Origin of the sequence: Speluncibacter jeojiensis (assembly GCF_029589495.1) — a bacterium.
GTDB classification, from domain to species: Bacteria; Actinomycetota; Actinomycetes; order Mycobacteriales; family Mycobacteriaceae; genus Speluncibacter; species Speluncibacter jeojiensis.
Window position 1 is genome coordinate 168375 of the sequence record NZ_JAAIVF010000005.1, and the last position, 113777, is coordinate 282151.

General features: G+C 69.6%; 102 protein-coding genes, 4 tRNA genes and 1 pseudogene (2 of these 107 cut by a window edge). 66 read left to right on the top strand and 41 right to left on the bottom strand.

The window, feature by feature from the left end:
* The 3 genes from G4X40_RS15955 to G4X40_RS15965 form a co-directional block, all read right to left on the bottom strand.
* On the bottom strand, positions 1–400 hold the start of the coding sequence (locus tag G4X40_RS15955) for an LCP family protein (RefSeq protein ID WP_408642224.1). 1172 nt of this gene lie to the left of the window's left edge; 400 of the gene's 1572 nt are visible here — the first part of the coding sequence; it begins with the start codon at positions 398–400; its stop codon lies beyond the left edge, outside the window.
* Positions 401–769: 369 nt separating this feature from the next.
* On the bottom strand, positions 770–1966 hold the full coding sequence (gene dusB / locus G4X40_RS15960; RefSeq protein ID WP_408642233.1) for a tRNA dihydrouridine synthase DusB: 1197 nt from the start codon (positions 1964–1966) through the stop codon (positions 770–772).
* Positions 1967–2049: 83 nt separating this feature from the next.
* The gene (locus G4X40_RS15965) at positions 2050–2997 is read right to left on the bottom strand and encodes an acyl-ACP desaturase (protein WP_277833862.1); all 948 of its coding nucleotides are present in this window, start codon (positions 2995–2997) and stop codon (positions 2050–2052) included.
* Between the two features lie 302 nt (positions 2998–3299).
* On the opposite strand from G4X40_RS15965, the gene G4X40_RS15970 reads away from it, so the two are divergent.
* On the top strand, positions 3300–4676 hold the full coding sequence (locus G4X40_RS15970; RefSeq protein ID WP_277833864.1) for an NADP-dependent succinic semialdehyde dehydrogenase: 1377 nt from the start codon (positions 3300–3302) through the stop codon (positions 4674–4676).
* A gap of 97 nt (positions 4677–4773) precedes the next feature.
* Here the strand turns inward: G4X40_RS15970 and G4X40_RS15975 are convergent, their stop codons facing one another.
* Positions 4774–7284, bottom strand: a complete 2511-nt coding sequence (locus G4X40_RS15975; RefSeq protein WP_408642225.1) for an ATP-dependent Clp protease ATP-binding subunit — start codon at positions 7282–7284, stop codon at positions 4774–4776.
* 199 nt (positions 7285–7483) lie between these two features.
* Here G4X40_RS15975 and G4X40_RS15980 point away from each other — a divergent pair, with 199 nt between their 5' ends.
* On the top strand, positions 7484–9133 hold the full coding sequence (locus G4X40_RS15980) for an AMP-binding protein (protein ID WP_408642234.1): 1650 nt from the start codon (positions 7484–7486) through the stop codon (positions 9131–9133).
* Between the two features lie 196 nt (positions 9134–9329).
* On the opposite strand, the gene G4X40_RS15985 is transcribed toward G4X40_RS15980, so the two are convergent.
* Positions 9330–9405: transfer RNA gene (locus tag G4X40_RS15985), tRNA-Lys, on the bottom strand.
* Between the two features lie 118 nt (positions 9406–9523).
* On the opposite strand from G4X40_RS15985, the gene G4X40_RS15990 reads away from it, so the two are divergent.
* From G4X40_RS15990 to G4X40_RS16010, 5 genes are all read left to right on the top strand, one after another.
* Entirely contained in the window at positions 9524–10504 is a 981-nt protein-coding gene (locus G4X40_RS15990) for a magnesium transporter CorA family protein (protein ID WP_277833866.1), read from the top strand.
* 114 nt (positions 10505–10618) lie between these two features.
* Positions 10619–11254, top strand: a complete 636-nt coding sequence (locus G4X40_RS15995) for a ScbR family autoregulator-binding transcription factor (RefSeq protein WP_277833867.1) — start codon at positions 10619–10621, stop codon at positions 11252–11254.
* 93 nt (positions 11255–11347) lie between these two features.
* Positions 11348–11420: transfer RNA gene (locus G4X40_RS16000), tRNA-Glu, on the top strand.
* 42 nt (positions 11421–11462) lie between these two features.
* Positions 11463–11536, top strand: a tRNA-Asp gene (locus tag G4X40_RS16005).
* A 40-nt stretch (positions 11537–11576) separates the two neighbouring features.
* Positions 11577–11653 (top strand) — tRNA-Phe (locus G4X40_RS16010).
* Between the two features lie 88 nt (positions 11654–11741).
* Here the strand turns inward: G4X40_RS16010 and G4X40_RS16015 are convergent.
* On the bottom strand, positions 11742–12311 hold the full coding sequence (locus G4X40_RS16015) for an Rv1733c family protein (protein WP_277833868.1): 570 nt from the start codon (positions 12309–12311) through the stop codon (positions 11742–11744).
* Positions 12312–12407: 96 nt separating this feature from the next.
* Positions 12408–13601 carry an alkaline phosphatase family protein gene (locus G4X40_RS16020; RefSeq protein ID WP_277833869.1) on the bottom strand — a complete coding sequence of 398 codons (1194 nt, stop codon included), beginning with the start codon at positions 13599–13601 and terminating at the stop codon, positions 12408–12410.
* Between the two features lie 114 nt (positions 13602–13715).
* On the opposite strand from G4X40_RS16020, the gene G4X40_RS16025 reads away from it, so the two are divergent.
* The 4 genes from G4X40_RS16025 (at position 13716) to G4X40_RS16040 (ending at position 19581) form a co-directional block, all read left to right on the top strand.
* A complete protein-coding gene (locus G4X40_RS16025) occupies positions 13716–15314 on the top strand; it encodes a phospholipase C (protein WP_277834171.1) in 1599 nt (532 codons plus the stop codon).
* A 76-nt stretch (positions 15315–15390) separates the two neighbouring features.
* A complete protein-coding gene (locus G4X40_RS16030) occupies positions 15391–15996 on the top strand; it encodes a TetR/AcrR family transcriptional regulator (protein ID WP_277833870.1) in 606 nt (201 codons plus the stop codon).
* Between the two features lie 276 nt (positions 15997–16272).
* Complete coding sequence (locus G4X40_RS16035; RefSeq protein ID WP_408642235.1) at positions 16273–17895, top strand: AMP-binding protein; 1623 nt, start codon at positions 16273–16275, stop codon at positions 17893–17895.
* 12 nt (positions 17896–17907) lie between these two features.
* Complete coding sequence (locus G4X40_RS16040; RefSeq protein WP_277833872.1) at positions 17908–19581, top strand: sigma-54-dependent Fis family transcriptional regulator; 1674 nt, start codon at positions 17908–17910, stop codon at positions 19579–19581.
* 24 nt (positions 19582–19605) lie between these two features.
* Here the strand turns inward: G4X40_RS16040 and G4X40_RS16045 are convergent, their stop codons facing one another.
* Positions 19606–20193 carry a TetR/AcrR family transcriptional regulator gene (locus tag G4X40_RS16045; RefSeq protein WP_277833873.1) on the bottom strand — a complete coding sequence of 196 codons (588 nt, stop codon included), beginning with the start codon at positions 20191–20193 and terminating at the stop codon, positions 19606–19608.
* 169 nt (positions 20194–20362) lie between these two features.
* Here G4X40_RS16045 and G4X40_RS16050 point away from each other — a divergent pair, with 169 nt between their 5' ends.
* The gene (locus G4X40_RS16050) at positions 20363–20653 is read left to right on the top strand and encodes a hypothetical protein (protein ID WP_277833874.1); all 291 of its coding nucleotides are present in this window, start codon (positions 20363–20365) and stop codon (positions 20651–20653) included.
* Positions 20654–20730: 77 nt separating this feature from the next.
* Positions 20731–21873 (top strand): Rieske 2Fe-2S domain-containing protein, encoded by a 1143-nt coding sequence (locus tag G4X40_RS16055; RefSeq protein WP_277833875.1) that lies wholly within the window; start codon positions 20731–20733, stop codon positions 21871–21873.
* 68 nt (positions 21874–21941) lie between these two features.
* On the opposite strand, the gene G4X40_RS16060 is transcribed toward G4X40_RS16055, so the two are convergent.
* A complete protein-coding gene (locus tag G4X40_RS16060) occupies positions 21942–22667 on the bottom strand; it encodes an IclR family transcriptional regulator (protein ID WP_277833876.1) in 726 nt (241 codons plus the stop codon).
* Positions 22668–22829: 162 nt separating this feature from the next.
* Entirely contained in the window at positions 22830–23354 is a 525-nt protein-coding gene (locus tag G4X40_RS16065) for a nuclear transport factor 2 family protein (protein ID WP_277833877.1), read from the bottom strand.
* Between the two features lie 197 nt (positions 23355–23551).
* Here G4X40_RS16065 and G4X40_RS16070 point away from each other — a divergent pair, with 197 nt between their 5' ends.
* Complete coding sequence (locus G4X40_RS16070) at positions 23552–25054, top strand: aldehyde dehydrogenase family protein (protein WP_277833879.1); 1503 nt, start codon at positions 23552–23554, stop codon at positions 25052–25054.
* Between the two features lie 45 nt (positions 25055–25099).
* A complete protein-coding gene (locus tag G4X40_RS16075) occupies positions 25100–26209 on the top strand; it encodes an NDMA-dependent alcohol dehydrogenase (RefSeq protein ID WP_277833881.1) in 1110 nt (369 codons plus the stop codon).
* A 64-nt stretch (positions 26210–26273) separates the two neighbouring features.
* Here the strand turns inward: G4X40_RS16075 and G4X40_RS16080 are convergent, their stop codons facing one another.
* Positions 26274–26633 carry a DoxX family protein gene (locus G4X40_RS16080; protein ID WP_277833883.1) on the bottom strand — a complete coding sequence of 120 codons (360 nt, stop codon included), beginning with the start codon at positions 26631–26633 and terminating at the stop codon, positions 26274–26276.
* Entirely contained in the window at positions 26630–27241 is a 612-nt protein-coding gene (locus G4X40_RS16085; protein WP_277833885.1) for a TetR/AcrR family transcriptional regulator, read from the bottom strand. The genes G4X40_RS16080 and G4X40_RS16085 overlap by 4 nt, the downstream gene beginning before the upstream one ends.
* A 164-nt stretch (positions 27242–27405) precedes the next feature.
* Here G4X40_RS16085 and G4X40_RS16090 point away from each other — a divergent pair, with 164 nt between their 5' ends.
* The 5 genes from G4X40_RS16090 to G4X40_RS16110 are packed head-to-tail and all read left to right on the top strand — an operon-like array spanning position 27406 to position 33569.
* Complete coding sequence (locus G4X40_RS16090; RefSeq protein WP_277833887.1) at positions 27406–28983, top strand: carboxyl transferase domain-containing protein; 1578 nt, start codon at positions 27406–27408, stop codon at positions 28981–28983.
* Positions 28984–29002: 19 nt separating this feature from the next.
* Entirely contained in the window at positions 29003–31090 is a 2088-nt protein-coding gene (locus G4X40_RS16095) for an acetyl/propionyl/methylcrotonyl-CoA carboxylase subunit alpha (protein WP_277833889.1), read from the top strand.
* A 9-nt stretch (positions 31091–31099) separates the two neighbouring features.
* Entirely contained in the window at positions 31100–32263 is a 1164-nt protein-coding gene (locus G4X40_RS16100) for an acyl-CoA dehydrogenase family protein (RefSeq protein WP_277833891.1), read from the top strand.
* 14 nt (positions 32264–32277) lie between these two features.
* A complete protein-coding gene (locus G4X40_RS16105) occupies positions 32278–32763 on the top strand; it encodes a MaoC family dehydratase (protein WP_277833893.1) in 486 nt (161 codons plus the stop codon).
* Complete coding sequence (locus G4X40_RS16110) at positions 32760–33569, top strand: HpcH/HpaI aldolase/citrate lyase family protein (protein WP_277833895.1); 810 nt, start codon at positions 32760–32762, stop codon at positions 33567–33569. The genes G4X40_RS16105 and G4X40_RS16110 overlap by 4 nt, the downstream gene beginning before the upstream one ends.
* A 7-nt stretch (positions 33570–33576) precedes the next feature.
* Here G4X40_RS16110 and G4X40_RS16115 read toward each other — a convergent pair whose 3' ends face one another.
* Together G4X40_RS16115 and G4X40_RS16120 are read right to left on the bottom strand one after the other, a co-directional pair.
* Complete coding sequence (locus G4X40_RS16115) at positions 33577–34521, bottom strand: TauD/TfdA dioxygenase family protein (protein ID WP_277833897.1); 945 nt, start codon at positions 34519–34521, stop codon at positions 33577–33579.
* Positions 34518–35204, bottom strand: coding sequence for a TetR/AcrR family transcriptional regulator (locus G4X40_RS16120; RefSeq protein WP_277833898.1), 687 nt, complete (start codon positions 35202–35204; stop codon positions 34518–34520). Before G4X40_RS16120 ends, G4X40_RS16115 begins: the two co-directional genes overlap by 4 nt.
* A 214-nt stretch (positions 35205–35418) precedes the next feature.
* Here G4X40_RS16120 and G4X40_RS16125 point away from each other — a divergent pair, with 214 nt between their 5' ends.
* Together G4X40_RS16125 and G4X40_RS16130 are read left to right on the top strand one after the other, a co-directional pair.
* Complete coding sequence (locus G4X40_RS16125) at positions 35419–37017, top strand: acyl-CoA synthetase (RefSeq protein WP_277833899.1); 1599 nt, start codon at positions 35419–35421, stop codon at positions 37015–37017.
* Between the two features lie 106 nt (positions 37018–37123).
* A complete protein-coding gene (locus tag G4X40_RS16130) occupies positions 37124–37843 on the top strand; it encodes a TetR/AcrR family transcriptional regulator (protein ID WP_277833900.1) in 720 nt (239 codons plus the stop codon).
* A 100-nt stretch (positions 37844–37943) separates the two neighbouring features.
* Here the strand turns inward: G4X40_RS16130 and G4X40_RS16135 are convergent, their stop codons facing one another.
* Together G4X40_RS16135 and G4X40_RS16140 are read right to left on the bottom strand one after the other, a co-directional pair.
* The gene (locus tag G4X40_RS16135; protein ID WP_277833902.1) at positions 37944–38687 is read right to left on the bottom strand and encodes an SDR family NAD(P)-dependent oxidoreductase; all 744 of its coding nucleotides are present in this window, start codon (positions 38685–38687) and stop codon (positions 37944–37946) included.
* A 22-nt stretch (positions 38688–38709) separates the two neighbouring features.
* Complete coding sequence (locus G4X40_RS16140; protein WP_277833904.1) at positions 38710–39633, bottom strand: 3-oxoacyl-ACP reductase; 924 nt, start codon at positions 39631–39633, stop codon at positions 38710–38712.
* A gap of 474 nt (positions 39634–40107) precedes the next feature.
* On the opposite strand from G4X40_RS16140, the gene G4X40_RS16145 reads away from it, so the two are divergent.
* Complete coding sequence (locus tag G4X40_RS16145; RefSeq protein ID WP_277833906.1) at positions 40108–40989, top strand: IclR family transcriptional regulator; 882 nt, start codon at positions 40108–40110, stop codon at positions 40987–40989.
* Between the two features lie 10 nt (positions 40990–40999).
* On the opposite strand, the gene G4X40_RS16150 is transcribed toward G4X40_RS16145, so the two are convergent.
* Positions 41000–41896, bottom strand: coding sequence for an LLM class F420-dependent oxidoreductase (locus G4X40_RS16150; RefSeq protein ID WP_277833907.1), 897 nt, complete (start codon positions 41894–41896; stop codon positions 41000–41002).
* 180 nt (positions 41897–42076) lie between these two features.
* Here G4X40_RS16150 and G4X40_RS16155 point away from each other — a divergent pair, with 180 nt between their 5' ends.
* The 4 genes from G4X40_RS16155 (at position 42077) to bphC (ending at position 47005) form a co-directional block, all read left to right on the top strand.
* Positions 42077–42940 carry an alpha/beta fold hydrolase gene (locus G4X40_RS16155; RefSeq protein ID WP_277833908.1) on the top strand — a complete coding sequence of 288 codons (864 nt, stop codon included), beginning with the start codon at positions 42077–42079 and terminating at the stop codon, positions 42938–42940.
* Between the two features lie 20 nt (positions 42941–42960).
* Positions 42961–44652 (top strand): FAD-binding protein, encoded by a 1692-nt coding sequence (locus G4X40_RS16160; RefSeq protein ID WP_277834172.1) that lies wholly within the window; start codon positions 42961–42963, stop codon positions 44650–44652.
* A gap of 206 nt (positions 44653–44858) precedes the next feature.
* A complete protein-coding gene (locus G4X40_RS16165; protein ID WP_277833910.1) occupies positions 44859–46031 on the top strand; it encodes an acyl-CoA dehydrogenase family protein in 1173 nt (390 codons plus the stop codon).
* Positions 46032–46081: 50 nt separating this feature from the next.
* On the top strand, positions 46082–47005 hold the full coding sequence (gene bphC, locus G4X40_RS16170) for a biphenyl-2,3-diol 1,2-dioxygenase (protein WP_277833912.1): 924 nt from the start codon (positions 46082–46084) through the stop codon (positions 47003–47005).
* 86 nt (positions 47006–47091) lie between these two features.
* Here bphC and G4X40_RS16175 read toward each other — a convergent pair whose 3' ends face one another.
* The 4 genes from G4X40_RS16175 to G4X40_RS16190 form a co-directional block, all read right to left on the bottom strand.
* Complete coding sequence (locus G4X40_RS16175) at positions 47092–47574, bottom strand: nuclear transport factor 2 family protein (RefSeq protein ID WP_277833913.1); 483 nt, start codon at positions 47572–47574, stop codon at positions 47092–47094.
* A 110-nt stretch (positions 47575–47684) separates the two neighbouring features.
* Positions 47685–48476 (bottom strand): SDR family NAD(P)-dependent oxidoreductase, encoded by a 792-nt coding sequence (locus tag G4X40_RS16180; protein ID WP_277833915.1) that lies wholly within the window; start codon positions 48474–48476, stop codon positions 47685–47687.
* A gap of 52 nt (positions 48477–48528) precedes the next feature.
* The gene (locus G4X40_RS16185) at positions 48529–48813 is read right to left on the bottom strand and encodes a hypothetical protein (RefSeq protein ID WP_277833916.1); all 285 of its coding nucleotides are present in this window, start codon (positions 48811–48813) and stop codon (positions 48529–48531) included.
* Positions 48810–49964 (bottom strand): Rieske 2Fe-2S domain-containing protein, encoded by a 1155-nt coding sequence (locus tag G4X40_RS16190; protein WP_277833917.1) that lies wholly within the window; start codon positions 49962–49964, stop codon positions 48810–48812. The genes G4X40_RS16185 and G4X40_RS16190 overlap by 4 nt, the downstream gene beginning before the upstream one ends.
* Before the next feature lie 239 nt (positions 49965–50203).
* Between G4X40_RS16190 and G4X40_RS16195 the strand changes: the two genes are divergently transcribed.
* The 6 genes from G4X40_RS16195 (at position 50204) to G4X40_RS16220 (ending at position 56810) form a co-directional block, all read left to right on the top strand.
* A complete protein-coding gene (locus G4X40_RS16195) occupies positions 50204–50830 on the top strand; it encodes a TetR family transcriptional regulator (RefSeq protein WP_277833918.1) in 627 nt (208 codons plus the stop codon).
* A gap of 111 nt (positions 50831–50941) precedes the next feature.
* Entirely contained in the window at positions 50942–52102 is a 1161-nt protein-coding gene (locus tag G4X40_RS16200; protein ID WP_277833920.1) for a steroid 3-ketoacyl-CoA thiolase, read from the top strand.
* 46 nt (positions 52103–52148) lie between these two features.
* Positions 52149–54350 carry an acyl-CoA dehydrogenase gene (locus tag G4X40_RS16205; RefSeq protein WP_277833922.1) on the top strand — a complete coding sequence of 734 codons (2202 nt, stop codon included), beginning with the start codon at positions 52149–52151 and terminating at the stop codon, positions 54348–54350.
* A 108-nt stretch (positions 54351–54458) separates the two neighbouring features.
* A complete protein-coding gene (locus G4X40_RS16210) occupies positions 54459–55328 on the top strand; it encodes a MaoC/PaaZ C-terminal domain-containing protein (protein WP_277833923.1) in 870 nt (289 codons plus the stop codon).
* The gene (locus G4X40_RS16215; RefSeq protein ID WP_277833924.1) at positions 55325–55978 is read left to right on the top strand and encodes a PaaI family thioesterase; all 654 of its coding nucleotides are present in this window, start codon (positions 55325–55327) and stop codon (positions 55976–55978) included. Before G4X40_RS16210 ends, G4X40_RS16215 begins: the two co-directional genes overlap by 4 nt.
* 43 nt (positions 55979–56021) lie before the next feature.
* A complete protein-coding gene (locus G4X40_RS16220) occupies positions 56022–56810 on the top strand; it encodes an SDR family NAD(P)-dependent oxidoreductase (RefSeq protein ID WP_277833925.1) in 789 nt (262 codons plus the stop codon).
* Here the strand turns inward: G4X40_RS16220 and G4X40_RS16225 are convergent.
* The 5 genes from G4X40_RS16225 to G4X40_RS16245 form a co-directional block, all read right to left on the bottom strand.
* Entirely contained in the window at positions 56776–57339 is a 564-nt protein-coding gene (locus G4X40_RS16225) for a nuclear transport factor 2 family protein (protein WP_277833927.1), read from the bottom strand. The two genes, G4X40_RS16220 and G4X40_RS16225, sit on opposite strands and share 35 nt — an antisense overlap.
* Positions 57336–57884 (bottom strand): nuclear transport factor 2 family protein, encoded by a 549-nt coding sequence (locus tag G4X40_RS16230; protein WP_277834174.1) that lies wholly within the window; start codon positions 57882–57884, stop codon positions 57336–57338. The genes G4X40_RS16225 and G4X40_RS16230 overlap by 4 nt, the downstream gene beginning before the upstream one ends.
* Positions 57885–57998: 114 nt before the next feature.
* Positions 57999–59648: a class I adenylate-forming enzyme family protein gene (locus G4X40_RS16235; protein ID WP_277833929.1), complete on the bottom strand. Its 1650-nt coding sequence runs from the start codon at positions 59646–59648 to the stop codon at positions 57999–58001.
* Positions 59649–59787: 139 nt separating this feature from the next.
* Positions 59788–60924 (bottom strand): NADH:flavin oxidoreductase, encoded by a 1137-nt coding sequence (locus G4X40_RS16240; RefSeq protein ID WP_277833931.1) that lies wholly within the window; start codon positions 60922–60924, stop codon positions 59788–59790.
* Positions 60924–61406, bottom strand: a complete 483-nt coding sequence (locus G4X40_RS16245; protein ID WP_277833933.1) for a nuclear transport factor 2 family protein — start codon at positions 61404–61406, stop codon at positions 60924–60926. The genes G4X40_RS16240 and G4X40_RS16245 overlap by 1 nt, the downstream gene beginning before the upstream one ends.
* Positions 61407–61741: 335 nt before the next feature.
* Between G4X40_RS16245 and G4X40_RS16250 the strand changes: the two genes are divergently transcribed.
* Together G4X40_RS16250 and G4X40_RS16255 are read left to right on the top strand one after the other, a co-directional pair.
* Positions 61742–63394: an AMP-binding protein gene (locus G4X40_RS16250; protein WP_277834176.1), complete on the top strand. Its 1653-nt coding sequence runs from the start codon at positions 61742–61744 to the stop codon at positions 63392–63394.
* 20 nt (positions 63395–63414) lie between these two features.
* Positions 63415–64248 carry a MaoC/PaaZ C-terminal domain-containing protein gene (locus tag G4X40_RS16255; RefSeq protein WP_277833935.1) on the top strand — a complete coding sequence of 278 codons (834 nt, stop codon included), beginning with the start codon at positions 63415–63417 and terminating at the stop codon, positions 64246–64248.
* Positions 64249–64324: 76 nt separating this feature from the next.
* Here the strand turns inward: G4X40_RS16255 and G4X40_RS16260 are convergent, their stop codons facing one another.
* The 3 genes from G4X40_RS16260 to G4X40_RS16270 are packed head-to-tail and all read right to left on the bottom strand — an operon-like array spanning position 64325 to position 67125.
* A complete protein-coding gene (locus tag G4X40_RS16260; RefSeq protein ID WP_277833936.1) occupies positions 64325–64717 on the bottom strand; it encodes a DUF302 domain-containing protein in 393 nt (130 codons plus the stop codon).
* 49 nt (positions 64718–64766) lie between these two features.
* The gene (locus G4X40_RS16265) at positions 64767–65003 is read right to left on the bottom strand and encodes a YgaP family membrane protein (protein ID WP_277833937.1); all 237 of its coding nucleotides are present in this window, start codon (positions 65001–65003) and stop codon (positions 64767–64769) included.
* Between the two features lie 52 nt (positions 65004–65055).
* Positions 65056–67125 (bottom strand): MMPL family transporter, encoded by a 2070-nt coding sequence (locus G4X40_RS16270; RefSeq protein WP_277834177.1) that lies wholly within the window; start codon positions 67123–67125, stop codon positions 65056–65058.
* A 279-nt stretch (positions 67126–67404) separates the two neighbouring features.
* Here G4X40_RS16270 and G4X40_RS16275 point away from each other — a divergent pair, with 279 nt between their 5' ends.
* The gene (locus tag G4X40_RS16275) at positions 67405–69756 is read left to right on the top strand and encodes an ATP-binding protein (protein ID WP_277833938.1); all 2352 of its coding nucleotides are present in this window, start codon (positions 67405–67407) and stop codon (positions 69754–69756) included.
* 508 nt (positions 69757–70264) lie between these two features.
* The gene (locus G4X40_RS16280) at positions 70265–70612 is read left to right on the top strand and encodes a transglycosylase family protein (protein WP_277833939.1); all 348 of its coding nucleotides are present in this window, start codon (positions 70265–70267) and stop codon (positions 70610–70612) included.
* Between the two features lie 41 nt (positions 70613–70653).
* Here the strand turns inward: G4X40_RS16280 and G4X40_RS16285 are convergent, their stop codons facing one another.
* Together G4X40_RS16285 and G4X40_RS16290 are read right to left on the bottom strand one after the other, a co-directional pair.
* On the bottom strand, positions 70654–72261 hold the full coding sequence (locus G4X40_RS16285) for an AMP-binding protein (RefSeq protein WP_277833940.1): 1608 nt from the start codon (positions 72259–72261) through the stop codon (positions 70654–70656).
* A 32-nt stretch (positions 72262–72293) separates the two neighbouring features.
* On the bottom strand, positions 72294–73091 hold the full coding sequence (locus tag G4X40_RS16290; protein WP_277833941.1) for an SDR family oxidoreductase: 798 nt from the start codon (positions 73089–73091) through the stop codon (positions 72294–72296).
* A gap of 219 nt (positions 73092–73310) precedes the next feature.
* On the opposite strand from G4X40_RS16290, the gene G4X40_RS16295 reads away from it, so the two are divergent.
* The 8 genes from G4X40_RS16295 (at position 73311) to G4X40_RS16325 (ending at position 81885) form a co-directional block, all read left to right on the top strand.
* The gene (locus G4X40_RS16295) at positions 73311–74072 is read left to right on the top strand and encodes an SDR family NAD(P)-dependent oxidoreductase (protein WP_277833943.1); all 762 of its coding nucleotides are present in this window, start codon (positions 73311–73313) and stop codon (positions 74070–74072) included.
* Between the two features lie 102 nt (positions 74073–74174).
* A complete protein-coding gene (locus G4X40_RS16300; RefSeq protein ID WP_277833945.1) occupies positions 74175–75626 on the top strand; it encodes an MFS transporter in 1452 nt (483 codons plus the stop codon).
* A gap of 244 nt (positions 75627–75870) precedes the next feature.
* Complete coding sequence (locus tag G4X40_RS22995; RefSeq protein WP_456299996.1) at positions 75871–76284, top strand: AMIN-like domain-containing (lipo)protein; 414 nt, start codon at positions 75871–75873, stop codon at positions 76282–76284.
* A gap of 162 nt (positions 76285–76446) precedes the next feature.
* Entirely contained in the window at positions 76447–77949 is a 1503-nt protein-coding gene (locus G4X40_RS16305; protein WP_277833947.1) for a CoA-acylating methylmalonate-semialdehyde dehydrogenase, read from the top strand.
* A gap of 7 nt (positions 77950–77956) precedes the next feature.
* Positions 77957–79111 carry an acyl-CoA dehydrogenase family protein gene (locus G4X40_RS16310; protein ID WP_277833948.1) on the top strand — a complete coding sequence of 385 codons (1155 nt, stop codon included), beginning with the start codon at positions 77957–77959 and terminating at the stop codon, positions 79109–79111.
* A complete protein-coding gene (locus G4X40_RS16315; RefSeq protein ID WP_277833949.1) occupies positions 79108–80178 on the top strand; it encodes an enoyl-CoA hydratase/isomerase family protein in 1071 nt (356 codons plus the stop codon). Before G4X40_RS16310 ends, G4X40_RS16315 begins: the two co-directional genes overlap by 4 nt.
* A gap of 40 nt (positions 80179–80218) precedes the next feature.
* On the top strand, positions 80219–81112 hold the full coding sequence (gene mmsB / locus G4X40_RS16320) for a 3-hydroxyisobutyrate dehydrogenase (protein WP_277833950.1): 894 nt from the start codon (positions 80219–80221) through the stop codon (positions 81110–81112).
* Entirely contained in the window at positions 81109–81885 is a 777-nt protein-coding gene (locus tag G4X40_RS16325; RefSeq protein ID WP_277833952.1) for an enoyl-CoA hydratase, read from the top strand. Before mmsB ends, G4X40_RS16325 begins: the two co-directional genes overlap by 4 nt.
* A gap of 48 nt (positions 81886–81933) precedes the next feature.
* Here G4X40_RS16325 and G4X40_RS16330 read toward each other — a convergent pair whose 3' ends face one another.
* Both G4X40_RS16330 and G4X40_RS16335 read right to left on the bottom strand, forming a co-directional pair.
* Positions 81934–83508 (bottom strand): AMP-binding protein, encoded by a 1575-nt coding sequence (locus G4X40_RS16330; RefSeq protein ID WP_277833954.1) that lies wholly within the window; start codon positions 83506–83508, stop codon positions 81934–81936.
* The gene (locus tag G4X40_RS16335) at positions 83505–84488 is read right to left on the bottom strand and encodes an NAD(P)H-dependent flavin oxidoreductase (protein ID WP_277833956.1); all 984 of its coding nucleotides are present in this window, start codon (positions 84486–84488) and stop codon (positions 83505–83507) included. Before G4X40_RS16335 ends, G4X40_RS16330 begins: the two co-directional genes overlap by 4 nt.
* A 251-nt stretch (positions 84489–84739) precedes the next feature.
* On the opposite strand from G4X40_RS16335, the gene G4X40_RS16340 reads away from it, so the two are divergent.
* Positions 84740–85024, top strand: coding sequence for a hypothetical protein (locus G4X40_RS16340; RefSeq protein ID WP_277833958.1), 285 nt, complete (start codon positions 84740–84742; stop codon positions 85022–85024).
* Positions 85025–85115: 91 nt separating this feature from the next.
* Here G4X40_RS16340 and G4X40_RS16345 read toward each other — a convergent pair whose 3' ends face one another.
* Positions 85116–86138, bottom strand: a complete 1023-nt coding sequence (locus tag G4X40_RS16345; protein ID WP_277833960.1) for an alpha/beta fold hydrolase — start codon at positions 86136–86138, stop codon at positions 85116–85118.
* 337 nt (positions 86139–86475) lie between these two features.
* On the opposite strand from G4X40_RS16345, the gene G4X40_RS16350 reads away from it, so the two are divergent.
* The 4 genes and pseudogenes from G4X40_RS16350 to G4X40_RS16365 all read left to right on the top strand — a co-directional run bounded on the left by G4X40_RS16350 (position 86476) and on the right by G4X40_RS16365 (position 90952).
* Positions 86476–87327, top strand: coding sequence for an MSCRAMM family protein (locus G4X40_RS16350; RefSeq protein ID WP_277833962.1), 852 nt, complete (start codon positions 86476–86478; stop codon positions 87325–87327).
* A 2-nt stretch (positions 87328–87329) separates the two neighbouring features.
* Positions 87330–88145 carry a YceI family protein gene (locus G4X40_RS16355; protein ID WP_277833964.1) on the top strand — a complete coding sequence of 272 codons (816 nt, stop codon included), beginning with the start codon at positions 87330–87332 and terminating at the stop codon, positions 88143–88145.
* Between the two features lie 224 nt (positions 88146–88369).
* Positions 88370–90112, top strand: a pseudogene (locus tag G4X40_RS16360) (MFS transporter); the annotation flags it as partial.
* Positions 90113–90118: 6 nt separating this feature from the next.
* Entirely contained in the window at positions 90119–90952 is an 834-nt protein-coding gene (locus tag G4X40_RS16365) for an MSCRAMM family protein (RefSeq protein ID WP_277834178.1), read from the top strand.
* A 62-nt stretch (positions 90953–91014) separates the two neighbouring features.
* On the opposite strand, the gene G4X40_RS16370 is transcribed toward G4X40_RS16365, so the two are convergent.
* Both G4X40_RS16370 and G4X40_RS16375 read right to left on the bottom strand, forming a co-directional pair.
* The gene (locus G4X40_RS16370) at positions 91015–91527 is read right to left on the bottom strand and encodes a MarR family winged helix-turn-helix transcriptional regulator (RefSeq protein WP_277833966.1); all 513 of its coding nucleotides are present in this window, start codon (positions 91525–91527) and stop codon (positions 91015–91017) included.
* Between the two features lie 55 nt (positions 91528–91582).
* On the bottom strand, positions 91583–92458 hold the full coding sequence (locus G4X40_RS16375; RefSeq protein WP_408642226.1) for a mycofactocin-coupled SDR family oxidoreductase: 876 nt from the start codon (positions 92456–92458) through the stop codon (positions 91583–91585).
* Between the two features lie 223 nt (positions 92459–92681).
* Between G4X40_RS16375 and G4X40_RS16380 the strand changes: the two genes are divergently transcribed.
* Positions 92682–93497, top strand: coding sequence for a helix-turn-helix transcriptional regulator (locus G4X40_RS16380; protein ID WP_277833968.1), 816 nt, complete (start codon positions 92682–92684; stop codon positions 93495–93497).
* 3 nt (positions 93498–93500) lie between these two features.
* Positions 93501–94973, top strand: a complete 1473-nt coding sequence (gene mftG / locus G4X40_RS16385) for a mycofactocin dehydrogenase MftG (protein WP_277833969.1) — start codon at positions 93501–93503, stop codon at positions 94971–94973.
* Between the two features lies 1 nt (position 94974).
* Here the strand turns inward: mftG and G4X40_RS16390 are convergent, their stop codons facing one another.
* Complete coding sequence (locus G4X40_RS16390; protein ID WP_277833970.1) at positions 94975–95598, bottom strand: TetR/AcrR family transcriptional regulator; 624 nt, start codon at positions 95596–95598, stop codon at positions 94975–94977.
* 220 nt (positions 95599–95818) lie between these two features.
* Here G4X40_RS16390 and G4X40_RS16395 point away from each other — a divergent pair, with 220 nt between their 5' ends.
* Positions 95819–96745, top strand: a complete 927-nt coding sequence (locus G4X40_RS16395) for a metal-dependent hydrolase (RefSeq protein WP_277833971.1) — start codon at positions 95819–95821, stop codon at positions 96743–96745.
* A gap of 11 nt (positions 96746–96756) precedes the next feature.
* Complete coding sequence (locus G4X40_RS16400; RefSeq protein ID WP_277833973.1) at positions 96757–97911, top strand: hypothetical protein; 1155 nt, start codon at positions 96757–96759, stop codon at positions 97909–97911.
* 77 nt (positions 97912–97988) lie between these two features.
* Here the strand turns inward: G4X40_RS16400 and mftR are convergent, their stop codons facing one another.
* Entirely contained in the window at positions 97989–98594 is a 606-nt protein-coding gene (gene mftR, locus G4X40_RS16405) for a mycofactocin system transcriptional regulator (RefSeq protein ID WP_277833974.1), read from the bottom strand.
* Between the two features lie 108 nt (positions 98595–98702).
* Here mftR and mftA point away from each other — a divergent pair, with 108 nt between their 5' ends.
* The 8 genes from mftA to mftF all read left to right on the top strand — a co-directional run bounded on the left by mftA (position 98703) and on the right by mftF (position 107524).
* Positions 98703–98807, top strand: a complete 105-nt coding sequence (gene mftA, locus G4X40_RS16410) for a mycofactocin precursor MftA (protein WP_277833976.1) — start codon at positions 98703–98705, stop codon at positions 98805–98807.
* A 2-nt stretch (positions 98808–98809) separates the two neighbouring features.
* Positions 98810–99094, top strand: coding sequence for a mycofactocin biosynthesis chaperone MftB (gene mftB, locus G4X40_RS16415; protein ID WP_277833978.1), 285 nt, complete (start codon positions 98810–98812; stop codon positions 99092–99094).
* A gap of 64 nt (positions 99095–99158) precedes the next feature.
* Positions 99159–100376: a mycofactocin radical SAM maturase gene (gene mftC, locus G4X40_RS16420; protein ID WP_277833980.1), complete on the top strand. Its 1218-nt coding sequence runs from the start codon at positions 99159–99161 to the stop codon at positions 100374–100376.
* Positions 100377–100411: 35 nt separating this feature from the next.
* A complete protein-coding gene (mftD, locus tag G4X40_RS16425) occupies positions 100412–101590 on the top strand; it encodes a pre-mycofactocin synthase MftD (RefSeq protein WP_277833982.1) in 1179 nt (392 codons plus the stop codon).
* A gap of 9 nt (positions 101591–101599) precedes the next feature.
* Positions 101600–103495, top strand: coding sequence for a mycofactocin system FadH/OYE family oxidoreductase 1 (locus tag G4X40_RS16430; RefSeq protein WP_277833984.1), 1896 nt, complete (start codon positions 101600–101602; stop codon positions 103493–103495).
* A complete protein-coding gene (locus G4X40_RS16435) occupies positions 103492–105453 on the top strand; it encodes a mycofactocin system FadH/OYE family oxidoreductase 2 (protein WP_277833986.1) in 1962 nt (653 codons plus the stop codon). Before G4X40_RS16430 ends, G4X40_RS16435 begins: the two co-directional genes overlap by 4 nt.
* Entirely contained in the window at positions 105450–106133 is a 684-nt protein-coding gene (gene mftE / locus G4X40_RS16440) for a mycofactocin biosynthesis peptidyl-dipeptidase MftE (protein ID WP_277833988.1), read from the top strand. Before G4X40_RS16435 ends, mftE begins: the two co-directional genes overlap by 4 nt.
* On the top strand, positions 106130–107524 hold the full coding sequence (gene mftF / locus G4X40_RS16445; protein ID WP_277833989.1) for a mycofactocin biosynthesis glycosyltransferase MftF: 1395 nt from the start codon (positions 106130–106132) through the stop codon (positions 107522–107524). Before mftE ends, mftF begins: the two co-directional genes overlap by 4 nt.
* Before the next feature lie 30 nt (positions 107525–107554).
* Here the strand turns inward: mftF and G4X40_RS16450 are convergent, their stop codons facing one another.
* Positions 107555–109030: a DHA2 family efflux MFS transporter permease subunit gene (locus tag G4X40_RS16450; protein ID WP_277833990.1), complete on the bottom strand. Its 1476-nt coding sequence runs from the start codon at positions 109028–109030 to the stop codon at positions 107555–107557.
* 247 nt (positions 109031–109277) lie between these two features.
* Between G4X40_RS16450 and adh the strand changes: the two genes are divergently transcribed.
* Together adh and G4X40_RS16460 are read left to right on the top strand one after the other, a co-directional pair.
* Positions 109278–110801 carry an aldehyde dehydrogenase gene (gene adh / locus G4X40_RS16455; protein ID WP_277833993.1) on the top strand — a complete coding sequence of 508 codons (1524 nt, stop codon included), beginning with the start codon at positions 109278–109280 and terminating at the stop codon, positions 110799–110801.
* 16 nt (positions 110802–110817) lie between these two features.
* Positions 110818–111351: a DUF779 domain-containing protein gene (locus tag G4X40_RS16460; RefSeq protein WP_408642236.1), complete on the top strand. Its 534-nt coding sequence runs from the start codon at positions 110818–110820 to the stop codon at positions 111349–111351.
* Positions 111352–111378: 27 nt separating this feature from the next.
* On the opposite strand, the gene G4X40_RS16465 is transcribed toward G4X40_RS16460, so the two are convergent.
* Entirely contained in the window at positions 111379–112266 is an 888-nt protein-coding gene (locus G4X40_RS16465) for a LysR family transcriptional regulator (RefSeq protein WP_277833995.1), read from the bottom strand.
* Positions 112267–112447: 181 nt separating this feature from the next.
* Here G4X40_RS16465 and G4X40_RS16470 point away from each other — a divergent pair, with 181 nt between their 5' ends.
* The gene (locus G4X40_RS16470; RefSeq protein WP_277833996.1) at positions 112448–112909 is read left to right on the top strand and encodes a carboxymuconolactone decarboxylase family protein; all 462 of its coding nucleotides are present in this window, start codon (positions 112448–112450) and stop codon (positions 112907–112909) included.
* 3 nt (positions 112910–112912) lie between these two features.
* Positions 112913–113554 (top strand): hemerythrin domain-containing protein, encoded by a 642-nt coding sequence (locus tag G4X40_RS16475; RefSeq protein WP_277833997.1) that lies wholly within the window; start codon positions 112913–112915, stop codon positions 113552–113554.
* Between the two features lie 61 nt (positions 113555–113615).
* On the opposite strand, the gene G4X40_RS16480 is transcribed toward G4X40_RS16475, so the two are convergent.
* Positions 113616–113777 carry the 3' end of a carboxymuconolactone decarboxylase family protein gene (locus G4X40_RS16480; RefSeq protein ID WP_277833999.1) on the bottom strand. 264 nt of this gene lie beyond the right edge of the window, so the window shows 162 of its 426 coding nt (coding positions 265–426); its start codon lies beyond the right edge, outside the window — the gene reads right to left on this strand; the stop codon is at positions 113616–113618.

The following is a 113777-nucleotide window of genomic DNA, read 5'->3' on the forward strand; positions in this document are numbered from 1 at the left end:
CCCAGCCGGTGCACGTCGGCCGGGTGACGTTCAGGTCCCGCGGAAACGACACGGCGACGACCCGGCTGCGGTTGGCCGGGATGTTCACCAGGATGACGACATCCGACCGCGCGCCGTCCGCGTCGGCGGTGGTGCCGGCGCCGACCTTCGAGTTGCCGCCGGCGCGACTGTCGGTCCCGACGATCAGGTAGTTCTCGTCGCCGTATTGGCCGCCGGGATCGCGCACGTCCACCGAGTCCTGGTCGAGCGCGTCGATCCGGGTGTACTGGCCGTCGGTCGACTTGAGATATCCCCAGACGACACCGGTGACCAGGAGGCTGATCGCGGCGGCCATGGCGACCACGACCTGACCGGCCCGCAGGCCCGCGCGGCGACCACGACCGCCGCCGCGGGAGGTCACGCTTCGGGGCGGCACCGTTCGCGGCGGGTCGGCGCGGGGTGGTTCGGCGCGAGGTGGTTCGGGCCGGGGCGGCTCGGCATGCGGCGGTGTCGGCGGTGCGGGCCGTGGCGGCCCGGGCGGGGACGGGTTGCGCCCGCCGTTCATCTTGCGCAGCAGATCGGCGACGGAGTGCTTCGAGCTCTCGGGGTCGGCGTCGAAGGAGCGACGCACGGACGGACCGTTACCCGCAGGCGGACGGTCGGGCGTGCGGTCATCACCCACCCTGCCCACACCTCAGCTCTCGTCCGTCAGCGCACTCGCGTGCGTCAGCGATCGAAAACAGGCTACCGGGTCGATCGACAGGAACGATCCGGCGGAGGGGCGCGGGGCTCAGCCGCCCGAGTTCATCACGTCGGCGGCCAGCGGCACCGCGCAGTCCTCGGGGTCGTCGAGCCAGCCCTCGGGCAGCGCGACGGCGCCCGGCGAGCCCTGGCGCCCGCGCGGACCCTCGGCGTCCTTGGGGAACGGCACGGTCGGATCGAGTTGCGCGAGCAGTTCGCCCAACTCGTCGAGGGTGTCGACAAGGGCCAAGGCGACTCGCAGGTCGGATCCGGCGGGGAAGCCGCGCATGTACCAGGAGACGTGCTTGCGCAACTCTCGGCAGCCCTTCTCCTCGCCGTGGTGCGCGGCGAGCAGTTCCGCGTGCCGGCGCATGATCGCGGCGACCTCGCCGAGGTTCGGTGGCGTCGGCTCCGGACGGCCGGTCAGCTTGGCGGCGAGTTCGGCGAACAACCAGGGGCGGCCCAGGCAGCCGCGACCGACCACGACGCCGTCGCAACCGGTCTCGGCCATCATCCGGACGGCGTCGTCGGCGCTGAAGATGTCGCCGTTGCCGAGCACCGGAACGCCGGTGACGTGTTCCTTGAGCCGCGCGATCTCCGACCAGTCGGCGGTGCCCGAGTAGCGCTGCGCTGCGGTGCGGGCGTGCAGCGCGACCGCCGCGGCGCCCTCCTCGGCGGCGATGCGGCCGGCGTCGAGGTGGGTGTGATGCTCGGCGTCGATGCCGACGCGCATCTTCACGGTCACCGGGATGTCGGTGCCCTCGGTGGCGCGCACCGCGCCGGCGACGATCTGGCGGAACAGCGCGCGCTTGTAGGGCAGTGCGGAGCCGCCGCCCTTACGGGTGACCTTCGGCACCGGGCAGCCGAAGTTCAGGTCGATGTGGTCGGCGATGTTCTCGTCGACGATCATCTTGGCGGCGTCGTAGGTGGTGGCGGGGTCGACGGTGTACAGCTGCAGCGACCGGGGCGTCTCGTCCGGGCCGAAGGTGGTCATGTGCATGGTGACCGGGTGCCGCTCGACGAGAGCGCGCGCGGTGACCATCTCGCACACGTACAGACCCGCCGCCGAGCCGGTGCGGTCCTGCTCGATCTCGCGGCACAGCGTCCGGAAGGCGACGTTGGTGACCCCCGCCATCGGCGCGAGCACCACCGGACTGCGCAGCGACAGCGAGCCGATGCGCAGGGCGGGCTCGGTCGACGTGCAGGCGGTGTCGGGCAGCTCTTCCACGGTGGTCACGACGACCATTGTGCCCGGTGGCGGGCCCGGGAACAGGTTCGGCCCGGTCACGCGGACGTGACCGGGCCGAACGAGACGTCGGTGCGAGCGGGTCAGGAAGCGGCTTCGCGGCGGGCGGCCTCGCGGGCCAGCATCCGGTCGCGCTGCTCCTCGAACTTGACCGCCTTGCCCTCGAGGTCGGTGAGGAAGGCGTCGAGCTCCTCGCGCAGGTTCTCGCCCTCCGCGCCGAAGTCGGTCCGCTCGAAGATCTTCCACTGGCGCAGCACCGGGCGGATCACCTCGTCGAGGTGGTTGCGCACGTCGTAGATGCCGGCCTTGGCGATCAGCATCGCGTTGCGGCGAAAGTTCGGCATCCCGGCGCCCGGCATCTGGAACACCTTGAGGATGTCGAGGATGGCGCGCAGCGTCTGGTCCGGGGAGGCGTCGAGGGCGGCGGCGCACAGGTTGCGGTAGAAGATCATGTGCAGGTTCTCGTCGGCCGCGACGCGCTGGAGCATGCGGTCGGCGATCGGGTCGCCGCAGGCCTTGCCGGTGTTGCGGTGGCTGACCCGGGTTGCGAGCTCCTGGAAGGTCACGTAGGAGACCGAGTGGAGCAGGCCCTTGTCGGCATTCGGGTTGAAGCCGGTGGTCATGTGCTCCATGCGGGCCTGCTCGAGCGCGACCGGGTCGACGCCGCGGGTGACGACCAGGTAGTCGCGCATGACGATGCCGTGCCGGTTCTCCTCGGCGGTCCACCGGCCGACCCAGGTGCCCCACGGGCCGTCCAGCGAGAAGTTCTCGGCGATCTCACGGTGATACGAGGGCAGGTTGTCCTCGGTGAGCAGGTTCGTGATCATCGCGGCCTTGGCGGTGTCGTCCAGGCGCGACTGCTCCGGATCCCAGTCCTCGCCGCCCATGGCGGCGAAGTTGCGGCCCTCGTCCCACGGCACGTAGTCGTGCGGATGCCAGTCCTTGGTCATCGACAGGTGACGATTGAGATTGTCCTCGACTACGGGCTGCAGCTCGTGCAGCAGCTCGAGCTGGGTCATCTCACGCGCCATCGGGTGCCTCCAAAATCCGTTCGATCGCTTGGCGTGTCCAAGCCTACGGCACCGTAGGTTCAGGTGTGAACGGTGCCACATTCGTCACAGGTTGTCAGGTGAATGCCCGGTCGCCGGGTTCGTCCGCGTGTGTCGGATTTGCGCAACCTGGCGTTACCGGTACAGCTCTTGCCAGGGCCGATGCTACGGCGGAGCGAGGTGGTGGGCCGGGGATTGAGAACCTGCGCGGATTCTTTGGCACTGTTCACAAAGTGGGGCACGCTCGACAGTGCCGACGACGTACGAACGCAAAGGGGACGGCCATGGCGATCGCGACGGTGAACCCGGCGACGGGTGCGGTGGAGCGCAGCTTCGACGCGCACACGCCCGGACAGGTCGAGGAGAAGATCGCGGCGGCCTACACGCGATGGCGCAGCTATCGGACCTCCACGTTCGCGCAGCGGTCGGCCTGGATGGTCGCGGCCGCCGAACTGCTCGAGTCCGAGGCGGACACGGTGGCCGCCGTCATGACCACCGAGATGGGCAAGACACTCGCGTCGGCGCGGGCCGAGGCGCTCAAGTGCGCGTCGGCGATGCGCTTCTACGCGGACCGCGCCGAGGGTTTGCTGCGCGACGAGCCGGCCGACCCGTCCACGGTAGGGGCGGTGCGGGCCTACGCGGCGTATCAGCCGCTGGGGGTGGTGCTGGCGGTCATGCCGTGGAACTTCCCGCTGTGGCAGGTGGTGCGGTTCGCGGCGCCGGCGTTGATGGCCGGCAACGTGGGACTGCTCAAGCACGCGTCGAACGTGCCGCAGACCGCGCTCTACCTCGAGGACCTCTACCGTCGGGCAGGCTTCCCCGACGGCTGCTTCCAGACGCTGCTGATCTCGTCGAGCGACGTCGAGCGGGTGCTGCGCGACGACCGCGTCGCGGCCGCGACGCTCACCGGCAGCGAGCCGGCGGGCCGGTCGGTCGCCGCCATCGCCGGTGACGAGGTCAAGCACACGGTCCTGGAGCTGGGCGGGTCCGATCCGTTCGTGGTGATGCCGTCGGCCGACCTCGCGCGCGCCGTCGAGGTGGCGGTCACCGCGCGGGTGCAGAACAACGGACAGTCGTGTATCGCCGCGAAGCGGTTCATCGTGCACGCCGACGTGTACGACGAGTTCGCGCAGCGGTTCGTCGAGGCGATGTCCGCGCTGACGGTGGGCGACCCGATGGATGCGGACACCCAGGTCGGCCCGCTCGCCACCGAGCAGGGACGCAAAGACGTCGAGGACCTCGTCGCCGATGCGGTAGCCGAGGGCGCGCGGGTGCTCTGCGGCGGCAGCCGGATCGACGGCGCCGGCTGGTTCTATCCGCCGACCGTGATCGCCGACATCTCCGCGCACATGGAGATGTACGCCGCCGAGGTGTTCGGTCCGGTCGCGTCGCTGTTCCGGGTCGCCGACATCGACGAGGCGATCGAGGTCGCCAACGCGACGAGCTTCGGGCTCGGGTCGAACGCCTGGACCGCCGATCCGGGTGAGCAGGCGCGTTTCGTGGCCGATCTGGAGGCCGGCGCCGTGTTCGTCAATGGCATGACCACCTCGCATCCCGAGTTGCCGTTCGGCGGGATCAAGCGTTCGGGCTACGGCCGCGAGCTCTCGGCGCACGGCATCCGCGAGTTCTGCAACATCAAGACGGTGTGGGTGGGGGAGTAGTCCGAGCCCCACGGCGACCGGACCCCGTCGGCCTGGCAGCTGATGCGGCGACGCCCGGCGGGGGTCACCCGCCGGGCGTCGCCGGTGACACGCGGTCCTACGCGACCTGCAGCTCCAACTCGTCGCCGCTGACGTCGACCGTCACCCGGCCGCCCTCGGCCAGCCGGTCGTCCAGCAGCAGATCGGCGATCCGGTCGTCGACCTCACGCTGGATGGTCCGGCGCAGGGGCCTGGCGCCGAACTCGGGCTCGTGGCCGTGCTCGGCGATCCAGTCCACCGCCTGATCGGTGAACTCGATGTCGATCTGCTTGGCGCTCAACCGTTCCCGGCTGTCGCCCAGCATCAGATCGGTGATCCGGTGCAGCTGCTCGGCCTCGAGCTTGCGGAAGATCACGATCTCGTCGATCCGGTTGAGGAACTCCGGCCGGAACGATTCACGCAGCCGGCCCATCAGTCGGTCCCGTAGCGGCTTCTCGGTCGCCTCCGGGGTGCCGGTGGTGAAGCCGAGACCGCCCGAGTGGGACGAGATGATGTCCGAACCCAGGTTGCTGGTCATGATCAGCACGGTGTTGGTGAAGTCGACCGTGCGACCCTGGCCGTCGGTCAGGCGCCCGTCGTCGAACACCTGCAGCAGCAGGTTGAACACGTCCGGGTGCGCCTTCTCCACCTCGTCGAGCAGGATCACCGAGTACGGGTTGCGGCGCACCTGCTCGGTCAGCTGGCCCGCCTCGCCGTAGCCGACGTACCCGGGAGGGGCGCCGACCAGGCGGCTGACCGTGTGCCGCTCGCCGAACTCGCTCATGTCCAGCCGGACCATCTTCGACTCGTCGCCGAACAGCGCGCCGGCGAGGGACTTCGCAAGCTCGGTCTTGCCGACGCCCGTCGGGCCGAGGAACAGGAAGCTGCCGACCGGGCGGTCGGGGTCGCCCATCCCGGCCCGGCTGCGCCGGACCGCACGTGCGATCGCGCTGACCGCGTCGTCCTGTCCGACCACGCGGCGGTGCAGCTCCTCCTCGAGTCCGCGCAGGCGGTCCTTCTCCTGCCGGGTCATCTGCGCGACGGGCACGCCGGTCGCCCGCGCGACCACCTCGGCGATGTCCTCGGCGCTCACCTGTGCGCGCTGCGGCTCGCCCGGCCCGGACAGCCGCGCCTGTGCGCCGGCGATCTCGTCGCGCAGCCGCGAGGCGCGCTCGTAGTCCTCGTCGGCGACCGCGCGGTCCTTCTCCGCGGTCAGCCGCTCGATGCGCTGCTGCGGGTCGGAACCCTTGTGCGCCAGCCGCTTGCGAGCGCCGGCCTGGTCGAGCAGGTCGATCGCCTTGTCCGGCAGGAACCGGTCGGCGATGTACCGCGTGGACAGTTCCACGGCGGCCGTGATCGCCTCGTCGGTGTACTGGACCCGGTGGTGCTCCTCGTACCGGTCCTGCAGGCCGCGCAGGATCTCGATCGCGTCCTGCGGCGACGGCTCGTCGACGGTCACCGGCTGGAAGCGGCGTTCGAGCGCCGGATCCTTCTCGATGTGCGTGCGGTACTCGTCGAGCGTGGTCGCGCCGACCAGGTGCAGTTCGCCGCGGGCCAGCTTCGGCTTGAGCATGTTGCCCGCGTCGACCGCACCCTCGGCGCCGCCGGCCCCGACGATCGTGTGCAGCTCGTCGAGGAAGACGATGATCTCGTCGCCGTGCGCGGTGATCTCGTCGATCACCTTGTTCAGGCGCTCCTCGAAGTCGCCGCGGTAGCGGGTGCCGGCGAGCATGCCCGGCAGGTCCAGCTGGACGACGCGCTTGCCGGCCAGCAGGTCGGGCACGTCCCCGTCGACGATGCGCTGTGCCAGTCCCTCGACGATCGCCGTCTTGCCGACGCCGGCCTCGCCGACGAGCACCGGGTTGTTCTTGGTGCGGCGGACCAGGATCTCGATGGCCTGCTCGATCTCGTCGGCCCGGCCGATCACCGGGTCGACCTTGCCGGACCGGGCCCGCTCGGTCAGGTCCTGGCCGTACTTGTCCAGCGTGGGGGTCTGCGAGGCCGCGCCTGCGGACCCCGCCGAACCCGCGCCCTCGGCCGGGCGTCCCTGTGCCGCCGCACGCAGCGACTCGGGCGTGATCCCGGCCTCGGCCAGCAGTGCACCGGCACTGACGTTCGGGTTCATCACCAGCGCCACCAGCAGGTGCGCCGGCGAGATCCGGTCCGTCCCGAAGGCGTTCGCGACCTGGCGGGCCTCCACCAGCGTGCGCCGCGAGCTCAGGTCGAGCGCGGGGCCGGACGTGCGCGAGACCATTTCCGGGTCACCCGCGGGCAGGCGGGTCCGCGCGGACTCGGCCAGCGCGTCCGGGTCGGCGCCCGCGGCCCGCACCAGCGCGCGGGCGGGGCTGGACTCGGCGGTCAGCGCGCGCAGCAGGTGCAGCGCCCCGACCTCGGGGTGTCCGAGCGTGACGGCGTCCTGGGCGGCCGCGGACAGCAGCTTCTTGCTGTCGGGGTCGAGCAGACGGCCGAGGTCGAGTCGGCGCGGCTGCGGGTCGCCGCCACCGGCGAACAGGCGCGCCATGAAGTCGTCGAACGGATTGGACCCGGGGCCGTCGGAACCGAACCCGCCGGGGCCGAAGTATGCAGGCATGCAATCTCCTCAAACTAGAGCGGGGTGCGCTCAATAAAACTTGAGCGTGTTCGACTCAACCAACCGGCGGATCGACGGATTGATTCCCGGCCGTCCCCGATGTGGGGTAGATGAGAGGTGGATCACATCCGATACAGGGAGGGTGACGATGACGGCGACGACGTCGCGTGACGGTGCGGTGGTGCAGACGCGGGAGGCCATGGCGGCCGAGACCTTCACGGGGGTACTGCTGCGGCGCGCCGAGGACGACCATCCGGGTCTGCTGTTCGAGGATCGGGCGTGGTCCTGGCGTGAGGTCATCGCCGAATGCGTCGCACGGGCCCACGTGCTCTGCGGTCTGCGCCGGGACGACGCTCCGCTGCACGTCGGTGTCCTGCTCGAGAACGTGCCCGAGTACCTGTTTCTGATCGGCGGCGCCGCGTTCGCCGGCGCCACACTGGTCGGGCTCAACTCGACCCGGCGCGGCGACGAACTCGCCGGGGACGCCCGGCGCGCCGACTGCGACCTGATCCTCACCGACCGCGCGGGCCTGCGACTGCTCGAGGGTGTCGACACCGGGGTCGCCGCCGATCGGGTGCTGCGGGTCGACGATGCGCAGTGGTCGGCCCGGGTCGGTGCCCACCGCGGGGCCGCGCGGCCGGCGGTTCCGGCGGCCGATGACCCGGCGAGTCTGCTGTTGTTGCTGTTCACCTCCGGGTCGACGGGCGCGCCCAAGGCGGTGCGCTGCACGTCCGGCCGGCTGGCGATGTTGGCGGCGGCCAACACCTGCGGCTTCACCCCGGACGACGTCACCTACAACGCTATGCCGCTGTTCCACGGCAACGCGATCATGGCCTGCTGGGCGCCGTCGGTGTATGCCGGTGCCACCCACGCTATGCGCCGCCGTTTCTCCGCGTCCGGGTTCGTGCCCGACATCCGCCGGGTCGGGGCGACGTTCGTGAACTACGTCGGGCGCAGCCTCGCCTACATCCTGAGCGTGCCGGAATCCGCCGAGGAGCGGAACACCGCGCTGCGCACCGTGTTCGGCACCGAGGCCGCCGCGCGTGACCGCGACGAGTTCGCCCGCCGCTTCGGTGTCCGTCCGATCGAGAGCTACGGCTCGAGCGAGGGCGCCATCGTCATCCACCTGACCGAGGACGCCCCGCCGACCTCGCTCGGGCTGGCGCCGGCCTTCATCGACGCACGGGTGTGGGACGCGAACGGCGCGGAGTGCCCGCCCGCACGGTTCGCCGCCGACGGCCGGTTGCTGAATCCGGAGGAGGCGATCGGGGAGATCGTCAACGCCACGGGCGCTGCGCTGTTCGAGGGGTACTACGGCGACGACGAGGCCGGGGCGCAGCGGATCGAGGGCGCCGCCTACCGGTCCGGCGACCTCGGCTACCGCGACGAGCACGGCTACTTCTACTTCGCCGGCCGGTCCGGGGACCGGTTGCGGGTCGACGGGGAGAACTTCTCGGCGGCGCCGATCGAACGGATCCTCGCCCGCTTCCCCGGAGTGCTGCTGGTGGCGGTGTTCCCGGTGCCGGATCCGCGCACGGGCGACCAGGTGATGGCCGTGGTGCAGATGCAGGACGGCACTCGCTTCGATCCGGGAGCGTTCGGCGAATTCCTCACGGCGCAACCGGACCTCGGCACCAAGTGGGCGCCACGGTTCGTCCGGGTGGTCGACGCCATCCCGGTGACGGGTACCCGCAAGATCGACAAACCGGCGCTGCGCCGGGCGGGCTGGCAGGAGGGCCGGGTGCTCCTCCGCGAGGCGAGGCAGCCGGGCTACGCGCCGCTCACCGAAGGCGCCCGGCGGGCGTTGCTCGCCGAGTTCGACAGGTATGGGCGTTCGCCGACCGCGTGACGACGGTTCAGATCGTCACGGCCAGCGCGGTCGCCCAGTATCTCGCGGCGTCGGGACCGAGGATCGGGACGAGTGCGTTGTAGATCAGATAGGACATGATCGGTGACCTCTCTCGGCTACCGATTCCAGTGTTGCACGCGTGCTGCACGCCGGGGCAGCGCAAGAAAAATGACCAGGCATATCGCCTGGTCATCCGTGGTGCCCCCTCTCGGGCTCGAACCGAGGACCTGCGGATTAAAAGTCCGTAGCTCTACCAACTGAGCTAAAGGGGCGTGCGAGCTGAACAATACTTCGGTCACCCGACCTGCGCGCCGCAGGGTGTCCGGTCCGGCATCATGTCGCCAAGGGTGCGACGCAGCCGTGCCGACGGTGACGGGTGGAGGTGGGACGGTGGCCGAACGTGTCGCCAACCGCAGCAGGGTGTATCGCGACGGAACTCTTGTCGGCGAGGACCTTCCGCTGAGCGAACTGGCCGCGCACCGCGAGCGCGGCGACCTGGTGTGGCTGGATCTGGTCATGCCCACCGCCGAGCAGATCGAACGAACGTCGGACGCGCTGGGCATCGACCTTCACCCGCTGGCCATCGAGAATGCGCTGGCCGCGCACCAGCGGCCGAAGCTGGTCCGCGCCGAGGGGCACAGTTACCTGCATCTCTACCTTGCCGCACCGCTGGACGGCGGCGGGCTCGCGCTCTCGGCGGTCTCGGCGTTCCTCTCGCCGCAGGTGTTCCTCACCATCGACCCCTCCGGCGGGCTGGATTTCGACGAACTGTCCGAGCGGTGCGACGAGAACCCCGATCTGTTCTCGCACGGGGTGGCGTTTCTGCTCTACACGCTGCTCGACGCCGTCGTCGACGGCTACTTCACGGTGATCGACGACCTCGACGAGGACGTGGGCGCGCTCGAGGACGCGCTGTTCGAACCCGATACGCGGCAGAACCAGCTGCAGACCTTCACGGTGCGCAAGAGCCTCTCGCAGCTGGCGCGGGTCGTGATGCCGATGCACGAGGTCCTCTCCACCCTGCTGCGGCGCGGGGTCAACGTCGTCGAGGACGAGCTCCTGCCGTACTTCCAGGACGTCTACGACCACGCGCTGCGGGCCGGGGAGCGCGTCGACGGCCTGCGCGACCTGCTCGGGTCGATCATCGCGACGAACCTTGCGATGCAGGGCAATCGGCTCAACGACATCATGAAGAAACTCGCCGCCTGGGGTGCGGTCGTCGCCATCCCCACCATGATCACCGGATACTTCGGCCAGAACGTCCCGTTCCCCGGCTTCGGGAATTCGTGGGGTCTGCTCATCAGCACCGTCGCCATCGTCGCGTTGGCCGGCGCGGCATGGCTCGGATTCCGCAACCGGGACTGGCTGTGACCGGATTCGATCGACCGAACGAAAAAGGTCACCACTAGAACGCGTGGCAATTCCGGTTTAGTGTGAGCGCCGCAACACTGAAGGCACTCCACGGACCCGGAAGGTTTTGCCCGCATGGCTCCTCAACAGGAACGCGCGCGCCGAACGCGCGCTGCGCTCGTGTCCGCGGCGGCGGCCGAGTTCAGTGATCACGGCTACGCGGCGGCATCGCTGAGTGCGATCCTGCGCAGGTCGGGGGCGACGAAGGGGGCGATGTACTTCCACTTCGAATCGAAGCAGGAATTGGCCAAGGCGGTCCTGGAGACGGCAGCCGACCGGCTGCTGGAGGTCTCCGCCCGGCTGATCGCCGCGCCCGACGGCAGGGTGGTCGAGACCCTGTACGGCCTCGCCGACGAGATCGCGCAGTTGTATCAGGAGGACGACGTGCTGCGCGCCGAGTTCCGGTTGGCGCTCGAGTCGGACCTGCTCGCCGACGTGGGCCTGTTCCCGTGCCGGATGTGGCAGTCGGTCGCCAACGACCTCGCCGAGCAGGCGCAGCGCGAGGGGCTGATGCGGCCCGGGTTCCGGCCCGAGGGGTTCGCGCGGATGCTGCTCGCGTTGTTCATCGGCCAGCGTTACCTGTGCGACCACGAATCCGATGTCGCCGGCCTGCGGGAGAACTTCGTCGATTCGCTGGAGACGCTGTTGCGCGCGTACGCCGACGAGAACTGGCTCGACGAACACCTGGAAAGCCGGAAAATTATGGCCTGACCAGGCGATTTGGGTATCTCGTAACTCGTGTCGTAGTCTTTCCTCACTCCCAACGGACAGCCGTTGAGGGTCCTTGCCGGTCCGGACCGGCGAGCCCCCTTCGTCTAGCGGCCTAGGACACCGCCCTTTCAAGGCGGCAGCGCGGGTTCGAATCCCGTAGGGGGTACGGTTAGACCGGTTCCACCGAGGTAGTACAGTTTCACAGCATGGCCCTGTGGCGCAGTTGGTTAGCGCGCCGCCCTGTCACGGCGGAGGTCGCGGGTTCGAGTCCCGTCAGGGTCGCTCATGTAGCGATTGGCATCCGAGCAATCGGGTGCCGTCCGGCCAGGTAGCTCAGTTGGTACGAGCGTCCGCCTGAAAAGCGGAAGGTCGCCAGTTCGATCCTGGCCCTGGCCACCAGCATCGCGGAAACCCCCGAGGCGATCATCGCCCGGGGGTTTTCTCCTGTCGTGGGTCGATCAGTCGGTATCGGATCACCGGTGGTGGATCACCGGTGGCTGCCGGCGGGGCCGAGGAATCGGGCCAGTTCGCGGTCCCACTGCGCATCCCGCGAGCACCAGATGCGGTAGCGCCCGAATCCCCAGCAGGCCGCCAGTGCCATCAGCCCGGCCAGCCAGGTCGAGAGCCCCACCATGATCGCGGCGCTCTGGGCGTCGATCCCGGTCAGCGGGCGGGCCGTGGGGTTGCCGGCGTCGTCGACCCAGGTCTGCACCGTGGTCCCTTTCGGGGTGCCGTAGTCGACATCGATGGGTCCGCGATGCGGGTGCCCCTGCCAGGCCCAGTCGGCGTCTACCCGGAGCGGCTTGTCGCCGGCGTATCCGAGCGAGGTCACCGCGGCGGCGGGAGCCGCCACCAGCGTGACGGCGGAGATCTGGTGGGCGTCGGCCTGCTGACGTGAGGCGAGGGCGGACTGGCTCGACCAGGTGCGCAGCCCGAGCCATGAGGCGACCGGGAACAGTGCGATCAGTGCGACGATCGCGGTGGCGGTCAACAGGGTCTCGATCAGGTCGCTGCGGCGGGTGAGGGGGTCCTTCGGATGAAGTGATCGCCAGAACACTCGGGATCGGTGGACCCTGCACCGCATCGTGACCACGCACCTCCCGGCCGGGTTGGATTGCTGCTACTTCCAGCTTCGTCCTTGTGTGCGAGGTGTTCAAGAGCAGTGCGTGAAGGTCAGCAGTGGAACCTCGACCTCCTCGGGGGTCAGCGACCCGTGATGTCCGAGCATCGACGACTGGCGGGGTTCGATCGAGCGGCGGATCAGCGCTGCGGACGACCGCGCGACCGCGAGCAGATCGCCGATGCGCGGCAGCACCGCGGGCGCGACCACGGGGCCGAACCAGCCCCGGGCGATCGCGTCGGCGCGGTCGAGGACCTCGAAGTCCTCGCCCAGCCGGCGCCGCCAGGTCGCACGAACCCGTTCGGTCGCACCCGGTTCGGTGTAGAGGTGCCGGGCCCGCGGCTCGCCGCCGAGCAGCCGCACCCCCTCCGTCAACTCGGGTTCGGCGTCGACGTCGATCGCCTCGCCGACCCGGACCATGCCGTGATCGGCGGTGACGACCAACGCGCCGTCCGCGGGCAGCCGCTCCGCGATCTGCCGCGCCATCCGGTCCACGTGGGCCAACTCCAGGCGCCACGCCTCGGAGTCCGGGCCGCGCACGTGACCGGTGTAGTCGAGCTCGCCGTGATACGCGTAGACGAAGGTGCGTGCGCTCTCGCCGCCACCCTCACCTCGGCCCGCGCACAGCGCCCCCGCGGCCGACGCCGCCAGGTCGCCGAGGGAGACGGTCGCGTGAAAGGTGCCGCCGCGCAATGAGGCCCGCGTCAGGCCCGACCGCTCCAGTGGCGCCGGACCCAGGCTGGCGACGGCGACGCCGTCCGCGGCGGCACGCTCGAACAGGGTCTGCCGAGGCTGGAACTGCTCGGGCACAACCTCTTTGAACAGGTCGACGTGCGGCCCGGGGCCGTGCAGGCGCCAGGCCAGTGGGTTCATCAGGCGGTCCTGGCCGGGCACCGCCAGCAGATAGCCGACCACCCCGTGCTCGCCCGGCGGCAGCCCGGTGCCCAGCGAGCTGAGGCTGGTCGCGGTCGTCGACGGGAAGCCCGCGGTCAGTATCGGCGATCGGGGGGTCTCGGCCAGCCTCGCGTACAGGAACGGCGCCGCTTCCGGGTTCGCGGCGAGCAACCGGGCCCCCAGCCCGTCGATCAGCAGCAGGCAGATCCGCCGGACCGAGTGGTCCAGGCCCAGCCCGATCCGGTCGGACTGGCCGGGCACGCCCAACGTCGAGAGCAGTGCGGGGACGACGTCGGCCGACGATGCCTCGCCGTACCGTGGCGCGAGCAACATCGGTCCAGGCTATCGCCGCGTGTGCGGTTGCCGACCCCCGTCGGCCGACTTAAGGTTTGCCGGATGCAATCGCCTGACGCGGTTGCCGAACCCCTTGCACAGGTGGAGGTACAGATGGCCAAGCCCGGTCCGTTCGCCGGAATGTCGCGCAGGGAGTTCTTTGCGAAGTCCGCCGCGGCGGGGGGCGCGGCGATGCTGGCGTCGTGGGCGGGGCCGGTGATCGAGCGTGCCTACGCGGCGGACCCCGCAGGGATGGGCGGACTGGGGGACATCGAGCACATCGTGCTGCTGATGCAGGAGAACCGCTCCTTCGACCACTACTACGGAACGCTCTCCGGGGTGCGAGGCTTCGACGACCCGTCCCCGGCGTGGAAGCAGTACGGCTACGCGCCGGGTTCGCCGTCGCCCTCGGCGTTCGGCTCGTCCGGGATCAACTCCGCGAACGTCGGGTCGTCCTCCGGCGGGGCGGTCGACGCGAACGGATACCTGCTGCCGTTCCGGCTCGACACCAATCGCGGGCCGTCGCTGGACGGCGAGTGCATCAACGACCCGACCCACTCCTGGGGACCGCAGCACCAGGCGTGGAACGGCGGCAGGATGGACCAGTGGGTCAAGGTCCACCTCGAACACGAGGGGCCGGGCAACGGCCCGGCGACCATGGGCTACTACACCCGCGCGGACATCCCCGTGCACTACGACCTCGCGGACGCGTTCACGGTGTGCGACCACTACTTCTGCTCGGTGATGGGCCCGACCGACCCGAACCGGCTGTACTGGATGAGCGCGCACATCGACCCGGAAGGCAAGAACGGCGGACCGCTGGTCGAGACGCCGACGCTGATCCCGAAGAACGTCTACAGCTGGCGCACCATGCCCGAGAACCTCGAAGAGGCCGGGGTGAGCTGGAAGATCTATCAGAACAAGGACGTCGGTCCCATCTCCAGCGTGATCCTCGACGGGATGATGGGCTGCTTCAAGCAGACGGCCGGCAGCCCGGCGTTGCAGCGCAAGGGCGTCGACCCCAGCTACCCCGACGACTTCAAGACGGACGTGCAGAACGGGACGCTGCCGGCGGTGTCGTGGGTGGTGCCCTCGCTGCTCGACTGCGAGCATCCCGCGCTTCCGCCGGCCCTGGGCGCGGTCGGGATCGTGCAGGTGCTCGACATCCTGACCTCCAACCCGGCGGTGTGGGAGAAGACCGCGCTGATCATCAGTTACGACGAGAACGGTGGGTTCTTCGACCACGTGACGCCGCCGACCGCACCGCCCGGCACACCGGGGGAGTACCTGACGGTCCCGCTCGGGTCGGTCGCCGAGGCCGACGGCATCGCCGGGCCGATCGGGCTGGGGTTCCGCGTGCCGGGCATCGTCATCTCGCCGTTCAGCCGCGGCGGGCTGGTCTCCTCGGAGGTCTTCGACCACACCTCGCAGCTGCGGCTGATCGAGCGCCGGTTCGGGGTGGACGTGCCGAACCTGACGCCGTGGCGGCGGCAGACGGTGGGGGACATGACGTCCGCGTTCAACTTCGCCGCACCGCCCAACGCGACCGTGCCGAAGCTCGATCCGCAGCCCCGGGTCGCGCCGGCGCTGGCCCAGTGCGGTCCGAACATGGCGCTGGGCTTCCTCGACAAGGGCATCCCGTACCCGGTGCCGCCGAACAGCATGCCGAAGCAGGAGCCGGGTACGCGCGGCAAGCCGAGCGGACTGGCCTGATCTTCGCGACCCTGATCTGCGCGACCCTGGTCCCCGCGACCGTGACGGGGTGCCGTCGCGCCGTAGGGTGTGCCTCATGAGCGACCTCGACCCCGCCGCCGATCCCGCCGCGGGCACGCGCCGTGATCAGCGCAAGGCCGACCGGCGCCGGGTGATCCTGCGGTCGGCCGCGCGGCTGTTCGCCGAGCGCGGCTACCGCGGGGTGTCGATGCGCGACCTCGGCGCGGCCGCCGACGTGAGCGGTCCGGCGATCTACCGGCACTTCGCGAGCAAACAGGACGTGTTGGTGGAACTGCTGGTCGGCATCAGCGAGCGTCTGCTCGAGGGCGGGCGCCGCCAGGTCGCCGAGTCCGGGTCGGACCGGGAGGCGCTGGAGCGGTTGGTCGCGGCGCACGCGGAGTTCGCGGTGACGGACACGGACCTGATCCGTGTCCAGGACCGGGACATGAGCATGCTGCCGCCGGACGCGGCGCACACCGTCCGGCGCCTGCAACGCTCGTATGTCGAGGTGTGGGTCGACGCGCTGCGCCGACTCGATCCTGCCCTCCCTGCCGATCGCGCGCGCATCAAGGCGCATGCCGCGTTCGGTCTGCTCAACTCGACGCCGTACAGCGCGCGCTCGGCGTCCTGCGGCGAGCTCACCGACCTGCTGACGCGGATGACGCTGGCCGCGTTGGCCTGACCGCCTGACGGTCTGACCGACGGGACGCCCTCGGCTTCGCGCAGCACTGTCTTCGCACAGCACTGTCCGGAATCCGGACAGCCACGGAGAGTGCCGGATGTGGAGTATGTCGTAGATCACATTCGAACGGGTACATTCGCGGACACGGGGACTCGCGTTCGCGGGTCGCCCGTGGCGGGCACACCCGCACCTCCGATGCGCAAGGAGACGCCGATGGGCACACTTTCGTCCGGCCGCTCGCTGCCGAGCTACTCGTCCGGGACCTGGGACGAGCCGATGCTCGGTGACACCATCGGAGACGATCTCGACCGCGCGTGCGCCGCGTATCCCGAGCGGGATGCGCTCGTCGACCACGCGACGGGACGCAGTTGGACCTATCGTCGGCTGGTCGACGACGTCGACGCGGTGGCAGCCGGGTTGCTACGCCGCGGCATCGTCAAGGGCGACCGGGTGGGCATCTGGGCGCCGAACTGCCCCGAGTGGGTGCTGACGCAGTACGCGACCGCCAAGATCGGCGCCATCCTGGTGAACATCAACCCCGCCTACCGCTCGCACGAATTGCAGTACGTGCTCGAACAGGCCGGCATCCGCATGCTGGTCTCCGCCGCGAGCTTCAAGGCCTCCGACTACGCGGAGATGATCGAATCCGTGCGCGGAGGATGTCCCGCGCTCGAGTCGGTGGTGCTGCTCGGCACCGACGGATGGCGGGCACTGGTCGACGACGGCCGTGCTGCCCTGACCGGCGACCCGGAGCTTGTCGCGCTCGCGCAGGGCGCGCTGTCCGCGGACGACCCGATCAACATCCAGTACACCTCGGGCACGACCGGATTCCCCAAGGGGGCCACCCTCAGTCATCACAACATCCTCAACAACGCGTACTTCGTGGGCGAGCTGTGCCACTACAGCGAGCAGGACCGGGTGTGCATTCCGGTGCCGTTCTACCACTGCTTCGGCATGGTGATGGGCAACCTCGCGTGCACCAGTCACGGTGCGGCCATGGTGATTCCGGGCCCCGCCTTCGATCCGCGCGCCACGCTCGATGCGGTGCAGGCGCAGCGGTGCACCTCGCTGTACGGGGTGCCGACGATGTTCATCGCGGAACTGGCGCAGCCCGATTTCGACGACTACGACCTGTCCAGCCTGCGCACCGGGATCATGGCCGGCTCGCCGTGCCCGGTCGAGGTGATGAAGCAGGTCATCGAGCGGATGGGCATGACGGAGGTCTCGATCTGCTACGGCATGACCGAGACCTCGCCGGTGTCGTTGCAGACCCGCTCGCACGACACGATCGATCAGCGGGTCTCGACGGTCGGGCGGGTCGGTCCGCATCTGGAGGTCAAGATCGTCGATCCGGCAACGGGGTTGACGGTGCCGCGCGGCGAGGCAGGTGAGCTGTGCACGCGCGGATACTCGGTGATGCTGGGGTACTGGGACGGCACCGTGAAGCCGGCTGGAGCGGAGCCTGCGGAGCGACCATACAAGCAGGGGCCGATTGATGCCGCGCGCTGGATGCACACCGGCGACATCGGGGTGATGGACGACGACGGGTACGTGGCGATCACCGGCCGGATCAAGGACATGGTCATCCGCGGCGGCGAGAACATCTATCCCCGCGAGATCGAGGAGTTCCTCTACGCGCACCCGGACATCCTCGACGCCCAGGTGATCGGCGTGCCCGACGAGCGGTACGGCGAGGAACTGATGGTCTGGGTGCGCTTGCGCGAGGGCGCGGCCGAGCTCGACGCCGCGGCACTGCGCGATTTCTGTGCGGGCAGGCTCGCCCACTACAAGATCCCGCGTTACGTGCACGTCGTCGACGAGTTCCCGATGACGGTCACCGGCAAGGTGCGCAAGGTCGAGATGCGCGAGCGGTCGATCGAGCTGCTCGGCCGCGGCTAGGGAGGTAGGCGGATGCGGTCCGGGCAGACGACGGGCGCACGCCCCGCTCAGGTCGCGGTGCGGCCCGACATCGAGTTGTCGTGGAAGCGTTCGGAACTCAGTGGCGTCGACCCGGCACGATGTTTCGACGCCGGACCACTGCCGGAGGTCGACCCGGACAGCGTGCTGTTGCGGGCGGCGGGACCGGTGCTGGATGAGGTGGGTCGTCAGCTCGCGGGCACCGGCCTGTGCGTGCTGCTGGCGGACCGGGACTGCCGCGTCATCGCCCGGGTATTCGACACCCGCGGAGTCGAACGCCACCTGGAGGGCCTCGGCGTGGTGATCGGTTCCGGCTTCGGCGAGGAACACGCCGGCACCAATGCGCTCGGCACCCCGCTGGAGATCCGCCGCGGCGTGATGGTGCACGGTGCCGAACACTTTCTCGACCAGTTCAAGGGCCTGAGCTGCTACGGCCAGCCGATCATCCACCCGGTGACCAACCGTGTGGAGGGTATCCTGGACATGACCTGCATTGCGCCACAGGCGAATGCGATGTTCGCGCCGTTCCTGCAGCGTGCCGCCGCCGACATCGAGCGCAGGCTGCTGGAGGGGGCGCGGGCGTCGCAGCAGCGGCTCGTCGACGCCTTTCAGCGGATCAGCCCGCAGTCGAACGTCGCAGTGGCCGCAATCGGCGAGGATCTGCTGCTGAGCAATCGGGCGGCCCTCGAACTGCTCGACGTCGCCGACCACGTCGCGCTGCGGGCCATCGGCTCGGACCTGCGGGCCGACCAGTCCCGGACGGCTCGCGTCACCCTCGCGTCCGGGGCGGAGGCGAGCGTGCAGGCCGATCGGGTCGAGGGGGCGAACGGCGGCACGCTGTTCGTGGTCCGGCCGATACCGCCGACGCCCGTCCGACGGCCCCGTTCTCGGCGCCCCCGGATCGATCGCACCCGCACGGAGTTGCAACGCGCCCGCGACAGCGCCGCGGCGGTGGTGGTGTCCGGCGAGCCCGGATCGGGACGCACCACGGCGGCAGGTGATCTCGTCGCGCACCGATCGGCCGGACGGCTCGACGCCACCCGGGTGCCGGTGGTCGGGGCGCAGGAGTGGACGGCCGAACTGGCGCGGACGACCGAGGGCCGCGTGGATCCGGTCGTGGTGGAGAACATCCAGTTGCTGCCCGAGGCGGCGGTGGCCCTGCTCGCGGGACGGGTCTGCGAGGCCGGTCGGCCGCAGGTGGTGTTGACCTGCGGCCCTGTCGACGAGCTGCCCGGACCCGTCGCCGCCCTGGTGGCGCGATGCCCGGAGCGGATCGTGCTGCCGCCGCTGCGGGCCCGGCGCGACGAGCTGCCGGCGATGGCCCAGGCCATGCTCGACGGCATCGGCCCGGGGCTCTCGCTCACGGCCACGGCCCTGGAGGCGCTGCTGGCGCAGCAGTGGCCCGGCAATCTGACCGAACTGCGGACCGTGCTGACCCGGACCGCGGACAGGGCGACGAGCCGCCGGCTCACGGTGGCCGACCTGCCCGAGGCCTATCGCACCAGCACCCGGGTCGCGCGGCTGGCCGGGCGCGAACGCGCCGAGCGGGAGGCGATCGTCGATGCGCTCCGGGCGCACGCCGGAAACAAGGTGCACGCCGCCGCGGCGCTCGGAATCAGCCGCAGCACACTGTATTCGCGCATCCGTGCGCTCGACATCCGGGTCTGATCCGGCGGGACCAGCGCGGGCGGATCAGGCCGGCGGTGCCCGGAACCCGTCGACGAAAACGGTCACCACGTCGCGTGCGAGCGTGTCCGCCGGGTAGTCGTCGGAGGGGCGGTACCACTGCGAGGCCATCCAGACGGCGTTGCGCAGCAGCATGTGGAACACGTGCGGGTCGATGTCCGCGCGGAACTGTCCGGCCGCGACGCCCGCGGTGATGGTGTCGGTCCAGAACCCTTCGAGTTCGGCGGCGACAGGACCCAGGTCGGCCTCGAGCATCTGTTCCTGCATGTAGTCCAGTTCGTTCTGCCAGATGCGCGTGGCGTGCGGATAGGACTCGGCCGCCAGGACCGCGGTCCGTACCAGGATCTCGAGCCGGGTGATCGGATCGTCGCGTCCGGCCAGAGCCTCGCGGAAGCGGACCCGCAGGTCGAGCAGGTACTCGCGGATCACCTCATAGACGATCGTCTCCTTGGAGGGGAAGTAGTGGTACAGCGTCCCCGAGTAGACGCCGACCGCGTCGGCGATCTGCCGAACGGTGGTGGAAGCCACGCCGTGAGCTGCGAAGACTTCCGCCGCGCAGTCGAGAATCTGGCGCTTGCGTTCCCGTGGATCCATGAGCGCCAGCCTATCGGGAACCGTCGCGCCGACTGAACGCTCGATCAACGCCGAACGGGGTCGATGCAGGGGTGCCGCGATCCCTGTACAGCTGGGCGGAAACGCTGTTCCCCGGCCGATCCGGGTGTTCCTACGCTACCGCGGAGATCACCACCGAAAGGGGTAGCCGATGCAGCAGCTCGATTGTGACACCTGTGGGAACCGCGTACTCGTCGAGAAGTTCAGTGAGTGTCACACCAGCGTTCAATGGATCGACGACGCCGGCAGCCGGTGTCCGGAGTTCCGCGCCCGGGCCGACCGGGGACAGTCCAGCATGTTCGTCACTTCGTGTGCTGCGCTGAGCGATTCGATCTGGAATGCGTTCCGGGATGGCCGACTGACGGAATCCTCGCGGGAGATCGGCAGTGTTCCGTTGGACGGAACTGTGCTGTCACAGCCCATGTCCGAGTCGTCACAGTGAGTGGAGCACCGAGGATCCGGTGAGTCGAACGGCCGGTGAATCGAACTGGAAGTAGCCGAACAGGAGTGGAGTGAGCGATGACGGTGGACACGAGTGTCGACGAGGAAGTGCGCAGCATCGAGGTCGGTGCGGACCCGACCCGTTACGCCCGCGGCTGGCACTGCATCGGACTGGCGCAGACCTTCAGAGACGGGAAGCCGCACCAGGTGAAGATCTTCGGCACCGACCTGGTGGTGTGGGCGGACAGTGCCGGTGAGCTGAACGTGCTCGACGCCTACTGCCGGCACATGGGCGGGAACCTGGCGATGGGCGAGGTCAAGGGCGACGACATCGCGTGCCCGTTCCACGACTGGCGCTGGGGAGGAAACGGTCGATGCGCGGGCATCCCCTATGCCCGGCGTGTCCCCCTGCGTGCGAAGACCCGCGCCTGGATTAGCATGGAGCGCAACGGGTTGTTCTTCGTGTGGAACGACCCGCAGGGCAACCCTCCGCCGGAGGGCGTCACGATCCCGGAGATCGACGGATTCGAGTCGGGCCAGTGGAGCGAGTGGACGTGGAACACCTATCTCGTGGAGGGTTCGAACTGCCGCGAGATCGTCGACAACGTCGTGGACATGGCGCACTTCTTCTACGTCCACTTCCAGATGCCCGAGTTCTTCAAGAACGTCTTCGAGGGACACATCGCCGCGCAGCACATGCGCTCCTCCGGACGTGACGACATCCAGACCGGTGTGCAGCTGAACATGCCTGATGCGCAGACGGTCTCGGACGCCTACTACTTCGGGCCCTCCTTCATGCTGGACACCGTCTACACGATCGCCGGCGGCCGGAAGGTGGAGACGAAACTGGTCAACTGCCACTACCCGATCACCCAGAACTCGTTTCTGCTGCAGTACGGCACGATCGTGAAGACGGTGGAAGGCGTCACGGACGAGGAGGCCTCGGCGATGGCGACCATGTTCACTGAAGGGGTCGAGACCCAGTTCCTGCAGGACGTCGAGATCTGGAAGCACAAGACCCGCATCGAGAACCCGCTGCTGACCGAGGAGGACGGCCCGGTCTACCAGTTGCGGCGTTGGTACCAGCAGTTCTTCGTGGACGTCGAGGACGTCGCCGCGGACATGACCAAGCGGTTCGAGTTCGAGGTGGACACCACTCGTGCCCTGCAGAACTGGGCGGCGGAGGTGCAGGAGAACCTCACCCGGTCGGGCTCCGAGTAGTCCGGCGCCGAACGTGACTGTGCCCTCGGGTGTCTGAAGCCGGGGGCACAGTCGTCGGGGCGCACGGGTCAGGCGGGGAGCTCGCGAGCCCCGTATCCCGACTCGATGCTCTTCCAGACCGCGTGGGCCGCCGCCCGCACCGGCCCTTCGAGAGCCCACGAGTGAAACCTGCCGGTGGGTCCGCACACCGAGAGCGCGCCGACAGTCGTCCATCGGTCCCCGATCGTCGCGGCGACGCAGGACAATCCCAGCGCGGCCTCGTCCCGGTCGTGCGCGACATCGCGCTCCCGGATCGCGGCCAGTTCGCGCCGGAACGGTTCCGGCGCCGCGGTGCTCGCGCAGGCGTCGATGCTCGCGAGCATCGACTTACCGAGTGCGGTGCGGCGAGCGGGTTGCCGGCCGCCCACACGCGACGGCACCATCGGTCCGAGATCGCCGCCGATCTTCTCCAGGTAGAGGACGTCGTCGCCCGCGAGCACACCGAGGTGCACGACCAGCCCGGTGGCGGCGTGGAGCCGGTGCAGGATCGGCAGCGCCGACCGGTGCAACCGGTCGTGGTGCAGCGCGAGCGCCCCGAGCTCGAACATCTTCATCCCGAGTTCGTAGGCGTCGCCGCAACGCCGGATCCACCGCAGCCGCACGAGTTGAACGAGCATCCGGTGGGTGGACGAGCGGGGGAACCCCGTGCGTCGGGCCAGCTCCGAGAGCGTCAGGCGCTCGCGATCGTCGAAGGCGTCGAGCAGCGTCGAGATGCGATCGAGCACGGCGACCGGTGAGTGTTCACCGCCAGGCATAGGGGTCCTCCAGAGGTGCGAAGTCCAACCGCAGACTGAAAGTGAACACGCATTGATCAAGCGCTCAATCGGCGGCCTGCGGCGACTATAACAGTGCGCGTGACGCCCGTCACTCGCACTGTGCGCCCCGGTCTGCAGCGCCCGGGTCCACCACGTCGCGATCTATGACGTCGCGATCTGCGATGCGGCCGCGACCCCGGCGGCCAGCACCTCGCGGCCGGTGCCCTCCGCGTCGAGGAGGCGGTTGGTCCGCGAGGTGACCCGCCATCCGGCATCGGTTCGCCGCAGCTCCCACCGATTGGCGCTCAACCGGCTGACGCGGAATCCGTCGCGGGTCGGGTTCTGCGTGATCAGCTGGGAGTAGAGCGTGGCGACGGCGCGGTCTCCGGACACGGTCACGTGTGCCGGGCCGGTGACGTGACCGCATCCCCCGTGCACGTACCCCTGGTGCGTCTCCGAGGACACCATCCGGCGAATGGCGTCGCGGCCGTCCATTCGGCCGGTGTCGACGTCGTAGACGCCGTCCGCGGTCCAGATGTCCGACACGACGTCCGCGGCGCAGGTGTCGACCGCGGGACCGTAGGAGTAGATCAGCCGGGTGATGTCGAGGTGATCCTGCAAGAGGCCGACCCGCTCTTCGAGTCGGTGCAGTCGCTGCTCCAGTTCGGCCCTGTCGTCGGTGGTCATCGCGGTGCCTTTCGTCGAATGTGGTTGTTCCCGTGACCGATTCCAATCGGATGTCCCGTGGTGTGCCGACCGATGTTCCGCTCACCGGAAGCGCCGTCTCGGTCCGGTCGGTGTCCGAACCTTGGACAGTTCGGCGTGCGAGAACCGGCGAAACATGACGTGTGTCACAACGCAACTTCTCGTCTGGAGGCCCGAAGATGACAGCGCTCGTCGAATATCCGGTCCGGTCCGAGGTCACGTCCTTCCTCTCCGGCGGACCCAAGCGTCTGCTGATCGGCGGGGAGTGGGTGCCCGCCGCGTCCGGCCGGACCTTCCCCACCCACGACCCGGCCACGGGGGCGGTGCTCGCGGAAGTGGCGTACGGGCAGACCGACGACGTCGACCGGGCGGTCCGCGCGGCCCGACGCGCCTTCGACGACGGCCCCTGGCAGGCGATGAAGCCCAACGAACGCGAACGGCTGCTGTGGCGGGTCGGTGACCTGCTGTCGGAGCGGGCGGAACAGTTCGGCCAGCTCGAGTCCCTCGACAACGGCAAGTCGGCGGGCATCGCCACCGCCGTCGACACCGCCTGGGCGGCAGACGTTTTCCGCTACTACGCGGGCTGGGCCACCAAGATCGAGGGCAGCACCGTCAACGTGTCCATGCCGTTCGCCCCCGGCGGGCAGTTCCACGCCTACACGCTGCGCGAGCCGGTCGGCGTGTGCGGATTGATCGTGCCGTGGAACTTCCCGCTGCTGATGGCCGCGTGGAAGCTCGCCCCGGCGCTCGCCGCCGGCAACACCGTCATCCTCAAGCCGGCCGAGCAGACCCCGTTGACGGCGCTGCTGCTCGGTGAGTTGTTCTGCGAGGCAGGGTTCCCACCGGGCGTCGTCAACATCGTCACCGGCTTCGGCGACGCCGGGGCGGCGCTGTCCGGTCACGACGACGTCGACAAGATCGCCTTCACCGGGTCCACCGAAGTCGGCAAGAAGATCGTCGACGCGGCCAAGGGCAACCTGAAGAAGGTCTCGCTCGAACTCGGCGGCAAGAGCCCCAACATCGTCTTCGCCGACGCGGACCTCGATCTCGCGGTGGAGGGGTCGCTGAACGCGTGGCTGTTCAACCACGGCCAGTGCTGCGTCGCCGGGACGCGACTGTTCGTGGAGGGCACGATCTTCGACGAGTTCACCCGGGCCGTCGCCGACGCCGCGAGCCAGGTGAAGATCGGTCCCGGACTCGATCCGTCCACCCAACTCGGACCGCTCGTCTCGCAGGAACAATTCGACAAGGTCACCGGCTATCTCGCCGCGGGGCTCGCCGACGGCGCCCGCGCACTGACCGGTGGCAAGCGGTGGGGGGAGCAGGGCTTCTTCGTCGAGCCGACGGTGTTCGTCGACGTCGAGCCGGAGTTCTCGATCGTGCAGGAGGAGATCTTCGGCCCCGTCGTCGCGGCGATGCCCTTCGACGCCGACGCCGGTGTGGCCGCCGCGGCCAACGACTCGATCTACGGTCTGGCCGCAGGCATCTGGACCAAGGACATCTCCAAGGCGCACCGCACCGCCCGGCAGATCAAGGCCGGTTCCGTGTGGATCAACCAGTACAACGGCTTCGACACGGCGATGCCGTTCGGCGGCTACAAGCAGTCGGGCTGGGGCCGTGAACTCGGCGCGGCCGGACTCGACGCCTACACGATCACCAAGTCCGTGAACATCGCACTCTGACCTCGCCGCGACACCGGCCGACCCACCAGCGCAAGGAGATCCCTCATGAAGACGACAGCCGCAGTCCTGCTCGAGGCCGGCAGGCCCTTCGAGATCACGGAGTTGGACCTGGACGGGCCCGGCCCGGGCGAGGTGCTGATCAAGTACACCGCCGCCGGGCTGTGCCATTCCGACCTGCACCTGACCGACGGTGACCTGCCGCCGCGGTATCCCATCGTCGGCGGGCACGAGGGCTCCGGCATCGTCGAGGACGTCGGCCCGGGCGTGACCAAGGTCAAGCCGGGCGACCACGTGGTGTGCAGCTTCATCCCGAACTGCGGGACCTGCCGTTACTGTTCGACCGGCCGGCAGAACCTGTGCGACATGGGCGCGACCATCCTTGAGGGCTCGATGCCCGACGGTACGTTCCGATTCCACGGTGGCGGCAAGGACTTCGGGGCGATGTGCATGCTCGGCACGTTCGCCGAGCGCGCCACGATCTCGCAGCACTCGGTGGTCAAGGTCGACGACTGGCTGCCGCTCGAGACGGCCGTGCTGGTCGGGTGCGGGGTGCCGTCGGGGTGGGGGACCGCGGTCAACGCCGGCGATCTGCGGCCGGGCGACACCGCCGTCATCTACGGCATCGGCGGCCTGGGCATCAACGCCGTGCAGGGTGCGGTCGCCGCCGGCTGCAAGTACGTGGTGGTGGTCGATCCGATCGCGCTCAAGCGGGACACCGCGCTCAAGTTCGGCGCCACCCACGCGTTCGCCACCGCCGACGAGGCCGCCACCAAGGTTTCGGAGCTGACCTGGGGCAAGGGTGCGGACGCGGCGCTGATCCTGGTCGGCACCGTCGACGAGGCGGTCGTCTCCGCCGCGACTGCGGTGATCGGCAAGGGCGGGACGGTGGTCATCACCGGACTGGCCGACCCGGCGAAGCTGACCGTGCACGTCTCGGGCTGTGACCTGACTCTGAACCAGAAGACCATCAAGGGCTCGCTGTTCGGCTCGATGAACCCGCAGTACGACATCGTCAAGCTGCTGCGCCTCTACGACGCCGGACAGCTCAAGCTCGACGAACTGGTCACCACCCGGTACCGGCTCGAAGACATCAACCAGGGCTATCAGGACCTGCGCGACGGCAAGAACATTCGTGGCGTGATCGTGCACGACTGATCCGCAGCGTCGCCGGATCGGGTGACCTCACCCGGTCCGGCGACGGGGCGGTCCGGACTGCCCGTCACACGAAGTACGACACCATCAGCACCGCCGTCGAAAAAGCCAGCATGCCCAGGCAGTTCAGCCAGAACGCCTGTCCCAGGAACCGGGCCCGGTAGTGCGCGTACGCGGCGCACAGGAAGTACGCGACGACCGCCGCATTGGCCGCGAAACCGATGCCGCCGTACCGCAACCCGGCCAATAGTCCCACCGTCGCCAGCAGTTTGACCGCGATCAGGCTCCACCACCAGTCCCGCGGGAACTCCACGCCGTCGAGGCAGTCGCGGATGAAGGCCGGCGGGCGCAGCGACATCACCGCGTCGGACAGCAGGACCAGCGCGAGCAGCGCCGTGAGCCACCAGAATTGGGGAGTGGAGGTCATCGCGGGGATCCTTCCGGAGAGATGATGTGGCGAACGACGTCGCGGAACTGGTCGATGGCGGTGTCCTGGTCGAGTGCGCCGCTGCTCGCGGTCATGAGCACGCCCAGGTAGGCGAAGTAGACTGCCCGTGCCCCGCGGCCGGCCGATTCCGGGGAGATCCCCGTCCGCACCAACACCGCGTGGAGCTCGCCCAGCAGCGCGAGCGCGAGCCGCTCGAAGATCTCCGACGTGTGGGATCCACGCACGATGATCGCCGCGTACTCGCGGGAGAGCTCACGATCGCGCGCGAAGTACTCCACGAAGGGCTCCAGCAGGCCGATGATCGCGTCGGCGGCCTGGCCGGGGGCGAGGACCGCGTCTGCCGTCGACGCGATGGTCCGGCCGGCGTGGACCTGGCCGATCCAACCCTCGAAGATCGCCACCAGCAGGCCCGCCTTGTCGCCGACCGCCATGACGGTGCCGGTGCTCACCTCGGCGGCGGCGGCGATCTGCCGCACGGTGGTGGCGCCGTACCCACTCTCGCGGAACAGCCGCTCGGCCGTGGACAGCACCTTCTGCCGCGTCGCATCACGCTGCTCGCCCCTTGACTGAACGTGTTCAGTGAACATGTTCATCAAGCTAGGCCGCGCGGAGACCGGGCGCAAGGGTTTCGACGGAGAACCCTGGACAGTGAGCCGGATCACGGCTATCTTGGTGTCAGTTAATAAGTGTTAACCGAAACTCGTGCGGGTGGCCCTCCGGCCGCCCGCCCCGGGACCGGCAAGGGGATTCGATGCCCGTCGATGTGAAGACGAACCGGGAGGACCACCTCCAACTGGTCGCGCAGTTGCGCGACCGCCTGTCCGCCGCGGCGCTGGGCGGCAGCGAACGCTCGCGCGAACGGCACGTGAGTCGCGGCAAGTTGCTGCCGCGCGACCGGGTGGACACACTGCTCGACCCCGGCAGCCCGTTCCTCGAACTCGCGCCGCTCGCCGCGAACGGCATGTACGACGACGCCTGCCCCGGCGCCGGCATGATCGCGGGCATCGGCCGGGTGTCCGGCCGCGAGTGTGTGATCGCCGCGAACGACGCGACCGTCAAGGGCGGCACCTACTACCCGATCACGGTCAAGAAGCACCTGCGTGCGCAGGAGGTGGCGCTGCAGAACAACCTGCCGTGCATCTACCTGGTGGACTCCGGCGGCGCGTTCCTGCCCCGTCAGGATGAGGTCTTCCCCGACCGTGACCACTTCGGCCGGATCTTCTACAACCAGGCGACCATGAGCGCCAAGGGGGTTGCGCAGATCGCTGCGGTGATGGGCTCGTGCACGGCCGGTGGCGCGTACGTGCCGGCGATGAGCGACGAGGCGGTCATCGTGCGCAACCAGGGGACGATCTTCCTCGGCGGTCCGCCGCTGGTGAAGGCGGCCACCGGCGAGGTCGTCACGGCCGAGGAGCTCGGCGGCGGCGACCTGCACTCGAAGGTCTCCGGTGTCACCGACCACCTCGCCGCCGACGACCGTGACGCGCTGCGCATCGTCCGCAACATCGTCGCCACGCTCGGCCCGCGGGCCGAAACCCCGTGGGACCGTGCGCAGACGGTTCCGCCGATCGCCGACCAACACGAGCTCTACGACGTGGTGCCGACCGACCCGCGCACGCCGTACGACGTGCACGAGGTGATCACCCGAATGGTCGACGGCGCAGGCGGGGCCGGGACGGCCGGCGCCGGTGGCTCGAGCTTCCAGGAGTTCAAGGCCGAGTACGGCAAGTCGCTGGTCACCGGCTTCGCGCGCATCCACGGGCATCCCGTCGGCATCGTCGCAAACAACGGCGTACTGTTCACCGAATCCGCGCTCAAGGGAGCGCATTTCATCGAGCTCTGCGACAAGCGCAGCATCCCGCTGCTGTTCCTGCAGAACATCGCGGGGTTCATGGTCGGCCGCGACTACGAGGCCGGCGGCATCGCCAAGCACGGCGCAAAGATGGTCACGGCGGTCGCGTGCGCACAGGTGCCCAAACTGACCGTGGTCATCGGGGGGTCCTACGGGGCGGGCAACTACTCGATGTGCGGTCGCGCGTATTCTCCGCGCTTCCTGTGGATGTGGCCGAACGCCCGGATCTCGGTGATGGGCGGCGAACAGGCGGCCTCGGTGCTCGGCAGCGTGGGCGCGGGCGTTGCTTCAGGACGCGACCCCGATTCGATCAAGGCGCAGTACGAGGCGCAGGGCAACCCCTACTACTCGACCGCGCGACTCTGGGACGACGGGATCATCGATCCGGCCGACACCAGAACCGTGCTGGGACTGGCGCTGTCGGTGTGCGCGCAGGCGCCGATCGAGCCGGTCTCCTACGGCGTCTTCCGAATGTGAGCGGACGGAGAACATGCAGATGACAGACACCATCGAGTCCGCGACGACCGGACCGCGGGCAGCGACGAGCGCCGTGAAGGCGCCCGGAGAGCGGCCCGAGTTCGACACCGTCCTGGTGGCCAACCGCGGTGAGATCGCGGTGCGGGTCATCCGCACCCTGCGTCAGATGGGGGTGCGCTCGGTCGCGGTGTTCAGCGACGCCGACGCCGACGCGCGGCACGTGCGCGACGCCGACACCGCGGTGCGGCTCGGCCCGGCCGAGGCCCGCGAGAGCTACCTGAACATCGACAAGGTGATCGCCGCAGCACGCGCGACCGGGGCCCAGGCGATCCACCCTGGCTATGGATTCCTCTCGGAGAACGCCGCTTTCGCGGGCGCCTGCGCTGCGGCGGGCATCGCCTTTCTCGGTCCGTCGGCGCATGCGATCGAGGTGATGGGGGACAAGATCACCGCGAAGAACGCGGTCGCCGAGTTCGGTGTGCCGGTGGTGCCGGGCGTCGCTCGGCCCGGACTGTCCGACGACGAACTGGTCGCCGCGGCCGAGGACATCGGCTATCCGGTGCTGGTCAAGCCGTCGGCCGGCGGCGGCGGCAAGGGCATGCGGCTGGTCGAGGACCCGACCGACCTGCCGGCGGCGCTCGTCAGCGCCCGCCGCGAGGCCGCGTCCGCCTTCGGCGACGACACGCTGTTCCTCGAGCGGTTCGTGTTGCGGCCCCGGCACATCGAGGTGCAGATCCTCGCCGACACCCACGGCAACGTGGTGCACCTCGGCGAGCGCGAGTGCAGCCTGCAGCGCCGGCACCAGAAGGTCGTCGAGGAGGCGCCGTCGCCCCTGCTCGACGCGGCGACCCGGGCGAGGATCGGCGCTGCGGCCTGTGACACCGCCCGCAGCGTCGACTACGTCGGCGCCGGCACCGTCGAGTTCATCGTCTCGGCCGACCGTCCCGACGAGTTCTTCTTCATGGAGATGAACACCCGGCTGCAGGTCGAACACCCCGTCACCGAGTTGGTCACCGGGCTCGACCTGGTCGAGTGGCAGGTCCGGATCGCGACCGGCGAGCCGCTCGGGTTCGTGCAGGACGACATCACCCTGACCGGTCACGCGATCGAGGCCCGGGTGTACGCCGAGGACCCCGGCCGTGGATTCCTGCCCACCGGCGGCACCGTCGTCGGGCTGGCCGAACCGTCGGGGCCGGGGGTGCGGGTCGACTCCGGCTTACGCATCGGCGGCATCGTCGGCAGCGACTACGACCCGATGCTCGCCAAGGTGATCGCGTTCGCCGACGACCGCGCGACCGCACTGGGTCGGTTGGACCGCGCGCTCGCCGGGACCGCGGTGCTCGGGGTCGTCACCAACATCGAGTTCGTCCGCTTCCTGCTCGCCGACCCGGACGTCGCGGCGGGACGGCTGGACACCGGCCTGCTCGACCGCCGCGCCGACGACTTCGTGCCCGCACCGCCGTCGGACCGCATGGTCCTCGCCGCCGGCGCCCACCACTGGCTGGCAGGCTGGCCGACCGGCGCCTCGCCGGACCCGTGGGAGGTACCGGACGGCTGGCGTGTGGGCTGCCCCGCGCCGACCGGGGTGCGACTGGCCGGACAGTCCCGGACCGACCACGTACGGATCACCGGCACGCCCTCCGCGGCCGTCGCCAGGTTCGACGACGGTGCCGAGCACACGCTGATCGTCGATGCCGACGGCGCGGAGTTGACCGCCGTGATCGACGGTGTCCGCGAACGGTATCTGGTCGCGGTGTGCGACGGTGACATCTGGATGACGGGGAGCGACGGCACGTGGATGCTGCGCCAGGTGCGCGAGGCGAGCATCCGGGTCGACGACGCGCACGCGGGCGAGGCCGAGATCACCAGCCCCATGCCGGGATCGGTGATCGCGGTCGCCGCGAGGGACGGGCAGACGGTGGCGGTCGGCGACCGCATCGTCGTGGTCGAGGCGATGAAGATGGAGCACGCGCTGACCGCCCCGGCTGCCGGGACCGTCGAACTGCTGGTGAGCGCCGGCGATCAGGTCAAGGTCGACCAGGTCCTCGCGCGGATAGTCCCGCCGTCTGCCGATGCCGGCACCGAACCCGACACCTCTGCATCGTAAGGATCCGCAATGACCGAATTCCTTTCCACCGGTTCGCTTCCGGAGGAGTATCAGCAGCTGGCCAAGTCGGTTCGCGACTTCGCGCGGACCGTGGTCGCGCCCGTCGCCGCCAAGCACGACGCCGAGCACTCGTTCCCCTATGAGGTCGTCGCCGGCATGGCGGAGATGGGTCTGTTCGGCCTGCCGTTCCCGGAGCAGTACGGCGGCATGGGCGGCGACTACTTCGCGCTGTGCCTGGCGCTCGAGGAACTCGGCAAGGTCGACCAGTCGGTGGCGATCACGCTCGAGGCCGGCGTCTCGCTCGGTGCGATGCCCGTGTACCGCTTCGGTACCGAGGCCCAGAAGCGGCAGTGGCTGCCCCAGTTGACCAGCGGCCGCGCGCTCGCGGCCTTCGGCCTGACCGAGCCGGGGGCGGGCAGCGACGCCGGCGGCACCCGGACGACGGCGAAGTTGGTGGATCAACAGTGGGTTGTCAACGGCAGCAAGCAGTTCATCACCAACTCCGGCACCGACATCACCCGCCTCGTGACGGTCACCGCCGCGACGGGCACCAAGGACAACGGCCGCAAGGAGATCTCCACGATCCTGGTGCCCGCGGACACCCCGGGGTTCACCGCCGAACCGGCCTACGACAAGGTCGGCTGGCACGCCTCCGACACCCACCCGCTCACGCTCGAGGACGTCCGGGTCCCCGAGGAGAACCTGCTCGGCGAGCGCGGCCGCGGTTATGCGAACTTCCTGAGCATCCTCGACGAGGGGCGGATCGCGATCGCGGCGCTGAGCACCGGGGTGGCGCAGGGGTGTGTCGACGAGAGTGTCAAGTACGCCGGTGAACGGCAGGCGTTCGGGCGGTCGATCGGCACGAACCAGGCGATCGCGTTCAAGATCGCACGGATGGAGGCGCGGGCGCACACCGCCCGGGCGGCCTACTATGACGCCGCCGCGAAGATGCTGTCCGGCAAGCCGTTCAAGAAGGAGGCGGCGATCGCGAAGCTCGTTTCGAGTGAAGCCGCCATGGACAACGCCCGCGACGCCACCCAGATCCACGGTGGCTACGGCTTCATGAACGACTATCCGGTGGCGCGCCACTACCGTGACAGCAAGATCCTCGAGATCGGGGAGGGCACCACCGAGGTGCAACTGATGCTGATCGCGCGGGAGCTGGGACTGTGAGCGAGGAGCGACCGATGCGCGAGATCGTCCAGCGCGGACTGTGGTTCGAGGAGTTCGAGCTCGGAGTCGTCTACCGGCACCGGCCGGGCCGGACCATCACCGAGGCCGACAACGTGCTGTTCACGACGCTGACCATGAACACCCAGTCGCTGCACCTGGACGCCGCATGGTCGGCGCAGCAGCAGTTCGGTGAGCGCTTGGTCAACTCGATGTTCACGCTCTCGACGCTGGTCGGGCTCTCCGTCGCGCAGCTGTCCCAGGGCACGATCGTGGCCAATCTCGGATTCAGTGAGGTGAAGTTCCCCAAGCCGCTCTTCCACGGCGACACCCTCTACGCGGAGACCTTGATCACCGACAAGCGCGAGTCGCGCTCGCGCCCGGGGGAGGGCATCGTCACCTTCTCGCACACCGGACGCAACCAGCACGGCGAGATCGTCGCGCAGGCCGTGCGGGCCACGCTGATGCAGAAGCGGCCGGCCGCGGAGGGGGACGCGCAGTGACCTTCACCCCGGCAGGTCCGGCTTGGCTGTTCTGTCCCGCCGATCGTCCCGAACGCTTCGCCAAGGCGGCGGCCGTCGCGGACGTCGTGATCCTCGACCTCGAGGACGGTGTCGCCGCGGCCGATCGGGAGGCGGCGCGTCAGGCGCTGCTGGACACCCCGCTCGACCCGGACCGCACGGTGGTGCGGATCAACGCCGCGGACACCGACGAGCAGGCCCGCGACCTGGCGGTGCTCGACGCCACCGCGTACACGACGGTGATGCTGCCCAAGAGTGAGGCGCCCGCGCAGATCGCCGTGCTGGCGCCGCGGCAGGTGATCGCGCTGGTCGAGACCCCGCGCGGGGCCGTCTTTGCGCACGAGTTGGCCGCGGTGGACAACACGATCGGAATGATGTGGGGCGCCGAGGATCTCGTCGCGGCACTCGGCGGTGAGTCCAGCCGGCGGCCGGACGGCACCTACCGTGACGTGGCTCGGCACGTGCGCTCGACCGTGCTGCTCGCGGCGTCGGGCCTCGGGAGGTTCGCGCTCGACGCGGTGCACCTGGACATCGCCGACCTTGACGGTCTCGAGGCCGAGGCACTCGACGCCGTCGCGGTCGGGTTCGACGCCACCGTGTGCATCCATCCGAGTCAGGTCGCGGTGGTACACAAGGCCTATCTTCCCGACGGCGAACGGCTCGCGTGGGCGCGCCGGGTACTGGCGGCCGTTGCCGGGCGGCGCGGCGTGTTCGCGTTCGAGGGGCAGATGGTCGACGCGCCGGTGTTGCGGCACGCCGAGGCGATCCTGCGCCGGGCGGGGGAGTAGCGGCCCGTCACACCCCGACCGGCCGGTCGCCCACGATCGAGATGCGGTCCATGACGCGCCGGGCCGGGAAGTAGTCACTCGACGCGTAGTGCTGACAGGATCGGTTGTCCCAGAAGGCGATCGTGTTCGGCCGCCAGCGCAGTCGGCACTGGAACTCCGGGCGCTGGACGTGGCGGTAGAGCAACCGCAGCAGTTCGTCGGACTCCTCGGCCGGGATCCCGAGGATCCGCTGGGTGAAGATCATGTTGACGAACAGCGCCCGGCGGCCGGTCTCGGGTACGACCCGCACGACCGGGTGCTGCACCGGCGGGAAGTGGGTGCGCAACTGCTCGACCGCCTCGGCAGGCATGTGCCGGCCGAACGTGGCGATCCAGTCGTGCTCGGCGACGAGCGGGTCGATGCGGTCCCGGATGTCCTGGGGCAGCAGGTCGTACGCGAGGCCGGTGTCCGTCCACAGGGTGTCGCCGCCGACCTCGGGAACCTCCACTGCGCGCAGCACCGCACCGAAGGACGGGGTGGTGTGCCAGGTGATGTCGTTGTGCCAGTTGTTCTCGGTGCCGGCGGTCATCGCGTCTTTCGCAAGCGTGACGACGTCGATGTCGGTCTGACCGGGCTGGGTGTACTTGAAGAACGGGTGCTGTTCGAGTTCGCCCCACAACTGCGCGAACGCACGCTGGTCGGTGCGGTCGATGTCCTGGTCGCGGAAGACGAGCACCTTCCACTCCAGCAACGCTCGGCGCAACTCGCCGAGCATCTGCTCGTCGAGATCCCCGCCCAGTCGAACACCGTCGACCTCGGCGCCGATCGTGGGCGAGAGCGGGTGGACGGTGAGGCGCTCGTACGGTCGGTCGTCGAAGCCGTCGGCGGTGCGCCGGCCGACCAGCGGGCCGAAGGCGGCGAGTGGATCGGTCGGGGTGGGGAAGATCATCGGCGCGGTCGGAATCGTGGTCATCGGGCATCTCCTGCTGTCGGGTCGGTGAGGAAGCCGTACGGAAGAGGACGGTCGGCAAGGGTCGCATCGGTGAGCGAGGTCGGCGTGGTGAGGAGGGCGACACAGCTGTCGACGAGATCGGTGACGACGAGGGCGGTGTCCGGGAACGGGAGGGCGTCGGCCGCGGCGAGACCCTCCCAGGTGGCCAGTGAGGTCACCGAGAGGGCCACGACGTGCCAGGTGCGCAGCGCCGCAACCGCTTCGGGCAGGCCCGTGCCGCGGGTCAGCCGGCGGTACACGTCGCGGAAGCTCTCGGCGCGCAGATGCTCGCGCACGATGACGGTCAGCGTCGGATCGAACATCGCCTGCGCGAGGAAGCGGGCATAGCAGCTGCCGTGGTGATGCAGCGTCGCCGCGGCGAGCGGACGGATCAGCGCCTCGATCAACTGCCGCGGGTCGGCGGCCGCGGCGGGGTCCAACCGGTCGAGCAACGCGCGCCGTGCTCGGTCGATCGGGCCCATGCGGGCCTCGACGACGGCGGAGATCAGTCCGTCGCGGGAGCCGAAGTGGTACTGCGCGGCGGACTTGTTGGACTGCCCCGCGGCCGACTGGACCTCGCGCAGCGACATGGCGGCCAGGCCGCGTTCGGCGACGATGCGTTCGGCGGCGTCGATCATTGCGGTTCTGGCATCGGTTCCGGCCATGAAGGCAGGGTAAGGCGAGTGCCTTAAAGCGTCAAGGTGCGATCGCCGGAGGTCTTCCGTCAGGGCGGGTCCGGTACAAAACTGACACACGTTCCTGGACTCGAATCCAAGAACGTGTTAGCTTCCCCACAACGATTCCATTGCCGATGGACAGCCGCCAGGGGTCTGTCGTCGGCGCCCCACCCCGTGGGGGCTCTCCAGAAAGCACTGTCCGATGTCGCTCAATCTCGCAGATCTCTTCGAAGCCGTCTCGGACGCCGTCCCCGAGGATCGGGTCGCGATCGTCTACAACGGTGAACGCATCACCTACCGACAGCTCGACGAGCGCGCCAACCAGCTCGCCCACCAGCTGATTTCTCGCGGGGTTCAGCCCGGTGACCACGTGGGCCTGCACATGCGCAACAGCCCTCAGTTCATCGAGTCGCTGCTCGGTTGCCTCAAGGCCCGTGCGGTCCCGATCAACATCAACTACCGGTACACGGAGAAGGAGCTGAGCTACCTCTACGACAACGCGCAGCTGGTCGCGTTGGTCGTCGACGGCGAGTTCACCCAGGCCGCCGCCGCGGTCGTTCCCGAGTGCCCGAAACTGCAACACGTACTCGTCGTCGACCCGGATCCGCAGGTGCGGTTCGACGGCGTCACGGTCGACGACTACGACGCCACCGTGCGGGCCCAGTCGACGGCGCGCGACTTCGGCGAGCGCAGCGACGACGACCACTTCATCGTCTACACCGGCGGCACGACAGGCATGCCCAAGGGTGTCGTGTGGCGTCAGGAAGACTTCTACATGGCCGCCCTGCACGGCGGCAACCACTACGGCGACCCGTACCTGGACACCGAGTCGCTGGCGGCCGCGGTCAAGGCCAACGAGTTCCCGATCAGCTTCCTGGTGACCGCCCCGCTCATGCACGGTGCGGCCGTCTACTCGCTGTTCGCGGCCTTCTTCACCGGGTCCAAGCAGGTCGTCATGCGCAACTACGACCCGGTCGAGGCGCTGCAGATGATCGACGCCGAGAAGATCATGTGCGTCATGGTCGTCGGCGACGCCATCTGCCGCCCGCTCGCCGACGCGATCGAGGCGCACGGCGATGAATACGACCTCAGCTCGGTGGTGCTCATCGGCTCCGGCGGTGCGCTGTGGTCGAAGAGCGTGCGCGACAAGCTCACCGAGTTGCTGCCGAACTGCTACATGCGTGACGGCTTCGGCTCCTCCGAGTCGGGTGTCGACGGCACCGTCGACGTCGGTGCCGACGGCGCGCTGCGGATCCCGGGCGGGCCGAACATCACGGTCGTGGACGAGCGTCTGCGCCCGCTGGAGGCCGGCTCCGACACGATGGGCTACATCGCGCGGCGCGGCAACGTGCCGCTCGGGTACTTCAACGACCCGGTCAAGAGCGCCGAGACCTTCCCGGTCGTCGACGGGGTCCGGATGTCTGTCCTCGGTGACATGGGCAAGATCGAGGCGGACGGCACGATCGTGCTGCTCGGCCGCGGCTCGATGTGCATCAACACCGGCGGCGAGAAGGTCTTCCCGGAAGAGGTCGAGCAGGCGCTCAAGGCGCATCCCGCGGTGATGGACGCGCTGGTGGCGGGCGCCCCGGACGACAAGTTCGGGGAGCGCGTCGCGGCCGTGGTCGAGTTGCGTGCGGGCTTCGAGGGCACCACGGTCGACGACATCGTCGAGCACTGCCGCAAGGAGATCGCCGGCTACAAGATCCCGCGCTCGATCGTCGTGGTGCCCACCATCGTGCGGTCGCCGAGCGGTAAGGCGGACTATCGCTGGGCCCGCGCCACGGTGGCGCAGCCCAGCTAGCAGGCAAGCGTCGGGAGACGCGGGATCGGCCACAGGGTGGGCCGTTATCGTGGAGTGATCCCGGAGTAGGTGTTGTGCGGATTCGCGAGAATGGCGGCGGAATTCGATGAGTGATTCGGTGTCCACCGGATGGACCGATTCGGAGCCCTCGGCGCGCAACGTTTCCGGACCGACCGGTCGGTATCGACCAGACTCGGCGTCAGGCGCCGACCCGTCGACGACGGGTCGGCGCCTGACGCGTCGAGAGCGCAACAAGATCGAGACCCGCGCCCGCCTGCTCCAGTCGGCGCGGCGGTTGTTCGCCGTCAAGGGGGTGTCGGGCACCACGGTCGAGGACGTCGCCTCGGCCGCCGAAGTGTCCCGTGCGACGTTCTTCAACTACTTCCAGGGCAAGGACGCCGTGCTGGAGGCACTGTGGGTCGACCAGATGATCGCCTTCCACGCCTCGGTCGAGAAGTTGCTGCGTGAGCCGGCGTCCACGCTCGACCGGATGCGCCGTCTGTTCGCGGAGTTCGTCATCGTCGCGGACGACCGGCCCGCCTACATCCGGGTGGTCACCGGCGACCTGGACCGCGACACCCGGGACCCCCGGGCCGGCGCGCAGCGCAGTGACATGTTCCATTCCGCGGTGGTCGATCTCGTCGAGGCGGGCGTGGCGCAGGGTGACGTCCGCCGGGACTATCCGCCGGAGTTCCTGGCCGAGATGTTCGGGGGCATCTACGCGGCGGTGATCCGCCGCTGGCGGTTCGATCCCGGCTACGACCTGGGCGGTGCGTTCGAGCAGGCGGCGCGGTTCATCGCGGAGGCGCTGGCCCCGCCGGTCTGAGATCCCAACGGGACGGCCGGCCCCCGCAGACGACTCGTCCCCGGTGTGACCGCAAGGGTCGCGCCGGGGACGAGTTCGGTGTTGCGGCCGGGGTGCCCGGTCAGCGGAGCATGATGCTGCCGCCGTCGACCATCAGGGTCTGACCGGTCATGTAGCTCGCGTCGGCGCTGGCCAGGAACACCGCGACCCGGCCGATGTCCGACTCGGGGTCGCCGAAACGGTGCAGCGGCGTCTTGGCCAGCAACGTCTCCTCGATGCCGGGGTTCGCGGCGATGTACGCCTTGACACCCTCGGTCGCCGCCAGCGGCGAGATGATGTTGACGTTGATGTTGTCCGCCGCCCACTCGTTCGCGGCGACCCGGCTGATCGCCCGGATCGCCTCCTTGGCGGCGGCGTAGGACGACTGGGTCACGTCACCCTTCAACCCCGCGCCGGAGGCGAAGTTGATCACGGATCCCTGGGCTGCCTTGAGCTGCTCGTGGCAGGCCTGCATCAGCCAGAAGGTGGGGTAGAACCCGGTCCCGAAGGACAGGTCCAGCATCTCCTGTGTGGTCTCCATCAGTGGTGCCTGCCGGGAGGCGTGGGCGTTGTTCACCAGCACGCTCACCGAGCCGAAGGCGTCCACGGCGGCGTCGCGGATCCGCGACGCGTTCTCCTGCTTGGAGATGTCGACGCCGAGATACTTTGCGGTGCCGTCGAATTCGGATTCGAGCGCGCGACCTGCCTCGTCGTTGATGTCGACGATGAGGACGCGGGCGCCCTCCTTGACGAACGCGCGGACGATGCCGCGCCCGATGCCGCCGGCCCCGCCGGTGACGATCGCGACCTTGCCTTCAAGCCTCATTGAGATGTGTTTCCCTTCGTCGTCAGTCGATGGCCAGCGCGGGCTTCTCCAGCTCGGCGACGCTGTACGCGCTGTAGGTCTCATACTGCCCGCGTCCCGAGAAGTACGGGGTCAGTTGACGGTCGATCTCCTCGGCGTCGAAGGCGCCGGTCGGTGCGTCGAATCGGTTCTCGACCTTCGGCGAGTCCATCAGCGCGATCATCTTGCCGTACACCACGAACACCTGACCGGTGATCTCCTCGGAGGCGGGCGCGGCCAGGTAGCGCACCAGGGTGGCGACGCGCTCCGGGGACAGCGGGTCGAGCGAGGTCGCGCCGTCGGCGCGGTCGCCGAAGGCCTCGGCGGTCATCGCGGTCCTGGCACGCGGGCAGATCGCGTTGGCGCGAACGCCGTAGCGGGACAGGCCCTGCGAGGTCGACAGCGTCAGCGCGACGATGCCGGCCTTGGCGGCGGAGTAGTTGGGCTGACCGGCCGAGCCGAACAGGAAGGCCTCGGAGGAGGTGTTGATCACGCGGCCGTACACGGGCGCGCCGGCGGCCTTGCTGGCCTCGCGCCAGTGCACCGCGGCGGCGTGCGAGGTGACGGCGTGGCCCTTGAGGTGCACCTTGATGACGTCGTCCCAGTCGGACTCGGTCAGGTTGAAGATCATCTTGTCGCGGATGATGCCGGCGTTGTTCACCAGGATGTCGAACGAGCCGAACTTCTCGACCGCGGTCTGCACCAGGCGTGCGCCCAGCGCCCACTCGCCGACGTCGCCGGTGACGGCAACGGCCTGACCGCCCGCGGCGACGATCTCGTCGACCACGTCGTTGGCCTGCGGGCCCATGTCGTTGACGACGACGGCGGCGCCGGCCGCCGCGAGGGCGAGGGCTTCGGACCGGCCCAGGCCTGCCCCGGCTCCGGTGACGACGGCGGCCTTGCCCGCCAAGCTCAGTGACTCGCTCATGTGTGGACTCCTCGGTGGGGCGGTGTGCGCCGGACGACGGAAATTTGAACCCAATTCTATTTGCGTCGGGAGCGCTCGACCCGCGCGCGGTCTCACTGACCGAAACTCCGGGCCGGACGATGATGTGATGGGCGACCCGTCGTCTGCGACGTGTGATCCCGGTCTCCGGGAGTGCTTCGCCGCGACGGCCGGACCTGTCCTTTCCTGGTGATTCCAGGAGTGGGGAGTCGTGATGAACATTGCGCATGCACCGGGCGCCGAGGTGGCCGGCTGACGAGCGCCTGCTGAATCGCAGCTGACGAGCCTGTTACGCGAGGTCGGCGCGCACCCGAGCGGTGCGGGCCGGCCTCGTCGTGCGTCCGGTTCGGACACGCCCTGTGGCGTGTGTTCCGCATCACTGATACAGTTTAAGAATCAATTTCAATTTCGACCTGTAAGCCCAGGTCGGATGCACTGTTGAGCCAGGAGGCGGAAATGGCAACTGTCGTCACCGACAAGGCCACACCCTGCGCGCAGCGGGATCTCCCGCCGTCGATGGTGGAGCGGATGACGCTCATCCTCGACGCCTTCGACCGGCGCTCGACCCGGTTGAACCTCGAGGAGGTCGCCAGCCGGACCCGGCTGCCCCGCTCGACGGCCCACCGGATCCTGGACCAGCTGGTCAAGCTGCACTGGCTCGACCACAGCACGCTCGGCTACAGCCTCGGTCGCCGCGCCCTCGGTCTCGGTGGACACGACGGCATGCACGGTGAGATCCGTCAGGCCGCCGCTCCGCACCTGCACGAGCTGCACCTGCGCACCGGGATGGTCGTGCACCTGGCCGTCCTCGACGGCTCCGACGAGGTGTTCCTCGACAAGCTCGGCGGCCGGTTCGCGACGACACTGGCCTCCCGCGTGGGTGGACGTAATCCCGCGCACATCACCACCGGCGGCCGCGCGATGCTCGCGTACCTCGATCCGGAGCACGTCGATGCGCTGGTCCGAGAGGCCATGCGGCGCCCGCCCATCGCGAAGGGCTGGACGCTGGGCGGGCTGCATCAGGAACTCAACCGGATCCGCCGGAACCGGGGACTGTCCATCGACCGCACCGGTGTGATGAGCATGAACTTCACGAGTGTGGCCATGGCGATCCGTGGACCCGAGGGCCCGGTCGCCTCTGTGTGCCTGTGTCCGGAATCGCGTCAGGTGCCGCTCGAGCGGGTCGCGCCGCTGGTCGTGGAGACCGCGCGGCGCATCACCGCGGACCTGTTCCCGCAGAAGCCAGCCCAGACGCGGCCGAATGTGCAGGCACTGCACTCGCGCGGCCACGACTGGTCGCCCGAGTCCGCCGACCAACTGGTGGCGTCGGGTCAGTGACCGGGGGGGCTCAGTCGTCGCGGTCATGGCCCGGATCGGCGTCGAAGGTGCATCCCGCCTGCCCTGTCAGCTCACGCAGCGCGTGCAACTGATCGCAGTAGTGGCCGGCGCCGGTGGAGACGAGGCTGACGCCGAGGACCGTCGCGCCGGCCTCGCGGACGCGGGTGACCGCGCGCAGCGTGGCGTCGGGGTCGCCGAGCGGATCGAGTCGCCGGCCCGAGCCCAGCACCAGTTCGAACCCGTCGGGCAGGTCGACAGTGCCGAGCATGGCCTGCAGCTCGTCCACGTTCAGTCCGAACGGAACCCAGCCGTCGCCGAATTCGGTTGCCCGGCGCAGGGACCGGCGGGTGCGCCCGCCCATCCACAGCGGCACCCGGACCTGCGCGGCGTGCGGTTCGACGACGAATCCGTCGTAGCTGTAGAACGGTCCGTCGTACGACGGGGCGGGATCGGACAGCGATGCACGCAGGGCGCGGATCGCGTCGTCGGCGCGTGCTCCGCGGTCCTCGAACGGGGCACCGAGCAGGTCGAACTCCTCGCGCAGCGAGCCGACCCCCAGGCCCAGGACGATCCGGCCGCCGCTGACCTGATCGAGGGTGCCGTAGCGCTTCGCGATCTCCAGCGGGTGGTGGTAGCCGAGGACGAGCACCTGCGTGGCCAGTCGGATGCGGCGGGTGCGTGCCGCCAGGAAACCCAAGGTGGACAGCGGATCCCAATAGGTTCCTCCGCGTTCCACCGCGATCTCACGGGGGACCGCGACATGTTCGCTGGCGGCCACGTGGTGATAGCCCAGCCGGTCCGCGGCCGCGGCGATCTGCGCGACCTCGGCGATGCCGGCGGTGCGCTCCCATTCCGCGCGCGTACTGGGGTGCTGCACCACCACCGGCAGCACGAGTCCGATCTTCATGTGCCCCACTCCTTCCGCGCCGCGATCGACCCTGTCCCCTCTACCTTGTCTCGGCCGGGCCCGATCGACGTGAAAAGCGTCTCGCTGATCGGGAACAACGGGCGAGCGCGGCAACCGCCGTCTCTACCCTCGGGTATACGGACTCGACTGTGCATCGGATTGCGAACTTAGGCGGATCAAATGACGGAACTGAGCTACGAGGCGACGAAGCGGGAACTGGTCACCGACCAGGGCGTTCTGCGCTACCACGAGGCGGGTGACGGACCGCCGCTGCTGCTGCTGCACGGCTCCGGTCCGGGCGTGACCGGCTGGCGCAACTACCGCGGCGTGCTGGGCGACTTCGCGGAGCACTTCCGTTGCCTGATCCTCGAGTTCCCCGGTTTCGGCGTGAGTGACCCGGGCGACGGCCACCCCATGATGATGGCGGTGCCGGCGGTGACGCGGTTCCTCGACGGACTCGGACTCGACTCGGTCAACGTGATCGGCAACTCGATGGGCGGGATCGTGGCGGCCAACGTCGCCATCGCCCAGCCCGACCGGGTGCGCAAGCTCGTCTCGGTCGGCGGCATCGGACGCAACGTGCTCGCGCCCAGCCCGGGCGAGGGCATCAAGCTGCTCACGGAGTTCACCGACAACCCGACCCGCGAGGGCCTGATCCGCTGGCTGCACTCGATGGTCTACGACCCCGCGGTCGTGACCGAGCAGCTCATCGAGGAGCGGTGGGAGCTGGCGACCGAGCCGCAGACCCTCGAGATCGCCCGGCGGATGTACAGCAGCAAGGCCTTCGCCGCAACGCAGGCCGCGGGCAAGGCCTCCAACGTGACCCCCTACTGGGCGCAGCTGCACAAGATCACCGCGCCGACGCTGCTCACCTGGGGCCGGGACGACCGGGTCAGCCCGGTCGACATGGCCATGCTGCCCATGCGGGACCTGCCGAACGGTGAGCTGCACGTGTTCCCCAACTGCGGCCACTGGACCATGATCGAGGCGAAGGACGCCTGGGTCGCCGCGGTGCTCGCATTCTTGCGACGAGAAGAAAAGTGACTCTGAGAAAAGTGACCCAGGTGGATTCGAAGAACGAGAATTGGGACGAGATCGTCGACTTCCTGGTCGTCGGCAGCGGCGGTGGCGGTATGACCGCCGCGGTCGCGGCGGCCGAGCAGGGGCTGAGCGCGCTCGTCATCGAAAAGGGCAAGAAGTTCGGCGGATCCACCGCCGTCTCGGGTGGCGGCATCTGGGTGCCGAACAACCCGACGCTGCGCCGCAAGGGTGTGGTCGACTCGCGCGAGTCGATCCTGAACTACCTCAAGACCATCACCGCCGGCCGGGTGCCGGACGTGCGGCTCGAGGCCTACGTGGACAACGGCGTGCCGATGATGGAGCTGCTCGAGCGCAGCAGCAAGCACATTGATTTCTATTGGGTCAAGGGCTATTCGGACTACCACCCGGAGCTGCCCGGCGGACGTCCCGAGGGGCGCACCGTGGAGTGCCCGCCCTACAACACCCGCAAGCTCAAGGAAGACGAGCGCTTCCAGCGTCCGAACAGCATGAAGGGCCCGCTGGGCCTGTGGGTGACCTCGAAGGACTACCACGACCTGGCGATGGTCAAGCGCACCTGGGCGGGCCGGCGGGCCTCGATGATCGCGGGCTGGCGAGTGGCGTCGAACATGGTCGCCCGCCGGCACATGGCGACCGGCGGACGTTCGCTCGTCGCCCGCCTGCGGATGGCGCTGAAGGACAACGGTATCCCGCTGTGGCTGAAGACCTCGATGACCGAGCTGGTCACCGACGACAAGGGCGCCGTGATCGGCGTGGTCGCCGACCGCGACGGCAAGACTGTGCGGATCGGCGCCCGCAAGGGCGTGCTGCTGGCCACCGGCGGCTTCGACCACAACCAGGCCATGCGTGACCGGTACCTGCCCGAGGGTGGCCAGGCCGACATCAGTGCCGGCGCCCGCGAGCTGACCGGCGACGGCATCCTCGCCGGCGAGAAGGTCGGTGCGGCGCTCGACCTGATGGACGACGCGTGGTGGATGCCCTCGGTGATGCACCCGATGGGCGCGGTCATCCCGTTGGTCTCCGAGCGGTGCATCCCGCCGTCGGTGATCGTGGGGATGAACGGCAAGCGGTTCACCAACGAGTCGGCGCCCTACGTCAACTTCGTCCACGACCAGATCGACGGCGGGCACGTCCCGGCCTGGTTCGTGATGGACACGAAGGCCCGCTCGCGCTACCCGTTCGCGCAGGTGCTGCCCGGCGCCCCGTTCCCGAAGGGCTTCTACGACCAGGGAATCGTGCACAAGGCGAACACGATCGCCGAACTGGCCGAGAAGATCGGCGTCCCCGCCGACACCCTCGCCCAGACGGTCGAGCGCTTCAACGGGTTCGCGCGCACCGGCAAGGACGAGGACTTCGGCCGCGGCGACAGCGCGTACGACCGTTACTACGGCGACCCGACGATGAAGAACCCCAACCTCGACGAGATCGACAAGGCGCCGTACTACGCCATCCGCATCGAGGCGGGCGACCTGGGCACCAAGGGCGGCCTGGTCAGCGACGAGCACGCGCGGGTGCTGCGCGCGGACGGCTCGGTCATCACCGGGCTGTACGCGACCGGTAACACCTCGGCGTCGGTGATGGGCAACGAGTACGCCGGCGCCGGCGCCACGATCGGCCCGTCGATGGTGTTCGGCTACGTCGCCGCGCGACATGCGGCGGTCTCCTCGGACGCAGAGGGCCTGGTGGCCTCGAACTGACCAGACCATCCGGTCTCGTTGGGCGGGACGTTTTCGGGCGTCCCGCCCGCCCCGGTGCCAGCATCGGGTTATCGGTGCGCCGGCGACGGAAGTGGGCGATGATCGGCTCGGCGAAATCGCCGACGAGCTTCGCGCAGCCGCGCGACCAACAGAATTCGGCCTGACGACGGACGTCCGTCCGGCCACAGCAGAGGATAGAGGTAGTCATGGGACAGGTGCTGGACAACATCATGCAGTTCGCGGACGAGATCCGCGAGGGCGGCGTCGAGGGCGAGAAGCTCATGCGCCTGTCGGACGGCAACGCCAAGCGTCTGCGCGATTCCGGCGTCATCCGGATGCTGGCGCCCAAGGAGTTCGGTGGCCTCGAGGCGCACCCGCGCGAGTTCGCCGAGACCGCGATGGGCATCGGCGCCATCGACGGCTCCACCGGCTGGGTCTCCGGCATCGTCGGCGTGCACCCGTGGGAGATGGCCTTCTTCGACCCGAAGGTGCAGCAGGAGGTCTGGGGCGAGGACGTCGACACCTGGATCGCGTCGCCGTACGCGCCGATGGGCATCGCGGTGCCGGTCGACGGCGGCTACATCCTCAACGGCAAGTGGTCGTTCTCCACCGGCAACGACCACTGCAAGTGGGTCATGATCGGTGCCCTCGTGGGTAACGAGAAGGGTGTTCCCACCGGCAAGGTGCTGCATGTGCTGGTCCCCAAGTCGGACTACACCGTCGACCCCGAGAGCTGGGACGTCGTCGGCCTGCGCGGCACGGGTTCGAAGGATTTCACGGTCTCCGGCGCGTTCGTGCCCGAGTACCGCACCATCGACTCCGAGATCGTCATGAGCGGTAACGGCGCGAAGCACGCCGGCCGTGACGAGACGCTGTACAAGTTCCCGTTCTCCTGCATCTTCCCGCTCGGCATCACCTCATCGCTCATCGGCATGTGCGAGGGCGGCCTCGCCCTGTACATCAACGCGCAGAAGGAGCGCGTCGCGGTGACCGGCGTCCCGATCAAGAACGACCCCTACGTCCTCTACGCCATCGGCCAGGCCGCCGACGAGATCAACGCCTCGCGCGTGGCGATCCTCGAGACCGTGGACCGCTTCTGGGACAAGGCGGAGAAGGGCCAGGAGGTCACCTTCGAGGAGCGCTCGATCGGCCGCCGCACCCAGACCAACGCCGCGTGGCGCGCCGTGAGCGCGCTCGACGAGATCTTCGCCCGCGCCGGCGGCGGCGCGATGAAGGTCAAGCTGCCGCTGCAGCGCTTCTGGCGTGACGCGCACGTCGGCCTGACCCACGCGATCCACGTCCCCGGCTCGATCAACCACGCGTCGGCGCTGACCCAGCTCGGTGGCGAGCCCGAGGGCATCATGCGCTCGATGATCTAGTAGCCCAACCCTTCCGACTGCGGTCGACTCGACAACACTTGGTGGAGAACATGACTGACATCCGATCCCTCGGGTATCTGACAGTGCAGACGCAGGACGTGCCGCGCTGGCGCGAACTGGTCGTCGACGGCCTCGGCATGGCCGAGGGCAAGGGCCCGAATCCCGACGGGCTGTACCTGCGCGTGGACGAGCGCCGCTTCCGTCTGGCCGTGCTGCCCGGCGACGTCGACAAGGTGCTGACCATCGGCTGGGAGGTGCGCGACCAGTTCGCGCTCGCCCGCGTCCGTGAGGCGGTCGAGAAGGCGGGTGTGGAGGTTGAGGTCCTCTCCGACGCCGAGTCGACGCTGCGCAACGCCGAGCAGGTCATCAGCTTCAAGGACCCGGCCGGCACCACCGTCGAGGTGTTCTTCGGGCCGGTCCTCGACCACAGCCCGGTGGTCACCCCGCACGCCGGACGGTTCGTCACCGGCGAGGCCGGTTTCGGCCACGTCGTGCTGCCGACGCCGAACTTCGCGGCCGAGTACGCGTTCTACACCGAGGTGCTCGGCTTCCTGCCGCGCGGCGCCATCCGCATCGGCGGACCCGACGCCCCCGGCCCGGCGATGCGGGTGCGCTTCCTCGGCGTCAACCAGCGGCACCACAGCCTGGCGATCTGCCCGGCCCCGCCGACCGACGCGCCCGGCATGGTGCACCTGATGATGGAGGTCGACACGCTCGACGCCGTCGGCCAGGCGCTCGACCGGGTCCGCAAGCTCGGCTTCACGATCTCGTCCACCCTGGGCCGGCACACCAACGACAAGATGGTGTCGTTCTACGTGCGTGCCCCCGGCGGCTGGGACCTCGAGTTCGGTTGTGAGGGAATGAAGGTCGACGAGACCTACTACACGGCCGAGGAGATCACCGCGGACAGCTACTGGGGCCACGACTGGTCCGGCAGCGAGCCGCTGGCTGCGTTCACGCCCTCGCAGGCCTGAACCGGCCGCAGACGGAGAAACGGGGCGCGGCGACTGCTCACGAGGCAGTCGCCGCGCCCCGTTCGTGTCCGTGGACGTCGGTCCGGTCAGCCGAGGTGGCCGCTGATGTCGCCGGCGACCGGGTCGACGAAGCGGCGGGAGGCGAACCGCCAGCGGCCGTCGACGCGGTGGAACCGGTCGTGGTAGCGGACCAGGAAGATGGGCGCGATCGCGGCGCCGACGGGAAAGGCGCCGGGGGAGATCGCTCCGGGGGACTGGCTCTGCGGGGTGAATTGGAACACCGTCACATGCGAGCGCGCGGTGGCGGTCGCGTCGTCCTCGTGGACCTCGACGATCAGGTTGGTCGTGACGTGTCGGGTGCGGGGTGTGCCGTCGGGGTAGAGCCGGACCGCCTCGAAGTTCGTCCGCACCGCGTCGCCGCGCAGCACGCCGGTGCTGCCGTGCAACTCACCGTGTGCGAACAACTCCACCAGGCCGTCCCAGTCGCCGGAGTCGACCAGTTCGGCGTAGCGGTGGACCAGGTTCGTGATCTCGACGTGCGAGGGCTGGGCGTGCGAGGGCTGGGTCATGACCTTCTCCTGACTGGGTTGCTCGAGCGGCGCCGGATACGAAACAGCGCGGCCGGACCACCGGTGGTGGGTCCGACCGCGCTGCGATCATCGGGTATGGGACGCTCAGATCACTTGCGGCCCATCATCTTCTTGACGGCGTCCGACGCGGCCTTGACCATCTTGGCGCGCGGGAAGCCGGAACGCTTGACTGCGGCGTCGTAGTTGCCGCCGGCGATCCACACCGGACCGTCGGTCAGGTGCTCGAGACCCTCGCGGGCGGCGTCCTCGGCCTCCTGCACGATCATGCCGGGGATGTCGAAGTTCAGGCCGGCACGGACCATCGCCGGGGTGCGGGTCACGCCGAGGATCAGCTCGACCACGTCGACGCCGAACTCCTGCAGCTCGAGCCACAGGCCCTCGGCGAAGATGCGGCTGAACGCCTTCGACGCCGCGTAGATGCTCTGGTGCTCGGAGCCCATGAAGCCGGCCAGTGAGCCGAGCAGGATGATGCCGCCGCGGCCGCGCTCCTTCATCGCCGCGCCGAAGTGGTGCGCGAGCTCGAGCTGACGGGTGATGTTCAGCGTGATCACACCGCCGAAGCCGTCGAGATCGCCCGAGACGAACTCGTGGCCGTAGGTGTTCGCGCCGGCGTTGAAGATCAGCAGGCCGACCTCGATGTCGGCGGTGGCCGTGCGGATCTGGTCCATCGCGTCGTCGGCCAGCAGGTCCAGCGACAGTGTGCGGACCTCGACGCCGTGCGCGCGGACCTTGTCGGCGGTCTCCTCGAGCGGACCGGGCTTGCGGGCGATCAGGACGAGGTTCAGGCCGGCCTTCGCGAGCAGATCGGCGAAGCCTGCGCCGACGCCCTCGGAGCCGCCGGCGATGACCGCCCAGGGCCCGTACTTGTTGCTGTCGATCATCAATTTCCCCAGGTTCTTCGGAGTTCGTCGGGTGGTGTCGAGCTAGGAAAGGTCAGCGGGGGACGGCGCGGTCGTCCTCGGGGTCCTCGTCGACCACGAGGGTGCCGTCGAGGACCGCCTGCCGGATCGAATCGCGCAGATCCGGGCAGGTCGACGCGTGCACGTCGCCGCGCAGGTCCGAGTCGTTCTCGCGGAAGCGCACGCAGGACCGGTCGGCGCCGTCGGGCCACCGGATCGAGGTGTGCTCGTAGGAGAACTTCTCGACCAGCACCTCGGTGCCGCAGGTGCGGCACGCGAGCGGCCGCATCTGCGAGCGGTCCGAGGGGCGGGTGGTCACGAGAACAGCTTCGAGCCGACGCGGCCGGCGGCGATGTTCGCGTCGACCTCCTTGTGCCAGGCCTCGTTCGCGGAGGTGGTGTCGATCTCGAACTCGAAGCGGTCGACCATGTCCGGCTGCACGTCGGCGACGTCGACGTAGAACTGCTCGTACCACCGGCGCAGCTGGTAGACCGGGCCGTCCTGCTCGCACAGCAGCGGGTTGTCGATGCGCGTCTTGTTCTTCCAGATCGCGACGTCCTGCTCGAAGCCCTTGGTGATGAAGTCCATGTGGCTCTTGGCCATCTTCTCCGCGGCCTCGCCCTCGAGACCCGGGGTCTTCTTGACGATGGCGCCGTACATCAGTGTGAACTTGTCCGGCGAGATCGGGAAGTGGCAGTTGATCAGGTTCGACTCGAGAGTGAAGTTCTCGTAGACGTACTTGAGTTCGTCGATCATGAACGACGGTCCGTGGTATGCGGCGACCGAGCTGTTGCCGAGCAGCTTGGGCTTCTTGCCGTCCTTGACCGGGGGACGCACGTCCTCGCGGCCCTGGCCCTCGTAGTACTGGATCGCGGTGTGACCCTCGAAGATGTTCTTGAAGTACGTCGGGAACGAGTAGTGCACGTAGAAGAAGTGCGCCATGTCGACGACGTTGTCGACGATCTCGCGACAGTTGGTGTCGATGGTGATGGTGTTCCAGACCCAGTCGGTCCACTCCTCGCCGGGCTTGCGCATCACCGGGATGGTGACGTCGGCCGGCGGCGGGTTGCCCTCGGGATCGTGCCAGATGAACAGCAGCCCGTCTTGCTCCATCGTCACCCAGTTGCGGGTACGGGCACGCATCGGGACGCGCTTGGCGTAGGGGATCTGCTTGCAGCGGCCGTCGCCGCCCCAGCGCCAGTCGTGGAACGGGCACGCGATGGTGTCGCCCTTGATGGTGCCCTGCGACAGGTCGCCGCCCATGTGCCGGCAGTAGCCATCGAGGACCTTCAGCTCGCCGCTGCTGTCGGCCCACACGACCAGCTTCGTGTCGAACGCCTCGATCGAGTGCGGCTTGCCGTCGCGGTAGCCTGCCGACGGTCCGAGGCAGTGCCACCCGCGCGCGAAACGCGCAGGGGTCGCGCCGGAGTCGATGTACCGGATCTCGTCCTTCTCGGCCATTGAGGTCATTCCAGTTGTCCCTTCAACTGCGTCTGATCGGTCGAGGCGCCCCATTCCGATCACCGGATGCGGCCCTGGGAAGGGGGCACCGCTGATATGCCGCTCCTTCTGATTTTCTCGACGCTAGGCTGCTGGTGGTTCGTGTCGGTCAAGCGTCTCACTGTTCGAGACCGCGGGGTGGCGAACTCGATTGCGATGGTCCGATTGGTCTGCACGCCAGGTCGGCTGGTGATCGAGGGAGGGGTGAAATGGCGAGGTTGGCGGTGGCCCGGGAGGCCGCGGAACCGAGTTCGAAGCTGCAACGTCAAAAGTACGTCCGCATGCTCGACGCCGCCACGGATCTGGGCTCGCAGTACGAATTCGACCAGGTGCAGATGCTCGACGTGGCGAAGTCCGCCGGCGTCGCGATCGGCACGCTGTACCGCTACTTCCCGTCGAAGCACCACCTGTTCGTCGGCGTGCTGACCCGCCAGATCGATGCCATGGGCGACCGGCTCGCCCAGGTCGGCCGGCGCTGTGAGTCGCCGCTGGAGGCGACGGTGTTCGTCCTCGACCACGCCCTGCACCAGATGCTGCGGCGGCCGCGGCTGTCCATCTCGATGATCACCGCCGCGTACACGGCGCGCGCGGTCGGGACGGTTCCCGTCGACCGGATCGACGACTCGTTCCGTGACGTGCTGATCGCGGCCACCCGCCTCGATCCGCCGACCGATCTGGACCTGACCCTGCTGCGGCTGGTGGTGCAGCAGTGGTTCGCGATCGTCCAGTCCTGCCTGTACGGCGCGCTCGACGTCGAGCAGGCCGAGGCCGACACCGCGCTGGCCTGCCAGTTGCTGCTCGCGCGGCTGAGCACGGTGCGTGGCCTGACCCACTGAGCGGGACCGGGATTCCGGCGTGCCCCCGCCAATAATTCAGAATTGATTTCAAATCTGGGAGTCAGTCTGTCGGGTCTCCGGGCCCGATCCGGTCCACTGCAGGGAGATCTCATGCCTCAAGCCGTCATCGTCGACGCCGTTCGCACCCCGGTCGGCAAGCGCTACGGCGCGCTGTCCGGCCTGCACCCGGCCACGCTGCTGGGTACGCCGCTGCGGGCGCTGCTCGAGCGCAACGCGCTGGCGCCGGAGGAGATCGGCCAGCTCGTCGGAGGCTGTGTGACCCAGGCGGGGGAGCAGTCCAACAACGTCACCCGTCAGGCGTGGCTGCACGCCGGGCTTCCGTACACCACCGCGGCGACCACCATCGACTGCGCGTGCGGCTCCTCCCAGCAGGCCGTGCACATGGTCGCCGGACTGATCGCCTCCGGGCAGATCACCGCCGGCATCGGCTGCGGCGTCGAGTCGATGAGCCGGGTCTTCCTCGGCCAGGCCAACACCCCCGAGACCGGCAATCCGTACCCGGCCGACTGGGCCATCGACATGCCTGACCAGTTCGTCGCGGCCGAGCGGATCGCCGTCAACCGGGGCATCACCCGCGCGGACGTCGACGCGCTCGGTGCGCGCTCGCAGCAGCGGGCCGCCCAGGCGTGGGCCGAGGGCCGTTTCGACCGCGAGGTCGTGCCGGTGCAGGCGCCGATCATCGTCGACAAGCGCCCCACCGACGAGATCGGGACGGTCACCCGGGACCAGGGCCTGCGCGAGACGACCGTCGAGGGGCTGGCCAAGCTCAAGCCGGTCGCGCCCGAGGGCATCCACACCGCCGGCAACTCCTCGCAGATCAGTGACGGCGCCGCGGGTGTGCTGCTGATGAGCGAAGACCGCGCCCGCGAGCTCGGGCTGACCCCCCGCGCCCGGATCGTCGCGGCCGGCATGGTCGGGGCCGAGCCCTACTACCACCTCGACGGCCCCATCCAGGCGACCGAGGACGTGCTGCGGAAGGCGTCGATGAGCCTCGGCGACATCGACCTGGTGGAGATCAACGAGGCGTTCGCGTCGGTCGTGCTGTCCTGGGCACAGGTGCACAAGGCCGACATGGACAAGGTCAACGTCAACGGGGGCGCGATCGCGCTGGGTCACGCGGTCGGGTCCACCGGCGCGAAGCTGATCACCACCGCTCTGCACGAACTCGAGCGCACCGACAAGTCCACCGCGCTGGTCACCATGTGCGCCGGCGGCGCGCTGTCGACCGCCACCATCATCGAGCGCATCTAGGCGCGAAGCGCCCTGTGGCACCCACACTTCTAGCGAGGACGAGTTCATGACCATTGGATTGAGTGACGAAGCGCGCGAACTGCGTGATTCCGTGCGCAGCTGGGCGGCGCGCCACGCCACGCCGGCCGTGATCCGGGAGGCCGTCGAGGCCAAGCGGGAGGTCCGCCCGCAGTACTGGGATTCGCTCGCCGAACTGGGCATGCTCGGGCTGCACCTGCCCGAGGAGCACGGCGGCGTGGGCTACGGCCTGCTCGAGGCGGCCGTCGTGGTCGAGGAACTCGGCCGGGCGATGGTCCCCGGACCGTTCCTGCCGACGGTCGTCGTCTCGGCCGTGCTGGCCGAGGCCGGTCGCACCGCCGAGCTCGAGGGGCTGGCCGACGGCTCGCTGTCCGGCGCGGTGTCGCTGCAGCCAGGCGCGCTGACGGTGGCCCGCGACGGCGGCCGCGTGACGCTGTCCGGCACCGCCGGCCACGTGCTCGGCGGCCAGGTGGGCGACGTGTTCCTGCTGGCCGCGCGCGAAGGCGAGCAGCTCGTCTTCGTGGTCGTCGACCGCGACCGCCTCGAGGTCACCGACCTGCCCGGCTACGACGTGGTGCGGCGCAACGCCGAGGTGACCGTGGACGGTCTCGAGCTCGCCGAAGACGCCGTGCTGCAGCTGGATTCGCAGCGGGTGCTCGACATCGCCGCCACATTGTTCGCGGCCGAGGCGTCGGGACTGGCCGACTGGGCCACCACGACCGCCGCCGACTACGCGCGGGTGCGCCGCCAGTTCGGCCGCGTCATCGGACAGTTCCAGGGCGTCAAGCACAAGGTTGCGCGGATGCTCACGTTCGCCGAGCAGGCCCGTGTCACCGCCTGGGACGCCGCCCGCGCGCTCGTCGAGGACATCCCGGCCGACGAGTCGTCGCTCGCCGCCGCCGTCGCCGCGGCCGTCGCCCCCGAGATGGGCTTCCAGGTCACCAAGGACTGCATCCAGGTGCTCGGCGGCATCGGCTACACCTGGGAGCACGACGCGCACCTGTACATGCGCCGGGCGCAGTCGCTGCGCATCCTGCTCGGCTCCACCGCGTCGTGGAAGCGCCGCGTCGCGACGCTGACCATCGCCGGGGCGCGCCGCGAGCTCAGCGTCGAGCTGCCCGCCGAGGCCGAGCAGATCCGCGTCGACATCCGCGCCGAGCTCGAGCCCGCCCGGGCGCTCGAGGGCGCCGAGCGCAAGGCGTACCTGGCGGAGAAGGGCTACACCTCGCCGCACCTGCCCGCGCCGTGGGGCAAGAGCGCCGACGCCGTCACCCAGCTTGTCGTCGCCGAGGAGCTGCGTGCCGCCGAGCTCACCCCGCACGACATGATCATCGGCAACTGGGTGGTCCCGACGCTCATCGCGCACGGCAGCGCGGAGCAGGCGCAGCGGTTCCTGCCGGGCTCGCTGCGCGGCGACATCGTGTGGTGCCAGCTGTTCTCGGAGCCGGGCGCCGGCTCCGATCTGGCGAGCCTGTCCACCAAGGCCACCAAGGTCGACGGCGGATGGCGGCTGCAGGGCCAGAAGGTGTGGACGTCGATGGCCCGCGACGCGCACTGGGGCATCTGCCTGGCACGCACCGATGCGGATGTGCCCAAGCACAAGGGCCTGTCGTACTTCCTGATCGACATCAAGAACGGCAGTGTCGCCGGCGGGGGCCTGGATATTCGCCCGCTGCGCGAGATCACCGGCGAGGCGCTGTTCAACGAGGTCTTCATCGATGACCTGTTCGTGCCCGACGACTGCCTGGTCGGCAACCCCGGCGACGGCTGGAAGCTGGCCCGCACCACGCTGGCCAACGAGCGGGTGTCGATGACCGCGGGGTCGTCGCTCGGCGCGGGCGGCGAGGCGCTGGTCGAGCTCGCCGGCAAGCTGCCCGGCGGCGTCGACGACGAGCAGCTCACCGTGCTGGGCAAGGTGCTGTGCGACGCGCAGACCGGTGGGCTCATGGGCCTGCGCACGACCATCCGGTCGCTCGCCGGCGGCCAGCCCGGCGCCGAATCGTCGGTGGCGAAGCTGCTGGGCGTGGAGCACATCCAGCAGGTGTGGGAGGTCGCGATGGACTGGGCCGGCCCGTCGTCGCTGCTCGGCGAGCAGGACCGCCGCACCGCGACCCAGATGTTCCTGAACTCGCAGTGCATGTCGATCGCGGGCGGTACGACCAACGTGCAGCTCAACATCATCGGCGAGCGGATCCTCGGCCTGCCGCGCGATCCCGAGCCCGGCAAGTGAACTGACCCCCGGCGCGAGAAACGACCCCCGGCGCCACCGGTGTCGGGGGTCGGCGTCGCCGCCCGTCGTACCGAATCCGGCCGCCCCGGCCCGAAAGGAATCGTCAACATGCCGATCGATCTCAAGGCTGCGTTGTCGGCCGAACCGACTGTGCGCGAGGCCAACTGGACCGAGCGTGACGTGCTGCTGTATCACCTGGGCCTCGGTGCCGGGGTGGATGCGCTCGATCCCGCCGAGCTCGGCTGGGTGTACGAGAAGGGCCTCAAGGTCCTGCCGACCTTCGCGATGGTCGCCGGTCAGGGGGTCTCGGCCGGCGAGCTGCGGGCGCCGGGGATGAACATGCCGGGCATCGACATCGACCTGCGCAAGATCCTGCATGCCGGGCAGTCGCTGACGCTGCACGCGCCGATCCCGGCGTCCGGTTCGGCGCAGATCTCCTCGCGGGTCGCACACGTGTGGGACAAGGGCAAGGCCGCGGTGATCGTGCTGGAGCAGTCCGCCGCCGACCGCGACGGCAAGTCACTGTGGACGACCGCGATGCAGATCTGGGCCCGCGGCGAGGGCGGCTTCGGCGGCGAGGCGGGACCGGAGATGGGCGGCGCGATCCCGGACCGTGCGGCCGACACGGTGCTGGTCTCGGCGACCGACGCCCGGCAGGCGCTGCTGTATCGCCTCAGCGGGGACATGAACCCGCTGCACGCCGATCCCGAGTTCGCGAAGATGGCCGGCTTCGAGCGACCGATCCTGCACGGGCTCGCGTCGTTCGGGGTCGTGTGCAAGGCCGTGGTCGACGGACTGCTCGGCGGCGACCCGACGCGCGTGCGCGACTATTCGGTGCGTTTTGCCGGATCGATCTATCCGGGTGAGACGATCGAGACGTCCGTCTGGCAGGACGGGAACCGCCTCACACTGCAGGCGACCTGCCCGCAGCGCGACGGACAGCCCGTTCTCACCCACGCCACCATGGAGGTCGGATGACCACTCCCGCAGATACTTCCGGGGCCGGGATGCCGGCCGGCTCCGTGCCGTTGACCTCGGTGCCGCAGGACGCGCCGGTCGACCGCGCGACCGCCGCGGCCCGGCGGGTCGTCGAGGCACTGCTGCTGACCGACCGCGCCAACGCCAATCTCGAGCGCGTCGCGGAGGAGCTCAACGGCATCGCCGAGCACCTCGAACAGCACGCCCCCGCGGTTCGCGACCGGATGGTCGACATGTGGGGCGGCGAGGGCGTGACCCGGCACGATCCGGTCACCGGTCTGGAGAACGCGATCGCGCTGCCGCTGATCGTCTACGGACTGCCCGACGGCTCCGTGCGGGGGGAGACGACCGTGACCATCCCGTATCAGGGGCCGCCCGGATGCGTGCACGGCGGCGTGTCCGCGCTGCTGCTCGACCACACGCTCGGGGTCGCGAACATGTGGGCCGGCCGGGACGGTATGACCGCCCAGCTAAACGTGCGCTATCACCGCCCGACGCCGCTGTTCGAACCACTGCAGATCAACGGCCGGCAGGAATCGGTGGACGGACGCAAGATCCGCACCACCGGCGACATCCGCACCGCCGAGGGCGAGGTGTGCGTGTCGGTCGAGGGCTTGTTCGTCGACAAGAAGGTGCCGCGTCCGCGCTGACCAGCGGACGGTGACCCACGGATCGATCATCGGAGGTTCTCTCATGGGCAAGTTGGACGGCCGCGCGGCAATCGTGACCGGTGCCGGGATGGGTGTCGGCCGGGGGATCGCCGGCGCGTTCGCGCGTGAGGGCGCGAACGTGCTGGTCGCCGAGATCGACACGGAGGCAGGCGAGTCGACCGCGCAGTGGCTCCGTGAGCAATGGGGTGTGCAGGCGCGCTTCGTGCGCACCGACGTCGCCGACAGGACGCAGGTCGAGGCGATGGTCGACGCCGCCGCGGCCGAGTTCGGCCGGCTCGACATCCTGGTCAACAACGCCTGGCGCGGCCTCGGCTATGCGCGCCTGGAGAAGACGCCGGCGGAGAACATGCAGGCGGGCTTCGACATGGGTGTGATGGCCGCCTTCTGGGCGATGCAGCGCGCGTTCCCCGAGTTGGCGCAGCGCGGCACCGGCCGGGTGATCAACCTGTGCTCGCTCAACGGCGTCAACGCGCACATGTACTCGGTCGCGTACAACGCGGCCAAGGAGGCACTGCGCACGCTCACCCGCACCGCCGCCCGTGAGTGGGCGCCGAAGCAGGTGTGCTGCAACGTGATCTGCCCGGGCGCGGCGAGCGCCGCCTATCAGCGGGTGGCCGACGCGAACCCGCAGATGGCCGCGACGATGGCCGCGGCCAACCCGATGGGCCGCATCGGCGACCCGCTCGACGACATCGGCACCGTCGCGGCGTTCCTGGCCGGTGACGACTCGCGCTACCTCACCGGCAACACGCTGTTCGTCGACGGCGGGGCGCACATCAACGGGGTGCAGTGGGCCCCGGACGTCGACTGACCGCGCGCACCGGGTGGTCCTCGGACCAGTCGACGATCAGTTCGCGCCGCTGCACCCGCCACCGGCCGTCGTGTCGGGCGAAGGTGTCCTGGTAGCGGATGCGCAGCGCGTTGTCGCGCAGCGCATCCGCCTTGGCGTAGATGTGGTGGGCGGTGCAGTAGGTCTCGGCTGTGGCCCGGTCGGCTCGGTCGCGGTCACCGTCGGTGCCAGATTCTCCTACGGCCGGCTCGACGACGTGCTGGAGGACCTCGTGCCGGGTCAGCTCCAGGTGCTCCAGCGAGGTGAGGATGAGGTCGGCGATCGACCCGGCCCCGGTGACCTCGGCGGGCTCGCCCTTCGGCGTCGCGGAGGCGGGGCGGACCAGCGTCGCGTCCGGCGTGAACAGTCCGATCAGTCCGGCGCGGTCGCGGCGGTCCACGGCGGCCGCGTAGCGGTCGACCACGGCCCGAAGTGCGAGCAGATCGGCCGGCGGCAGCGGCTCGGCAGGCTGTAGGGGCTCGGCAGGCTGTAGGGGCATGTCGGTGCTCATCGGATCTCCTTGTCCGGCGGGAGGATTCGACCTCGCGTACTAGGCTCCTTCTCGGCGAGGATGTCGTCCCGCAATCGCTGCACCAGATCCTGCCCGTCCCTGCGGCCGCGCGGTCCGGCGGCCTCGGGTGCGGTCATCCGGTCGGCGTCGGAGCGGGTCCACTCGCGCACGGCCCACCGTTGCGCGATCGCCCACCGCCCGTCACGTCGTTCCATCAGGTCGACGAAGCGGGCGCCGCTGGTGAAATCCCCGCCGGCAGGATGGCCCCAGTGCACGTTCATCGAGTAGGTCTCGGCGATCGCGACGTCGCCGAACAGCTCCACCAGATGGTTGCCGACGTGATGCATGGTGCCGCCGAGGGTTTCGAGCTTCGGCCGCACCCAGGCGATGTAGTCGTCGACGCTGCCGTCGAAGCCGGTGTGATGGTCGATCGCGTCCGGGTGGTAACAGGACCGGACCAGGTCGAAGTCCAGCCGGTCGATGCCGCGGCAGTACCGCAGCACCACATCGTGGATCGCCTGACGGTCGAGCAACTCGCGTTGCATGTCGGATTCCGCTGTCACACAGCCTCCCTAGGGCCGACCCCGATCGGGCAGGTACGCAGAAGGCCCGTTGCCGCGCACTGGGCGCGGCAGCGGGCCTTCCTGTTCAGCTTCGGGTCACGGCTGCACGTCGCGGCGGATGACCTTGCCGGTGGCGTTGCGCGGCAACGGCTCCGAGGTGATGCGCCAGCGGGCCGGCCGCTTGTAGTACGACAGGCGCTCGTCGACCCAGGCGCGCAGTTCGGTCTCGGTGATCGGGTGGGCCGGGTCGGTCACCACGACCGCGACGACCTCCTGGCCGAGATCGTCGTGCGGCACGCCGAGCGCGACACACTCGAGGACCCCGTCGCACTCCTCGACGCACTGCTCGATCTCGACCGGGTAGATGTTCTCGCCGCCGCGCAGGATCAGGTCCGAACGGCGGGTGGTCAGCCGCAGGATGCCGTTCTCCATCGTGCCGATGTCGCCGGTGTGCAGCCAGCGGTCCTCGTCGATGGCGTCGCTGGTGGCCGCCGGGTCGTTCCAGTACTCGCGCATGATGAACGGGCTGCGCACGCAGATCTCGCCCTCTTCGCCGTCGGCGACGACCTCACCGAGCGGATCGCGGATCTCCATCTCCACGGTCAGGGTGGGCCGGCCCAGCGAACCCGGGTTCGCCGCGAGCACATCGGGTGTGGCGACGGCGATGCCGGTGCCGGACTCGGTGAGCCCGTAGCTGTCGACCAGGCTGTTCTCGGCGAACGGCACTGTGTTGCGCAGCCGCTCCTTGAACGCGGGCGACGACGGCGCCGACGCCAGCGCGAACGCGGTCAGCGAGGAGGTGTCGTACTTCGAGAAGTCGGCGTTGTCCATCAACCGGTTGGCCATGGTCGGGACGGCACCCCAGTTGGTGACGCGTTCGCGCTCGATCAGTTCGAGCGCGTGGTTCGCGTCGAACCCGCCCTGGTAGATCACGATCGCGAAGCCGGTGGCCATGCACGGCGTGACCAGGTTGTGCAGGCTTGCGATGTGGAACAGCGGGGACGTCAGCAGGTGTCGCTGCGGCTTGGGCTCGACGCCGGGCGGCATGAACGCCGCGAGCAGCGCGGCGTTGTAGAGGTGGTATCCGACGACCGCGATCATGCTGCGGTGCGTGTGCACCGCGCCCTTCGGGCGGCCGCTGGTGCCGCTGGTGTAGAGGATGGCGGCCGGGTCGTCCTCGTCGATGTCGACCGTCGGCAGCGCCGCGTCGGAGTGGCGGGCGGCCAGCGCCGGGATGTTCTGCTCCATGGTGAGCACCGGGATGCCGGCGTTCGCGACGTACTCGGCACGCTTGGCGTCGACGACGACGATCTTCGGGGTGGCGTGCTCGAGGCCGTAGGCGACCTCGGGGCCGGACCACCAGGCGTTGAACCCGACCGGGATCGCGCCGAGCAGTACCGCCGCCCAGAAGGCCTCGACCCATTCGGGGGTGTTCGCGCCCAAGATGGCCACCCGGTCGCCCTTGCCGATGCCGTAGTCGTCGGCGAAGACCTTGGCGAGCGAGCGGACCGCGACGTCGTGCTGCGCGAACGTGATCCTGCGGTCCGCGGTGACGAGGTAGTCGCGGTCGGCGAACCGCTTCGCGCCCTCGGCGAACACGTCGACGAGCGAGTGGGCGCGGTTCTTCATGGTCCGCATCGGTGCGCCGAGGATCTGCTCGGTGACGATCTCGAACTCGCCGCCCGGGCCCGTCAAGCGCGCCACGATCGCGGCGAAGGCCTGCTGGGGATCGGTGGCAGTGGTCATCTGATGGGCCTTTCTGGCTGCTGCGTCGTCGACGGGAACGTGTGCAGGATCTCTGGAAGCGGGTGCAATCTCTCACGGTACCGACCCGGCTCGGCCCCTGTTTCCGTTGAACGGGACAGAGCCGGGTGGTCCGTGCGCGTCAGTGCAGGACGCCCTCGTGGCGTCGACGGTCGAACTCGGGCAGGGGGGCGCCCGAGCGAAGCGTGGTGGCCAGCGCCGGGTCCGCCAGGTGCAGCCGGCCGATGGCGATCAGGTCGAACTCGCCGTCGCCGATCCGCTGCTCGACGTCGGGGATGTTGTCCACGATCGGCGCCGACTTCTCGATGCGGCTGTCGCGCAGCGACTTGCCGATACCCACGCTGCCCACCGCCATCGACGGCTTCCCGGTGACCTTCTTGGCCCAGCCGGCCAGCGACAGGTCGCTGCCCTCGAACGCCGGCACGTCGAAACGCCGGATGCTGGCGTCGAACACATCCACGCCGGCCTCGGACAGTGCGCCGAGGATGATCGACAGTTCGTCGGAGGTCTCGGCGATCCGTGCGGTGTAGTTCTGCTGCTTGTGCTGGGAGAACCGGTAGAAGATCGGCAGGTCCGGTCCGGCCGCGGCGCGGATGGCCTTGACGACCTCGACGGGGAACCGGGTGCGGCGCTCGAGGTCGCCGCCCCACTCGTCGTCGCGCAGGTTCGTGCCCGCCCACAGGAACGAGTCCAGCAGGTAGCCGTGACCTCCATGGATGGCGATGCCGTCGAAGCCGAGCTCGGCGGCAGCTGCAGCCGCGCGACCGTACGCGTCGATGACGTCGGCGATGTCCTGTCCGGTCATCGGCTCGCACGGGTTCTGCGCCCAGCGGACGTACGAATCCGAGTACGAGGTGGTGCCGAGCGGGCCCCACTCGCCGGACGGGCGCATCGGCTTGATCGACGGGTCGACCTTGCTCATCGCGCCCCACAACGGCCCGACGTGCCACAGCTGCGGGATGATCTTGCCGCCGGCCTGGTGCACCGCGTCGACAACCGCGCGCCAGCCGTTCAGCGCCGCCTCGCCGTACATGTGCGGCACCCGGGTGTTGTCCACCGCGCTGGGATGGTCGATGGCGACGCCTTCGGTGACGATCAGGCCGGTGCCGCCCTCGGCGCGCCGGCGGTAGTACGCGACCACGTCGTCGCCGGGGACCCCGTCGATCGAGTACGAGCGCGTCATCGGCGACATGACGATCCGGTTGGGCAGCTCGAGGGAACGGACCTGCAGCGGCTGGAACAGCGGGGAATCGGTCATCACTGCACCCCGGCGGCGAGCAGGTCGCGGGCCTCGGGGCGGCCGTCGAGGACCCGGCCGGTGCGCTTGGCGACCTTCCAGGCGCCGTCCTGGCGGACCAGCTCCCAGCGGTTGGCGGTCACGCGGTGCACGCGGAAGGTGCCGTCGCCGTTGTGGATGACCAGCTGCGTGTGGCCGGTGGCCACCGCGGTGTCGCCGTCGACGACCACGTGCAGGGGCTCGCTGAGGTGTCCGCAGCCGCCGCCGATCCAGCTCTGGTGCGCCTTCGAGCGGACCATCGCCTCGATGGCCTTGCTGCCGTTCATGACGCCGGTGTCCACGTCGTAGACGCCGTCCTCGGTCCACAGCGACGCGACCGCCTCGGCGCAGCCGCTGTCGACCGCGGGACCGTAGGTGGTGATCAGATCGTTGATCGCGATCTTGGCCTCGAGCGCTTCGACACGCTCGACGAGCCGCTGGAAGTCCTCGGCGGTGGGCGCCATGCTTCGTTCCTCTCGGGGTGGGGCGGAGCGCCGCGAGGCGCAGTTGTCCTTGTCCAGCAGTACTACTGCAACAGGTTCATCCAAGTGTGCTCCTTCCCGGTCACCGGGAGCGTGGCGGTCGATGTGGGGGCGCGCCGCGCCACGCCCACTGGTCGGGAGCCGGCCTGCCCGGCCGGACCGGGGCGTCTAACGTCGGACCGGCAGTGCAGCACCATCACTCACGAGGACAGATGAGGAGCGCAATGACGGTCGCGGACGGGACAACACACGCCACGGCGACGGCGGAGACCGGCTCGGCGGCGACACCGCTCGTCGAGCGGGCCACGATCGCCGAGATGCTGATCGACCGCGTCGGCGACCGGACGCCGGGGGTGCGCACCCGCGAGCAGGACTGGACCTGGGACGAGGTGGTCCGGGAGAGCGCGGCGCGCGGCGACCTGGCCCGGTCGCTGCGCCGCGAGGGCCCGTTCCACATCGGTGTGCTGCTCGAGAACGTGCCGGACTTCCTGTTCTGGCTCGGCGGCGCCGCCCTCGCCGGCGCGACGATCGCCGGGATCAACCCGACGCGCGGCGCGGCCGAACTCGAGGCGGAGATCAGGTACGTCGACTGCCAGCTGATCGTCACCGACGCGGCGGGCATGGAGCGGCTGCGCGACCTCGACCTCGGTCTGACCCCCGACCGCTTCCTACTCGTCGACGACCCCGGTTACGCCGCGCGGATCGACGAGCACCGGGTGAAGGACACAATCGCGCCAGAGGCGGATCCGGTGGTGGACGAGGACACGCTGTTCCTGTTGCTGTTCACCTCCGGCACCACCGGCGCGTCAAAGGCGGTCAAGTGCAGCCAGGGCCGGCTGTCGCGGCTGGCCTACGCGAACACCAAGAAGTACGGGCACCACCCGGGCGACGTCGACTACTGCTGCATGCCGCTGTTCCACGGCAACGCGCTGATGGCGCTGTGGGCGCCGGGCCTGGCCAACGGCGCCACCATCTGCCTGCCGCAGGCCCGCAAGTTCTCTGCGTCCGGTTTCGTGCCCGATGTGAAGTTCTTCGGCGCGACGTTCTTCACCTACGTCGGCAAGGCACTGGGCTACCTGATGGCGACGCCGGAGGCCGCGGGCGACCGCGACAACGCGCTCGAGCGAGGGTTCGGCACCGAGGCCTCCCCGGAGGACCAGTCCGAGTTCGTGCGCCGGTTCGGCGCGCAGCTGTTCGAGGGCTACGGCTCGTCCGAGGGCGCCGGGTCGGTCCGGCTCGACCCCGCCGCCCCGGAGGGGGCCCTGGGCCGTCCCGCGCACGCGGGCATCGCCGTCGTCGACCCCGACACGTTCGCGCCGTGCGCGGCGGCCCGGCTCGACGAGCACGGCCGGGTGCTGAACCCGGACGAGGCCATCGGCGAGATGATCAACAAGGAGGGTGCCCGTGCCTTCGAGGGCTATTACAAGAACGACGTCGCCGACGCCGACCGGATCCGCAACGGCTGGTACTGGACCGGCGACCTCGGCTACATCGACGAGGCCGGGTTCATCTACTTCGCCGGCCGCAAGGGCGACTGGATCCGCGTCGACGGTGAGAACACCTCGGCGCTGATGATCGAACGGGTGCTGCGCCGCCACCCCGACGTGATCGCCACCGGCGTGTACGCCATTCCGGATCCACGCTCGGGCGACCAGGTGATGGCCGCGATCGAGGTGGCCGACCCGGAGAACTTCGACCCGCAGGAGTTCGCCGCGTTCCTCGCGGCGCAGGACGACCTGGGTGGCAAGGCCGCGCCGCGGTTCGTCCGGGTGTCGGCGGACCTGCCGGTGACCGGATCGAACAAGGTGCTCAAGCGTGAACTGCAGGCGCAACTGTGGCGGACGGGCGACCCGGTGTTCTGGTGGGTCGGCCGTTCCGGCCCGGAGTACCGGCCGATGACCGACGCCGACAAGACCGAGCACGAGGCCGCATTCGCGAGCCACGGCCGCAGCCGCTTCCTGACGGCGTGATGGAGAGGAACGAGAACGAGATGACGACCAGCGTGCAGCCCGGGACCCTGGATCCCCGCCCCGCGGGCGAGTGGCGGGGAGTGGACCTGGGCACCCGCACCGTGTCCTATACCGAGCGCGACGCGATCCTGTACGCGCTGGCCGTCGGGGCGCCCGCGACGGATCTGGAACTGGTGCTCGAGGACCGGTTGCGGGTGCTGCCCACGTTCGCGTTGACGCTCGCGCAGTGGGCGCCGGACGCGCTCGGGTCGCAGGGCGGCTTCGACACCCTGCGGTCGGTGCACGGATCGCAGCACATGCGGGTGCGGAAGGCCTTGCCGCGCAACGGCGAACTGACGATGAGCGCCACGGTCGCCGAGGTCTGGGACAAGGGTGCGGCGGCAGTGTTCGACATCCGGGTCGAGTCCGACTACTTCGAGGCGACCTGGTCGATCTTCGCGCCGGGCAGCGGCGGCTTCGGCGGGGACCGCGGTCCGGCCAAACAGCCTGCGCCGCAGGGTGAGCCGAACCGGTCGTTGGTGGCGTCGACCTTCGAGACCCAGGCGGCGCTATACCGGCTGCTGGGCGATCACCACCACATCCACATCGATCCCGAGGCGGCGGCCGAGATCGGGCAGCCGCGGCCGATCATGCACGGCCTGTGCACGCTGGCCGCGGCCACGCTGCCGCTGGCTGCGGCGGTGGGCGCGCACCCGGCCGATCTGGTCGAGCTGTCCGGCCGTTTCGCCGCGCCGGCCTTCCCTGGCGACCAGCTCGCGGTCGACGCCTGGGACGAGGCCCCCGGCGCGATGGCGTTCGAGGTCCGCTCGGCGCAGGCGTCGGTGATCTCCGGCGGCCACGCGGTGTTCGGCTGATCTTTCCACCCGAACGGGGCCGGGCCGAACCGACTGCGACGTCGGTTCGGCCCGGCCTGTTCTCGGTGGGGTGGCGTCAGGCGCCGAGGGCGTCGATCGCCGCGCGCAGCCGGGTGGTCGCCTCCTCGGCCACCGGCACCAGTCCGGCATCGTCGGTGACCTGGACCATCACCTGCGGGTTCATCGCCTCGACGGTGACGGTGCCCTCGCCCGAGGCACGGACCACGACGTTGCACGGCAGCAGCAGGCCGATCTGCCGGTCCACGCCGACGGCCTGGTGGGCCAGCGGCGGGTTGCAGGCGCCGAGGATGACGTAGTCCTCGAGTTCCGCGCCGATCTTCTTCTTCAGCGTGGCGCTCAGGTCGATCTCGGTGAGCACGCCGAAGCCCTGCTCGGCCAGCGCCGCCTTGGTGCGGCTGACCGCGTCGTCGAACGGTGCGGTGACGGTGGTCGCGATGGCCAGTTCCATGGTTGCCTCCTTGGTGGGCGGAGCGTGGTGGTGGGCTCGGGTCACGGGCTCAGGCCGACTCGGCGGCCGGGCAGGTGCGGGGCAGTCCGGCGCGCTCCATCAGCAGGCTCGCGGGGCACCATCCGACCGTGCCATAGAGCACGAGGTTGGCACCGGCGAACGCGCTCAGTGCGCGCCAGCGGGGGTGTCGACGCCCCAGGGCGAGGCCGCCGAGTGCGACGGCGCCGCCGAGCAGCGGGACCACCCGCGGGACGCTCCAGCCGTGGTGTCGGGGCAGTGCGGACATGTTCGATCTCCTGACGTGTGTGAGGTGTGCGGGTTTCGGGGGAGCGCCGGCGTCAGTGCGAAAAACTGATCTTCGGCAGCACCCGGCGCAGCCAGGCGGGTGACCACCAGGCGGCGTGACCGGTCAGGCGCAGCAGCACCGGCAGCAGCACCAACCGGATCAGCACCGCGTCGAGCAGCACCGCCACGCCGAGGATGATGCCCATCTCCTTCGGCGGCAGCGGCTGCGCGAGCGCGAAGGTGAAGAACACCGCCACCATGACCGCCGCGGCCGCAAGGATCACCCGCCCGGAGTGGGCCAGGCCGTCGACCTTCGCGATCTGCGGGTCGCCGGTCTTCTCGTAGTGCTCCTTGGCGGTCGCCAGCAGGAACACGGTGTAGTCCATCGCGATCGCGAAGATCATCGCGAAGAAGAACACCGGACCCCAGCCGTCGAGGAAGCCCTGCGGGGTGAAGCCCAGCAGGCCCGAGCCGTGGCCGTCCTGGAAGATCAGCTTCGCCACGCCGAAAGCCGCGCCGGTGGACAGCAGGCTGACCACGGTGCCGAGCAGGGCGATCAGCGGAGCCTGCAGGGCGACCAGCAGCAGCACGAAGCCGAGCGCCAGGATGATCCCGATGACGGCGGGCAGGTAGTCGTTCAGCGCCTGCTGCAGGTCCAGGTTCTCGGCGGGGGCGCCGCCGACCAGCGTGCCCGACGGCACCGCGGCACGCAGGTCGTCGACGATCGTGCGCATCTCGCCGCTGGACGGGTCCACGGACGGGATGGCCTGCAGCATCGCGTAGCCGGAGCCGTCAGTCGGGTTCTGCGGCGGCGTGACCATCGCGATGCCCGGGGTGCGGGCGGCGGCCTGCGCGGTCGCCTCGGCCTCGCCGGCGTGCGTGATGATCTGCAGAGCGCCCGGAGCGCCCTCGCCCAGCTGCTTCTGCACCAGTTCATAGCCCTGCCGCACCGGGGCGTCGCCGGGGACCACCTGGATCGACGGCATCGCGACCTTGAGGCTGAGCACCGGGATCGACAGCGCGATCAGGATCGCGAGCGAACCGACCGCGAACGGCCACGGGTGCCTGTACAGCAGTTCACCCCACTTGGCGAACAGTGGCGAACGGGCCTGCTGGCGCTTGGCGTACGGCAACGAGCCGGCGTTGACCTTCGACCCGAGCTTGCCGAGCGCCGCGGGCAGCAGCGTCAGTGTGGCGGCGAGGACGAACGCGACCGCGAGCATGATGCCGACCGCCATGGTCCGGACCGCCGGGGCGGGGACGATGAGCACCGCCGACAGGCTCACCAGCACGGTCAGGCCCGAGAGCGCGACCGCCTTGCCGGCGGTGTCCATCGTCTCGGCGACCGCCCGCCGAGGGTCGCCGGAGGAGGCCAGGGCGGCGCGGAAGCGCGAGACCATGAACAGCGCGTAGTCGATGCCCAGGGCCAGCGCGAACATCATCGCGAAGTTCATCGCCCACACCGAGATCGGCGTGAGGCTGTTGAGCAGCACCAGCCCGCCCGCCGACGCGACCAGCCCGGCCAGGGTCAGCAGCAGCGGCAGACCCGCGGCGACCAGCGAACCGAACGCCAGCACCATGATCGCCAGCGTCACCGGCCAGGAGAACATCTCCGCCTTGAGCATCGCGTCGTGGTTGGCCTTGTTGAAGTCGCTCCACAGCGCCGACGCGCCGGTCGGGTAGACCTCGATCCCGTTGCCGGACAACGCCGTCAGCTGACCCTTGATGTCGGTGACGGCCTTGACCATGTCGTCGGGGTTCGCGTTCGCGCCCGCGATGAGGATGCCGGTGTGCCCGTCGGGGCTGATCGTCATGCCGGGCTGGGGCGCGATCACCGCGGCGAACCGCTGGTCCTGCTGGAACAGCGCGGTCGCCTCGGTCAGTACGTGCTGGACCGCCGGACTGTCGACCTTGTCGGTGTCCGAGTGGACCACCACCTGCACCGCGGACGACGCGTTGCCGCCGAAGTGCTGCTGCGCGAGTTCGCGCGCGGCGACCGAGTCGGAGCCGTTGGCCTGCCAGCCCGCGCCGGCCAGGTTGCTGAACACCGCGGGCGCCATGGAACCGAGCGCGATCAGCACGATCAGCCAGAGGCCGAACACCCAGCGGGTGTGCCCGGCCATGGCGGCTCCGAGTCGGCCCAGGACGCCGTCGCGATGCGGTGTCGGCGGATCGGTCTGCCCGGGTGGGCCCGCGGCGACTTTGCCGGAGATGCTCACGATGGTGCTCCTCGTCGTGAAGGGGTGGGTCGGTGTGGGTCGACGCCGGGGCGATCACAGACGACGATCGATACCCCCGGGGGTGTCTGTTCGGTCCAACCATACCCGTGGGGGTATATATTTCCAAGGCTGCCGGGGGAGGTACCGTGACGGCAGGGAGCGAGGACGGGAAGACGGGATCGGATGACCTCTGCCGTTCGGGGCAAAGTCGGGAACCTGCCCTGGGAATTGACCAGCTTCGTCGGCCGTCGGCACGAGGTGGCGGAGGTCAAACGGCTGCTCGCCGAGTCCCGGCTGGTCACCCTCACCGGAATCGGCGGCGTCGGCAAGACGCGTCTGGCGCTGCACGTGGCCGAACAGCTCTCACGGGCGTTCGACGGCGGCGTGTGGCTGGTCGAGCTCGGTGAGCTGAGGGATCCGGACCTGGTCGCGGACGTGGTGGTCACCGCCCTCGGGCTGAGCGAGCACCGGACCCGTTCGGCCGCGGACCTGCTCGTCGACTTCCTGCAGGACCGGCACCTGCTGCTGGTCCTCGACAACTGCGAGCAGGTCGTCGACGGGGTGGCGCTGCTGACCGCGTCGCTGCTGCGAGCGAGCCGGCGGCTCCAGGTGCTGGCGACGAGCCGTGAGCCACTGGCCATCCTCGGCGAGACGGTCTTCCGGGTGCCGCCGCTGACCGTGCCCGATCCCGAGCGGCCCCGCACCTCACCCGGACTGCCGAACAACGAGGCGGTGCGACTGTTCGCCGAACGGGCACGCTCGGCCGTTCCCGGCTTCGAGCTGACCGAGCAGAACCAGCAGTCCGTCGCCGCCGTGTGCCGCCGGCTCGAGGGGCTGCCGCTGGCGATCGAGTTGGCCGCCGCACGACTGCGGGCCCTGTCGGTCGACCAGGTCCTGCGCAGCCTCGCCGACCGGTTCCGGCTGCTGACCGCCAACAGCAGGGAGGCGCCCACCCGGCAACAGACACTGCGGCTGTGCGTCGACTGGAGCGCCACGCTGCTGACCGGCGACGAGCGGGAACTGTGGGGCCGGCTCGCGGTGTTCGCGGGCGGATTCGAACTCGACGCGGCGGAGGCGACCTGCGCGGGCGACCTCGATCCGGTCGAGTTCGTCGACGCGGTGAGCTCGCTCGTGGACAAGTCGATCCTGATCAGGGACGAGGCCGACGGCACCGTGCGCTACCGGCTGCTCGAGACGCTGAGCGAGTACGGCCGGGAGCTGCTGCACGAGGCGGGGGAGTACGACGAGCTCCGGCGCCGGCATCGGGACTGGTACGAGGGGCTGGCCGTGCGGTCGGAGCGCGAGTGGATCGGCCCCGCACAGCTGGGGTTGATCTCTCGGCTGCGGCGGGAGCGGTCGAACCTGCGTCGCGCCCTGGAATTCGGTACGAGCCGGCCGGACGCCGTCGGGCCCGGACTGCGCACGGCGACCGCGCTGTACGAGTTCGCGGTGGCCACCGGGCAGCTGATCGAGGGCAAGTACTGGCTGGACCGGCTGCTGGCGTGCCCGCCGGGTGACGCGTCCGTCGAGGACCGGGCCCTTGCGCTGTGTGCGGACGCAAGGTTCACCGCCTTGCACGGCGACTTCCCCGAGGCGCGGGGCCTGATCGAACGGGCGCGTGCGGTCGCGGGGCCGACGCCGGACCGGCTCATCGCCGCGCGTCTCGACCTGGCCGAGGGCATCACCGACTGCTACTCGGGCGCGCCGGACCTCGCGGTCGGCCATCTCGAGCGGGCGCTGAGCTGGTTCCGTGGTGAGGGCGACCTGTTGCACCAGACCGCGACGCTGACCGTGCTCGGTGTCGCGCACACGTTGGCCGGCCGACCGGCCGACGGGGCCGACGTCTTCGATCAGGTGCTCCGGCTCGGCGCGGCGCACGGCGAATCCAAGTACCGCAGCTATGCGCTGTCCGCCCTCGGACTGGCCAGGGCCGGACTGTCGGACTTCGCCGGCGCCCGCGAGGCCGTCGAGCAGTCGCTGCGCATCTGCCATGCCACCGGCGACCCGCTGACCGCGTCCGCCTGCCTGAAGACGCTGTCGTGGATCGCCGCCGAACTGCATGAGGACGAGCGGGCGGCCGTGCTGATGGGGGCCGCGTCGACGGTCGGCGAGTCCGTGGGCCGACCGGCGGTCATCGCGCAGGACATGCTCGGCCGGCACGAGGAGACGCTGCGCAGGGTGCGCCGCACGCTGGGTCGGTCGGGGTTCGCCGCCGCCTTCCGCCGTGGCCACCAGTTCGGCGCCGATGCCGCGGTCGCCTACGCTCTCGACGAGCAGCACCCGGCGAGCGAGGACCGACCGGCGGTCGGGGAGGGCGCCGGTGTCGCGGCGTTGACCCGACGCGAGCGGCAGGTCGCCGAACTGGTGGCGCAGGGGATGACCAACCGGTCCATCGCCGAGCGTCTGGTCATCTCGCAGCGCACGGTCGACGGGCACGTCGAGCACGTGCTGAACAAACTTGGGTTCACCGCCCGCGCGCAGATCGCCGCCTGGGTGGCCGAACAGGGCGCGCGAGACACCGGGGGTACCCGGTAGTCGAACGGTGTGACCGAGTCGACTCCCACTCAATGGGACTGGTCGGGCGTCCGGGTCCGCCGGAATCGGGTCCCGTGCGGGTGGGACCGGGTGGTCGTGTCGGGCCCCGCGCCGACGCCGTCGAGGGCGCTCGAGAACCTCATTCGGGCCGTACGAAAGTCGGCGCACCATCGACGTATCACATTGGCCGGGAACATGTTTCCTGCACACCAGGACGATCGTCCAGGATTTTGGCTGTGATCCCGTGCGGCGGCCCCGCGGCTGCGCCCGGACGATCGGCGGCGGCCCCGGTTGCGGGTACGGGTATCCGGAAACAGGTACCGCGATGGGTAATTTGATCCTCGGCGCGCGGTAACCCCCACGGCAGTCTGTGATTCGTCTCACCGAGGTGATGGCACCAGCGCAAGCCGAATCATCGGCCGGCCGCCATCACACCCGAGAAGCCCCCTCCGCGGCGGCCGCCCCGGCCGCCGAACCCCGCCCCTGAGGGCATTCGAAAGGAACCACAATGTCCGCGACCCAGATGATCCGTACCCTCCGACCGCGCAAGGTCGCCGTCAAGCTCGCGGTTGCCGGCGTGATCGCCGCGGCGCCCATCGCGTTGATCAGCGGAACCGCCAACGCCTCCACGCACAACTGGGACGCAGTGGCGCAGTGTGAGAGCAGCGGAAACTGGGCGATCAACTCCGGCAACGGCTTCTACGGAGGCCTGCAGTTCACCAACAGCACCTGGAACGAGTTCGGTGGTCAGGGCGCCCCGCAGAACGCCTCACGCGCCCAGCAGATCCAGGTCGCCGAGCGCGTGCTGGCCGTCCAGGGTCCCGGCGCATGGCCGGTCTGCGGCAAGTTCCTGTGAGTCTCACCGCGCCCGCACGGCGGCCCGCCGGCGGGGCCTGATCAGGCCTCGCCGAGCGGGACGTAGCGGTAGCCCGGTCCGTCGGCGCGCTCGTACACCGGCTCGTCGACCTGCCACGACTCGCTCTGCAGGGTCCGCTTGAGCACCTTGCTGGTCGGCGTGCGCGGCAGCGCGCTCGTGATCCGCACGTACTTCGGCGCCCACTTGGTACCCAGATCCGGTTGGGCGGCGAGGAACTCGCCGAACGCCTGCGGATCGAAGCGATGGCCGCCACGCAGTTCCACCGCGAGCATCACCTGGTCGCCGACCTTCACATCCGGAACCGCGTACACGGCAACGTGATCGAACGCCGGGAAGCGCGCCAACAGGCGTTCGACCGGCGCGGCGGCGAAGTTCTCGCCGTCGACGCGCAGCCGGTCGCTGGTGCGGCCGGCGAAGAACCAGTAGCCGTCGGCGTCCCGGTACGCGAGGTCGCCGGACCAGAACCACCCGTGGCGGATCCGTTCCGCATCGGCCTCGGGGTTCTTGTAGTAACCCTCGAACTGACTCGCGTTGCGGGTGTTCACGATCTCGCCGATCGCATCGTCGGCGTTGAGCAGCCGACCCTGCTCGTCGAACCGCGCCGGCGGGCACTCCTGCAGGGTCTCCGGGTCCACCACGATGGTGCCCTCGTCGGCGAGGCCGAGTGAGCCGACGGGCATTTCGGGCACGCGATTGATGCGCATGCCACCCTCGCTCGTCCCGTACGAGTCGATGACCGTGCAGCCGAAACGGCGCGCGAAGGTGGCGATGTCACCCTCGTTGGCCTCGTTGCCGAACGCGATGCGCAGCGGATTGTCGGCGTCGTCGGGCTTCTCCTCGGTGGTGAGGATGTAGCTCAGCGGCTTGCCGACGTAGTTGAAGAACGTGACGTTGTGGCTGCGCACGTCGTCGAGCCACTGCGAGGCGGAGAACTTGCGCCGCAACGCGATACACCCGCCGGCGCTCAACGCCGGTGCGATTCCCGCCATGATGGCGTTGGAGTGGAACATCGGCATCACGACGTAGAACACGTCGTCGGAGGTCAGCCCGCGGCGCTCCTGCTGCTGGCGGGCGATCGTGCCGAGCCGGCCCTGGGTGCAGACGACCGCCTTCGGGGCCGCGGTCGTGCCCGAGGTGAACACCAGCGAGAACACCGTCGACGGATCGACCGCCGCGGCGTCGAAGGCCACCGGTGCGGCATCACCGAGCAGACCGGCGAACTCTGGCTCGTCGGCCACCAGCAGGTGCCGGCAGTTCAGCTCGAGGCCCTCGAGCAGGCCCTTGTGGGTGCGGTCGGTGACGATCAGCTGGCAGTCGGTGAAGTTGATGTCCCGGGCGAGCGACTCGCCGCGGCGGGTGGGGTTGATGCCCACCACCGTCGCGCCGGACAGGCCGGCGGCGAGCAGCCAGAACAGGTTCTCCGGGGTGTTCTCGAGCAGCAGCCCGATGTGCCACGGTCCGTCCTCGCGCAGCGAAGACGCCAGCGATGCACGCCGGGTCGCCTCGGCGACCACCTCACGCCACGACCACGACCGTCCCTCGAAGACCAGCGCCTGGTTGTCGTCGTCGGTGCGGGCAGCGACCAGTTGCGCGACCGTCACCCGCGTCGGGGCCTGCTGATCTGCCACGGTGTTCATGGTGCTCGTACCTGTCGTCGATGTCATCGGACCGCCGTCTCTGCCGCTTCGGGATGGGTGGCCAGGAATCGTGCCGGGAACTCGCCGCCGCCGTGGACCGCAAGGTCCGCGCCGTTGATGTAGGCGGCCAGGCCGCTGCACAGGAACACGCAGGCCTTGGCCACGTCTGCGGGCACCGCCATCCGCTTCATCGGAATGATCTGTGAGACGGCCACGCCGCCGTCGTCCCCGTAGACGGCGGCGGCCGCCTCGGTCCGGATCAGGCCGGTGGTGATGTGGTTGAGCCGCACCTTGGGGGCCCACTCGAGTGCGAGCGCCTTGGTGAGCATCAACAGGCCGGCCTTTGCGGCCGAGTAGGCGGCGGTGCCGGGCTGGGGGTCGTGCGCGGAGACGCTGCCGATGTTGACGATCACGCCGCCGTCCGGCTGGTTCTGCATGACCTTGTTGGCGGCCTGGGCGACATAGAACGGTGCGAGCAGGTTCAGGGAGACGATCTTGTCGACGAACCGGGTCGAGACCGTGGCCGCGTCCGCATCGGGTGAACCGCCGGCGTTGTTGATCACCGCGTCGAGGCGACCGAACTGTTCCGCGGTGGCCGAGACCAGTTCCTGGACCTGTGCGGCGTCGCGCAGATCGACCGCGCGGAACTCCGCGACCCGGCCGTTCGCGGAGGGAAGCACCTCGGGAGCGGAGCGGGCGCACACGAGCACGCGCGCGCCGGCCGCCAGCAGATGCTCGGCGATGGCGAAGCCGATCCCCTTCGTGCCGCCGGTGACCAGGGCGGTGCGACCGCTGAGATCGATCGAACTGGGCTGGGACATGACCCTCGCTTCCGGGGTAGACCGAACGTCGGGCGCGGGGCGTCGTCGGTGGACGCGCAGCCCGCGCAGTCCTTGACCCTACCAAGCGATTGCTCGGGCCACTAGGATGTAACCGTGCAGGTCCCGATCATCGGGACCGGTTCGTCCGGGATGGTGCCGGCCCGCGATCCTCGCTGGTTGAGCATCGGTGGCGCAGCAACAGTTGGGAGACGGCAAGGCATGGGCACACTCGACGGAAAGATCGCACTGATCACCGGCGCCGGCCAGGGGGTCGGGCAGGGCATCGCCTTCGCCCTCGCGAAGGAGGGCGCCGCGATCGCGGTGGTCGGCCGCACCGAGTCCAAACTGGTCGACACCTGCGAGGCCATCGCGGGCTTCGGATCCCGTGCGGTCCCGATCACCTGTGACGTCTCCGACGGCGACCAGATCACCGCCGCCGTCGCGGCGACCGTCGAGCAGCTCGGCGGAGTGGACATCCTGGTCAACAATGCGAACCAGAATGCGCTCGGCGCGCTGCTCGACATCGACCCGCACCGGATGGAGAAGGTGTTCGCCACCGGACCGGTCGCGACGTTGCGGTTGATGCAGGCCTGCCACCCGCACATGAAGGCGCGCGGCGGTGGCGCGATCGTCAACATGATCTCGTCGGCGGCGGTGCGCTGGGACACCAGCGGATACGGCGTGTACGCGGCGGCCAAGGAGGCCATGCGCTCGCTCACCCGCACGGCGGCCAGTGAGTGGGGCGTCGACGCCATCCGGGTCAACGCGGTTGCGCCGCATGCGCTCTCGCCGGGGCTCAAGTGGTGGACCGAGACCAACCCGGAAGAGGCCGCCGAGTTCGTCAAGACGATCCCGCTGGGCCGGATCGGTGACTGCGAACAGGACATCGGCCGTGCGGTCGCATTCCTGGTCGGCCCCGACGCGCGCTACCTCACCGGCGCGGTCATGCCGCTCGACGGCGGCCAGGCGCGGTGGTGCTGACAGCGTTCCGGTGAACGGGACGGCATTGGTGTGACCCAGCTCTCGTGCCGTGAAATGCATTCTCATCGAATGTGTTTCACGTCACGAGAGGCTGGGTAGTCGATGTCGGTTTCGCTGTCCCCGAACGACGGCGCCCCGGGCGGGGTCGCCGCTACCACCGGTGGTGCGCCGGGTGCACGCCCCACGCGGTACTGGATCGGGATCCTCGCGATCCTGCTGCTGCTGACCGAGCAGGCGGCGATGGCGTTCGCGCTGTTCACGCCCGCCCTGCCGAAGATCGCGGAGAAGTACCAGACCACCCAGGTGGTCTGGGTGATGACGGCCCTGACGCTGGCGGCCGCCGTGTCCTCGCCGCTGCTCGGCAAGCTCGCCGACATTCACGGCAAGAAGCGGATGATCGTGGTGACCGCGGTGATCTCGTCGGCCGGCGGTCTCATCTCCGCTCTCGCGCCGACGTTCCCGATCCTCATCGCCGGGCGGTTCCTGTCCGGCGTCGGGTTCGCCTTCACCGCGCTCGGCTACACGCTGATTCGCGACATCTTCCCCGAACGCCTGCAACCGATCTCGATCAGCCTGGCCAACACCGGTGTCGGCGTCATCACCGTCATCGCGCCGCTGGCCACCGGCGTGCTGATCGATCACGTCGGGGTCTCCGCGGTGTTCTGGTTCTCCTTCGGGCTGAGCGCCCTCGGCGGGTTGCTCGCGCTGGCCTTCGTGCCGGAGACGCCTGTGCGGGCGCGTACCAAGGTGGACTGGCCGGGCGCGGTGCTGCTCACGCTCGGCCTGTTCCTGCTGATGCTGGGCCTGTCGCAGGGGTCGCACTGGCACTGGATCAGCGTCCGGACCGTCGGTTGCTTCGTGATCGCCGTGGCCGCCATCGTCGGCTGGGTGCTGTGGGAGCGCGCCGTCGCGGAGCCGCTGATCGAGGTGCGGATGCTCGCGAGCCGCAAACTGGGACTGACGCTGCTGGCCGGTGGCATCGCCTACGGCGCGACGACGCTGATCTCGAGCCTGCTGCCGATGCTCATGCAGACCCCGAGCGAGGCCGCCTCCTACGGCTTCGGTCTGTCGGTGACCGACATGGCCTGGTGGATGCTGCCCGGCGGCGTCGGCATCGTCGCCGCAGGATTCTTCGTGGGCGCGACCGCCCGCAGCATCGGCTTCCGGCGCCACCTGATGCTCGGCGCGTTCCTGATCGGATTCGGTGCGATCATCCTGGCGACCGTGCCGGGTTCGGCCTGGCTGGTGATCGCGGCGTGGGCGGTGGTCGGCTTCGGGTGCATGGTGTACGCCGCCGTCCCGAACCTTGTGCTGCAGGCGCTGCCGCCGCATCAGCGCGCCGTCGGATCGAACTTCACCGGCATGGCCCAGGCGCTGTCGGGCAGCCTGCTCTCCACGATCGGCTTCGCGGTCCTCGCGCAGAACGTGCTGCAGGTGGGCTCCCACGGCGTCGTCTACTCCGCCCACGGGTTCACGGTGGCGTTCGCCATCGCCGCGGCGGCCGGACTGGTCGGTGCGGTGATCGCCACCGCGCTACCGCGGTCCCGGGACTGACGGTGCGCGGGCACCGCCCGTAACTGGGGGGGTCGCGGGGGCGGATGTGGGCTCCGTCCCGGCGGCTCCGTCGGTCGTCGAGCAGCCGACTGCGCCGCCGTCCTTGCGCTCCCTGCCATCGGGGCAGCCGAGGTCTTCGGTACCGCCGGCGGACGTGACTGCCGCCGGTGTCGGTATCGAGCGCCACGGCGACTTCGATCTGGTTCTGTTCACACTGACCGGTGAGTGAAGCGTGTTCTGGCAGGTGAAGCCGGACGCACAAGCGATCCCGCACGGTGGTGGGGCGCCGGTGAACGTCGGTGGCGCGGGACTGCTCCACGTTGATGCCGTGGGGACGTCTCCGTCGACGAGTAGCGGAGCGCGCCAGTACTCCGGACCGGACGACCTGACGATGTCCGGCGTCCAGCCGGTCGTGGCGGTGCATTTCACCGGGAGCGTGGATCAGATCACCCAGGCTTTCGTCGGTACGGCGGCATCTCGGCGTCATCGAGGATGGCGGGGTGCCGCCGCCGAGCGTCGGTGCGGTGATGACGCTGCCTCTGCGTTTCATCGACGACACCCTGAATCGCTGACAAGCTACATCGGTAGACCTCGCGGGCTGGGGTGCGGCATTCGCGGCGGCTCGCCGTGGCCGGCGCCTTTCCCGAACGGCTGCTGACCTGTGCCGATGACTCGGAGTGCTGCCGAATCTCGACATACTAGGACTTCCTACTATATTCTCGGTCGTGTGACGGGGGTCTCCGTATCGGCTCCCGGAGGACGCTCACGGCGCGACGGGCGCCGGTTCTTTGCAGATGACCAGAGGAAAGCAGGCTCCACGATGGTTCAGGAGTTGACCCATTTCATCGGCGGCGCGCGCGTGGCCGGTACCAGCGGCGAGTTCGCGGACGTGTACAACCCGAGCACCGGCCGGGTGCAGGCCCGGGTGCCGCTCGCGAGCAAGGATGAGACCGCGCAGGTGATCGCGAATGCCGCTGCCGCGCAGAAGGAGTGGGCGTCGTGGAATCCGCAGCGGCGCGCACGGGTGCTGATGCGGTTCATCGCGTTGGCGCAGGACGACATGGAGACCCTCGCGGCGATGCTGTCCGCGGAGCACGGCAAGACCATCGCCGACTCGCGCGGCGACGTGCAGCGCGGCCTGGAGGTCATCGAGTTCTCGGTGGGCATCCCGCACCTGCTCAAGGGCGAGTACACCGAGGGCGCCGGCACCGGGATCGACGTTTACTCGGTGCGTCAGCCGCTCGGGGTGGTCGCGGGGATCACCCCGTTCAACTTCCCGGCGATGATCCCGCTGTGGAAGGCCGGACCGGCGCTGGCCTGCGGAAACGCCTTCATCCTCAAGCCCTCCGAGCGGGATCCCTCGGTGCCGCTGCGGCTGGCCGAACTGTTCATCGAGGCGGGGTTGCCGGCCGGGGTGTTCAACGTCGTCAACGGCGGCAAGGACACCGTCGACGCGCTGCTGGAGGACCCGCGGGTGCGTGCGCTCGGCTTCGTCGGCTCCTCCGACATCGCCGAGTACATCTACAGCGGCGCGGCGGCGCACGGCAAGCGCGCCCAGTGCTTCGGCGGCGCGAAGAACCACATGATCATCATGCCGGACGCCGACCTCGACCAGGCGGCGGACGCGCTGGTCGGCGCCGCGTACGGCTCAGCAGGCGAGCGCTGCATGGCGCTGTCGGTGGCGGTCCCGGTCGGTGAGCAGACCGCGGACCGGTTGCGCGAGAAGCTGATCGAGCGGATCGGCAAGCTGAAGATCGGCGCCTCGGACGCACCTGGCGTCGACTACGGACCCCTGGTCAGCGCCGATGCGGTCGAGCGGGTGCGCAAGTACATCCAGATCGGTGTCGACGAGGGCGCCGAGCTCGTGCTCGACGGCCGCGAGATCACCGTCCCCGGGCACGAAGACGGGTTCTTCCTCGGCAGCACGCTGTTCGACCGCGTCACGTCGGAGATGAAGATCTACCTCGACGAGATCTTCGGGCCGGTGCTGACGATCGTGCGGGCCAAGGACTACGAGGAGGCGCTGCGCCTGCCGAGTGAGCACGAGTACGGCAACGGCGTGTCGATCTTCACCCGCGACGGCGACACCGCTCGCGATTTCAGCAGCCGGGTCGACACCGGCATGGTCGGGGTCAACGTGCCGATCCCGGTTCCGGTGGCGTACCACACGTTTGGTGGGTGGAAGCGGTCCGGATTCGGCGACCTGAACCAGCACGGCCCGGACTCGATCCGCTTCTACACCAAGACCAAGACCATCACGCAGCGGTGGCCGTCCGGCTTCAAGGAAGACGCCGACCACTTCGTGCTGCCGACGATGGACTGAGCGCGTCATGTTCGTGCTGACCGACGACGAGCGCGCCATCGTCGACACCGCGCGCGACTTCGCCGACGAGTTCCTCGCGCCGAATGCGGTGGAATGGGACCGGACCGAACACTTCCCGGTGGACGTGCTGCGCCGGGCCGCCGGGCTCGGGATGGGCGGGATCTACGTCGCCGAGGACGTGGGCGGGTCCGGGCTGAGCCGGCTCGACGCGGTGCGGGTCTTCGAGCAGCTCTCGACCGGGTGCCCGACGATCGCCGCGTACGTGTCGATCCACAACATGGTCGCGTGGATGGTCGACCGATACGGGACGGCCGAACAGCGCAAACTGTGGCTGCCCGGGCTGTGCTCGATGGAGCACCTCGGGAGTTATTGCCTGACCGAACCCGGTGTCGGCTCGGACGCGGCGGCATTGAGCACCAAGGCGGTTCGCGACGGCGACGGCTACGTGCTCGACGGGGTCAAGCAGTTCATCTCCGGCGCCGGCACCTCCGACGTCTACCTGGTCATGGCCCGCACGGGCGGTCCGGGGCCGAAGGGCATCTCGGCGTTCCTCGTCCCGAAGGACGCGCCTGGCCTGTCCTTCGGCGCCGACGAACACAAGATGGGCTGGCACGCTCAGCCGACCCGGCAGGTGATCATGGACGGCGTGCGGGTGCCGGCCGAGAACCTGCTCGGAGGTGTCGAGGGCGCCGGGTTCTCGATCGCGATGAACGGGCTCAACGGCGGGCGGATCAACATCGCGGCCTGTTCGCTCGGCGGGGCGCAGTCGGCCTTCGACCGGACTGTCGAATACCTGGGACAGCGCCGGGCTTTCGGTGCGGCACTGATCGATTCGCCGGTGCTGCAGGCGGATCTGGCGGACATGGCCACGGCGCTCGAGGCGTCGCGCACGCTGCTGTGGCGGGCCGCTGCGGCGCTCGAGGCGGACGCGCCCGACAAGGTGCGACTGTGCGCGATGGCCAAACGCTTCGTCACCGACGCGGGTTTCGAGGTGGCCGACAAGGCGCTGCAACTGCACGGCGGTTACGGCTACCTCACGGAGTACGGCATCGAGAAGATCGTGCGGGATCTGCGTGTGCACCAGATCCTGGAGGGCACCAACGAGATCATGCGCGTGATCATCGCGCGCACCGTGACGGAACCGAAAGCAGGTTTGGCATGAGCGAGGCAGGGGGCGACCCCGGCGGCAAGGTACTGATCGAGAAGGTCGGACGGCTGGGCAGGATTACGCTCAACCGGCCCAAGCTGATCAACGCCCTCGACCACGAGATGGTCCGGCGCATCGACGCCGCACTGCTCGAGTGGGCCGACGACCCGCAGGTACAGACGGTGCTGGTCACCGGCGCGGGGGAGCGCGGGCTGTGCGCCGGTGGCGACATCGTCGCGATCCACCGTGACGCCCGCGCGATCCAGTCCGGGGGCGACGGTCGCGGATCGCTCGACTTCTGGCGGGACGAGTACATCCTGAACGCGCGCATCGCGAACTACGAGAAGCCGTATGTGGCGTTCATGGACGGCATCGTGCTCGGCGGCGGCGTCGGCATCTCCGCCCACGGCAGCCACCGCGTCGTCACCGAGCGGTCGTCGATCGGCATGCCCGAGGTCGGTATCGGCTTCGTGCCCGACGTCGGCGGCACCTACCTGCTCGCACGCACGCCCGGTGCGATCGGGGTGCACGCCGCGCTGACCACCGAGCGGCTCGGTCCCGGGGATGCGGTCGCCGCCGGGTTCGCCGACCACTTCGTGCCGAGCGGCCGACTCGCCGAATTGGCTGCGGTGCTGGAGGATCAGCCGGCGGACGAGGCGATCGCCCGGTTCGCGCAGCCGGCGCCCGCCTCGGAGCGGATGGCGCAGCGCGCCTGGATCGATCGTTGCTTCGGCGCCAACACCGTCGAGGACATCCTCGAATGGCTGGCCAGCGAGACCGATCCGGCGGCGGCGAAGGCGGTCGAGCAGATCCGCGGGAAGTCCCCGACGGCGCTGAAGGTGACGTTGCGTTCCATCCAGGAGGCGGAGCGACTGGACCTGCTCGAGGAGGTTCTCGACGTCGAGTACCGCGTCTCGAGCGCGTGCCTGCGCTCGGCAGACCTGGCCGAGGGCATCCGCGCGCAGGTCATCGACAAGGACCGCACTCCGCAGTGGTCGCCGGCGCGGCTCGAAGAGGTGACCGTGCATCAGGTCGCGGAGTTCTTCGCGCCGTTGGGCGACGAGGAACTGGGGCTGAGTTGATGATGTTTCCGCTGCAACGACGACGGACAAGGACAGTGAGATGAGCACGATCGCATTCATCGGTCTCGGACACATGGGCGGCCCGATGGCCGCGAACCTGGTGCAGGCGGGCCATCGGGTGATCGGCTTCGACCTGGTGCCGGCGGCACTGGAGCAGGCCCGCATCGATGGACTGGAACTCGCCGACTCGGCCGGGCAGGCCGCGGCCGCGGCTGACGTGGTGATCACCATGCTGCCCAACGGCAAGCTGGTACTGGACGTCTACGGCGAAGTCCTGCAGGCGGCGCGGCCGGGGACGCTGTTCATCGACAGTTCGACCATCGACGTCGCCGACGCGAAGGCTGCGGCCGAACTGGCCGCGTCGGCCGGGCATCGTGCGCTCGATGCACCCGTGTCCGGCGGTGTGGCCGGGGCGAGCGCCGGCACGCTGGCGTTCATGGTCGGAGGCGGCGACGAGGACTTCGAGGCGGCTCGCCCGCTGCTGGAGATCATGGGCGCCAAGGTGGTTCACTGCGGTGGCGCCGGGGTCGGTCAGGCCGCGAAGATCTGCAACAACATGGTGCTGGGCATCTCGATGATCGCGGTCAGCGAGGCGTTCGTGCTCGGCGAGAAGCTCGGGCTGTCGCACCAGGCGTTCTTCGACGTCGCGTCCAACGCCTCCGCGCAGTGCTGGTCGCTGACGTCGTACTGCCCGGTGCCCGGTCCGGTGCCGACGAGCCCGGCGAACAACGACTACGAGCCGGGCTTCGCCACCGCGCTGATGCGCAAGGACCTCGGGCTGGCGGCGAACGCGCTGCGGGTGAACGGGATCGACGGCCGGCTCGGCCTGCTCGCCGCGCAGATTTACGAACAGTTCGGCGAGCAGCACGCCGACCGTGACTTTTCCGCCATCGTCACCGACATCCGCCACCGATCCGAGGAGAACCAGCAGTGACCGACTACCAGACGATCAAGGTCGAGCGACGCGACCGGGTCGCGATCGTGACGCTCAACAGGCCGGAGGCGCTCAACGCACTGAACCTGACGGTGATGCAGGAGACGGTCGCGGCCACCACCGAACTCGACCGCGACCCGTCGGTCGGCGCGATCGTCATCACCGGATCGGCCAAGGCGTTCGCCGCCGGTGCCGACATCAAGGAGATGGCGCCGAAGAGCTACATGGACGTCTACCTGGACGACTGGTTCGCCGCGTGGGACAGGTTGGCGCAGTTGCGCACCCCGACCATCGCGGCGGTGTCCGGGTACGCGCTCGGCGGCGGCTGCGAGCTCGCGATGATCTGCGACATCCTCATCGCGTCGGACACCGCGAAGTTCGGCCAGCCGGAGATCAAGCTGGGTGTGATCCCGGGCATCGGCGGCTCGCAGCGGCTGACCCGGGCGGTAGGCAAGGCCAAGGCCATGGACCTGTGCCTGACCGGGCGGAACATGGACGCCGCCGAGGCCGAACGCGCGGGCCTGGTCTCGCGGGTGGTGGCCGCGGATCAGTTGCTGGACACGGCGATCGAGGTCGCGCAAACGGTCGCTGGCATGTCGCTGCCGATCGCGATGATGGCCAAGGAAGCGGTCGGGCGTGCCTTCGAGACTACCCTGGCCGAGGGGATCCGGTTCGAACGCCGGCTGTTCCACTCGACCTTCGCCACCGACGACCAGAAAGAGGGCATGGCCGCCTTCGTTGAGAAGCGGCCCGCGACCTTCACGCACCGCTGACGGCCACGCCGCCCCGGGGGCCGTTCCCTCGGGGCGGTACCGGTCGGGCTATGCCGGGTCCCAGTCGGCGCGCAGGCGGCGCTTGTCCACCTTGCCGAGCGCGGTCAGCGGCAACCGGTCGGCGAACACGACCCGCTTCGGGGCCTGCAGGCTGCCCTTGACCCCGCGTACGTGCCCGGCCAGCTCGTCGGCGGATGCCGTCGCCCCCGGCTTGAGAACAACGGTCGCGGTGACGGATTCGCCCCAGCGTGGATCCGGGGTGCCGTAGACCGCGGCGGTCGCGACCGCCGGGTGGGTGCTCAGGGCGTCCTCCACGCCGCGCGAGTACACATTGAACCCGCCGGAGACGATCATGTCCTTCTTGCGGTCGACGATGTGCAGGTAGCCGCGGTCGTCGGCGCGGGCGATGTCGCCGGTGTGCAGCCAGCCGTCGGCGAACACCCGGGCGGTCAGGTCGGGCTGATTGCGGTAGGCCTCCATTGCGGTGGCCCCGCGAACACACAGTTCGCCGGGCTCGCCCGGGGGCACCGGGACGCCGTCGTCGTCGCGGATCGACACGCTCGCCCCGGCGACCGGGACACCACACGATCCGAGCAGGTCCGGGCGGTCCACGCGGTGATCGGCGGTGCGCAGGAACGAGATCGGATAGCACTCGGTCTGGCCGAACATCTGCGCGAACACCGGTCCGAACCGGTCGAGCCCCTCGGCCAGCCGGGTCGGCGAGATCGGCGCGGCGCCGTAGAGGATCAGCTCCAGCGAGGACAGGTCGGTGCGAGTGGCCGCCGGATGGTCGAGCAGCTGGTAGATCATCGAGGGCACGAGCAGCGTGCAGTTGAGCCGATGGCGGGCGATCGCGGTCACCACCCGATCCGGGTCGAACCCGGTCACCAGGTGGACGGTGCCGCCGCGGACCAGCGTCGGCAGGATCTTGCTGCCGCCGGCGTGACTGATCGGCGCCACCGCCAGCAGGCGCGGAGTCGCGGGCAACTCGAACTCGGCCAGCACCGTCTGCAGCAGTGCGACATTGGCGCCGTGCCGGCGTATCGCACCCTTCGGTCGCCCCGTGGTTCCGCCGGTGTAGCCGATGTTGACCACGTCTGTCGGCTCGGCGAGGTCGGTGAAGTGTCCGCCACCGCCGGATCGGGCGATCGACAACAGGTCCGGCGCGAACGAGCACGCGTCGAGCGCGTACACCGGGATGCCCAGGTCGGCGCAGCGGGAGGCGAGTTGCGCGCCACGGTCACCGAAGGTGCGCTCGTCGACGACCAGCGCGGCGGCATCGGCGTCGGTCAGCTGGAAGAGTTGATCGTCGAGGGAGCCGAGCGGGTGCAGCCAGGTCACCGCGGAACCCAGTGCGATGGCGGCGGATCCGGCACACCACAGCTGGGCACGGTTGCCGCCGAGCAGGGCGAGCGTGCGCCCGCGGCGCAGACCCACTGCATGGAGTGCGGCCTGCAGTTCGCCGATCAGCGCGAGCGCGCCGCGATACGTGAGTTCGCCGCCGTCCCAGGAGAAGGCGACCCGGTTCGGATGGCGCCGCAGCGCACGCTCGGTGAGGGTGCCGACGGTGGGTCCCGACTGGGGGTGCGGCGTCGAGCCGGTGGTCGGGTTGCCCGCTGTCATCGGAGTCGACCTTTCGGGTCATCGGTGAGCATCGCCAGGGTGTGCTGTCGCGCCTGCTCATACTCGGTCGCCGTCTGCGCGACGATGCCGGAGGCCGGCTCGACCCGCTTGACCCCGGACACCGAATGCCCGGCGCTCCAGATGTCGTGCCAACGACGCGGACCGGAAGCCTTGTCGCCGTACAGTTGCGTCGAGTCCGCGGGAGTGATCGTCTCGTCGAGCCGTTCCGGGTCGAGGCCGTTCGCGCGGATCGACGGCGCCAGGATGCTCGAGCGCAGGCCGGTGAAGGCGCGGGTGAGCACCACGTCGTCGAGGGTGCTCGCGCACAGGGCGCTGCGGTAGCCGTCCGCCGCGAGACTCTCCTGCGCGGCGATGAAGCGGGTGCCCATGTAGCCGAGGTCGAATCCGGCCACCCGCGCCGCCCACAGCGCGTGCCCGTCCGAGATGCCGCCGGCGACGACCAGTGGTCCGTCGAAGAACTCGCGCACCGCACGGACGAAGGCGAACGGGTTCTGCCAGCCGGTCTGTCCGCCCGCGCCGGCCGTCAGCAGCACCAGTCCGTCCGCCCCGGCCGCGGCCGCGCGTTCGGCATGGGCGAGCGTGCCCACGTCCGCGAACACGAGAGTGCCGTTGTCGTGCAGCGGGGTGATCACCGCGGCGGGCGAGCCGACGCTGGTGATCACCATCTCCACCCGGTGGCGGGTCAGACAGTCCAGGTGTTCCTGCAACCGCGGTTGCCGGATGATCAGGTTCGGGCAGTACGGCGCGAAGGTCGAAGAACTGTCGGCGATCTCGGCGTCGAGCCGGGTGAGCCAGTCCTCGAGGCGTTCCGTTGTTCGTGCGTTGGCGGTGGGGAACGTGCCGATCACGCCCGCACGGCAGGCCGCGAGGGTGAGGTCGAGGCCGGACACCCGCAGCATCGGTGCGGCGATCAGCGGGACGGTCAGGCGTCGCGCGATGCGTTCGGGCAGGCCGCTCATCGGGTGGCATCCAAACGGCAAGCGGTTCCGATGGGCATCGGCGGTCCTCCGATCACGTTGTGCACCATGGCGTTGGGCATGACCAGCTTTCTGCCGGGCGTGCGGTCGGTGCCGTTGACCGAACCGGTGCAGTCAAGGTACGACCCTTCGGGGCCGGTCGCAACGGATTCTCCCGAGTGTCGGGAGGGGCGGGAGTCTTTGTCTTGAGCGAAGTCCGGATTCTGTCGGTGGCCGACCGTAGTGTCGCTCACATGTTCGATTCGTTGCGGGATTCGGTGGTCGGCGCGGTGGGGTCACCGGCTGTGCTCACCGATGTGCGGCTGGTTGATGTGATGGTGGGTCTGCATCGGCTCGAGGAGGTGGTCGCGGAGCGCATGTTGGCGTTGATGTCCGCCGCCACCGGACCCGCGCCCAGAACCGCGCGGCCCGCATCCACACCGAAGGCCGAATCAACCAACAACGCATCGACAACGCCACCGCGCGAAGTGAACGCCACCTGCGAATCATGTTCGGCCGGAACAGCAATGACTCAGTGAATGGCGGTGACGGTGACGACGAATCCGATCAATCCCCGTTTTGATCGCCTGCCGCCGGCCGCAAGCTGCCTGCGGTCCGCGGTCTGCGCGGTCAGGTGGCGCTGCGTTCGTCGGCCGCGATCGCATCGATCACGGCAGCGCGGGTGGCGACCGGACCGGTGAGGTCCGCGGTGTGGACGCCCTCGTCGAGCAACTGGCGCCGCCGCGCCGGATCGTATTCTGCGGCCGGCGTGCGTAGGAACTGCTCGGCCACCGCCAGGAAGCGCTCAGGGTCGTCATGGTGGGGGAAATGTCCTGCGCCGCAGAAGATCTCGAGGTGTGATCCCGGCATCGCCGCATGCGCGAGGTAGGCATGCCGAACCGGGATGACGAGATCGTGGTCGCCCCAGACGATCTGCGTCGGGATGTCTGCCGTCAGATAGCAGCGATCGAGCATGGTCACGACCTGACCGCGCCAGTCGACCACCGCCCGAAGGGTGCGCAGGAAGGCCGCACGTGCGGTCGGGCCGGAAAACGACGACAACACGCGCACCAGATCGTCGGTGTCGTGGAACAGCGGGTAGCCGCGCAGACCGCCGAGCGCACGCCCGAGGCCGGCGAGGGCGATGTCTGCCCTGGGCAGCTGCAGCGCCGTCAACGCGTGCCCGACAGGCGGAATGGAGATCAACCGGAGTATCGGGTTGACGTCGCGGGTGACCCCGCCGGTGCTGACGAGCACGATCCGTTCCACACGATCGGGGTACTGGTAGGCGAACTGCATCGCGACCCCACCGCCGAGCGAGTGCCCGACGAGCGTGGCCCGGTCGATGCCCAGCACGTCCATGAGATCGCGCATACCGTTCGCATAGGCCGCGATCGAGTAGTCGGCGCGCGGCTTGTCGGAGCGCCCGTGACCGAGGAGATCCGGCGCCACGACGGTGTATCGCTCGGCCAGTCGGGGCAGCAATTCGCTCCAGGTGTCGGAGTTGTCGCCGATCCCGTGGACGAGCAGCAGCACCTGGTCGCCATCGCCGGCGGTGCGGAACACACGCCGATATCCGTGCACCGTCCGATGCTCGGTCCGGACGACGGGCGCGGAGAGGGCTCGCAGGGGTGCTGGGGATCGGGTGTTCATCGCATCATCTCGCTGGTCGTCGGCCACAGCGGTCGCCCAGGCTGCCGTCGGGCAGCCTCCGCCGGGGCCGGTTGTCGGCCATCTCCGTCGAGAACGCCGTCGCAGCGACGAGCACCTCCGGCGGGCTGCCGCGACGCCGACGCGGGCTGCCTCCATTGTCGACCATCCGGGTTACGGCCGTGTCAACAGAACGCAGTGATGCGTACGGAGGGCGGTTTGCGCAGCCGAGGGCTGCGGGGTAATGCTGTAGTCCGGGGATAGATACTTGTAGACCGCAATTAATTCACTCGCGTGCGGTGTCGTGTGCGACGAACCAGAAAGGCAGGTGCGCTCCGTCATGTCTGATCCATCAACAGGCGAGGTCCCGGTCGGGGCAGCCGGGCGGACGATCAGGGGAAGGGTCCACCGCGCAGACGGTGGCGGTGTCGAGCGCGCGGTGCTCACGCTGATCGATCCGACCGGTAGGCAGGTCGGGCGTGCGCACACCCGGTCCGACGGCGGGTTCGCGGTCGAGGCGCCCGAGCCGGGGACCTATGTGCTCATCGCCTCGGCCGGTCTGCAGCAGCCGCAGGCACTCTCCGTCACCGTCGGGGACCACCCGGTCGAGGTCGACGTCGAGCTCAGCGGCACCGCCAGCCTGACCGGCACGGTCCGCACGGACGGTGGTCGCGGGGTGGCAGGGGCGACGGTCACGCTCACCGACGCGCGCGGCGAGGTGGTGCGAGCGGTCGCCACGGACGAGAGCGGCGGCTACGCGGTCGCCGATTTGCCGGGCGGGGTGTACACGTTGGTGGCGGCGGGCGGCTCGTTCCGGCCGGCCGCGGCCACGGTGGCGGTGCCGGACATCGGCGCGGCGACCTGCGAGGTCGTGCTGTCGTCGGCCACCGAATTGCGGGTGCGGGTGCACTCGGCAGTGTCGACGGGGTCGGGATCGGCCGGGGCGGGTTCGACCGGGGTGGACTCGGGGACGGCGGTGCCCGGTGCCCGGATCACCGTGCTCGACGGCGCCGGTGACGTGGTCGGGGTCGCCGATGCGGACGAGGCGGGCGAGCACCGTTTCGCCGGACTGACCGCGGGGCCGCACACCGTCATCGCCTCGGGCGACCGTCCGGTGACCACCGTTCTGCGGGTGGTCGGCGGCTCGTATGTGAACCACGATGTCCGGCTCGGAGTGGAGGAGGGGCAGTGACCATGGCCCAGACGAAGGGAATCGACGCGCAGCTGCGCACCGCGGACGGATGGACGGTGCCGGATGCGGTGCTGACCGTCACCACGCTCGCGGGCGAGCAGGTGGCCAGGGTGCCGGCCGATGCGGACGGCGCCGTGTGCAGCGAGCAGTTGCCCGCAGACACCTACACGGCGATCGTGACGGCCCCCGGCTTCGACCCCGTCGCCAAGCTGGCGATCGTGCCGCCGACGGGGACGTTGGCGCTGGGCGTAGTCACGATGACCCGCGCGGCCGGCTCGGAGGTCCCGCCGCCCGGCACCTGGGCGATCGATCCGGCACACTCGACCATCGGCCTGACCGCGCGGCACCTGGGCATCGCGGTGGTGCGCGGACGGCTGACCGAATTCACCGGTCAGGTCGTGGTCGCCGACCAGGTCGAGCGGTCCGGGGTGTCGACGCAGATGCAGGTGCGCAGCCTGGACACCGGCAACGCGACCCGCGACGAACACCTCAAGTCCGCCGACTTCCTCGACATCGAGAACTTCCCGCTGATGGAGTACCGCGGCGCCGGGCTGACCGCGCTGGGCGACGGTCGATGGTCGCTGGACGGCGAGCTGACCCTGCACGGTGTCAGCAAGTCGGTCCCGCTGCAGGTGGACTACCTGGGGCAGGTCGAGGACCCCTGGGGCAACGACCGACTGGCCTTCCGGGGCGTCACGGAGCTGCGGCGCAAGGATTTCGAGATCTCGATGGACACCCGGCTGCTGTCCGGCGTGGCGCAGATCGGCAATGCCGTTCGCATCGAGATCGACATCCAGGCCGTGCGGCAGGAGTCCTGACCTGCGGTGACACCGGCGCATCCCGGTGAGACGGAAGTCACGCCGACTTCGATGCTTGTGTCATGCAATGAATACCGTACGATACTTAAATCTTCTAAATACTTGTTCGCGTTAGTGAACCCGATCCCCCGGGGAAGGAGACGGTAGTGGCCGAAACAACCACGGCTCCGGCCGCCAGACAAGAGGGTGGGACCGGCGAGAGTAAGGGCCGCAAGCACCGTTCGATCGAGGATCTCGGTCCGAACTACAAGTGGATTGCGCTGTCGAACACCACGCTCGGCATGCTCGTCGCCACCATCAACTCGTCGATCGTCCTGATCGCACTGCCCGACATCTTCAAGGGCATCAAGCTCAACCCGCTGGACTCCGGTAACACCAGTTACCTGCTGTGGATGATGATGGGCTTCCTCGTCGTCACCGCGGTGCTCGTCGTGAGCTTCGGCCGGCTCGGCGACATGTACGGCCGCGCCCGCATGTACAACATGGGCTTCGCGGTCTTCACGATCTCCTCGATATTCCTGGCCATAACGTGGTTCGACGGCCCTGGCGCGGCGATCTGGCTGATCGTGTGGCGCATCATCCAGGGCGTCGGCGGCGCGTTCCTGATGGCCAACTCGTCGGCGATCCTCACCGACGCGTTCCCCGCGAATCAGCGCGGACTTGCGCTGGGCATCAACGGTGTCGCGGCGATTGCCGGTTCGTTCATCGGTCTGCTCATCGGTGGCGTGCTCGCGCCGATCAACTGGAACCTGATCTTCCTGGTGTCGGTGCCGTTCGGCGTGCTCGGCACCATCTGGGCGTACCTGAAGCTGCACGACACCGGCGTGCGGCAGCACGCGAAGATGGACTGGTGGGGCAACATCACCTTCGCGGTCGGCCTGGTCGCCGTGCTGGTGGGCATCACGTACGGCATCCAGCCGTATGGCTCCTCGGCGATGGGCTGGGGTAGCCCGATGGTGCTGTCCTGCCTGATCGGCGGCGTCATCGTGCTGGCCGCGTTCGTCGTGATCGAGACCAAGGTTCCCAACCCGCTGTTCAACCTGGACCTGTTCAAGATCAAGGCTTTCACCTGGGGCAACGTCGCGAACCTGATGGCCTCGCTCGGACGCGGCGGCCTGCAGTTCATCCTGATCATCTGGCTGCAGGGCATCTGGTTGCCGCAGCACGGGTACGACTACACCCGCACGCCGCTGTGGGCGGGCATCTACATGGTCCCGATGACGATCGGCTTCCTCGCGACCGCGCCGGTGTCAGGCATCATCTCCGACAAGCTCGGGGCGAAGTGGTTCACCAGCACCGGCCTGCTCATCACCGCCGGCACGTTCGGACTGCTCATCGCGCTGCCGGTGAACTTCAACTACTGGGCGTTCGCGGTGATCCTGCTGCTCAACGGTGTCGGCATGGGGTTGTTCGCCTCACCGAACCGGGCCGAGGTGATGAACAGCCTGCCGGCCAACGCGCGCGGTTCGGGCGCGGGCATGATGACCACCTTCCAGAACTCCGCCATGGTGCTCTCGATCGGCCTGTTCTTCAGCCTGATGATCGCCGGCCTGAGCAGCCACCTGCCGTCGGCGATGTTCGGCGGGCTGACCGGCAACGGCGTGCCGTCGGAGATGGCCTCGCAGATCTCGCACCTGCCGGCGGTGGCGATCCTGTTCGCCGCGTTCCTCGGCTACAACCCGATCAAGGAACTCCTCGGCCCGCACCTGCAGATGCTCAGCGATTCGCAGCAGGCACACCTGACCGGTCTCGAGTTCTTCCCGCACCTGATCTCCGGGCCGTTCCAGGACGGTCTCAAGGTGGCGTTCATCTTCGCCGCCGTGGCCTGTCTGATCGGCGCCGGTGCCTCGCTGCTGACGGGCTCGAAGAAGACGGCGGCCGTCGCGGCCGCGCCGCACGAGTCGCTGGGCTCCGAGCTCGCCGGTGTCGCCGGCGAGGCCGGCTGGGGGCCGAGTGAACTCGTGGAGCCGGACATGACTCCCGAGGCAGGCGGCCGGCACGGCTCGTCGCGGGTGTCGGTGACCGGCGAGGTCACGGCGGAGGAGGGTGTCGCGGCGCCGCAGGCCGTGGTGACCGTCGCGGGTGCCGACGGCAGTCAGGTCGAACGCATCCTCGTCGAACCCGACGGCAGCTACGCGGTGCGGGGACTGCCCGCCGGGCAGTACACGCTGATCGTGTCGGCGGCCGGATACGACCCGCAGGCGGTCGGCGTGATGGTCGACGGCTCCAGCCCGGTGCGGCGGGACTTCTCGCTCGCCGGTGGCGGAGTGCTCACCGGCACGGTCCGGTCGCGCACCGGTTCGGCGCAGGCGCGGGTGGTCGTCACCGATCCGTCCGGCGTCGTGGTCGCGCAGGCCGAGACCGACCAGGCCGGCTCGTTCCGGATCGGCGGTCTGCCGCAGGGCCAGCTCGTCGTCACGGCCGCGGCCGCCGGGCACCAGCCCGAAACCCAGGTCGTGCAGGTGGAGTTGGGCACGCCGGCCGTGGTCGAGATGGTGCTGTCGACGGTCGGCGGGCTCGCCGGTGTGGTGACCACCCGGGACGGTCGATTCTTCGCGGGCGCGACGCTCACGGCACTGGACTCGTCCGGTGCTGTGGTCGCGCGGGCGGTGACCGACCAGCAGGGGCGTTACCGGATCGACGGACTGTCCGACGGTCAGTACACGGTGGTGACCACCGCGTACCAGCCGAGCGCGGTCCAGGTCGGCATCCTGGCGGGCCAGGAGAACACCGCCGACGTGGTGCTCGAGTCGGCCGGCGGACCCGAACGCGAGGTCGGCGAACTCAGCCGAGTGCATCACAGCTGATTCCTGAACGACGAAGCCTCGCAACGTAAGTACGTTGTGGGGCTTCGTCGTGTGCGGGACCGTCAGCCGGTGAAGTCGCCCGCCTCCCGGCGCAGTTCGGTGATCACGTCGACCAGCTCGGTGAGCCGGCCGGCGGGAAGTCCGGGCTTCGCGAAGACCTGCGCGTTGAGGTCGTCGGTCGCGCGCAGCGCGAGTTCACGTCCGGCGTCGGTGATCTCGACGAGGGTGGCGCGGCCGTCGCTGGGGTGGGGGACCCGCCGGACCAGGTGCGCGCGTTCGAGCCGGTCGACGGCGTTCGTGACGCTCGTCGGGTGCACCTGCAGCCGGGCGCTGGCTTTTGCCATCGGCAGCGCCCCGGTGCGGGTGAACGTGAGCAGCATCAGCATCTCGTAGCGCGCGAAGGTCAGTCCGTGCGGCTTGAGCAGTTCCTCCACCCGGCCGAGCATGATCTGTTGCGCGCGCATGATCGAGGTGACCGCGGCCATGCCGTCCGCGACATCGCCCCAACCGTGCGCGGCCCATTGCCTTTTCGCCTCGGCGATCGGATCGACCGGGAGCGGTGATGGCGGCGTCATGACTGTCGACTCTACTGAGGGACCGGACCCGCCATCACCGGATGGCGCCCGTGGGTCAGGCGGTGACCCGGGAGGCGACGCCGGCGTCGACCGGCACCACGATGCCGGTCATGTGTGCGCTCGCCTCGGCGGCGAGGAACAGCGCCACCCGGGTGATCTCCTCCGGCTCGAGCACCGGCACCGGCTGCACGTGCAGCGACTGCATGACCGGCGCGACGTCGTCCCAGGTCGGCTTCTCCAGGTCGGGGCGCATCACCGAGTAGAGCGCGTCGTTGTGCACCATCGGCGTCGAGATGTTGCCCGGTGCGATCGCGTTCACGGTGATCCCGTGCGGGGCGAGGTCCTGCGCGGCCGACTTGGTCAGGCCGATCACGCCCCACTTGGACGGGCTGTAACCGGCCTGCTGGGTGCCGCCCTGGCGGCCCATCATCGACGAGATCGTGATGCACCGGCCGTAGCCGCGCTCGATCATGCCGGGGGCGACCGCGCCGAGGGTGTTGAACACGCCGGTCAGGTTCGAGGCGATGACCTCGTTCCACGTCTCGATCGACATCGTGTCGATCGAGCCGATCACCGAGACGCCGGCGTTGGCGATCGCGATGTCGATCTTGCCGAACTCGGCGTGCGCGCGCGCCACCAGCTCGTCGACGGCGGGGCGGTCGGCGGTGTTCAGCTTCGCGGACAGGCACTTGCGCCCGGTGGCCTCGACCAGGCGGACCGTTTCGGCAAGGTCCTCCTCGGTGGCCAGCGGGTACTTGACCGCGGGGCTGTCCTCGCAGCGGTCGCAGATCACCACGTCCGCGCCGCGCTGCGCAAAGGCCACCGCATGGGTGCGGCCCTGCCCGCGGGCGCCGCCGGTGATGAAGACGACGCGGTCCCGGAAATCATTTCCGCTGTCGATGCCGGGCTGTGCGTTCTGACTGTCGGTCACTTTCGGCTCCCACCGTGTCGTTGTTCAGGTGTTCCTGGCCGAACCGTGTCGTTCGGTCCGTTCTCGATGCTATGGCGATTCGCGGCGCGGAGGAGGGGGCATTCCGGTGGGCGGTCGGATGCAGCGCGGGTGGTGAACGGCGGCGCAGGCGGAGTCCCGCGGATATGATGTGCGTCGCAGTGTGCGCGTGTCCTGCGCCACTGCATGGTGGGAAGGATCGACTGTGCGAGGTGACCAGGACGCGGTGCGTGCGGCCGTGTTGCGGATCCGGCGCGACACCGGTCTGCCGGTCGCCTTCGGCGGCACCATGGGGCGCGGCGCGCGACTGCACCTGACCGAGTTCGTCGGCGCCCGGGGCACGTCGATGCAGGGGCTGCGGGTGAGCAGCGGGGCCGGCCTCGGCGGCAAGGCGGTGGCGTTGCGTCGGCCGGTGATCGTGCACGACTACGCGACCGCCGCGGCCATCACCCACGACTACGACCACGCGGTCGTGCGCGGTGAGGGCCTCGGCGCGGTCGTCGGTGTGCCGGTCGTGGTGGGCCGGTCGGTCCGGGCCGTGCTCTACGTGGCGGCCCGGGGTGCGGCGCGGATCGGTGATCGCGCCGTCGAGGCGGCGGTCGGTCGCGCCCGGTTGCTCGAGCAGGACCTCGCCGTGCGTGAGGCGCTGGCCGAACGTGCCGCCCTCGCCGACGACACCACCGGACGGTGGACCCGCGTCGACGGCGCCCGCGCGGACCTGCTGGCGCTGGCGACGAAGGTCGCCGACCGCCGGCTCGGCGCCGAGCTGGTGACTATCGCCGACCGGTTGTCCTGCACCCCCGTCCCTGGCCCCGCACCCGGCACGGACCCGGTGCTCAGCCCTCGAGAGGTGGAGGTGCTCACCCACGTGGCGGTCGGGCGCACCAACGCGGAGATCGGCGAGCAGATGAGCGTCGGCGCCGAAACCGTCAAGAGCTACCTGCGCACGCTCATGCGCAAACTCGCGGTCGGCAACCGGATCGAGGCCGTGGTCGCCGCCCGCGCGGCGGGTCTGCTGTAGCGCGTGGCCGGCTCGTCGGCCGACGTCGTCATCGTCGGGGGAGGCAGCTGCGGTGCGGTGCTGGCCGCACGGCTGAGCACAGACCCCGACCGCCGGGTCCTGCTGCTCGACGCCGGCGACGGATACGTTGCGGCGGAAGGCATCCCGCCGCGCCTGCTCGATCTCGGCGTGCTGCCGGTGGGGGAGGGCGAGCCGGCGACCTGGCGGTACGACGGCCACCTGACCGATGCGCGCCGCGTGCCGGTCATGCGCGGGTTCGGACTCGGCGGCTCGGGTGCGGTCAACGGCGGCTACTTCGTGCGGGCCACCCGAGCAGACCTCGCGGCCTGGGACAGCGACCTGTGGACCTACGACGCCGCCCTGCCGTACTTTTGCCGCTCCGAGACAGATCTGGACCATCGCGGGCCCCGGCACGGCGACTCCGGGCCGATCCCGGTGCACCGCGACCCGCCGGATCGCCGGCACCCGATCAGTGCCGCGTTCCACGACGCAGCACTGGACGCGGGCTTCCCGGCGGAACCCGACAAGAACGATTCGGCGGCGGCGGGCATCGGGCCGGTCCCGTTGAACGCCCGCGACGGCGTGCGCGTCAACACCGCGCTCGCGTACCTGCTGCCGGTCCGGTCGCGGCACAACCTCGAGATCCGGGGCCACACCCGCGTGCTCCGCGTGCTGCTCGACGGTGACCGGGCGGTGGGGGTGCAGGTCGAGCGGGCCGGCACCGTCGAGACGATCCCGGCGGGGACGGTCGTGCTGTGCTCGGGCGGGGTCGGCAGCCCGCTGCTGCTGATGCGCTCGGGAATCGGACCGGCAGACGAACTCCGCGGCGTGGGGATTGCGCCGTTGCACGAATTGTCCGGCGTCGGAAGAGGGTTCAGTGATCATCCGGAGATCGCGGTCCCGTATCGCTACCGCGACGGAGCCATGCACCGCCCCGGCACCCCGGTGTTGCAGGTGTGCCTGAACGTCGGCGACGAGTACGAACTGCGGCCTTACACCGCCTCGTTCACCGATCTCGTGGCGGGCAGCCCCGCGATGCCGCCGCAACTCGGTGTCGCGCTGATGAACCCGGCGAGCCGGGGCGAGATCACGCTCGATCCCGCCGACCCGCAGGGGCTTCCGCGGGTGCGCTACCGCTACCTCGAACTCGAGACGGACCGGCGGTCCGCGCGACACGGGCTCGACCTGGCGCTGGATCTTCTCGCCGCCCCGCAGTTGCGCGCACTGGCGCAGCCGCTCGACGTCGACCGCACCGACGACTGGATCTCGGCGCACCTGGGGACCTCGCAACACCTGTCGGGCAGTTGCCGGATGGGGCCGGACCCCGATGCCGGCGCCGTGGTCGACGAGCGGTGCCGCGTGCACGGGCTCGAGGGGCTCGCGGTCGTCGACACGTCGGTGATTCCGCGGGTGCCCAGCCGCGGACCGCACGCGACCGCGGTGATGCTCGCCGAGCGTGCGGCCGAACTGCTGTGAGCTACGAACCCGTTGCGGCGGTGTCGCCCTGGGCCCGGATCGCCGAGCCCATCCAGCGGCGCAGGTAGCGGCGCAGGTCGTCGTCGCCACGGGGTGGATCGCCGGGGGCGAGGAAGAACGACTGCATGGTGCGCAGCACGTACTCGACCAGTTCGCCGAGCGACGCGTCGTCGTATCCGTGGCTCTCCCAGTCGACGTCGAAGCGCCGGATCATCGTCATCCCGAAGGCCTGCGCCTCCTGCGAGGTGAGCCCCTCGGGCCGGACGTTCGAGTACGAGCTCGACAGCAGGATGCCCAGATGCGGGGTGCGGCGCACCTCGGTCAACGTGAAGATGACGGCCTCGGTCATCGCCTCGGCCGGGTCGGTCAAGCCGGACACGCGCCGGGTCAGCCGGTCGAGGAAGCCGTCGACGGAGGCGATGGCCGCGGCCTGCATGAGCGCGTGGGCGCTGGGGAAGTAGCGGTACACCGTCTGCCGGATGACACCGAGGGACTCGGCCACGTCGGCGATGCTGATCTCCGCACCGGTGCGGCCGATGAGTTCGACTGCGGCGGCGACGATCCGGCGGGTGGCCTCGGCGTCGTCGACCGGCGGGTGACCGCCCCAACCGCGTCTTCGTGCCACCGTCCGCTTCCTCGACTCGAACCGTGTCGGTCATGCCGAAGTGCCCGCCGACTGCCTTGATCAGCGGCCCGACGCTATCACAGCGGATTTACGGTACGGACGCTCACACGGAGGCCTTGACGAGACCGGCATCACGTTCTCTAATCATACAGATGTCCCGATGCGCGTATGGTCACCTGCCGGCGCGGTCGGTCCGAGTCTGAGGAAGAGGTAGCCCACGGTGACCGATCTGCAAGTCCGGAAGATGCGATTCGCGTTCGCGGATTACGACGTGCCCTTCTGCTGGAACGAGGAGAACCCGGCGTTCTCGAGCATGGCCAACGCGGTCTCGTTCCTGGCCATCGGCTTCGAGAAGATGATCGTGAACTCGATCATCGAGGCCAAGCCGCGGTTCACCGATCCCGAACTGGCCGAGGAGGCCGAGGCGTTCATGCGCCAGGAGGGGCAGCACTCGACCGCGCACCGCCAGCACGTGACAGCGCTGATCAAGCGCTACCCGGGGCTGCAGCAGACCCTGGACAACGTGATCGGCGCGTTCGACAACCTCACCGCGGAGAAGTCGCTGGACTACCGGCTCGCCTACACCGCGGACCTCGAGGCCACCTTCACCCCGGTGTTCAAGCTGATGCTCGACAACGAGGCGGCGCTGTTCCGTCCCGGCGACGACCGGGTCGCCTCGCTGTTCATCTGGCACTTCGTCGAGGAGGTCGAGCACCGCAGTTCCGGGCTGATCATCTTCGACGGGCTCGTCGGCAGCGATCTGTACCGGATGCGCATGGCGCCGTCGATCTTCAAGCACGTGCTCGACGTCGTCCGGATCGCCTGCGCGGGATTCAACGAGCACGTCCCGCTCGAGGACCGCAAGGTCGACGCCCTCGCGATGTTCGCCAACCATCGGCGCGGGCAGAAGCTGCGCAAGTTGTTGCCGTTCCTCCAGTTCGAGGAGCTCGGCTCGATGGAGCGCGCGTTCGACGTGCTGCCGCTCGGTGAGCAGATGGTCTCGCTGGTGGGCATCATCCGCAGCCAGCTGCCCAAGCACAACCCGGCGCACGAGAAGTTGCCCGTGCTCGCCGACGTGTGGTTCGAGCGCTACGAGGCCGGCTACGACGTCACCCACTGGTACACCGCCGACGCGGTCGCATCGTAAGGGGCGCAACGATGGCCGACCACTGCTCACCGACCTTCGACCAGTTGGCCCATTCGATGGGCTTCTCCTGCAGGACCGCCGGCGGACTCGTCGAGTTCCGCAACCCGTTCGGCCTGGAGAACTGGACTCTGCCAGTGCTCGAGGCGACGATCATCCTCGGCGCTGTGCTGACGCTGATCTACGCGATCGTGCGGCTGCGCCGCCACGGCGACCCGACCAACCTGGTGCTCTGGGTCGGTGCGCTGTTCTTCCTGTTCATCATCGAACCGGCGATCTACTTCCCGGCGACGTTCCGCACCGAGGAGTACCTCGGAACGATGTTTGCGCACAACGTGTTCAGCGTGGACTTCCTGTGGGGGAGACTGCCGCTGTACATCATCGCGATCTACCCGTTCATGGCGACGATCGCGTATGAGCTCGTCCGCATGCTCGGGGTGTTCCGGCGGCACGGGACGTTCGTCGGCGCGATGTGCGTGGGCTTCGTCCATCACGCCTTCTACGAGATCTTCGACCAGATCGGCCCGCAACTGCGGTGGTGGGAGTGGGACACCGGCAACAAGGTCAACCAGCCGATGTTCAATGCCGTCCCGCTGCCCAGCGTGGTCGTGTTCGCCGCGTTGTGGCCGATGTCGCTGACGCTGTGCGTGCGGTGGTTCGTCGGCCGTCAGGTCGACGCCGGCCGGCGGTTCGGCGCGTGGCAACTGGTGTGGCGCACCGTCGTCGTCGGATTGGCCGCGGCGGTGGGCACGTTCGTGCTGCCCTTGCCGGCGACGGTCTTCGGTGCCTGGAGCGACACCGTGCGCGGCGTGCTCTACGCGGCCGAACTGGTGGCGATCGCGGTCGTCGCGATCCCGGTGCTCGCCCGTGGGTGGTCGGCGCAGCGGACCGAGGGACGAGCGGTCCGGTCGAACGCGCTCGTGCGCTGGTACGCGCTGGCGTACCTGGTTGTGTTCGGGGTGCTGTGGGCGAGTGCGCTACCGGACTACCCCGACGCCGTACACGGCCGGACCGCGTCGGGGACGCCGATCGGGAGCGTCTGGTACACGTTGGCGTGCTTCGTGGTCGGCGGGCTCGTGGTGGCGGGCGCGTTCACGGTGCCGCGCACGGAGACGGACAGTGCGGCGGAGTCACCCGCGGACAGGCAGGCGGCCACTGAGCCGGTCTGAACCGGCCCGAACCGACCTGGGCTGCAACCGCTTTCCACGGGCGGGCCCGTCGCGTCGGGCATCGACTCCGGTCGGTGTCACCCGAACGCGGCGAGTCCGCCCGTCAGTGTGCGCGCACCCGCGTCGAGCAGATCGAGCAGATCCGCCGACTCGTCGATCAGCCACTGCTCGTAGGCGGCGAGCGCGACCCCGAGCAGCATCCACGCGACCGTCTGCGGCACGTGCCCGCGCGGGTCGACGCCCATCCGGTCGCCCACGTAGTCGGCGATCACCTGTCGCCAGCCGGTGTACATGAGCATCGAATACGCCTGCAGCGACGGCGCACCCAGGATCAGCGTCATCCGCCGGCGATGGGCGCGTTCCTCGCCCGGCGGATAGGTGTTGAAGTTCAGCAGCGCCGCGCGCAGCGCCTCGCCGAGCGGAGCGCCGGCCGGCGTCGCGGCGAGTTCGGCGCGCATCAGCGACAGGTGCGCGTCGAAGTCGCCCCAGGGCACCGCGTTCTTGGACGGGAAATAGCGGAAGAACGTGCGCCGGCCGATGTGCGCGGCCTCGGCGATCTGGTCGACGCTGGTGTCCTCGAAACCCTGCTCCGCGAACAACTCGATGGCGGCCGCGCTGATCCGGTCGGTGCTCGTCACGGGGCGCCGACCCGCGCGGCCGGCCTCTCTCGGGACTGCTGACATGACGATTTCCTCCTACCTGTTCAATTATGCACTCGATGCCGTTACAGTCGAGGGTGCAGTCACGGCAGTCCTGGAATGTGGCTTGCACCATCTCGAGGGAGGTAACTCATGTCCGACCGTCACGACGCCCCCGTTGACGCCGCGCAGGATGCGGTTGTCGAGGAATCGTTGATCGAGGAAGTCTCGATCGACGGCATGTGCGGGGTCTACTGATCATGAGTGCCGTCGCCTCCGGGTTCGAGCTCGATGCCCGGTGGCGACTGCACCCGCAGGTGGCGCTGCGCCCCGAGCCGTTCGGGGCGCTGCTCTACCACTTCGGCACCCGCAAGCTCTCGTTCCTCAAGAACAAGAAGATGGTGTCGTTGGTGCAGTCGTTGCCCGAACATCCTGATGCACGCGCGGCCTGCCTGGCCGCCGACGTGGACGACTCGAACTCGTCGATCTACGTCCGCGCGCTCGCCACCCTGGCGCAGTCGCACATGCTGGTCCGCGACGAATAGCTCCAGACCCGCCCGACCGCCACCCGATTCCGCCCGGAATCCCGATACTTCCGAGGACACACCCATGACCTCTGTACTGGAACCGCCCAAGCCGGTCGGTCGGCTCGTCGATCAGTTCGAGCTGGGGCTGGATGCTCCGATCTGCCTGACCTGGGAGCTGACCTACGCCTGCAACCTGTCCTGCGTGCACTGCCTGTCGTCGTCGGGCAAGCGCGATCCGCGCGAGCTCACCACCGAGCAGTGCAAGTCGATCATCGACGAACTGCAGAAGATGCAGGTCTTCTACGTGAACATCGGCGGCGGCGAGCCGACCGTGCGCTCGGACTTCTGGGAACTGGTCGACTATGCGACCGACCACCAGGTGGGCGTGAAGTTCTCCACCAACGGCGTGCGGATCGACGAGAAGGTCGCCGCCCGCCTGGCCGCGTCCGACTACGTCGACGTGCAGATCTCGCTCGACGGCGCGACCGCCGAGGTCAACGACGCGGTCCGCGGACCGGGGTCGTTCGACATGGCCGTGCGCGCGCTGGAGAACCTGTCCGCAGCCGGCTTCAAGGACGCGAAGATCTCCGTCGTCGTGACCCGCGAGAACGTCAGCCAGCTCGACGAGTTCAAGGCGCTCGCCGACCGCTTCGGCGCCACCCTGCGGATCACCCGCCTGCGCCCGTCGGGTCGCGGCGCCGACGTGTGGGACGAGCTGCACCCGACGCAGGAGCAGCAGCGCGAGCTTTACAACTGGCTCGTCGCGAACGGCGAGGGCGTGCTCACCGGCGACTCGTTCTTCCACCTGTCCGCCTACGGCGACGCGCTGCCCGGCCTGAACCTGTGCGGCGCCGGCCGCGTGGTCTGCCTGATCGACCCGGTCGGCGACGTCTACGCCTGCCCGTTCGCGATCCACGAGCAGTTCCTGGCCGGGAACATTGTGGCCGACAACGGGTTCGAGAATGTGTGGAAGCACTCCGACCTCTTCACCGAGCTGCGCTCGCCGCAGACCGGTGGCGCCTGCAGCAAGTGCGACCACTACGACTCCTGCCGCGGCGGCTGCATGGCGGCGAAGTTCTTCACCGGGCTGCCGATGGACGGCCCGGACCCGGAGTGCGTGCAGGGCTACGGCGAGTCGGCCCTCGCGGCGGACCGCAGCGTCCCGAAGTCGCACGTCGACCACTCCCGCACCGGCAAGCGCGCCGAGCGCCGCACCCCGCAGGCGCCCGTGCCGCTGACCCTGCTGACCCGGCCCCCGGCCAAGATCTGTGATGAAAACCCGCTTGCGGGCTTGAACTGACTACCCGCACAGCGGGTCTGAATAGAGGGAAAACGATGGCAAAGAATGCCTGGTTCGAGACCGTTGCCGAGGCGCAGCGGCGCGCCAAGAAGCACCTGCCGAAGCCGGTGTACATGGCACTGGTCGCGGGCTCCGAGAAGGGCCTGACCACCGACGACAACGTGGCGGCCTTCTCCGAGCTCGGGTTCGCACCGCACGTCGCGGGGCTGTCCGACGAGCGCAAGCTGGAGACCTCGGTGATGGGGCAGCCGCTGTCCTTCCCGGTGATGATCTCGCCGACCGGTGTGCAGGCGGTCGACCCCGAGGGTGAGGTCGCCGTCGCCCGTGCCGCGGCCGCCCGCGGCGTCGCGATGGGCCTGAGTTCGTTCGCCAGCAAGGCGATCGAGGAGGTCGTGCCGGCGAACCCGCAGACCTTCTTCCAGATGTATTGGGTCGGCACCCGAGACGAGCTGCTGCACCGGATGGAGCGTGCCAAGAAGGCCGGCGCGGTCGGACTGATCATGACGCTCGACTGGTCGTTCTCCAACGGTCGCGACTGGGGCAGCCCGGCGATCCCGGAGAAGATGGACTTCGACGCCATGCGCAAGAACGCGCTGCAGGGCGCGCTGCACCCGAACTGGCTGCTCAAGTTCGCCAAGTCCGGCAAGATCCCGGACCTGACCACCCCGAACCTCGCCCCCGCCGACGGCGGCGCGGCGCCGACCTTCTTCGGCGCCTACGGGCAGTGGATGCAGACGCCGCTGCCGACGTGGGAGGACGTCGCCTGGCTGCGCGAGCAGTGGGACGGCCCGTTCATGCTCAAGGGCGTCATGCGGGTCGACGACGCCAAGCGCGCGGTGGACGCCGGCGTCACCGCGATCTCGGTGTCCAACCACGGCGGCAACAACCTCGACGGCACCCCGGCGCCGATCCGTGCGCTGCCGGCCATCGCCTCGGCGGTGGGCAGCCAGATCGAGGTCGTGCTCGACGGTGGCATCCGTCGCGGCGGCGACGTGGTCAAGGCGCTGGCACTCGGCGCCCGGGCCGTGATGATCGGCCGCGCCTACCTGTGGGGCCTGGCCGCGAACGGTCAGGCAGGCGTCGAGAACGTGCTCGACATCCTGCGCGGCGGAGTCGACTCGGCGGTGCTCGGCCTCGGCCACACCTCGGTCGACGAGCTCAGCCGCAAGGATCTGATCATCCCCGAGGGATTCGAGCGGGCGCTGGGCGTCTAGACCGTCCGGATGCTCACCGATCCGTTCGTGGTCGGGTCGCGCTCCGCGTGTTCGCGCGTGGTGTTCGGCCCCCACGAGACCAACCTGTGCACCGACCGCGCCCTCTCGGCGCGGTCGGTGCACTACTACGCGCGGCGCGCCCGTGGCGGCGCCGGGATCATCGTCACCGAGCACGCCTCGGTGCACGAGAGCGATTGGCCCTACGAGCGGGCGCCGCTGGCCTCACGCTGCGCCGACGGCTGGGCGGCGACGGTCGAGGCGTGCCGACCACACGGCACGCTGGTGCTGGCCGGACTCGGCCACACCGGCGGCCAGGGCTCGAGCGCCTTCCATCAGTCGGCGCTGTGGGGGCCGTCGAGGGTGCCGGACCCGTCGTCGCGGGAACTGCCGATGGCGATGGAACCGGCCGAGATCGACGCCGTGGTCGACGGTTTCGCCGTTGCGGCGCGGTCGGCGGTGTCCGCGGACGTCGACGGCGTGGAACTCGACGCCGGCCCGACCGGGTTGCTGCGCCAGTTCCACTCCGGGCTGACCAACATCCGCGCGGACGAGTACGGCGTCGACCGGCTACTGCTGGCCCGGCGCGTACTGGCGGCGGTGCGCGAGGTGCTCGGCCCCGACCGGATCCTCGCGCTGCGGCTGAGCTGCGATGAACTCGCCCCGTGGGCCGGCATCACCCCGGAAGACGGAACTGCACATGCCGCCGCGCTGGCGCCGTGGCTCGACCTGCTGACCGTCGTGCGCGGCGGGCCGATGTCGGTGGCCGCGTACCGGCCCGACCTGCACACCGTCGAGGGCTTCAACATCGAACTGTGCCGACGGATCCGGGATGCCGTCGGCGGCGCCGCCGCGGTGGTGCTGCAGGGCAGCGTGACCGAAATCGAGATGGCCCAGCGGTCTCTCGATGCGGGCGTCGCCGACCTGGTGGAGATGACCCGCGCCCAGATCGCCGACCCCGACCTGGTGGTCAAGTCCCGCACCGGGCGACGACCGCGACCGTGCGTGCGCTGCAACCAGACCTGCCTGGTCCGCGACCCGCGCAACCCGGTCGTGACCTGTATAGGAAACCCCGGCGCCGGATACGAATCCGAGGAGGTTCCGCCGGGGCGGTCCGCGGGCCCGGCGCTGATTGTCGGCGGCGGACCGGCCGGGCTGGAGGCCGCGCGGGTGCTGGCCGCCGCCGGGCGCAGCGCCCGACTGGTCGAGCGGTCGCCACGGCTCGGCGGCATGGTCCGCCGCTTGGCTGCGGCACGTGACCTGAGCGAGCTGGTCGGCTGGCTCGAAGACGAGTGCCGCCGCCTCGGCGTGCGCATCGAGACCGGGACGGCTGTGACCGCCGCGGACCTCGACGCCGCCGCGGGCGACGGTGCAGCCGTTGTGGTGACCACCGGGAGTTCGCCACGGCCGCTGGAGATCCCGGACGACGGCTCCGTGCGGGTGCTGGGGGCGGCCGAGGTGCTCGGCGCCGAGGATCTCGCCGGGCCGGTACTGGTGTGGGATCCGGTCGGCGGGCCGGTCGCGGTGGCCGTGACCGAGTTTCTGCACGCGCACGGTGGTGCCGTGTCGATCGCGACCGTCGACCAGGTCGTCGGCCGATTGCTCGCGCCCACCGGGGACTTCGTGGACGCGAACGTGCGGTTACAGCGCGCCGGTATCGACCGCCACCAGTCCTTCGTGCTGCGGGAGCTCACCGGCGGGACCGCGGTGCTGGAGAACCGGTTCACCGGCGAGCGCAGCGCAATCCGCTGCGCCGTCCTCGTCGACTGCTCGGCGCGACTGCCCGACGAGACGCTGTACCTGCAGCGTCCCGGGACGGTCCGGGCCGGTGACTGCGTGGCGCCGCGGACGGTCGCCGAGGCGATCCGGGAGGGCCGCCGCGCGGCACTCGAGGCGGCCGGGCGATGAGCGAGCGCTACCCGCGACTGTTCAGTTCGTTTCGGCTGGGGCCGGTGACCCTGCGCAACCGGGTGGTCTTCGCCGCCCACCTGACCAACTACGCGCGCGGCGGTCTGCCGACCGAGCAGCACGTCGCCTACTACCAGGCGCGGGCCGCGGGCGGGGCCGGGCTGATCATCACCGAAGAGCAGTGCACCCACCCGACCGACTGGCCGTACGAGAAGATGATCCAGGGCTACCGGCCCGAGGTCGTCGACGGATACCGGCGTATCACCGGCGCCGTGCACGCGCACGGGGCGACGGTCCTGGCGCAGGTCAACCACAACGGCGGTCAGGGCACCGGGATGTACTCGCGGCGCCCGCTGTGGGCACCGAGCGCCGTGCCCGATCCGCTGTTCCGCGAGGTACCCAAGGCCGTCGAACGTCACGAGATCGCCGAGATCGTCGACGGGTATGCGACGGTTGCGCGGCATTGCGTCGCAGGTGGATTCGACGGAGTGGAGCTGCAGTGCTCGCATTCGTCGCTGATGCGCGGGTTCCTGGCGCGTGGCACCAACCGTCGCACCGACGAGTACGGCGGAGACCTCGAGGGCCGGGCCCGGCTGCTGCTCGAGGTACTCGGCGCGATGCGCGCCGAGCTCGGTCCCGACCGGATCCTCGGCGTCCGGCTCAGCGGCGACGAGCGTATCGACGGCGGGATCGTGCTCGACGAGGCGACGGCGACGGCCCGGCTGATCGAGGCGTCGGGCCACGTCGACTACCTGAACACCTCGATCGGCATGGCGACCGCCAGCCTGCACCTGATCGAGGCGTCGATGGCGGTGCCGAAGGGCTACGCGCTCTACATCCCCTCGGCGATCCGGGACGCGGTCGATCTGCCGGTGGTCGGCATCGGGCGGTTCAAGGACGCGGAGCAGGCGGAGCAGGCGCTGGCCGAGGGGCACTGCGATCTGGTCGGGGTGGTGCGCGGGCAGATCGCCGACCCCGACTTCGTGGCCAAGGCGCGCGCGGATGAGGTGTCCTCGGTCCGAAACTGCTTGTCCTGCAATCAGGAATGCGTCGGAAGGATGGGATTGAACCGCTGGCTCGGGTGCCTGGTGAACCCGCGGGCCGGGCGCGAGTCGGTTGTGCTGCCGGATCCGACCCGGCGGGTGAAAGACGTGTGGGTGATCGGCGGGGGACCCGCCGGGCTGCAGGCCGCCGCGACCGCCGCCGAACGCGGCCACCGGGTGACCCTGTACGAGCGCGACCGCGTCCTCGGCGGCCAGGTGCGAGCCGCCGCCCGCGCCCCGTACCGCGGCGAGTTCGCCGAGCTGACCCGCAATCTCGAATCCGAGTGCCGCCGAAGGGGAGTCGTCATCGAACTGGGCGTCGACGTCACCGCGGAGATGGTCGAGTCCGGGGGTGCGGAGTCGGTGATCGTCGCGACCGGCGCGCGGCCGCGCCGGCCGCAGTGGGCCGGCGTGAGCGAGCGGGTCGTCGACGTCCGCGACGTGCTCGAGGACCGGTGCGCACCGACCGGCCGCGTGCTGGTCGTCGACGAGTTGGGTTTCCACCAGGCCACCTCGGTCGCCGAGTGGCTGGCGGACCGCGGCGCGGCGGTCACGGTGTGCACCGGCGCCATGACGGTCGGGCAGGACCTCGGCATCACCTTGGACATGGAGGGCTGGCAGATGCGGGCACACGAGAAGGGCATCGAGCAGGTGACCGACGTGGTGCCGGTCGGGGTCGGGCAATGCGGCGGCGAGGGGCAACTGACGGTGGAACTGCTGCATCACCCGACCGGCGGTCGCGAGACCTGCGTCGTGGACTGGGTCGTGGGCGCGACCCATCAGGACCCTGTCGACGAATTGTGGATGCAGCTGCGCGGCAGCGACATCGAGGTGCACCGCATCGGCGATGCGCTCACCCCGCGCCGCGCGCACGCCGCGGTGATCGAAGGCCACCGCGCGGCGGTGGCGCTGTGACCGAACCGCTGGGCGTGCAGCGCTGGACAGAGTTGGGGGAGCGGCCGCTGATCGTCGTGCCGGTCGGGTCGCTCGAACAGCACGGCCCGCACCTGCCACTGGACACCGACACCCGCATCGCCTGCGCGCTGGCCGAGGCGCTGGAAGCCGGCCTGCTCGCCCCGGCCGTCGCCTACGGATCCAGCGGTGAACACCAGGGATTCGCCGGCACCGTCTCGATCGGCGCGGAGACCCTGTACCTGGTCCTGCTCGAGATGTGCCGCTCCGCCTCGGACTGGGCCGGGCGGGTGCTGTTCGTCAACGGCCACGGCGGCAACAACCCCACGCTTGCCGAAGCCGTGCGGCGCCTGCGGTACGAGGGCCGGGACGTCGCCTGGTGGGCGCCGCGGGTGCCGGGTGGCGACGCGCACGCCGGCCGCACCGAGACCTCGCTGCTGCTGTACCTGGCACCGGAGACCGTGCGGCTCGAGCGTGCCGAGGCTGGGGACACCCGGCCGATGCGGGAGCTGTGGCCGAGCCTGCGCGAGGGCGGTGTCGCCGCGGTCAGTGCCAACGGCGTGCTCGGTGATCCGGCCGGGGCCGACACAGCCGAGGGCGCCGCGTTGTTCGCGACCCTGACCGACGATCTGCGCACGTGCCTGGACCGTTGGGCGCCCGACGCGACCGGCATGCTGCGATGAGCACCGATGACGCAGGAACGCAGGAGCGGCTGCCCGACGGCTTCACCGTCCGGCTCGACGAGAAGGTGCGCCGCCTCGACGACGGTGCCGCGCTGCTCGGAGGTTCGCCGACCCGGCTGTTGAGGCTGGCGCCCAAGGCCGTCGACCTGCTCGCGGGCGGAGAGCTGCGCGTGCGCGACGCGGTGACGGCCGGCCTGGCACGGCGGCTGCTCGACGCCGGCATCGCCCACCCGGTGCCACGGTCGGACGACACCGTAACGGGTTCCGCAGTGACCGTGGTGATCCCGGTCAAGGACAACCAGGCCGGCGTCGACCGGTTGCTCGCCACGCTCGGCGACCTGCCGGTGATCGTCGTCGACGACGGGTCCGCGGTCCCGGTGCGGGCGCCGGGCGCGGTGGTGCTCCGCCGGCCCGAGAGTGGCGGTCCGGCGGCGGCACGAAACCTCGGAATGGCGCATGCGACCACTGAGTTCGTGGCGTTCCTGGACTCGGACGTGGTGCCTCGGCCCGGCTGGCTGGCTGTGGCGAGCGCGCACTTCGCCGACCCGACCGTGGCGCTGGTGGCGCCGCGCATCGTCGGGATGGGCGACCCGCGAGGGTGGCTCGCCCGCTACGAGGAGCTGCGGTCGTCGCTGGACCTGGGGCCGCGACCCGGGCCGGTCGAGTCGCGCTCGCGTATCGCGTACGTGCCCAGCGCGGCCATGCTGGTGCGGCGCGAGATGGTCGGGCAGGTGGCGTTCGACGAGGCGATGACGGTCGCAGAGGACGTCGACCTGTGCTGGCGACTGCGTGAACACGGGTGGCGACTGCGCTACGAGCCCGCCGCGCAGGTCGCCCACGAGCATCGAGTCGTCTTCCGTAAGTGGTTCGGGCGCAAGGTCTTTTACGGTCAGGGCGCGGCGCCGCTGGCCGAGCGGCACCCGGGGAGGGTTCCGCCGATGGTGCTGTCGCCGTGGTCCGCGGGGGCGGCGGCCCTGCTGAGCACCGGTACCCGCACCGGTGCGGTCGGGGCAGCGGGGGTGTCGACGGCCGCCGGCGTGCGGCTGACCAAGACGTTGCGCGGGCTGCGTCATCCGGCCCGGTCGTCGGCGCGGCTGATCGCGATGGGCCTGGGTGCGGCGGCATGGCAGTTCGCGGGTGCGGCGTGCCGGCACTACTGGCCTGTCGCGGTGGTCGCCGCCTGCTGCTCGCGGCGCGCCCGCCGGACGTTGGTCGCGGTCGCGGTCGCCGAGGGCGTCGCGGACTGGGTCACCCACGACGGCCCGGGACGGATGGATCCGGTGCGCTACGTGGTAGCCAAGCGGCTCGACGACGTCGCCTACGGAACTGGGCTGTGGGTGGGTGTGGTCCGGGCGCGCAGCGCCGCGGCGCTGCGGCCGATCATCGAGTGAGCACCGGCCGGACGGGGTGCCTTTCGTGGTTCACCGGACACGGACGGACTCGGGCGCAGTGGTGTCTGCGAGATGAGCAACACCGCGCGAGGGGCGAGCGAACATGGCTGCGGCCAGGACGCCGATAGCCAGGACTGCGACCGGCAGCAGCAGCGACTGCCCCATGGCGGTGGCGTATCCCGGGGTGTTGTGCGGCGCTCCCGTCGTCAGGTTCGCAGAGAGTCTGGACTGCATCACGGCACCGACGCCGGCGCTGCCGAGCACTCCGCCGATCTGGCGGGCGGTGTTGTAGACACCCGATCCGGCTCCCGCCTGGTTGTCCGGCAGGTTGTGGGTCGCGGTCGCGGACAGCGGTGCCCAGATGAACGCGTTCGCCACCCCCAACAGGGCCATCGGCAACAGGAGTTCCCAGATCGCAAGGCCGGGGCGCATCACCGCCGCGAACCACAGCAACGCGGCCGCGAAGCAGAGGATGCCGAACCCGGCGATGTACCGCGGATGAGCGTGGTCGACCAGGCGGCCGGCGAACGGCGCGAGGACTGCGGAGAGCACCGCCATGGGCAGGAGGAGCAACGCCGCTCGCGTCGAGGTGAGTCCCTCGACCTCCTGCGCGAACAGCATCAGGGGCAGTGTCATGCCGGTGATCGCGAAGCCGGCCGCGACGACCGCGATCGTGGACAGGGAGAAGTTGCGGTCGGCGAACAGTGTCAGCGGGACGAGTGGCTCGCCGGTGGTGCGCCACTGGCCCCATACGAACAGGGCGAGCGCGGCGATCCCGCATCCGATCGACGCCCACACGGTCGAGTTCCAGTGGTACGCCTGTCCCTGCTGGATCCCGAACACCAAGGCGAACATGCCGACTGCGCTCAGCGCGATCCCGACCACGTCGAAGCGGTGCGGCGTGGTCGGCAACGTCGGGACGAATCGTGACGCCATGGCGAGCGCGGCGATGCCGACGGGGATGTTGATGAAGAAGATGAACTGCCAGCCCAACGCGTCGGTGAGCAGGCCGCCGACAATCGGGCCGACCAGGAGTGCGACCCCGACAACCGATCCCCACACACCCATCGCGGACCCGCGCTTGTCGGCGGGGAACACCCGGGTGATCACGGTCATCGTCTGGGGCGTGAGCAAGGCCGCCCCCGCACCCTGCAGCGCCCGCGCCGCGATCAACATCGTGATGCTGCCGGACAGGCCGCAGGCCACGGAGGCGACGGTGAACACCGCAAGTCCGACCATGTACAGGTTCTTGGGCCCGAACTGGTCGCCGAGCCGGCCGGTGAACAACAGCGGCACCGCGAAGGCGAGCAGATAGGCGCTCGTCACCCACACTGCGGCGTTCACGTCGGCCCCGAGACCTGCCATCAGTGCCGGCGTCGCCACCGCAACGATCGTGCTGTCGACCATGATCATGAAGAAGCCCACGCAGACGGCGGCGAGCGCCGACCAGGGCTTGGTGGTGGGCGGTCGAACAGTAAGGCCCGCTGTGGATTCCGGTGAGTTCATCGCAGACGTCTCCCCTTGTGGAAGGTTGATCGGAGGTTGGGGGACCAGTGTGAACGCACTGTTCTGAGGCCACAAAATCTATGCGCGCGCAACGGCTTTCCGTCGTTCGGACCCTGCCATCTGGTCGCCGATTCGGTCACCCGTGTGCTGCGCCGACGGACGACGCGCCGCTGCGATCGCTGGTGTTCTGCGTCACACCCGGGTAGACCGGTGAGTGACGACGCAGACCAGCAACGAGGAGCTCGTGATGACGGTTTTTCAGCGCCCCGGTACCGCCGGCGCCGCGATGGCCTTCCAGTCCCGGTACGACAACTGGATCGGTGGGCAGTGGGTCGCCCCGGTCAAGGGCCGGTATTTCGAGAACCCGTCCCCGGTCACGGGGCAGACGTTCTGCGAGGTCGCCCGCTCGACCGCCGAGGACGTCGAACTGGCGCTCGACGCCGCGCACGCCGCCGCGCCGGCCTGGGGCATGACCTCGCCCGCCGAACGTGCGGTGATCCTCAACAAGATCGCCGATCGCATCGCCGAGAACCTCGAGTCGATCGCGCTCGCCGAGTCGTGGGACAACGGCAAGCCGATCCGCGAGTCCCTGAACGCGGACATCCCGCTGGCGGTCGACCATTTCCGCTACTTCGCCGGGGCGATCCGCGCCCAGGAGGGCTCGCTCTCGCAGATTGACGAGGACACCGTCGCCTACCACTTCCACGAGCCGCTCGGCGTGGTCGGCCAGATCATCCCGTGGAACTTCCCGATCCTCATGGCCACCTGGAAGCTCGCACCCGCACTGGCCGCCGGCAACGCGGTCGTGATGAAGCCCGCCGAGCAGACGCCCGCCTCGGTGCTCTACCTGATGAGCATCATCGGCGACCTCCTCCCACCCGGCGTCGTCAACATCGTCAACGGGTTCGGCACCGAGGCCGGCAAGCCGCTCGCGTCGAGCAACCGCATCGCGAAGATCGCGTTCACCGGCGAGACCACCACCGGCCGGCTGATCATGCAGTACGCGTCGCAGAACCTGATCCCGGTCACCCTCGAGCTCGGCGGCAAGAGCCCCAACGTGTTCTTCGAGGACGTGCTCGCCGCGCCCGACGACTTCCAGGACAAGGCGCTCGAGGGCTTCACGATGTTCGCGCTCAACCAGGGCGAGGTGTGCACCTGCCCGTCGCGTGCGCTGATCCAGTCCTCGATCTTCGACGACTTCCTGTCGCTGGCGGCGGTGCGCACCAAGGCGATCCGCCAGGGCGATCCGCTGGACACCGAGACGATGATCGGCGCGCAGGCGTCCAATGACCAGCTCGAGAAGATCCTGTCCTACCTCGAGATCGGCAAGGGCGAGGGTGCGCAGATCATCACCGGCGGCGAGCGCGCCGACCTCGGCGGCGACCTGTCCGGCGGCTACTACGTGCAGCCGACGATCTTCGCCGGCGAGAACAACATGCGGATCTTCCAGGAGGAGATCTTCGGCCCGGTGGTGTCGGTGACGTCGTTCCGCGACTACGACGATGCGATTCGCCTCGCCAACGACACCCTCTACGGCCTCGGCGCCGGCGTGTGGTCGCGCAACGGCACCACCGCCTACCGCGCGGGCCGCGACATCAAGGCCGGCCGGGTGTGGACGAACACCTACCACCAGTACCCGGCGCACGCGGCGTTCGGCGGCTACAAGCAGTCCGGCATCGGGAGGGAGAACCACCGCATGATGCTCGACCACTACCAGCAGACCAAGAACCTCCTGGTGTCGTACGCGGCGAAGGCGCAGGGATTCTTCTGATGGACCCGCGCAAATGATGCAGCCTCCGCGGGACCCGCCGCGCGTGGTCGCGACCGCCGCCGCGATGGACCTGCTGCGGAAGCTGCGAAACGCGAACGGGGCGCTGATGATGCACCAGTCCGGCGGCTGCTGTGACGGGTCGTCCCCGATGTGCTATCCGGACGGCGAGTTCATCGTCGGCGACCGGGACGTGCTGCTGGGCCTGCTCGACCTCTCCCTGGAGGTCGGGCAGGTCCGGTCCGCGTTGCCCGCCGGCGACGACGCGGTCGCGGTGTGGATCTCCGGACCGCAGTTCGAGGCGTGGAAGCACACCCAACTGGTACTCGACGTGGTGCCCGGTCGCGGTTCCGGATTCAGCCTCGAGGCACCCGAGGGGCTGCGGTTCCTCTCCCGCGGAAGAGCATTCGACGGCGCGGAACTGACCGCGCTGGCCGAGGCGGTGCCGTTGACCGGCGCGGACGTGGATTCCGGTGCGCCGCTGCCGGTTCCGTCCGGGCCGACCGTCGTCGCCGAGGCGGCTGATGCGTGTCCGGTGCCGCCGGCGAGGTGAGGGGGACGGATCAACTCGTCTCTCGCGTCAGCACTCGATGGTCCCGACCGATCGGACGGTGTCGGCAAGCGCCCGGATCGCGTCGTTCTCGGCCTCACTGCGCCAGATCAGTGCATACCGTAGGGCCGGCAGATCGGGCATCGGCAGATAGCGGATGTCCGATGCGGCCCAGTACCTGGTAACGAGGCTGGGAAACGGCATGACGATCTCGCCCATGCCGACCGCGGTGATCAGGTCGTCGGAGTGGGTGACGCTGATGAGCCGTTCGACCGGCCGGCCCCGCCTCGTGGCGAACGGCAGCATGGCGTCTTCCCAGTAGTCCAGGTTTAGTTTGGCGCCTGCGACCGGGAAATCGCCCAGCGTCTCGATCGGCGCGGAACCCCGTGGGGCCAGCGGGTGATCTTCGGACACCGCGAGGACGCGCGAATCGGTGAGCAACGTCGGGCCCACGGTCAGATCCGGTTCCTCCACGGGCAGCCAGGCCACGAGGACGTCGAAGTCACCCCGGCGCAGTTGGCCGAAGGGGTCGTCGTAGCGTGCCAGCCGGACCTGGAGCTCCCACCGGGGATGTGCTGCGCGGAACGCGCGCCAATGGTGATGTAGCTCTTGGACGTTGAAGGGCATCATGCCCACCCGCAGTCTGGCCGTGATTCCGCGCGCTGTCAGGCGCGCGCGTTCCAACGACTCGTGGAGGCCGCGATAGACCGGCTGCAGATCGGCGTACAGCTGCCGGCCGACCTCGGTGAGGCGGACCACCCGGCTCGTGCGCGCGAACAGCGGTGCGCCGATCCGGCGTTCCTGCTTGCGGATCGAGTGACTGACCAGGGCTTGGGAGATGTGCAGCCGTTCGGCCGTGCGACCGAAGTGCAACTCCTCGGCCAGCGTCAGGAAGATCTCGATCTCCCGTAGCTCCATGGGTCCCCTATCGCTCGGCGGGCATTCGGCCCGCGTCCCGGGAAGCGTAAACCGTTGTTGCAGTGGTACGTGCGGCTTGTCGATCCGGCGGCGACGCCGGGCCCGGTTCGATCAGTCACGTTGATCGATGATCGCCGAATCAGTCGTTGATCGGGATGAGGACCGCCGCGAGGCTGAAGACATGGAAGCACGAATGAAGAACCCCGCCTACGTCCTCTCCGACGCCATGAAGGGCATCGGGAACATCATCAAGGCCGTCAACACCGGCGACGTCCCCCACGAGTTCCAGGAGATCGTGGCGCTGCGGATCAGTCAGATCAACGGCTGCTCCGCCTGCGTGCACGCGCACACCCAGAATCTGCGCAAGACCGGCGTGTCCGAGGACCGTGCCGCGACCGTGGCAGCCTGGCGTGAGGCGCCCTACTTCGACGACGCGGAGCGCGCCGCGCTCGAACTCGCCGAGGTGGCCACCCGCCTGGCCGACCGTTCCACCGACGCCGTGTCGGACGAGCTGTGGGACCGGGTCACGTCGTACTACGACGAGAAGCAGATCTCCGCGCTGATCCTGTTGATCGGCCTCACCAACATGTTCAACCGCATGAACGCCACCGTGCGCGAGCCCGCCGGCACCGACTGGAGCTGAACCATGAGTGACGCCATCGATCTGACCGCGATGTATGCGATGCACGACGCGCTGCGCCGCGAACTGACCCACCTGGACCGGATCACCACCAGCTCCGATCTGGACCCGAAGCGGATCCTCGCGACCTCGGCGGGCTGGCAGTTGTTCAAGCAGGCGTTGCACATCCACCACACCGCCGAGGACGACGCGCTGTGGCCGGCTCTCCGCGACAACCTCGCCGGGCATGCCCAGGACTCGGCGCTGGTGGAGGCGATGGCAGCCGAACATGCCGCCATCGACCCGCTCATCGCGGCCATCGACGCCGCGACCGTGGACGCTGCTGCGAATCCCGGACACATCGGCGAACTGGTGGACGCCCTGGTGACCGGTCTGACCGGCCACCTCCGGCACGAGGAGGACGTGGCACTGCCGCTGATCCAGCGTGAGGTCACCCCCGAGCAGTGGGCCCACTTCGGGCAGACGCACGCCCAGCGCATCGGCCCGGACGCGCCACGACTGCTGCCGTGGTTGCTCGACGGGGCGGACGAGCGGACCGTCGCGACCATGCTCGCGCCGCTGCCGGAGCCGGCGCGCGAGGCCTACGCGGCCACCTGGGTTCCGGCCTACCGGGCGCTGGATCGTTGGGGTGTGGGGGCGGCGGCCTAGGAGCCGATGAAGAATCCTCTGATGGCCCGCGGTGCCAGGCGCCGCGGGCCATCCGAGCGAGTCACGCGATGTTGGAGACCGGGAGTAGTCCGCGGTCCGCGAACACCTTCTTCGCCACCAGCGTCGCGTTGATCGCACGTGGCATTCCGCAGTACACCGCCGAGTGCAGCAGGGCCTCCGCCACCTCCACCGGCGTCAGGCCCACGTTCAGCGCGGCGTTGAT

Coding starts and splice junctions, on each gene's coding strand:
- dusB (WP_408642233.1), bottom strand. CDS start 1,966: ATGGTCGTCGTGACCACCGTGGAAGAGCTGCCCGACACCGCCTGCACG.
- G4X40_RS15965 (WP_277833862.1), bottom strand. CDS start 2,997: ATGGCGCGTGAGATGACCCAGCTCGAGCTGCTGCACGAGCTGCAGCCC.
- G4X40_RS15970 (WP_277833864.1), top strand. CDS start 3,300: ATGGCGATCGCGACGGTGAACCCGGCGACGGGTGCGGTGGAGCGCAGC.
- G4X40_RS15975 (WP_408642225.1), bottom strand. CDS start 7,284: ATGCCTGCATACTTCGGCCCCGGCGGGTTCGGTTCCGACGGCCCCGGG.
- G4X40_RS15980 (WP_408642234.1), top strand. CDS start 7,484: ATGGCGGCCGAGACCTTCACGGGGGTACTGCTGCGGCGCGCCGAGGAC.
- G4X40_RS15995 (WP_277833867.1), top strand. CDS start 10,619: ATGGCTCCTCAACAGGAACGCGCGCGCCGAACGCGCGCTGCGCTCGTG.
- G4X40_RS16020 (WP_277833869.1), bottom strand. CDS start 13,601: ATGTTGCTCGCGCCACGGTACGGCGAGGCATCGTCGGCCGACGTCGTC.
- G4X40_RS16025 (WP_277834171.1), top strand. CDS start 13,716: ATGGCCAAGCCCGGTCCGTTCGCCGGAATGTCGCGCAGGGAGTTCTTT.
- G4X40_RS16030 (WP_277833870.1), top strand. CDS start 15,391: ATGAGCGACCTCGACCCCGCCGCCGATCCCGCCGCGGGCACGCGCCGT.
- G4X40_RS16035 (WP_408642235.1), top strand. CDS start 16,273: ATGCTCGGTGACACCATCGGAGACGATCTCGACCGCGCGTGCGCCGCG.
- G4X40_RS16040 (WP_277833872.1), top strand. CDS start 17,908: ATGCGGTCCGGGCAGACGACGGGCGCACGCCCCGCTCAGGTCGCGGTG.
- G4X40_RS16045 (WP_277833873.1), bottom strand. CDS start 20,193: ATGGATCCACGGGAACGCAAGCGCCAGATTCTCGACTGCGCGGCGGAA.
- G4X40_RS16050 (WP_277833874.1), top strand. CDS start 20,363: ATGCAGCAGCTCGATTGTGACACCTGTGGGAACCGCGTACTCGTCGAG.
- G4X40_RS16055 (WP_277833875.1), top strand. CDS start 20,731: ATGACGGTGGACACGAGTGTCGACGAGGAAGTGCGCAGCATCGAGGTC.
- G4X40_RS16060 (WP_277833876.1), bottom strand. CDS start 22,667: ATGCCTGGCGGTGAACACTCACCGGTCGCCGTGCTCGATCGCATCTCG.
- G4X40_RS16065 (WP_277833877.1), bottom strand. CDS start 23,354: ATGACCACCGACGACAGGGCCGAACTGGAGCAGCGACTGCACCGACTC.
- G4X40_RS16070 (WP_277833879.1), top strand. CDS start 23,552: ATGACAGCGCTCGTCGAATATCCGGTCCGGTCCGAGGTCACGTCCTTC.
- G4X40_RS16075 (WP_277833881.1), top strand. CDS start 25,100: ATGAAGACGACAGCCGCAGTCCTGCTCGAGGCCGGCAGGCCCTTCGAG.
- G4X40_RS16080 (WP_277833883.1), bottom strand. CDS start 26,633: ATGACCTCCACTCCCCAATTCTGGTGGCTCACGGCGCTGCTCGCGCTG.
- G4X40_RS16085 (WP_277833885.1), bottom strand. CDS start 27,241: ATGTTCACTGAACACGTTCAGTCAAGGGGCGAGCAGCGTGATGCGACG.
- G4X40_RS16090 (WP_277833887.1), top strand. CDS start 27,406: ATGCCCGTCGATGTGAAGACGAACCGGGAGGACCACCTCCAACTGGTC.
- G4X40_RS16095 (WP_277833889.1), top strand. CDS start 29,003: ATGACAGACACCATCGAGTCCGCGACGACCGGACCGCGGGCAGCGACG.
- G4X40_RS16100 (WP_277833891.1), top strand. CDS start 31,100: ATGACCGAATTCCTTTCCACCGGTTCGCTTCCGGAGGAGTATCAGCAG.
- G4X40_RS16105 (WP_277833893.1), top strand. CDS start 32,278: ATGCGCGAGATCGTCCAGCGCGGACTGTGGTTCGAGGAGTTCGAGCTC.
- G4X40_RS16115 (WP_277833897.1), bottom strand. CDS start 34,521: ATGACCACGATTCCGACCGCGCCGATGATCTTCCCCACCCCGACCGAT.
- G4X40_RS16120 (WP_277833898.1), bottom strand. CDS start 35,204: ATGGCCGGAACCGATGCCAGAACCGCAATGATCGACGCCGCCGAACGC.
- G4X40_RS16125 (WP_277833899.1), top strand. CDS start 35,419: ATGTCGCTCAATCTCGCAGATCTCTTCGAAGCCGTCTCGGACGCCGTC.
- G4X40_RS16130 (WP_277833900.1), top strand. CDS start 37,124: ATGAGTGATTCGGTGTCCACCGGATGGACCGATTCGGAGCCCTCGGCG.
- G4X40_RS16135 (WP_277833902.1), bottom strand. CDS start 38,687: ATGAGGCTTGAAGGCAAGGTCGCGATCGTCACCGGCGGGGCCGGCGGC.
- G4X40_RS16140 (WP_277833904.1), bottom strand. CDS start 39,633: ATGAGCGAGTCACTGAGCTTGGCGGGCAAGGCCGCCGTCGTCACCGGA.
- G4X40_RS16145 (WP_277833906.1), top strand. CDS start 40,108: ATGGCAACTGTCGTCACCGACAAGGCCACACCCTGCGCGCAGCGGGAT.
- G4X40_RS16150 (WP_277833907.1), bottom strand. CDS start 41,896: ATGAAGATCGGACTCGTGCTGCCGGTGGTGGTGCAGCACCCCAGTACG.
- G4X40_RS16155 (WP_277833908.1), top strand. CDS start 42,077: ATGACGGAACTGAGCTACGAGGCGACGAAGCGGGAACTGGTCACCGAC.
- G4X40_RS16165 (WP_277833910.1), top strand. CDS start 44,859: ATGGGACAGGTGCTGGACAACATCATGCAGTTCGCGGACGAGATCCGC.
- bphC (WP_277833912.1), top strand. CDS start 46,082: ATGACTGACATCCGATCCCTCGGGTATCTGACAGTGCAGACGCAGGAC.
- G4X40_RS16175 (WP_277833913.1), bottom strand. CDS start 47,574: ATGACCCAGCCCTCGCACGCCCAGCCCTCGCACGTCGAGATCACGAAC.
- G4X40_RS16180 (WP_277833915.1), bottom strand. CDS start 48,476: ATGATCGACAGCAACAAGTACGGGCCCTGGGCGGTCATCGCCGGCGGC.
- G4X40_RS16190 (WP_277833917.1), bottom strand. CDS start 49,964: ATGACCTCAATGGCCGAGAAGGACGAGATCCGGTACATCGACTCCGGC.
- G4X40_RS16195 (WP_277833918.1), top strand. CDS start 50,204: ATGGCGAGGTTGGCGGTGGCCCGGGAGGCCGCGGAACCGAGTTCGAAG.
- G4X40_RS16200 (WP_277833920.1), top strand. CDS start 50,942: ATGCCTCAAGCCGTCATCGTCGACGCCGTTCGCACCCCGGTCGGCAAG.
- G4X40_RS16205 (WP_277833922.1), top strand. CDS start 52,149: ATGACCATTGGATTGAGTGACGAAGCGCGCGAACTGCGTGATTCCGTG.
- G4X40_RS16210 (WP_277833923.1), top strand. CDS start 54,459: ATGCCGATCGATCTCAAGGCTGCGTTGTCGGCCGAACCGACTGTGCGC.
- G4X40_RS16215 (WP_277833924.1), top strand. CDS start 55,325: ATGACCACTCCCGCAGATACTTCCGGGGCCGGGATGCCGGCCGGCTCC.
- G4X40_RS16220 (WP_277833925.1), top strand. CDS start 56,022: ATGGGCAAGTTGGACGGCCGCGCGGCAATCGTGACCGGTGCCGGGATG.
- G4X40_RS16225 (WP_277833927.1), bottom strand. CDS start 57,339: ATGAGCACCGACATGCCCCTACAGCCTGCCGAGCCCCTACAGCCTGCC.
- G4X40_RS16230 (WP_277834174.1), bottom strand. CDS start 57,884: ATGCAACGCGAGTTGCTCGACCGTCAGGCGATCCACGATGTGGTGCTG.
- G4X40_RS16235 (WP_277833929.1), bottom strand. CDS start 59,648: ATGACCACTGCCACCGATCCCCAGCAGGCCTTCGCCGCGATCGTGGCG.
- G4X40_RS16240 (WP_277833931.1), bottom strand. CDS start 60,924: ATGACCGATTCCCCGCTGTTCCAGCCGCTGCAGGTCCGTTCCCTCGAG.
- G4X40_RS16245 (WP_277833933.1), bottom strand. CDS start 61,406: ATGGCGCCCACCGCCGAGGACTTCCAGCGGCTCGTCGAGCGTGTCGAA.
- G4X40_RS16250 (WP_277834176.1), top strand. CDS start 61,742: ATGCTGATCGACCGCGTCGGCGACCGGACGCCGGGGGTGCGCACCCGC.
- G4X40_RS16255 (WP_277833935.1), top strand. CDS start 63,415: ATGACGACCAGCGTGCAGCCCGGGACCCTGGATCCCCGCCCCGCGGGC.
- G4X40_RS16260 (WP_277833936.1), bottom strand. CDS start 64,717: ATGGAACTGGCCATCGCGACCACCGTCACCGCACCGTTCGACGACGCG.
- G4X40_RS16265 (WP_277833937.1), bottom strand. CDS start 65,003: ATGTCCGCACTGCCCCGACACCACGGCTGGAGCGTCCCGCGGGTGGTC.
- G4X40_RS16270 (WP_277834177.1), bottom strand. CDS start 67,125: ATGGCCGGGCACACCCGCTGGGTGTTCGGCCTCTGGCTGATCGTGCTG.
- G4X40_RS16275 (WP_277833938.1), top strand. CDS start 67,405: ATGACCTCTGCCGTTCGGGGCAAAGTCGGGAACCTGCCCTGGGAATTG.
- G4X40_RS16280 (WP_277833939.1), top strand. CDS start 70,265: ATGTCCGCGACCCAGATGATCCGTACCCTCCGACCGCGCAAGGTCGCC.
- G4X40_RS16290 (WP_277833941.1), bottom strand. CDS start 73,091: ATGTCCCAGCCCAGTTCGATCGATCTCAGCGGTCGCACCGCCCTGGTC.
- G4X40_RS16295 (WP_277833943.1), top strand. CDS start 73,311: ATGGGCACACTCGACGGAAAGATCGCACTGATCACCGGCGCCGGCCAG.
- G4X40_RS16300 (WP_277833945.1), top strand. CDS start 74,175: ATGTCGGTTTCGCTGTCCCCGAACGACGGCGCCCCGGGCGGGGTCGCC.
- G4X40_RS16305 (WP_277833947.1), top strand. CDS start 76,447: ATGGTTCAGGAGTTGACCCATTTCATCGGCGGCGCGCGCGTGGCCGGT.
- G4X40_RS16310 (WP_277833948.1), top strand. CDS start 77,957: ATGTTCGTGCTGACCGACGACGAGCGCGCCATCGTCGACACCGCGCGC.
- G4X40_RS16315 (WP_277833949.1), top strand. CDS start 79,108: ATGAGCGAGGCAGGGGGCGACCCCGGCGGCAAGGTACTGATCGAGAAG.
- mmsB (WP_277833950.1), top strand. CDS start 80,219: ATGAGCACGATCGCATTCATCGGTCTCGGACACATGGGCGGCCCGATG.
- G4X40_RS16330 (WP_277833954.1), bottom strand. CDS start 83,508: ATGACAGCGGGCAACCCGACCACCGGCTCGACGCCGCACCCCCAGTCG.
- G4X40_RS16335 (WP_277833956.1), bottom strand. CDS start 84,488: ATGAGCGGCCTGCCCGAACGCATCGCGCGACGCCTGACCGTCCCGCTG.
- G4X40_RS16340 (WP_277833958.1), top strand. CDS start 84,740: ATGTTCGATTCGTTGCGGGATTCGGTGGTCGGCGCGGTGGGGTCACCG.
- G4X40_RS16345 (WP_277833960.1), bottom strand. CDS start 86,138: ATGAACACCCGATCCCCAGCACCCCTGCGAGCCCTCTCCGCGCCCGTC.
- G4X40_RS16350 (WP_277833962.1), top strand. CDS start 86,476: ATGTCTGATCCATCAACAGGCGAGGTCCCGGTCGGGGCAGCCGGGCGG.
- G4X40_RS16355 (WP_277833964.1), top strand. CDS start 87,330: ATGGCCCAGACGAAGGGAATCGACGCGCAGCTGCGCACCGCGGACGGA.
- G4X40_RS16365 (WP_277834178.1), top strand. CDS start 90,119: ATGACTCCCGAGGCAGGCGGCCGGCACGGCTCGTCGCGGGTGTCGGTG.
- G4X40_RS16370 (WP_277833966.1), bottom strand. CDS start 91,527: ATGACGCCGCCATCACCGCTCCCGGTCGATCCGATCGCCGAGGCGAAA.
- G4X40_RS16400 (WP_277833973.1), top strand. CDS start 96,757: ATGGCCGACCACTGCTCACCGACCTTCGACCAGTTGGCCCATTCGATG.
- mftR (WP_277833974.1), bottom strand. CDS start 98,594: ATGTCAGCAGTCCCGAGAGAGGCCGGCCGCGCGGGTCGGCGCCCCGTG.
- mftA (WP_277833976.1), top strand. CDS start 98,703: ATGTCCGACCGTCACGACGCCCCCGTTGACGCCGCGCAGGATGCGGTT.
- mftB (WP_277833978.1), top strand. CDS start 98,810: ATGAGTGCCGTCGCCTCCGGGTTCGAGCTCGATGCCCGGTGGCGACTG.
- mftC (WP_277833980.1), top strand. CDS start 99,159: ATGACCTCTGTACTGGAACCGCCCAAGCCGGTCGGTCGGCTCGTCGAT.
- mftD (WP_277833982.1), top strand. CDS start 100,412: ATGGCAAAGAATGCCTGGTTCGAGACCGTTGCCGAGGCGCAGCGGCGC.
- G4X40_RS16430 (WP_277833984.1), top strand. CDS start 101,600: ATGCTCACCGATCCGTTCGTGGTCGGGTCGCGCTCCGCGTGTTCGCGC.
- G4X40_RS16435 (WP_277833986.1), top strand. CDS start 103,492: ATGAGCGAGCGCTACCCGCGACTGTTCAGTTCGTTTCGGCTGGGGCCG.
- mftF (WP_277833989.1), top strand. CDS start 106,130: ATGAGCACCGATGACGCAGGAACGCAGGAGCGGCTGCCCGACGGCTTC.
- G4X40_RS16450 (WP_277833990.1), bottom strand. CDS start 109,030: ATGAACTCACCGGAATCCACAGCGGGCCTTACTGTTCGACCGCCCACC.
- adh (WP_277833993.1), top strand. CDS start 109,278: ATGACGGTTTTTCAGCGCCCCGGTACCGCCGGCGCCGCGATGGCCTTC.
- G4X40_RS16460 (WP_408642236.1), top strand. CDS start 110,818: ATGCAGCCTCCGCGGGACCCGCCGCGCGTGGTCGCGACCGCCGCCGCG.
- G4X40_RS16465 (WP_277833995.1), bottom strand. CDS start 112,266: ATGGAGCTACGGGAGATCGAGATCTTCCTGACGCTGGCCGAGGAGTTG.
- G4X40_RS16470 (WP_277833996.1), top strand. CDS start 112,448: ATGGAAGCACGAATGAAGAACCCCGCCTACGTCCTCTCCGACGCCATG.
- G4X40_RS16475 (WP_277833997.1), top strand. CDS start 112,913: ATGAGTGACGCCATCGATCTGACCGCGATGTATGCGATGCACGACGCG.